Raw genomic sequence first — 106,073 nt, forward strand, 5'->3', positions numbered from 1 at the left:
CCGGGCGCGGCGAGCCGCGCGCGCAGGCTGCGGAGGCCGCGCTGCAGGCGTCGGGCGTGGGCTGGGGCGTGGTGCGCGCGAGCTGGTTCAACCAGAACTTCTCCGAGGGCTACCTGATCGACGGCGTGCTGGCCGGCGAAGTCGCGCTGCCGGCCGGCGCGGTGCGCGAGCCGTTCGTCGATGCGGACGACATTGCGGACGTCGCGGTGGCCGCGCTCACCGAGGCGCGCGTCGCGAACCGCGTGATCGAGGTCACGGGCCCGCGCGCGCTGACGTTCGCCGAAGCGGTCGGCGAAATCGCGCGGGCCGCCGGCCGGCCGGTCGTCTATCGCGAGATTCCGGCCGATGCGTTCTTGGCCGGATTGCGCGAGGCCGGCGTACCGGAGCCGGTCGCCGCGCTGCTCGACGATCTGTTCGGCGTGGTGCTCGACGGGCGCAACAGCGCGGTGACGGACGGCATCGAAGCGACGCTCGGGCGGCCGGCACGCGACTTCGCCGACTATGCGCGCGCGACGGCCGCGACCGGCGTGTGGAGCGCACGATCATGATCGCGTTCGTGACGCCCGTCCTGCTGTGGGGCTCGGCCGTCGGCTGCGGGCTGATGGCCGGCGTGTACTTCGCGTTTTCGGCGTTCGTGATGACGTCGCTCGGACGGATCGCGCCGCAAGCCGGCGTGGCCGCGATGAACGCGATCAACGTCGACATCGTGCGTTCGCCGTTCATGCCGCTGTTCCTCGTCACGACGCTGATGGCGCTGGCACTGGTCGTGATCGCGCTGCTCGATCGCGGCCAGCCGGGGGCGATGGCCGCGCTCGCGGGCGGCGTGCTGTACGTGTTCGGCATGTTCGCGGTGACGATGGCCGTCAACGTGCCGCTCAACGATGCGCTCGCCGCGGCCGATCCGTCGACCGCGCCCGGCGCCGCGCTGTGGACGCGTTACGTGAACGACTGGACGAGGTGGAATCACGTGCGCACGGTCGCGTCGGCCGCCGCGTGCGTGTTCTTCATCGCGGGGATCGCGGCGCGGTAGCGCCCCCGTCGCGCACAGCCGCGCGCTACGCGTAAAACGCCGACGGCGACACCCCGAAATGCCGCTTGAACATCGCCGAGAACGCGCTCTGGCTGCTGTAGCCGTGATCCATCGCGACGGTCAGCACCTTCTCGCCGTGCGCGAGGCGCTTGAGCGCGAGCAGCAGGCGGGCCTGCTCCCGCCAGCGGCGGAAGCTGAGGCCCGTCTCGCGCCGGAACGCGCGATGCAGCGTACGGACCGACAGGCCGAGCCGGTCGGCCCATTCGGCGATCGTGCGCGGATCGTCGGGCGCGGCGACGAGCGAGTCGCAGATCGTCCGCAGCCGTGCGTCGTGCGGCCACGGCAGATACAGCGGCAACAGCGGCGCGACCGTCACCTCGGCGAGCAGCAGGTGCATCAGGTGGTCGTGGCGCGAGCCCGGCGCGTAGTCGAGCGGCACGTCGACCGCGGCGAGGATCAGCTCGCGCAGCAGCGGATGCACTTCCACCACGCAACTGCGCGCGGGCAGGTGCTCGACCGTGCCCGGTTCGACGAACACGGTGCGCATCTGCACGTCGCCGCTCATCTGCACCGTGTGGTCGAGGCCGGCTTCGAGCCACACGCCGCGCGTGGGCGGCACGACCCACGACGCGCCTTCGGACTGCACGTGCATCACGCCCTCGATCGCATAGAGCAGTTGCGCGCGGCGATGGCAGTGCGTCGGTATCGACGTGCCGTGCGGGTACGCCGCCGCCATCGCCGACACGGGCATCGGCGTCGATTCGTAGCGCAGGTGCGCAAGCGGCGGGGTGGGCTCGAGTGTCCGATTGGCGACAGGTCCTGACATTTTGGCGTGAGACAGGCAGTTGGGCGGGCGGGCACGATGGCGTTCCGATTCACGCCCGCACCCTGTCACGATATTAATCCGTCAAACGCGATGAACAAGCCTCCTTTTCTGTTTCCCTTCTGCGCGATCGCGCTGTGGGCCGGCAACGTGGTCGTGTCGAAGCTGTCGGCATCGACGATCGACCCGTCGGCGATCACGTTCTACCGGCTGCTGCTCGCCGTCGCGCTGATGAGCGTGTTCACGCTGCGCCCCGCGTGGCGCAACCGCGCGGCGCTCGTCGCGCACCTGCCGAAGCTCGCGGTGCTCGGTTTTCTCGCGATGGCGCTGTTCCAGAGCCTGTCCTACGAGGCCGCAAAAACGACGAGCGCGACCAACATGGCGATCATCACGGCGCTCGTGCCGCTGATGACGATGGCGCTCAGCTCGCTGCTGCTCGGTGATCCGCCGGGGGCCGGCATGATCGGCGGCGGGGTGCTGTCGCTCGCGGGCGTCGTCTACCTGATCGCCGAGGGGCACCCGACGACGATCGCCGCGCGCGGCGTGCATGCGGGCGACCTGCTGATGCTGGCCGCGTCGGCCGCGTATGCGCTGTACGGCGTGCTGCTCAAGCGCTGGCGCATCGGCGTGCTGCCGGCGTGGCAGTCGACCTACGTGCAGGCGCTCGCCGCGCTCGTCTTCATGGTGCCGATGCTGCTGCGCTTGCCCGCGCAGGCGGCGTGGCCGACCCGCGCGAGCGTGCCGCTGATCCTGTATGCCGGCGTGCTGGCGTCGGTCGTGCTGCCGTACCTGTGGATGCAGGGCGTGCGGCTGCTCGGCCCGAGCCGCTGCGCGATGTTCATGAACCTGCTGCCGGTGATGACGGCCGGCGGCGCGATCGTGCTGCTCGGCGAATCGCTGCGGCTGTATCACCTGATCGGCGGCGGCGTGGCGCTCGTCGGCGTGGCGATCGCGCAGCGGTTCCCGTTCCACGCGAGTGCATCGCAGGGAGTACGGCAATGAGCGGCGACCGCGACATGCAGAACCTGATGGCCGTGGTGCCGGACGCGTGCGCATCCGTCGACGGTCCGGCGCTCGCGCACCAGCTCGAACGGATCGCGACCGCGCTCGAGGCACTTGCGGGCACCGGCCGCCCGGCGGCCGTCGATTTCGACGCGGCCGTCGCGTTCCGCTGGCGCGGTTTCGACGGCGGGCCGCGCACGGCGCCGCTCGAACCGGTCGCGGCGCCCGCGCTGACAACGTTCGATGCGCTGCGCAACGTCGAGCGCCAGGTGGCGATCGTCGAACGGAACACGCGGCAGTTCGTGCGCGGGTTCGCGGCCAATCACGTGCTGTTGACCGGCGCGCGCGGCACCGGGAAGTCGTCGATCGTGAAAGCGTGCCTGCACGCGTTCGCGCCGCACGGGCTGCGGCTGATCGAGGTCGGCAAGGAACGGCTCAGCGATCTGCCGGCGATCGTCGAGCTGGTGCGTGCGCGGCCCGAGCGGTACATCGTGTTCTGCGACGACCTGTCGTTCGAGGCCGGCGAGACCGGGTACAAGGAACTGAAGACGGTGCTCGACGGCTCGGTCGCGAGCGACCTGTCGAACGTGCTCGTGTATGCGACGTCGAATCGCCGCCACCTGATGCCCGAGCAGGCGAGCGACAACGCGAACGTGTCGCGCGCGGAGAACGGCGAGCTGCATCCGGGCGACGCGGTCGAGGAGCGGATTTCGTTGTCCGAGCGTTTCGGGATCTGGGTGACGTTCTACGGGTTCACGCAGGATGCGTACCTGGCCGTCGTCGAAAGCCGGCTCGTGGAAGCCGGGTTCGATGCGGAGCAGATCCGCGCGGCGCGCGAACCGGCGCTGCAGTGGGCGCTGGAACGCGGTGCGCGGTCGGGGCGGATTGCCGGGCAGTTCGTGCGGGATTACCTCGGGCGGCTGGCGGACGAACGCGACGCGGACGAACCCGCGCACGCGCGGCGCGCGGGTTGAGCGGGGCGTTACAACACCCGCTCCGACAACACGCGGAACGCCACATCCGGCACGACGAAGCACAGCGGTTCGCCGGTCGCGCCGATCCGCGCGAGGAAGGCGCCGCCGCCGACCGGTTCGACCGGTTTCAGCGGCCGGACCGCATCGATGTCGATCGGCAGGTCGATCGACGCATGGGCGAGGCCGTCGCAGTCCGCGACATGCGCGACGGCCGCGTGCTGCAGCGACAGGTAGGCGACGGCGTCGCGCCAGCCTCCGAAGAACGGCGCGAACGCGGCGGGTAGCGTGTCGTCGTTCGACACGGCCGCCGAGCAGTGGAAATCGGGCGCGCTTCCGGTCCCGCCTGACAGCAGCGTTCGATAACGTCCGTCCTGCACGGCATGGGTGAAGCGCGCGGCGAGATGCGACGGCAGCGCGTCGCTGAAGAGCCGGCTGCCGAGCGCATAGAGCGGATGATCGAACACGTTCTTCACGAACAGCACCGTGCGATCGGCCGGCACGTCATCCGGCAGCGCATCGACGTAAAGCCGCCAGTTGCTTTGCAGCGGCGACGGGAACACGCGTCGCAGCGGGCCGGCGATACGCGGGCCGAAATGGCGGTGCGCGTAGGTGAGGATCGTGAACGGCGTGCGGCCGTCGCGGCTCGCGAGCGTGACGCCGCGCGGCACCAGGTGCGCGACGGCGGCGACGTCGACCAGCCACGTGCAGTACACGACGTTCTCGACTTCGCTCGCGAGTTGCAGGAACGGCAGCCGCGACAGCAGCGCGCGGCGTGCGCGCAGCAGCGGGCGGCTCGCGACGAGCCGGTTGGCGAGGCGGCCGACGGGGCCGGCGGACGGGTAGACGAAGGCGTTGTCTTGGCGCATGACCGGCATTGTGCCGATGTCGCGGAGCGGGCGGAAGAGGCGCCTTCGTCGAAACGGTCGGTGCCTGCCTTTGCCGGTCGGAAATCATGCCGTTGAAGGCAGGTTCAAGGTCGAGCGGTCACGGCCTCGAGCGCAACGTCACATCGGCATTCGGTGTCGCGCCAACCTTTTCGAGTGCGGCCACCGCGGCGTCGTTGCCTTGCAGGATCGCGTTCTGCAGCGCGGTGCGGCCGAGCGCATCGACGTGATCGGGGTTCGCGCCGTGCGCGACGAGCACCGGCAGCATGTCGAGGCGGCCGAACAGCGCGGCGAACGACAGCGCCGTTTCGCCGGCGTGATTGGTCTGGTCGATCGGGCAGTGCGTATCGGCCAGCCGTTTCGCGATCGCGGTCTCGCCCTTGAACAGCGCGCCCATCAGGGCCGTGTTGCCGTGACGATCGCCGAGACACGGGTCCGCGCCGTTGCGCAGCAGATAGTCGAGCGTTGCAGGCTGGTCGCGATAGGCGGCCAGGATGACCGCCGTATAACCTTCGCGTGTCGTCGCGTCGATCGGATAGCGCGCGTCGACGAGTGCCTGCAGGATGTCGATGCGACCGAGGCGCGCGGCGGCGAACCATGCGTCGTCGTAGCGGCGCAGGTCGGCGTGCGCATCGGGGTGCGGCACGGCCGCCGGCGGTGCGGTTTGTGCGCAGGCCGCGAGCACGACGGCTCCGGCGATCGCGAGCGCGCGGGAGAGGGCGGTTCGGAGTCGATTCTTCATCAGCAATGCGCGCCGCGCGTGGACGCGCGGCGCAATCGGATCGATGGGTCGGGACGCGAAGGCCGCACCGGCAGCCTTCGCGGGATTACCCGATCAGTTCTCGACGAGTTTGTCGGCGAGCGATTTCACGCGGGTCAGGTCGGCGTGCGTGGCACGCGCCAGGCGCGTCCCGTAGTCCGCATCGGCCTTGTAGAAGTACGACAGCATCGCGTACTTGTTCGCGTCGTTCGTCACGTGGTTCAGGTCACCCGACAACGCGGTCACCAGATCCTGCCGCTCCTGCGCGGGCAGCGTGCGGTAGTACTCGCCCGCCTGCCGGAAGTTCAGCGTCTTGCGGATCGCGGCTTGTTGCGTCGTGCCGGCAAGCGGCGTCTGGACCGACTTGTACCGCGGGTTCTGCGCGAGTTCGTTCAGCGCCGACGGCTCGTAGTTCACTTCGCCCTTGCGGTCGCCGAAGTTCATCGCGCCGTCCTGGTTGTTGTTCGTGACGGGCACGCGCGGCCGGTTGATCGGCAACTGGTTGAAGTTCGCGCCGAGGCGGTACATCTGCGTATCGGCGTACGAGAACATCCGGCCCTGCAGCATCCGGTCTTCCGACGGCTCGATGCCCGGCACCATCCGCGACGGGGCAAAGGCGGATTCCTCGGTCGACTCGAAGTAGTTGTCCGGCACACGGTTCAGCGTCAGCGTGCCGATCTTGCGCTCCGGCACGCCGGTCCATACCTTGGTGTCGTCGAGCGGGTTGAAGTCGAACGCGTCGAGCTCAGACGGCTTCAGCACCTGGATGTAGAGATCCCACTTCGGCGCGTTGCCCGCCTTCAGCGCGCCGTACAGGTCGTTCGTCATCAGGTTCCAGTCGGCACCGATCGAACCGGGAATGTCCTTCGGCCGAAGCCCGTGCATCCCTTGCGCGCTCTTCCAGTGGAACTTCACGTACGTGTACTTGCCGTCGGCGTTGACGAACTTGAATGCGTGCACGCCGTAGCCGTCCATGTTCCGGTACGAATCGGGCATGCCCTCGATCGAGTACAGCCGGGTCAGCATGCTGGTTGCTTCGGGCGCGTGCGCGAAGAAATCGAACGCGAGGTTCGCATCCTGCACGCCGGTGACCGCGCTCGGCTTGTTCGCATGGACGAAGTCCGGGAACTTGATCGCGTCGCGGATGAAGAAGATCGGCAGGTTGATCCCGACCAGATCCCAGTTGCCCTGTTCCGTATAGAACTTCACGGCGAAACCGCGCGGATCGCGCGCCTGCTCGGGCGAGCCGCGATAACCCATCACGGTCGAGAAGCGGACGAACACGGGCGTTTTCGTGCCGGGCGTGAAGACCTTGGCCGTCGTCAGTTCGCTGATGTCGGCGCTCGGCACGAATTCACCGAACGCGCCGGTGCCGCGGGCATGCACGACACGCTCTGGGATGCGTTCGCGATCGAAGCGCTGGAGTTTTTCGATGAGATGCGAGTCTTGCAGGAGCACCGGCCCGTTCGGCCCGGCTGTCTGCGAATTCTGGTTGTCGCCGACGGGCGAGCCGTTGTCGCGCGTCAGTTCGGCAGCGTGTGAGGAAGAGGCCAATGCGACGCAGGCCGCGGCAATCATGCTCTGCAAGAAGCGATTCGCGGTGTTTGACATATCGATGAGGTTCCTTGGATGAAATTCGGGGGAAGACCCCGCCGAACTGTAGTCTCGTCGACATGCGCGATGCCAATTGAATCTCTCTAATTGAGTGATAGGGGATCGTTTGTTCTTGCTGTTGATTCGGTTAACTAAGTTATTTTATGGCTGGCCTCCGGGTGGCAGACTAACCCGATACGGGCCGGGGATGCTCCATCGATCTGAAGCAGCGCAGTACGTGCATGGAACCGGATCGACGACGCGACGACCATGCCGACTGCCATGCCGCTGAAAATGATCGACAACGCGCGCGGTAGCAGCGGCGGCGGCGCGAAGCGCACCACCGCAGCCGTCAGCGCCCCGCGTCGTCAATACGCCGATTCGCCGCCGCCCTGGTCGGTGACGATCGCCACCCCCGAGGTCGTGCCGAGCCGCGTCGCGCCGGCCTCGATCATCGCCAGCGCGGCCGCGCGGTCGCGCACGCCGCCCGAAGCCTTCACGCCGAGCACGGGGCCGACCGTGCGGCGCATCAGCGCGACATCCGCGAGCGTCGCGCCGCCGTGGCCGAACCCTGTCGACGTCTTCACGAACGCGACGCCGAGATCGCGGCACATCTCGCACACGCGCACCTTCTCGTCGTCGGTCAGCAGCCCCGTTTCGAGGATCACCTTGAGCGGCACCGCACCGCAGGCGCGGTGCACGGTGTCGATGTCGGCCTTCACGTCGTCGGCGCGGCCGCTCTTCAGCGCGCCGATGTTGATCACCATGTCGATCTCGCCGGCGCCCGCCGCGATCGCGGCGGTGGCTTCGAATGCCTTGGCGACCGACAGCCCCGCGCCGAGCGGAAAGCCCACCACGGCGCAGACGAGCACGCCGGTATCGGCCAGCTCGCGCGCGGCGAGCGGCACGTTCGCCGAATTCACGCAGACCGAGTAAAAGCGATGCTCGGCCGCCTGGCGGCAGAGGTCGCGGATCTGCGCGTCGCTCGCGTCGGGCGCGAGCAGCGTGTGATCGATGGTTTGAGCGAGTTGGGCATTGGAAAGCGGCATGTTTCAGGACTCCACGGATCGTGTGCCGGAAGGGCACACGGAAAGTTGATGTTTTCACATCGGTTTGTTACAAATACGACATTCCGGCCGGGCCCGCGCGCTCGGCACGACAAGCGACGGACGCGGCGCGCACGCAGGATACTGGCATGGAAACGAAGAAGGGCGAACGAATCAAGACGCTGATGAACGTCCTGCAAGGGCAGAACGCGATTCATCTGAAGGAAGTCGCCGAGCTGTTCGGCGTATCGGAAATGACGATCCGCCGCGATCTCGCGGACAACCCGCACGGCCTCAGCCTGATCGGCGGCTACGTGACCCGCCACTTCGCCGCGCAGCGCAGCGACATCGGCGAGTACGTGGTCAGCGCCGAGAACAACCGGCAGACGGAGGAGAAGCGCCGCATCGGCAAGCTGGCCGCGCAGTTCGTGACGACCGGCGACACGATTTTCGTCGACTGCGGCTCGACCACGCCGTTCGTCGTCGACTTCATTCCGGACGACCTCGAATTCACCGCCGTCTGCAATTCGCTGAACGTGTTCGCGAAGCTGCAGCAGAAGCCGCATTGCAGCGTGATCCTGTGCGGCGGTGCGTACCATCGCAAGAACATGGTGTTCGAGTCGGTGGCCGAGACGGGCATCCTCGATACCGTGCGCGTGTCGAAGGCGTTCATCTCCGCAGCCGGCGTGAGCGACCGCTGCGGCGTGACCTGCTTCAACTTCCACGAAGTCGACGCGAAGAAGAAGGTGATGGAACGCGCGCAGAACCGCTTCCTGCTCGTCGACCACACGAAGTTCGACGAAGTGCGCGCGGCTTATTTCGCCGAGCTGACCGACTTCAACTACGTGATCTCGGACGGGCAACTGAGCAGCCGCTACGAAACGGCGATCCGCGAACACGGGATCGCGCTCGTGACCTGACGCCGCGCGGGCGGGCATCGCGCTTTGCATCGCCTCAGGCATGGCGGGCTTCCGCCGCGCTCAGGTAGCCGGTGACGACTTCGAAGCGGCGCGTCGCGCCCGGCGCGAGGGTCGCGACATGGCCCTTGCGGCGTTCGGCCTGATAACCCTCCGGCTCGCAGGTCGACGGCAGCGCGAACGCGGCGACCTGCTGGTCCGCGTTGTGCAGGATCCACCGCGTCGCATGCGGGAATTGCTCGGGGCGGTACGCGGTGTGGAATGCGCCGCCGTCCGGATGCTCGAGCCGGAAATGCGCGACGCCGCCGGCATCCGTTTCCGCATCGTTCATGAAGAACACGATCTCCGGGTCGTACAGCGCGGGCGCATCGAGCGTGTGAAGCCGTTGCGGTTCGCGCGCGAGCGTGGCCGTGTAGTCGCGCCACGCGGCGGTCGGCTTCACGTGCGCGGGCACGCTGTCGCGCAGCCGCAGCCCGTTGTGCGGCAGCGACTGCACGAAACGGCCGCCGGGCACGTACGCGTAGTTCAGGTGCGCCATGTACATCAGGTCCATCGGCGTGCCGCCGAGATTCGTCACGTCCATCGAGATCGTCATCTGCGCGTCGTGCTCCGTGAGCCGCACCGACGGACGCGCCATGTAGTGGCTGCCGAAACCCTGCACGAATTCGTACTCGCCGGTCACTTCGACGAACGCACCGCGCGCATCCGCGCCGATGACCAGGCTCGCGCGGTCCATCGGCGCGCACGGCATCTCGCCGTGCAGCGCGTGCGTGTCGTCCGGCCCCGGGCAGCCGTTGCGCAGCAGCCCGCTGTGGAACATGAAGCAGCCGTAGGTATCGATGATCGAAGCCGCGCGTTTCGGTTGCCGGAACATGTGCTTCATCGTCAGGTCGCGGCCGTCGAACGCGGCGGCCCAGATCATCTGGCCGAGATACGGCAGCACGACGAGATGGCCGCGCCGGTTCTCGAGCTTCAGCGCCTCGACACCGGACGGATACGCGAACGCGGTGACGGTCAGGCCGTCGGTGCGGTACAGCGTGCGCGGCGTGTCGCGGAAGTCGTCGCGCCGCAGTTCGATTTCGCCTCGCATGCTCATGCTCCCGACGTGTTGCGCGTGGCGGCGTAGCGCGCGGATGCGTGGCCGTCGGCGGTTGCGTCGGGCGTCGCGGCCGGCAGGTGGCGCAGGCAGTAGAAGCCGTAGTAGACGATCACGACGAAGCAGGCGAGCGGCACGACGAACGCGAGCTGCATGTTGCCGCCGGTGTGGTCGGAGATCAGCCCCTGGATCAGCGGCACGACCGCGCCGCCGACGATGCTCATCACGAGGATCGAGCCGCCGTATTCGGTGTCCTTGCCGAGCCCGTCGATCGTGAGGCCGTAGATGGTCGGCCAGCACGGGCCGAGGAACACGCTCACGCCCACGGCCGCATAGACGGCCGTGATGTTGTGCACGCTGATCGTGTACGCGAGCAGCGCGATGCACAGGATGCCGTAGACGATCAGCACCTTGGCCGGGCCGACGCGCTTCATCACGAGCGTGGCGACCAGCTTGCCGACGAAGAACGCGAAGAACGTCGCGAGCAGGTAGTGCGACGCGCCGCGCTCGGTGAGGCCGCCGATCTGCATCGCGAGCCGGATCGTGAAGCTCCACACGCCCACCTGCGCGCCCACATACAGGAACTGCGCGACGACGCCCGCGACGAAGCGCCGGTTGCCGAACAGGCGCGCGAGCGTGCCGCGCGCGTCGATCCGGTGCGTGGCCGCGCCGGGGCCGTTGCCCTTGCAGGCCGGGTAGGGCGTGAGCGCGAACACGATGAACACGGCGACGAGCACGACGATCAGCCACTTGTACGGCTCGAGCGTGGCCTGGATCATCGCGAGCTGGTGCACGTGGGCTTCGGCCGCCGACATCGCGGCAAGCTGCGCGTGCGACGCATCGCCTTCCTTGAAGATCAGGAAGCTGCCCATGTAGACGCCGGCCATCGCGCCGAACGGATAGAACGTCTGCGAGATGTTCAGCCGCCGCGTGCTGGTTTCGCGCGGGCCCATCAGCGTCGAATACGAGTTCGACGCGGTTTCGAGGAACGACAGGCCCGCCGCGATCACGAACAGCGCGACGAGGAACATCCCGTACTTCGCCATCGACGCGGCCGGGAAGAACAGCAGGCAGCCGGTCGTGTAGAGCAGCAGGCCGACCAGGATTGTCGTCTTGTAGCTGAACTTCTTCACGACGGTCGCGGCGGGAATCGCGAGGAAGAAGTAGCCGAGATAGAACGCGGACTGCACGAACGCCGATTCGAAATCGGACAGGAAGAACGACTTCTTGAACTGCGCGATCAGCACGTCGTTCAGGTTCGCGGCGGTGCCCCACAGCGCGAACAGGCAGCACAGCAGCGTGAAGGCGAAGAGCGGCGTGCGGTTCAGGTAATAGCCGTCGGGTGTGTGTTCGATTCTGGCTCGGCCCATGGGTGTCTCCTTCCTGGTTGTCTCGTCGATGAAGGCGCCGTTCAGATGCCGGCGTCGCGGAGGAAGCGTTCGAACGTCGCGGTGTCGGCGTACGACTTCTGCGTGCCGAGGCCCGTGACCGAATGCGCGGCATACGCGGACGCGTAACGCATCGCGTCGAGCGCGTTGCGCGATGCGGCGTAGCAGCGCGCGAAGCAGCCGATATAGGCGTCGCCGGCGCCCGTCGTGTCGCGCGCGTCGACCGGCACGCCGGGCACGTGCCGCACGCCGTCGCGCGAGACCAGCAGCGAACCGTCGCTGCCGAGCGTGACGAGCACGTGCTTCAGCCCGCGCGCGACCAGCGCTTCGGCGGCGCGTGCCGCGGTGTCGCGCGAATCGACCGGCATGCCCGACACGATCGCGAGCTCGGTTTCGTTCGGCACGAAGAATTCGACGGTGCGGATCCGCTCGAAATCGAGATCGGCGACCGCGGGCGCGGGGTTCAGCAGCACCGGAATGCCGTGGCGTGCGCCGAATTCGATCGCGTGATAGACGGTGTCGAGCTCGATCTCGAGTTGCAGCACGATCAGTGCGCATTCGGCGAGCTGCGGCGCGGCCGCGTCGATGTCGGCCGGCGTCAGGTGGCGGTTGGCGCCCTTGACGATCAGGATGCTGTTGCTCGAATCGGGCTCGACGAAGATCGGCGCGACGCCGCTCGGCACGCCGGCGACCTTGCTCACGTGCGTGGTGTCGATGCCTTCGCGCGCGAAGTTGCGGATCGTGTTGTCGGCGAACACGTCGTCGCCGACCTTCGTGACCATCACGACACGCGCGCCGAGGCGGGCGGCCGCGACCGCCTGGTTCGCGCCCTTGCCGCCGCAGCCCAGTTCGAAATTCGGCGCCTCGAGCGTTTCGCCCCGGGCGGGCATGCGTGCGACATAGGTCACGAGGTCGACCATGTTGCTGCCGATAACGGCGATTGTCTCCATCTGCGTCTCTTCCTTGGTATGGGGTGCGCCGCGCGGGTGGTGGGCGGCGGCATGCACGATGTGATAATAAAATCACATTGGATGTGAAAATGCAATCACATGATGTTTGAAGGGTTACGCATCGGCGCGCGATGCGGATGGGGCGGTTTCTCGGGGAAATCGACGTGTTGGCCGGTTTTGCCGTCGGATGTCGGATGAATTCGATGCGGCAAGGGCCCCGGCGCTGCGGAGCGCCGCGGCAGGAATGCCGTTCGGGTGTGGGGAGAGTCGCCGGGCGTGACGTGACGGGCCGGCTCGACCGATCCGGCGGAGGCGATGCGGTCGCTTTCGCGTGTTCTTGCCCGGCGCTTACGCGTACTCGGCGATCAGCGTATCGAGATTGCGCTGCGCGAGCGGTGTGAGCGGCGCGAATTCCGCCGATTGAAACAGCGGGGCCTGCGCGCGCAGGCGTTCAAGCGCCTGCTTGCGACCCTCGCGGAATGCAGCCGACGGCGCATCGGGGTCCTGTGCCCACTCGCATGCGATTGCGCGATCGTATTCGCGCAGTCGATCGGGCGCGGCCGCGACGATCGCGAGATCCGCGTCGAGAAAAAGCCGGCCGGCACGCTGCACGTCCGGGGCGGACGCGAACGCATCGGGCAGCCGGTGCGACTTCGTCGCGAGTACGAGATCGTGCGCAACGGATACATGCGATGCGTGCGCATGCAACCAGGATGCGCTGCAGTGTGCGTTCGTGACCTGCACGAGCCATTGCGCGCTGCGTGCTTCGTTGTCCGCATGATCCGGCAGCGTCGTCGCGTACACGAAGTCGTGCGCCCATACCGCAAGCTCGATCGCCGGCCACAGCGGTTCCGCGCGATATGGTGCGAGATGCGCGAACAGCTCGGCCAGGTGCGCGAGCGTGTGGTAGTGGCGTTGCGGTTCGCCATACGCGTGCTCGACGAGCGGCCAGACGGCGGCCGTGCCGAAGCAGGTATCGCAGGCGGCGTGCAGCGTGCGGGCGAGGTCGGGGGCGAGGGCGTTCATGAGCGGCGATCGGCTCGGGCTGGCGATGCGCGCAGCATAACAAACGCGGCGGCGTGTGCCGTGCTTGCTGCGTATCGATCCGGCGACAGCCGCGACCTTGTCGTCGGCATATCGCGGCGTGGCGGGCGGGGCGGCCGCACCGCATTTCCGATCCGGCGGTGGCCGGACGGTAGCGGCCGGTTCGTCATCGCAACGGGTTGCCCGCGCGCAGCGCGATGCTGAAGATCGCGACGATATTTCCGCCCGGCGCCCCTACACGTTGACGACGCCGCGCCCGAGTTCGATCACGCGCCCGCCGACACCGATCTTGCCGTCTGCACTGACCGACAATCGCAGCAGGCAAGGCCGACCGACGGCTTCGCCTTGCTCGACCTGAAACGCGGCGGGCAGGTCGCGTTTCATCGCAAGCAGCCACCCGCCCAGGTTCGCGCAGGCCGACCCCGTCCCCGGATCTTCCGACACGCTGCCTTGTTTCACGAAGAAGTAACGCGACACCACCGTGCCCGGACGCTCGGCATCGAACGCGAATACATACGCGGTCTTGCGGCCGAGGCTGCTGGTCGGCCAGACGCCGATGCCCGCGCTGTCGGGCTGCGCGCGGCGCACGGCGGCGGGGTCTTTCAGCGCGACGAGCAACTGGTCGGCGCCGGTATCGACCCAGATTGGCGGGGCGAGCAGGTCGTCTTCCGTCAGCCCCAGCAGGGCCGCCGTCCGGGCATCGGACAACTCGCAAGCCGCCGTCTTCGGCATGCCGGCATGCGGCGCGGTAAACGTCCACACATCGTCGCGCGCGCCGACGTCGACCACGCCGGCCTTGAATTCGAGCGCGAGTTCGTTGCCCGCGCCAAGAAGGTCGCGCACGACATGCGCGGTGCCGAGCGTCGGATGGCCGGCAAAGGCCATCTCGTAGCCCGGCGTGAAGATGCGAACCCGCGCATGCGCGCGCTCCGACGGCAGCACGAAGGTCGTTTCGGACAGGTTGAACTGCACGGCGAGCGCCCGCATGGTCGCGTCGTCCATGCCGCGCGCATCCTCGAATACGCAAAGCGGGTTGCCGCCGAACGTCGATTCGGCGAATACGTTCAGCAGGCGGAAGGCATAGGCGGTCATTGGACGCTCGCGTCAGTGTGGTGATTCACGTACCGGGGTGGAGTGCGCGCCGCGATGCACTCCGCGCGGGCAGCCGTGCAGGGTCGCATGGGTCAGCTCGCGTTGTCGAGCGGCGCAAGCATCGCCTGCATGTCGGGATGCTTCAGGACTTTCCGGTACTCCGCCGGGCTCATTGCATCGATCAACACGCGCCCGCTCACGTCCGCCTTGATGTACTCGACCGCGAGCAGCGCAATGACCGGGTTGGTCGTCAGGGTGGCGTGATCGGGCGAATGATCGCCGAATTCCGCCACCACGGCCTCGGTGTTGTCCGCCACGGCGACGGCGAGCCGGCGGCCGGACAGCCTGAGCCGCGCGCTGGCGCCGCATTTGGCCATGTCGTAGTGGCGCGGCCCGTTGAGCGTGCGATTGCCGTAAATCGCCACGTGCGTGTCGACGCCGCGTGCCGCGGCGGCCTCGAGCAGCGGCCCGAGGGCGTCGATCTCCTCGTCCCAGACGCCCGCGAAGATCTGGGTTTTCGCATTGACGATGACGCGCGCGAAGGCGCTGGCGATCGCTTCCCGCCCGCTCAGCGACCAGACGAGCCCCGGCTCCTGTTGAACCGGCAGCCGGTCGAGCGCGCCCGCGGCCGTTTCGAGATCCGCATTGAAGCGTTTGCGCAAATCCTCGAGCAACGACCGGTGGGGCACGGCCGCGTAGCGGACGGGCTCGGAACGGTTGACGAGCACCGCACCGCGCGCCTCCAGGCGGCCCAGCGTTTCATAGATCTTCGAAGGCGGCATGCCGGCGCGCCGGCCGACTTCCGCCCCCGTCAGCGCGGCCTGCCCGACGAGGGCCGCGTAGGCCTGCGCTTCGTACTGGGTGAATCCAAGCCGGATCAACGACGTGATCAGCTCCGTGTTTTCGCTCATGTGTATCGGCTCCGGCTCTTGCGCCCACGGCGACTCGCATGGGCTTGCTTGATTAACTACTGAAGTAGTATAAAATCGCTCGAACTTACTACCCAAGTAGTAGGCGATGCTTCTCAACCTGACTGGAGAGATCTTCAACATGCGAAAACGGATCAGCACCGGCTCCCCGTGGGAGCCCAAGGTCGGCTACTCGCGCGCGGTGGTCGTCGACAACACCATCTACATTTCGGGGACGGCCGGCAAAGGCGTGGACGTGTACGCGCAGACACGCGATGCGCTGGCGACGATCGACCGGGTGCTGGCGGACAGCGGGTTCTCGTTGTCCGACGTCGTCCAGAGCCGCCTGGTGGTCGCGGACTTCGACAACTGGGAAGCCGCCGCACGTGCGCACGGGGAGATCTACGGCGAAATCCGGCCGGCGTTTTCGCTGGTGCATGCGCTTCCGTTCGTCGATCCGGAGATCCTGGTCGAAGTCGAGGCGATCGCGGTCAGGCCCGCGGCATGACCGTCGCCGGCAACCGCGGGCCGCTGTCCCGCACCGCGACGGCCGTGCTTGCGCTGGCGGCCGGCGTGGCGATCGCCAACGGCTATGCGTTGCAGCCGTCGCTGTCGGCGATCGCGAGCGAGTTCGGGGTGGCGGCGTCGCGCATGGCGGCGCTCGCGTCCGTGACGATGCTCGGTTATCTGGTCGGCCTCGCCGTGCTGGTGCCGCTGGTCGACCGCTTCAGCCCGCGCGTGCTCGTCTCGATGCAGATGGGCGCGCTCGCGTTGTTGCTCGCGTGCGCGTCGTTGTCGCCCGGGCCGTTCGTGCTCGACGCCGCGTTTTTCCTGGTGGGCGCGGCAACGACGGTGGCGGCCCAATGCAGCGCCGTCGCCGGAAAACACGCGGATCCGCAACGGCGCGGCGTGGCGATGGGAGCCGTGTCGGCGGGCATTTCCGCGGGAATCCTGCTGAGCCGTTTCGCGGGCGGCGTGTTGTCGCAATGGTGCGGATGGCGCGGCGCGTTGCTCGTGCTGGCCGGATGCGTTGCGCTGGCCGCCGTCGGCGGTGCTGTGCTGTTGCCGGGCGGCCGGCCGGAAGGGCTGCCCGGCCGTGCGAACGCGATCGGTGCGATTCCGCGGTTGCTGCGCGACAGTGCGCCGTTGAGGCGTCGTACCTGCGCCGGCATGCTGTGGTTCTTCGCGTTCAACCTGGTCTGGGTGGGGCTCGCGCTTCGTCTGGCCGAGCCGCCGTATAACCTGGGTGCCGCCGCGATCGGTGCATACAGTCTCGCGGGCGTGCTGGGCCTCGGCGTGACGCGTGTTGCCGGAAAACTCGCCGATCGATTCGGCGATCGCGCGGTCATCCGGGGCGGGCTTGTCGTGGCGGCCGTGTCGACCTTGCTCCTTGCCGTTGCGCTCGGTCGTCCCGGATGGCTGGCTGCCGGGCTGGCGTTGTTCGATGCCGGTTGCTTTGCCGCGCAGGTCGCGAACCAGACGCGTGTCGTCGCGATTCAGCCGGCCCGGGCCGGGGCCTTGAGCGCAGCGTACCTGACGCTGTACTACGCGGCCGGTGCCGGCGGTGCCGTCGCGGCCGGGCTGCTCAACGCGCGGGTCGGGTGGGGCGCGATGATGATCGTAGCGGCAGCGGCCATCGCGGCGGCCGGGTGGATCGGTACCGCATCGGCGCGCATCGATGCGCGGAGCGAGCCGAGATCCGTCGCTTGAGCGAGGACGCGACGTGCGCGCGCGGTCGAACGGAATCCCGCTTTTTCGTGCATGATCGGTTTCTCCGTTGATCGACGGCGATCGGGTTTCGGCATTCAATCATCCGCAACGCCGGCGGATATCTTTAAGCCGGAGCAGACAGTCGCGCACCCGCGTGTGTCGTTTGCGATCGCATGCGAACACCGGTTCATCGGATCGACCGCAACGACGCCGTGCCCATGCAACGCGTGTCGGGTTCAGTGTCGTGCAGCGTGTGCAGGTGCCGCACGCAGGAGGCAGACATGGAACCAGACAGAGGCGTCGTGAATATCGGCGCCGGGTTGGCAGGCGCGCACGCGGAAGCCGGCTCGCCGCAGGCCGCGCTGGAAGCGATCGTCCGTGGCGTCGAAGGTTACGGCATTCCTGCCGGCACCGACTGGCCGACGGCGAAGCAATTCCTCGCGGACAACGACGGGCAGTGGAAATTCTCGGCGGTGCTGGTCGCGATCGTCGCGCGGCGCGAACCGACGATCCTGTTGACCCGGCGCGCGTCGAATCTCAGCGAATACTCGTCGCACGTGAGCTTTCCGGGGGGACGCCCGGCGGAGGCCGACCGCGATATCGGCGCGACCGCGTTGCGCGAGGCGTTCGAAGAGATCCGCCTCGCGCCCGGCGCGGTCCGCGTGGTCGGCAGCTTGCCGATCCATAAAACCAGGAAGCGCCACCACGCGATCTTTCCCGTGATCGGCATCGTGCCGGAAACGGCGACCTGGGAGGCGGCGCCCGCCGAAGTCGCGGAAATCTTCGAGTTTCCGTTCGCCGCGCTGCTGAATCCGGATCTGCCGCGCCAATACACGGACGGCGAACGCATGGGCGCGTGGTATTGGGCGGAGCAGACCCAGGACATCTGGGGCGTGACGGCCTTCATCCTGAATTCGCTCGCGGGCCTGGCACGCGATGCTACGCACGGCGAGCCGGCGCGTCGCGACTAGTTCATGCGCCGGGCCTGCGTCCGGCAAGGGTGATTCATGGAGATCGCGGAAGCGTTCGGCGACGACGGATTCGACATCCGTCGCCGCTATTTTGCGGCCGTCGCGATTCTGGTCGGCGTATTCATGTCCGCGCTCGACAGCGCGATCGCCGCGCTGTCGTTCTTGGCGAGCGTCGCGCGCATCTATCGGCAGCGGGGCCGGATGCGGCCGACGACATTCGGCGCGCGGGCCTGGCGCGGTACCCGATTCAATGCGACGACACGAACACCGCATCGTCGAATGCCGCCGGAATGGCGAAGCTCTCGCGCATGCGCTGCGTTTCCTTCGCCGGCGTCATGCCGAACAGGCGTTTGAATTCGCGGCTGAACTGCGACGGGCTCGTATAACCGACCGCGTAGCCGGCCGCCTCCGCCGTCAGGTCCTCGCGTACCATCAGCAACCGCGCCTGATGCAGGCGTGTCGACTTCAGGTACTGCATCGGTGATACCTGCGTGATTGCCTTGAAGTGGCTGTGAAAGCTCGGCACGCTCATGCCGGCAGCGTTGGCCAGTTGCGGCACGTCGAGCGGTTGCGCGTAATCGGCGTGAATCACGCGCAGCGACCGGCCGATCCGGCCGAACTGCCCGCGCATCGCCAGCGCGCTGCGCATCGCGCTGCCCTGCGCACCGGTGAGCACGCGGAAATACAACTCGCGCAGCAGCGCCGGGCCGAGCACCGCGGCATCGAGCGGCCGGCCCATCGCCTCGACGAAACGCAGCACCGACGCGTGCATCGTTGCATCCATCGGCGTCGACATCATGCTCCTGGGCGCCTGCACGGGCTCCGCGATCCCTTCGCGGTCGATCTGTGCCGCGAGTTCGGCGGCCATCGTGAAATCGAGGTGCAGATACAGCGCGAGCAGCGGGCGCTCGGGCGTGGCGTCGGTTTCCATGCTGAACGGCACGGGCACGGACACCGCCAGGTAGTGATGCTCGTCGTACAGATAGCGCTCGCCGCCGAAGTAGCCGCGCTTGCAGCCCTGGCACACGATCACGATGCCCGGGTCGTACAGCACCGGCGTGCGCGACAGCGCGCGGTTCGAACGCAGGATGCGCACGCTCGGCAGTGCCGTCAGGTTGTAGCCTTCGTCGGGCGCCAGCGCGCGCAGCAGCGTCACCAGGCGCTTCCGGTCGCGCGGCGGCAGCGATGGGGATCGGGCGGAAGCTGGCTCGGGGCTCATAGTTTTGTGCAAGAAAATCAGCGGAATCGGGCTTATTCGACGGGGTTCATCAGACTAGTATGCACGCTCCAATCGACATTCGGGAGAAGCTCACATGGCATCCGCAAACCTCATGCTCATTACCGGCGTCAGCAGCGGCTTCGGCCGCGCGCTCGCGCAAGAGGCGCTCGCGGCGGGTTACACGGTGGTCGGCACCGTGAGAAGCGCGCAGGCGGCGCAGGCTTTCGAAGCGCTGTCCGCGCGGGCATTCGCGCGGGTGCTCGACGTGACCGATTTCGATCGCATCGACGGTGTCGTGGCCGAAATCGAGGCGAACGTCGGGCCCGTCGACGTGCTGGTGAACAACGCCGGCTACGGGCACGAAGGGATCATGGAAGAAGCGCCGCTCGCGGAGATGCGCCGGCAGTTCGACGTGAACGTATTCGGCGCGGTGGCGATGATGAAGGCGGTCGTCCCGTTCATGCGCGAGCGGCGGCGCGGGCGCATCCTCAACATCACGTCGATGGGCGGCCACATCACGATGCCGGGCATCGCTTACTACTGCGGCAGCAAGTTCGCGCTGGAAGGCATTTCCGAAGCCGCCGGCAAGGAACTCGAGCCGTTCGGCATCGCGGTGACGGCCGTGGCGCCGGGTTCGTTCCGCACCGACTGGGCCGGCCGGTCGATGGTGCGCACGCCGCGCTCGATCGCCGATTACGACGCGATCTTCGACCCGATTCGCCAGGCGCGCGAGGAGAAGAGCGGCAAGCAACCAGGTGATCCGGTGAAAGCGGCGCGCGCGATACTCGCCGTCGTTGCGGCACAACATCCGCCGGCCCATTTGCTGCTCGGCAGCGATGCGCTGCGGCTCGTGCGCGGCAAACTCGCGGCGCTGGACGAGGAAATCCGGGCGTGGGAGGCGGTGACGGTATCGACGGATGGTTGAAGGGCGTAAGTCGAGATGTGAGCTGTTAGGCAGTCGGCGTCGGGTCGGGTCTGGGATTGCTTCGTCAGGGGGCGGGATCGGCGCAGAAGCGGTCTTTCGTGCTTCATCACCCAGCGCCTGCGTGTCATCCCGAATCAGCCACCCGGACGCACAATTGGGAGCGCGTGGAGCAAGGTCGTTGCCACAGAAAGGCTCTGTCGATGGGCGAATTTTGTCTGGCCCAGAATTTCTGTGATCCAAGTACCGGCAGGTCAAATTCAACGGAGCGCTGAATGACGGTCATCGCACAACTTTCGGATATTCATGTCCGGCCTCACGGTGTCCTATATCAAGACGCTGTGGACTCAAATGTCATGTTTTCGGCAGCCGTCGATTCGCTGAACCGCATTCGACCTGAGCCAGACCTGATTGTCATCTCAGGCGACCTTACGGACGAGGGCACCGAGGACGAGTATCAAAAACTTCGCGAATTGCTTGTCGAGTTGAGGCGACCGTTCGTGGTTCTGCCGGGTAATCATGACGACCGTGGCAATTTGCGAGCCGCGTTCTCGGATCACGCGTGGCTTCCGAACGAGGGTGCACTCTCGTTCGCGCTAGACGTGGGCGAACTACGCCTCGTGGCGTTGGACACCTCCGTTCCTGGACTACATCACGGCGAACTGGACGCCGAAACCTTGGTGTGGCTCGACAGTGAACTTACCGAGCATCGCAGTCGAACCGTGGTTATCGTCATGCACCATTCACCGTTCATGACCGGCATTCCTTATCTGGACATCTACGGGTTGCGAAATGCGGATGCATTTGCCAGGGTTCTTGCGCGGCATAGCAACGTAGATCGCATTCTTGCCGGGCACGTCCACCGGTCAATGCAGACGCGTCTTGGGAGCGTTCCGGTACTCACCTGCCCGAGCACGACCACCCAGATTGCGCTGCGCGTTGAAGCGGACGCGCAGCCCGCTTCTTTTCTCGAACCACCTGCATACATGCTGCATTGCTGGACAGGTCGCGGTCAGTCAGCGGTCTCCCACTTGTGTTACGTGGGGCATTTCGAAGGCCCGTTCCCCTTCGCGTAAGCGCCCTCGTCAAGTACACAGCGGTCGATGACGTACGAGGCATTCGCATGCTGTAGGCAGGCGGCGACCGCTTGTTACCACTGATCAGACATCTCGACTTTCGACGTCAAGCTCCGCAACGGGTTGCCTACCGCCGGTCGAGCCGCACCGAGCGCCAACCGGCGACTTCCGGCCAGCATTGGACCTTCGATATCATGGTCAGGATGGGCGACAATCGCCTGCCACCCAAGAACGTGAACTATGCTTTTTCGCTCGCTATTTCGATCGACCGGCTCGAAACAAGCTGCGCAGCAGCGGACCGATTCTATTCATAGAACCGTTGATTGCAAGCGGTTTGCCCATCCGGAATTCCAGATTCAGGTCACCAACGGTGCAATCCCCGATCAGGACATCAGTTGGCTGCTACGCTTCCTTGAGCAGCGTGTCGCCGACGGCGAGCGATTCCGCGCGGGCGAGACCCTGCAGATCGGCTGGATGCTAACGATGCTCGATGGAGGGGCGACAGACACACTGCGCATCACCGAACCCGATATGAAGGAGATTCCGATCAGGTTCATCGATTCCGTCAACAGCACGCTGATGCACCTGCGCAATCAGAAGGACTTGGTCGGAAGCGTCGCCACGGATCTGCAACCTGACTTTCCTTCGCTACGGCAAAGTGCAGTTGTGCACGCCGAATACAAGAGCGCATGTCGTGTACTGCTGACTCGTGATCTCGCTCATGAAACAGACTCTGGTTGGTCGCTCACAGATTTGAATGATGAACTTGGTTTGCAGAATCCCGGGCAATTCATCAGAATTTCGCTCTATCAATTGGGCGTAGATAGACCCGATTTGATCAAATTCTTTGCCTTGCCGCCGGGGCTGCAAGTTGCCGTCAATGATCCGCAGATTCGTGTGATAGGGCCTGACGGCGAGATGCAACCAATACCCGGCTCATTTCTCGAGGCGTTGAATAATCGCCACCTACAACGTCACAGTGAGTGACTGCTTCGGGAAAGGCGCGCTGTCCGCTTCGGGCCGAACTACGCCGCTCGCGCGTTGTAGAGCGGCCGCCAGCCGTGTTCGGCCAGCCGGGATGAAACATCGGCAGGCCGCTTCGATTGATCGAGCGGCCTTTCATCGTCATCTCTTCAATTGGGCTGCGCCGTCGAGAATGCGTGTGCCGCAGCCATCGTATCCAGTGCTTCGCGCAACAGCAGGATTTTGCCGTCGCGTGCCACCAGCCGCCCTGCGTACAACTGGCGATAGATTTTCCCCGTCGATGGAACGAGCGCTTCGACTTCATATTCGGCGAATACCTGCTCAGGCGTTTCGATCAGCAGCCGCACGTTTCGGAACGCAAAATCCGGCACTTTCGCGAGCAGCGAGGCAATGAAGCCTTCGATCGCTTTTGGCCCCTGTGCTCGCCCGTCAATGCCAAGCGACTTCAGATAAGGGAGTTCCAGCACACCATCGTCGGCAAACAGTGCGCCGGCTGCGCGTGGGTCGCGAATCGATTCGAGGTAAGCGAAAAGCAGTTGTTTGGCGTTGTTCATGATCGGCTCGATAAAAGCGTGAAAGGATGCGATTCATTGCAGACGCGTCTTCAGCGCAGTCGCCATCTGCTGCACGGCAGCGCGCGTCGGTGCGTCGGCAGCAAGCACGTTGAGCACGCCGAAGTCGTGGATCGTGCCTTTGTACCGGGTCGTCATCACGTCGTTGCCCGCCTGGTCGAGCCGATACCCAAATGCCTCGCCTTCGTCGCGCAGCACGTCGAACTGCGCCGACTGGATGAGCGCGGGCGGCAAGCCCTTCAATTCGTCGAGCGAGGCGCGCAGCGGCGACGCATAGCGTTCGTTGCGCTCGGCTTCGTCGATCGTGTAGGCATTCCAGAACCACTTCATCAAGTCGCGGCTCAGGAAGTAGCCATTGGCGAAGGCGTCGTACGAGGCATTGTCGAACGCGTGGTCGGCTACCGGCCACATGAGGCCCTGGCAGCGGAGTGCCGGGCCGGTGGCGCTGTTCAGCGCGTCGGGGAAGGCAACCGTCGCGGTATCGGGCGTGTTCGGTGTGACTTGCGTGTTCATCGTGATTCTCCTTTGCCTGGTCGAGTGGCTTTCGACGTGATGTCTTGCAGCCGGTGGAAAGGAGAATACGGATCGGACGTTATTGTCGAAATAGAATCGTTTGAAATCCATCATTGCATGAATGCAACGATGGACGCCGGCAGATCAACTGCGCCGATGGATCATTTCGGCCACCGCCATGTTGGCTCGGAAAGGTGCTCGGCAAAATAATCCGACAGCGCCGCGACTTTCGCGGGCCGCGCGCGCGCCGACGGCGTAACGAAATAAAGACCGCCCTTCGTCAGCGACCAGTCGGTCAGGATCGCCTCGAGGCGGCCATCGGCCAGGTATTCGCCCGCGATGAATTCAGGCAACTCGGCGATCGCCAGGCCATCGAGCAGCGTCGGCAGCAGCGCATCGGAATTGGTCACGCGCAGCGGGCCCGTCGGCATCACCGGTTCCTCTTCGCCTCGGTCGTTCGTGAAGCGCCATACAGCGCTACGCGCGCGGTACGCGTACGAGAGACAAGGACGATCCGCCAGTTCGCGCGGATGCGTGGGCCGTCCTTCACGCCTCAGATATTCGGGCGACGCCACCACGAATTGCGTCACTGCGCACAACCGCCGCGCGACCAGGGATGAATCCGGAAGCGCGGCGATACGCAGCGCGGCGTCGAACCCATCGGCGACCAGATCGACCGACGCATCCGACAGATGCAGGTCGATCGACACCTCCGGATAAGCGCGAAAAAAGCCCGGCAGCAGCGGCGCAACCCAGCGCAGCCCGTACGACATCGGCACGGCCAGACGCACCAGCCCGCGTGGCTGCACCGACATTTCGCGCGCCGAGCTTTCCGCTTCCTCGGCCTGGCGATAGATCTCGCCGGCTTTCTCGCTGATTGTCCGGCCGAACTCGGTGAGCGAGAGCTGGCGCGACGTGCGATTGAACAGCCGTGCACCCAACCGCTCTTCCAGGCGGGCGACACCGCGCGAGACCGTGGCGACCGACACTCCCGTCGCACGCGCGGCAGCCGCAAACGACCCGTGCTCGGCCACCTTCGCGAACATCGCCAGCCCCTCGAAATCAGGTAGTTGAGCCATTTCCCCTCATCATTTCATTTATGCAACGTTTGATTGCGATTAATTCTATTTCGAAAAGATCGGGCCGTCGATATTCTCCACACATCGCAGCACGCAACACCGAACGCAGTGACCCACTTACCAACCGCAAGGAGAATCACCATGGCACGCAAACTCGACAACAAGATCGCACTCGTCACCGGCGCAACCAGCGGTATCGGTCTCGCCACCGCTCAACGCTTCGCGGCGGAAGGCGCTCACGTCTATCTCACGGGCCGCCGCCAGGCCGAACTCGATGCCGCCGTGCAGGGTATTCGCGAAGCCGGCGGCAAGGCGACCGGCGTACGTTCGGATTCCACCAGGCTGGATGAGCTCGACGCGCTGTATGCGCAAATCAAGGAAGAACAGGGGCACCTCGACGTGCTGTTCGTGAACGCCGGCGGCGGCTCGATGCTGCCGCTCGGCAGCATCACCGAAGCGCACTACGACGACACCTTCGACCGAAACGTGAAGGGCGTGCTGTTCACGGTGCAAAAGGCGCTGCCGCTGCTTGCCGAGGGCGCATCGGTGATTCTCACCGGCTCGACGGCGGGTAGCGCAGGCACCGCGGCGTTCAGCGTGTATTCGGCTTCGAAAGCGGCGGTGCGTGCCTTTGCACGCAGCTGGATTCTCGACCTCAAGGAGCGCCGCGTCCGCGTGAACACGATCAGCCCGGGCGCGACTCGCACGCCCGGCCTGCTCGACCTCGCCGGTGACGACGCCGCGCAACGGCAAGGGCTTGCCGATTACCTGGCTTCCCTGATTCCGATGGGGCGCCTCGGTGAACCGGAAGAGATCGCCGGCGCGGCGCTGTTCCTGGCCTCGGATGACGCGAGCTTCGTGAACGGCATCGAATTGTTCGTCGACGGCGGCCAGCAGCAGATCTGAGCCTGGCTGAGCGCGCGGGGTGTGGTGGACGCGGTCTTCGACGATCGCGATCCACGCCCGGCGCACTGGAATCGAGCATCGTCATGATTGAACATCGGCCATTTCCTTCGCTTGACGCAATCCGGCGCGACGGCGTCGATGTCCGCCAACATTTCCGCGCGGGCGACGTCGGGCACGCCGACCATGCGCCGCTCGGTCCGCTCCATATGTGGAACGACATCGAATTCGCGCAGCACGCGGGACTCGGGCTTCGTGCTCACCGCGACGTCGAGATCGTCACGTGGGTACGTTCGGGGGCCATCACCCACGAAGACGATGCGGGCAATCGCGCGCGCCTGGTTGCCAACTGCGTCCACGTGATGAGTGCCGGCACGGCGATCCATCATGCCGAGCGCAACGAGGAAAACATACCCGCGCGGCAGTTCCAGATCTGGCTCCGTCCGCACACACCTGCCGGTACACCGCGCTGCGCGACGCGCGTCTGTTCGCCCGGATGTCGCGAGGGCCGATTCGTTACGCTGGCGAGCGGCGATCCGGAGGATGTCCGCGCCGGCGCGTTGCCCATTCACGCCGACGCACGTTTGCGTATCGCGACGCTGCGCGAAGGCACGGCAATGCAGCACGTTTTGCCGATGCCCGGTTCGGCTTACCTGGTTGCGGATCATGGGCGACTGGACGTAGGGCCGATCAGGCTGGCGCAACGCGATGGCATTGCCGTTCGCAATGAAACGCGGCTCGTGTTGAGGGCGCGAGACGACACCGATGTCGTGATTGTCGAGCTCTTACGCTAGGACAACGGCTCCATCAGGGCGTGCCGCAGCCCCATTCATTGCTGTTTCTGCATTCGGGAAAACGCGCCTGTGAGCGTCGGGTGGCTGTTTTGGGGTGAACTGCAGACGTTGATACTGACGTTGCCTGTGGCGGAGGTCGGCCGAACTGACTCAGCCGATCTGACGCCGTCTGTTTGGCCCATTCCAGCCTTATACAGTTGACGCAGCCCCATCGTTCGCCCTTCGTGGCAGCGCCCATGTTGACCCGATTGCCGACGCTCGCTTGCATCGTGGCGTCATCGTTTAACAATACTGTCCGATAATGGCTCCCGGCCAGAGTGCCATGTTCATCCACGTCACAGGAGCATCGCGATGCCATACGTCACAACGAAGGATCACGTCGAGATTTTCTACAAGGACTGGGGCCCGAAGGACGCGCAGCCCATCATGTTCCACCATGGCTGGCCGCTGTCGAGCGACGACTGGGATGCGCAGATGCTCTTCTTCGTCCAGAAGGGCTACCGCGTGATCGCGCACGACCGGCGCGGCCACGGCCGGTCGGCGCAGGTGTCGGACGGCCACGACATGGATCACTACGCGGCCGATGCGTTCGCGGTCGTCGAAGCGCTCGACCTGCGCAATGCGGTGCATATCGGCCACTCGACCGGCGGCGGCGAAGTGGCGCGCTACGTCGCGAAGCACGGCGAGCCGGCCGGCCGCGTCGCGAAGGCGGTGCTGGTCAGCGCGGTGCCGCCGCTGATGCTGAAAACCGATTCGAACCCCGAAGGCTTGCCGCTCGAGGTGTTCGACGGTTTCCGGAAGGCGCTCGCCGACAATCGCGCGCAGTTCTTCCTCGATGTCCCGAGCGGCCCGTTCTACGGGTTCAACCGCGAAGGTGCAACCGTGCATCAGGGCGTCATCCGGAACTGGTGGCGGCAGGGGATGGAAGGCAGCGCCAAAGCGCATTACGAAGGCATCAAGGCGTTTTCGGAAACGGACCAGACCGAAGACCTGAAGTCGATCTCCGTCCCGACGCTCGTGCTGCATGGCGAGGACGACCAGATCGTGCCGATCGCGGATGCCGCGCTGAAGTCGATCAAGCTGCTGAAGAACGGCACGCTGAAAACCTATCCGGGCTATTCGCACGGGATGCTGACGGTCAACGCGGACGTCCTCAACGCCGACCTGCTGGCTTTCGTGCAGGCGTAACGGTGACGCTCGGCGCAGGCCCGCTTCGGCGGGCTGCGTCGTTTTTGGACGGCTGGCGGCATCCGGTAACCGTGGCCGGTAGCGCCCGTCAGCCCCGTCGCGCCGTCGCCCAGGCGGCCGGTTCGCCGGCCGCAGGGTTCAGCCCGGCCCGTTGAAGCGGATGCCCGGAAACGTCAGGCGCGGCATCCGGCCTTCCAGGAACGCGAGGAGTTCGCGCACCTGCGCGGCTTTGCCGGAGTCGTCCGGCCAGACGAGGTAGTAGGCGTCGCCGGTATTGACGGCCGTCTTGAACGGCAGCACGAGTTGCTTCTCGTCGATTGCCGTCGCGCACAGCGCGAGATCGCCGATCGAGATGCCGTGGCCGGCGATGGCCGCCGCGATGCCTTGTTCGAGCATGTCGAACACCTGCCCGCGCGTGATGTCCACGTCCAGGTCGTGGCCGCTGCCCTTGAGCCAGCGGCGCCAGTCGCGCCGGTCGGGCGACGGGTGGATCAGCTCGCACGCCGCCGGATTCGTGCGTGCGACCGTCGCGGTTGCACGCGAGCACACCGGAATCAGCCATTCGTCGAACAGCTTCACGCACTGCGTGGCCTCGCCGAACTTGCCCGTGCCGAGCAGGATCGCGCAATCGTAGGATTCGCTGAAGAAATCGACGGTGTCGACATCCATCCACACGCTCGCGATCTGCACCTCGAATGCGGGCCGCGTGTCGCGAAAGGCGGCCAGCGCGTCGAGCAGCCAGCGCATCGTGAGCGTGGACGGCGCCTTGAGCCGCAGCACGTCGCGTTGCGACTGGAACAGCATGCAGGCTTCCTCGATCTGCCGGAAGCCGCGCCGCAGGCCCGACGCGAAAATCTGCGCTTCCGCCGTGACGGTCATCCTGGGCCCGCGCCGGACGAACAGTTTCCGGCCGAAGTAGGCCTCGAGCGTCCTGACGTGCTTGCTCACCGCGCTCTGCGTGAGGCTCAGTTCCTCGGCGGCAAGCGTAAACGAGCCGGTGCGCGCGGCGCTTTCGAATGCGCGCAACGCGTAGACAGGGGGGAGCGGTTTGGCCTTCACGGGGCTTGAATATGAATAAAACTCATGTCATTCGACAGGATTTTCCGTTTTTCAGCAGCGGACCGGGCACGCGATACTGCAAAAAACCGTGCAATCCGCCGCGCTGAATCCCGATGATGCCATCGTAGCGCGCACGCGCGTCGATCCATCCAACAACTTTTTGTCATGGCACTCCATTACCCGCTGCTGTTCGCCTATCTCGCCGCGATCGTGCTGCTCATCGCGACGCCCGGCCCCGTCGTCATGCTCGTGGTCGGCACCGTCGCGCGGCGCGGGTTCCACCAGGGCATGCTGACCGCGGTGGGCGCGAATGCCGCGAGCCTCGTGATGATCGCGGGGGCGATGCTGATGGTGTTCGGCGTCGTGCTCGTCAGCGATCGCCTGCTCACGGGGTTGCACGTGGCGGGTTGCGTCTTCATCGCGGTGCTGGCCGTCCGGACGCTGCTCGGCGAATGGCGCGCCGGCCGTACGCGCGACGCCAACGGTGCCGCGCCAGGCGAACCGGCGTCGCAAGCGTGGCGCTTGCCGGGGGTGGTGCGTGGTTTTCTCGTCGGCATCGCGAACCCGAAGGACCTGCTGTTCTTCGTCGCGTTCTTTCCGCAGTTCGTCGGCATCACGCCGGATTCCCGCGTGAGCTTGGCCATCCTGGCCGTGCTGTGGATCGCGGTCGATTTCACGATCATGGCCGGCTACATGGCCGCGATCAACCATCCGCTGATTCACCGCAAGCAACGATGGATCACGGCCTCGTCGGCGGGCGCGCTGCTCGTGATTGCGCTTGCCGGGCTCGGCGGCGCGATCGCGGGTGGTGCGTAAGCCAGCGGATGATCTGCGTGACGTTTCGTTTATCCTGTTTTTTGTCGAGTTCAATCATGTCCAGCGCCGCCCCGACTTTCTCCGAGCACCTCTTTTCCTATGGCACGCTGCAACTCGAACCGGTGCAGCTCGCCACCTTCGGCCGCAGGCTCGACGGTCGCGAGGATGCGATGCCCGGTTACGCGATGACGATGCTGAAGATCGACGATCCGGAAGTGGTCGCGACGAGCGGGAAGACGCATCATCCGGTGGTGGCTTATACCGGCCGACCGGGCGACCGCGTCACGGGCACCGTGTTCGCGATCACGCGCGAGGAACTGCAGCACGCGGACGACTACGAAGTCGACGCGTATCGCCGCGATCGCGTGTTGCTGGAATCGGGCGTCAGCGCGTGGGTGTACGTGGATGCGGGCTCGCCGCGCCCGGAATGAATCCGGGGCACGGGAACGATCGACGTCGTCGCGTGTTTCCCGCTACCCGTTGCGCAGGAACACGACATAACCGCGGAACCACGGGTTTGCCGCGAGGTAGGGCGGCGCGTCCCATTCGCCGCCCTGGATGATGCCGATGCGAAACGGCAACTGCAGCCGCGCGACGCGCGGCAGGTAGTCCGCATAGTCGGGGATCGTGCGGCGGCCCTGGTAGGTCTGCACGACGACTTCGTCGACGATCCCCCTGAGCTGGTTGACCTGGTCGGTATCGATGCGGCTGCTCCAGTCGAGCAGCCCCGTGATGCTCAGCCGGCAATCGGCGGGCAGCGTCTCGCGCAGCGTCCGCAGGAATTCGAGGTAGTCCTGCAGGTGGCGCGTGCGTGCATCGAAGTCGATCTGGATACCGGTGATGGTGCGACCCGACGCGCGCCAGCGTTCGAGTTGCGCGAGTATGATCTGCGTGACGCGCGGCGTCCAGCGCAGCGTATGCGCACGATAGACGAGCCACACGCGCGCATGCGGCGCGGGTGGCAGCGCGACGCCCTGCGCGATCACGCGTACTTGCGACTCGTCGCGCGGGGAGGCCTCGATCTGCCCTTGCAGCACGTAGACGGCGCGGGCGCCGCGCACGACCGCCTGCGGCTTCACGCCAGCCCACAGCCAGAACGTGTCGTACTGTGCGGCATCGACGGTGCCGGCCAGCGCGACGCGTCCGGCCAGCAGCAGCGCCATACACGTGACATACGCGACAATCGCGACATTCGCGACACGCTTCACGCGGCGCTTACCAGTAGTAGCGGAGTTTCTGCGCCCACAGGCTGCCCGCGTAGCTGGCCTTCAGCGTATCGAACCAGCGCTTGCGCACGTTCTTCGGCACGTCCTTGCCGCCGCATTCGTTGGAGCCTGCCGGCGCATAGCACCTGATCGCGCGGTAGTACGCATACGCGCGGTCGGTCGGGTTCGCCTGTGTATCGGCCATCACCGTCACGTAGCTCGACATCCGCTCGTACGGCTTGCCCGCGAACTGCGACGGCGCCGCGCCGAGCGTCGGCGGCACGCGCGCGGCGGTCGCCGACGACGCATTGCGCATCCACGGAGGCACCGCATCGCCTTCGAGGTTGGCCGTGAGCGGGTTGACGCGCACGAAATCGGCGAGGCAGTTCAACCCTTTCGCGTCGGCCGGATTCTGCTGGAGCGTCGCCGCGATGTCGCGCGCGGACGGGCACGTGTAGCCGTCTTCGTTTTTCGCGCCGGGCGCGACGAACGGCTTCAACGGATCGGCAGGCGTGCCGGACACCAGCGCGGCGTCGGCGATGAACTCGGCGTAGTGCGAACGCGTGAGTTCCTTGTACAACAGCGTGTACAGCGCGGTGTCGCGCAGCGCGCTGCCGGCCGCGGGGTTTTGTGCCTGCGCGCGCAGCAGGTCCGCATTGGCGGCGCGCCGCAGCAGAACGGCGCGGATCGCGGCGTTCTGCACGGGCGAATCGTCGGCGAACGCATCGTTGACGAGCCCGGCCTGTTCCAGGTTGATCGCGAGCGCGAGTTCCAGCGCCTCGCGCTGGAAGCGGAATTTCGCGAGCGGGATCAGGTCGCGCCACAGCTGGCGCGCCTTGTCGGCCTGGCCGCTATCCTCCAGCGCGAACCCGCGCAGCGCCTGCTGGCTCAGGCCGAAGTAGTCGAGCGGCTCGGCGGGCGCCTGCGGCAGCAAGGCGAGCGCGGCGTCCGGCTTGTGGCCGATCTGGACATACCAGGTCGCGAGCAGGTAGTCGTAGAGCGCGGGCGCGTTCGCGAAGCGCGGCTTCTGCGCCTGCAGTTCGTCCAGGGTCAGCGGCTTGCTGCGGCTCGAATCGCTGTTGTCCGACGTGCGCATGCGCAGCAGGTCGACGGTCGCGAGCACGGTCGGCGACTGGATCTGGCGCGCGTCGAATTCCGAGCCGAACAGCAGCTTGCTGTCGAGTTCGTTCGCCAGCTGGATCAGCGGCACGTTCGACGTCGTCGGCGACCAGCGCGCGAGCGCGTGGCCGTACAGGTCGGCCTGCTGCGTGACGTTGCCGCCGAGCCATGCGACCCGCCGCAACAGCCCGTTCGCGGAGGTCGCGTAGCGTCCCTGCGGATAGATCTTCAGGTAGGTGCGAAACACCGTATTCGCGGCGTCGAGCGACACCTTCGTCACGCGGCCGAGCGACGGCGTCGGGTTGTCGTTGTCGAACACGTTGGCCTGCGCGGCGTTCAGCTGCGCGCGCCCGGCCATGTAGAGCCCGGTTTCCTTCAGCCACGGGTTCGCGCTGTGCGACGCGTTCGCGAAGGCCCGGGTCGCGGTGAGGAAATCGGCGCGGTAGAACGCGTTCGTGCCGTCGAGGTACGCGGCGAACTGCTGGCCGAGCGGCGACTTGACCGGCGGTTTCGTCCACGCGGCGCTCGCGCCGCCGGCGTTGCAGGTCTTCTGCGCGATGTCGGCGCGGGCCGCGCGCAGGCGTGCGGCTTCGTCGGCGGGGAGGCCGCCGGCACCGCCCAGTGCGTCGTTGAACGCGTCGGCGCCCGAGTTCATGCTGCGGCAGATGCTGCCTTCGCCGTCGGCGTAGCGGTTCGACGACGCGTCGCTATCCGCCGCGTTGCCGGCCTTGGCGGTCGTGTCAGGCTCCTTCTGCCCGATGTCGATCCACCCGGAGAAGTCCATCGGAAACGGCACGATGATCTGGTTGATCCGGTCTTTCGCGGGGATCGTCTTCGGGTCCGGAAACGCCTGCGCGACCTTGGCGCTGTCGACCATCATCAGCATCGCGTTGATGCGCGTGTCGTTCGCGGGGCTCAGCATCGGCACGTTGGCGCACGAGTAGGCGGTCTGCCGGAGCGTGGTCGGCGCGTAGCAGCCATCGTCGCCGCTGGCATGGGCAGCCGGAATGCAGAACAGGCCGGCCGCCAGCGCGGCGAACAGGTGTCGGTACAGAAATGGGTTTCTGGGCATTTTTTTCTTGTGCCGGGTGTGGGGCCGCAGCGGCCGGGTCTCTCAGGTGAGGCGTTTTGCCCCGGCGCGTATCGTACCGCACCCGCGGCCCCGGCCGCGAGCGCGCGCAGGCGGGCCGGCGAAATGGAAGTCCACTCAGTGTGGACGCATCGCCACCTTGAATCCGGACCGCCTGAATTAAGATGCAGCCGGCAGCGACGGACCTTCGACGACAGACGTCGGTCGGCGTCCTCGCTGCCGGACAGGGGCGGTCTGCCGAGGGCGCTGTTCGCATCGATCCGCACGATGGAGCCGATCATGACGGAGGGCGAACGGATGCCGGTTTTCGTGCCCAGGTACCTGCTGCCGAGCCATGCGGCGCAGGCACACGGGCAGACGCTGACGAGCGGCGTCGGGCGGCTGCTCGGCGACCACATGCTGTCGCTGTTCCGCAATCTGCCGAATCTGCGCACGCACGAGATCCCGAGCATCGTCCAGTCGATGCTGCTGCTGCTCGCCGCGGCCGTCGCCCCGACTGCACAGGCGCTGCACGACGCACGCGGCCCGATCGACGGGGCGCTGGCCGAGCGGGTCCGCCGCTACATCGGCGTGTCGAGAGCGCGGCTCTACCAGCTGTTCAAGGAAGACGGCGGCGTGATGCGGCAGATCACGCGGCGGCGGCTGCGTCACGCGTACCACGTGCTCGGCGACCCGCAGCGCCGGCATCAGCGCATCGCGGAAATCGCGTGGGCGCACGGTTTTCCCGACGAGAAGTATTTCCACCGGCTGTTCAAGGCGGAGTTCGGCCATACGCCGAAGGAAACGCTCGAATGCGCGGCCGCGCCGATTCTGCTGCCGTGCGATGCGGCCGGCGATCGATGGGGGGATGGCGGGCGGCTGGCAGGATGGACGCTGCCGTTCGGTGTGCTCACCAACTGAGCGGGCCGCGCGTTCCGGACGCCGCGCGGCGGCTCGTTTCGTGCGTCACGCGTACACGCTGCTGGCCGCGCCGCCTTCATCGACCTCGTCGATCGCGGCCCGCAAGTCGTCGATCGCCACCATCAGCTCGCGCACCTGCCGCAACGACGGGTACTGGTGCAACACCGCATGCCATTGCGGCATCGTCAGCAGTGCCTGCCAGACGACGCCGAGGCCGTCAGGGGTGGTATGCGGCTGTTGCGCGAGCGCGCTCGCGTACTCGAGGCTGGCTTGCGCCGACAGCAACTGCATCCGGCTCGCGGCGCCCAGCAGGCGCGGCGTCGCGTCCGCGGACGCATCGCAGCAATAGAGTACTTCCCGTTGCAGCGCGGCGTCGTCGGTCGTCAGCGCCCGCAGCGACGCGCCGTGCACGCGCACCGTGCCCTGGTGCGTCTCGAACGAATAGATCGTGTCCGGGTCGGCCTGCGCGAGCAGGGTCAGGCCGCGCAGCAGCCGCGGCAGATCGGTCGTCGCGGCATCCGCGGACGCTTTCGCTTCGACGAGGAAGCGCACGTTCCACGCGGGCGCCGGGTCATCGCCGCGAGGGCGTTCGAGCAGGATCGCGTCCCATTCGGTTTTCGCGCGATCGTGCCGGCCCGGTATCGACGACGGCACGCGCATCGACGTCACCACCCGGTACGTGCGGCGTGCGTCGACGGCGTCGAGCCTGCGGGCCAGCGCGTCGAGCGCCTGCGCGGCCAGCGCTTCGACGGCTGCGCCGCGCTGCTGCGATGCGACGCCCTGTGCAACGGCGACCGAGCTGCCTTCGAGCGGGCCCTGGCGGACCCACAGCGCACGGTAGCGGCGCACGTGCTCGTCCGATGCCAGGGCGTCGACACGCAGCAGGCGTTCGAGCGCGGGGCTGTCTTTCAGCTTGACGATGTCCTGTTCGAAGGCCGGGTCGGTCTTCATGTCGGGCAGTGCGAGCAGGTGCCGCAGCGTGTCGTGCAGATCGGCCCACGACGCGCCGGTGGCGGCCGCATGCAGCCGCGCGAGCCCGTCGCGTTGCCACGGCCGGGCGCTGCGCTCGAGCTTGGCGGGGTGCGCGATCGCGTTGACGGCCGAATGCAGCGCGCGACGGTCCTGCTCCGCGTGTGCCGACAACGACGCGTATTCGCGCACGCTCGGCGCATCGTGCCGCAGCACCGCGGCCTGAAACGCGGGATCGCCGGAATGTGTATCCATCGCATCGCGGATCATCTGCGCGAGGGCGTCGATGAAGCGCTGCCGCAGCGCTGCGTCGGATGTGTGCCCGTCGCTTCGCATCCTGCGCGCTTCCTCGATCACGATCGCGAGCGTGGCGGCCGGGTTCGCGGCGTCGGCCGGCGACGACGCGCTGTCGAGCGGCGGCAGCCGGTAGCGGCGCACGACGGTGCGCAGGGTTTCGTCGAGCAGGGCGGGAAGCGGTGTCAGCGACATGTTTGATATCGGCGTGAAAGCGGTGCGCATGCCAACGGGTAGGGCGCGGTGCGCGCGGGGATGTGCAACGTTATCACGGTGTGGCCGAAAGAGCGGATGGCAGGGCAGGCGCACCGGCGCGGAACGCGAGCGCTCGCGGTGTCAGTCCCGCGCGATGTCTTTCGTCAGCGTCTCGATGGTCAGGGTGTGGTCGCGCGGTGTGCCCACACCCGCGTCGAACGGGTAGCTCGTCCGTTCCCCGGTTCGCGTATAGCCGCGGCGCAAGTAGAAGTCGATCAGTTCGCTGCGCGCCGACAAGACGACCATGACGGCCTTTCCGATCTGCCAGCGCCGGCAGGCGAATTGTTCGGCTTCGTTCAGCAACGCCTTGCCGAGCCCGCGATCCTGCACCGACGGCGAAACCGCGAGCGTGCCGATATAGGCGACGTTTCCGTCTTTCCTGACTTCGATACAGCCGGCGATCTGCTCGTCCACGTCGGCGACCAGCAGTACGGAATTCGGGGCGTGCAGCGTATCGACGAGCTGTGACGACACAATTCGCGGACCGTCGACGAGCGCCGCTTCGTGCGTCCATCCGGCTGCAGCCGCTGTTGGGCGGTATGCTGAATTGATCAGTTGAACGAGTGCGTCGACATCGTGCAGGTTCGCCGTCCGGTAGCGAGCGGTGTCTTTGATCGGGCCCGTCGTTTCACCCATCGGAGTCACTCCGTGTGAGTTGCTGCGGTTTGTCATGGCAGTCACGTCGTCCAGGGATGGTTGAACGGCCGGACGGCGGCGATTGGCGACCGGGGCCGGCCGGTCAGCCGGGCCCGCGCGCCGCGTGCATCAGGCCGTCAGCGTCACTGACAAACTGCCGAGCTCGCCGAAGCGAACCGTCAGCGCATCGCCGAGCGGCACGTCGATCGCGCCCGCGTACGATCCGGTCGTCACGATCTGCCCGGCGCGCACCGGGTCGCCGCGCGATGCGAGGAAGTTGACGAGCCACACCAGCGGCTTCAGCGGATCGCCGTCCGGATGGCGGCCGTCGATCGTACGGTTCAGCGCGCCTTCGAACGACAGCGCCAGCGTCTCGAGCGGCACGTTCAGCCCGTCGGGCACGACCGGGCCGACGCACAGCCCCTGGTTGAATTGCCCGTCGGCCAGCAGCTCGAACTTCGACGCGCGCGCGGGCTCCGCATAGCGGCAGCCGAGCACCTCGAGCACGATGCGCACCTCGCGGATCGCGTCGCGCACGTCCTGTTCGTCGTACGGCTGTTCGCGCGCGGGCAGGTCGCGATCGAGCACGAACGCGATTTCCGGTTCGATCCGCACGATCGGGCCGCCGACGACGCGGTACGGCGCATCGGCCTCGCGGATCGTCGACGCGAAGATCGGTGCGAGGATCACGCGGTCGGGCGGCGGCAGCGCGCATTTCCATCCGCCGACGGGTTCGCCGAGCAGGTCGGCCACGCGCTGCTGGATCGCGAGCGCGGTGTCGATGTCGTCGGGGCGCAGTGCATCGGGCAGCAGCGGGCCGGGCGAGCCGGCATGGCGGGCGGCGACGAGATGCTGGGCGGCGCCGTCCACGCGTTCGGTAGTCGTTGTCATGTCGGTTGAGCGAGTTGAAAGTGGGCCGGCAAATAAGGGCCGGACGAAAGTCGCACATCCGATGATAGCGCCTTCGGCATGGTGACCGCTCGATTCCGGTGCGCGCGGGCGGCGCGCGGCCGCCGCGGGCTCGGCGGATTCCGTCGCGCGCCGGCGGGTTCGACAGGCACGCGTATCGCGCGCCGCATACGCGAAGACGCACAAGGGTGCGGGCTCCGGCGCGTGTGCCGTGCCCTGCGTCGGCCGGTCGCAGCCGGCATGGGCGCTCGCTTGATCGCCGTCAACATTCGAACCCGCCGTCCGCCGATGATGGTGACAGGCCGCGCGCACCCAGCCGCGCGGCAATTCACCCCAGCGAGGTTTGCATGTACAAGAAGATCATGGTGGCCGTCGATGGCAGCGCTTCGTCGAAACTGGCGCTTGCCGAGGCCGTAAAGGTCGCGCTGGCAGGCGACGCGCACGTCAGTGCCGTGTATGTGGTCGACAAGTCGGTGCTGTTCACTTACGCGGGCCGTTTCGATCCGCACGCGCTCGTCGAGGAAATGCGTGACGACGGGCGCAAGGTGCTGCGTGAAGCCGAACAGGTCATCGCGCTCGCCGGTGCGAAAGGCGAGGCCGAACTCGTCGAGACGGAGAGCATCGGCGAGGACATCTCGGAACGCCTGCAGCGCTACGTGAAGGAAGGCGGGATCGATCTCGCGGTGGTCGGCACGCACGGGCGGCGCGGCATCCGGCGCGTGCTGCTCGGCAGCGTCGCCGAGCGCTTCGTGCGCGGCTCGAAGTGCCCGGTGCTGCTGATTCGCGGCGACGATGCCGACGTAGCGGCTGCGGCCGCGTAATCCGGAGGGGGCACAATGATACGCCGCCAATCCCGGATCGTCGTTGCGGCGATCGCCGTGTTCGTCTCGCTCGTGGGGATGATGGCCGTCGTGACTGGGCTATTGTTCGACAACGCGATGGCGCTGCGCGGCGGCGCGGTCGCGCTGGTCGTCGGCGTGGCCGGCTTCGTCGTGATGCTCAATCCGGGCGCGAAAGGCGAGGAGTGACGACGCGTTACGCGGCGTCGCTCCCTGAAATCACGGCGCGCGGCGCGTGCGTGCGGTTACGTACTGCTTGTACCGCTCGTACCGCTCGTACCGCTCGTACCGGGCGACGCCGCGCCGTCCGGGCTCGCCCCCACGTTCAGCCGCTTCAGTGTTTCTTTCAGGTCCGCGTTGTCCGGTTGAATCTTCCGCGCCTGCGCGAACGCATCGCGCGCGTCATCCGCGCGGCCCAGCTTCCACAGTGCTTCGCCCTTGTGCGTCAGCCCGATCGCATGGGCTTCGCGCACGTCCTTGTCCGCGTCGCCTTCCTTCGCGAGGATCGCGATCGACCGGTCGAACCACGTCAGCGCTTCGTCGTCGCGACCGAGGCGATGGAGCGCCCAGCCCTTGCTGTCGAGCGCATACGGGTCATCGGGTGACTGCGCGAGGCGCGCATCGATCATCGCCATCGCACGATCGATCTTCAGGCCGGCGTTGACGAGGTCGTAGCCGATGCCGTTCAACAGGTCGCCCGAGAAATTGCCTGCGTCGAGCGCGGTGTCGATGCGGCCTTCGTCCCGCTCGGCAATCGCCAGCGCGATCATCTTGGCCGCGATCTGCTCCCGGAGTGCCCGGCCGAGGTGCCGGCCGTCGGCGACCAGGCTGCCGAGATACTGCGTGTAGAGATCGGGCGTGCCCGGATCGCCGGCATGGTTGGCGATGTCCGTGCCGGGCCCCGCACACCAGTCGGTGTCCGCCGGCGCGCGCAATACCGTGCGACGCAACCTGAGCTTGCGGTCCACGTTCGACTGCACGAAGACGGTGTAGCCGTTGGCATCGATGCGCCCGCAGACGAGGTATTCCCCCGTCACGTCGAGTACGTACGGGTAATGGCCGTAGGGCCGCCCGGTATCTTCGTCGATCACCTGAAACGTCCCGCCGCTGTCGCCTTCGCCCACGACAGGCTGAAGCGCCCATTGGCTCTCGGGGTACCGCGCGGGCAGGCGGATCCGCACGGTGCGTCCGGCGGCATCGGTCGTGCCGAACACGACGCTGTCGCCGCCTGCCTGATGGGGCGGCAGCCCCGCGATCGCGTGTCCGGGCAGCAGCAACCGGTATCGCACATTCGGCAGCGGCCGGTGCGTGACGGGGTCGCGCAGCACGAACCGATGCACATAAGGCCCGTTGCCGAACGACGCTGTCGGCGGGACATAGGTGCGCGCGTGGGCAGCGGGCAGCACGGCGCAGCTCAAGGCCGCGGCAGCGAGCGCGGCGAGAAGTCGGAATGTCATGGAATTGGTGTGCTTGTCGGTATGGATCTTGTTGTTCGACGGCCGGAAATCGACATGCGTTGACGCTGTTGCGAAACCGTCGGCGGCCTGCGGCGGATCGTAGGGGCGCTCGGCGCAATTCAGTGCGGAACCCGCGCGCCGCAGCGTCATGCAAGGAAGCGGCGGACGAATGGCGTGCGAATGCAGTGCGCAGCATAGCAGGCGTGTACCAAGCGCTCGTTTCCCGTTTGGTTTCGGTGTCGCACGCGGATCGACGATATCGCGACTCGTATCGGGGCGTGACATGTCGATCCGCACGGCAGTCGATTCCACAGCGATGAAACGGGTGAAACGACCGCAATTCGATCGATCCTCGCATTCGTTCGGGCTACGCGTCACCGCTGCGATCTTTCCTGCGCGCCTCGGCGCCTGCCGCCCCCGGAACGCCGTGCGCGACGTATCCGGCCGCGCGCGCTTCTGTCAAACTGGCGCCCATGAAACCGCGCCTCGCCTCACCGCCTTCCTCCGATTCCGCGCCTGCGCCCGCAGGTTATCCCGACGCCGACGAACTGGCCGCGCTGCGCGCATGGTACGCGGGCATGACCGTGCGCCAGGCCGTCGAACGCTACCTGCCCGATCGTCTCGGCGAAGGGCGCTCGGCGCGCGGCGTGATCGGCGGGATTCGCCGCCGCCTCGTGCGCGTCGCGCGACAGGCCGGCCGGCCCGATCTCGCTGAGCGTCTCGGTCATCCCGACGGTGAGCGTATTCGGGAGGCGAAGGCGGCCGCCGAAGCGATCGGACTGCTGCGTCATGCGCGCGCGCCGGTCCCGCAGATCAGCGACGACGTCGGCCTGTGGCTGCCCGCGCGTGCGGTCGCCGCGCTGCGGGCGCACGGGATCGCGACGCTCGCCGATCTCACGGTGCGGATTCCGCGCCGGCGCCAGTGGTGGCGTGCGATCGCGGGCCTCGGCGTGGCCGGTGCGCGGCACATCGAGGCGTTTTTCGCCGCGCATCCGGACCTGACCGAACGTGCGCGCGCGCTGATCGCGGCGACGCCGCGCGGCAGCATCGTGCCGTGGGAGCAGTTGAAGCTGCCGCACGAGGTCGACGGCTCGGCCGGCACGTTCCGCGCGCCGCGCGCGACCAGCACGCTCGATGCGGACAACGATTACGCGGCCGTGCACGCGTGGCTGTCGTTGCACGAATCGGCCGCGACGCGGCGTGCGTACCGGAAGGAGGCCGAGCGGCTGATCCTGTGGGCGATCGTCGAGCGCGGCCGCGCGCTGTCGTCCCTGACGACCGAGGACGCGGTCGCGTATCGCGCATTCGTGCGGCGCCCGAGCCCGCACGAACGCTGGGTCGGGCCCGTGCGGCCGCGCGGCGCGCCCGACTGGCGGCCGTTCTCGGGCGCGCTGTCCGCGCGTTCGGCGGCGTACACGCTGTCGGTGCTCGGCGCGCTGTTTCGCTGGCTGATCGAACAGCGCTACCTGCTGGCGAATCCGTTCGCGGGCGTCAAGGTGCGCGACACGCGCGGCGCGAACGCACTCGACACGTCGCACGCGTTCACCGAAGGCGAATGGCTGCTCGTGCGCACGATCGCCGACGGGCTCGAGTTCCGCACCGGCACGGCGGCCGGTGCGCCGCAGTCGGGCTGGACGCCGGCCGCCGCGCAACGGCTGCGCTTCATTCTCGATTTCGGATATGCGACCGGGCTGCGCGCGAGCGAGCTGGTCGGCGCGACGCTCGGCGGCATCGAGACGGATGCGCACGGCGACGCGTGGCTGAAGGTGGTCGGCAAGGGCGGCAAGGCCGCGCGCGTCGCGCTGCCGCCGCTCGCGCGCACGGCGCTCGACCGTTACCTGGTCGCCCGCCGGCTGCCGGTCACGCCGGTGCGCTGGCGGCCCGATACGCCGCTGATCGCGAGCCTCGCGGAAGACGGCGCGGCCGCGATCACGAGCGTGCGGCTGTGGAAGGTGATGCAGCGTTTCTTCACGCAGACGGCCGATCAGGTCGAGGCCGACAACCCCGCGCTCGCGCAGAAGCTGCGGCAGGCGAGCCCGCACTGGATGCGTCATACGCATGCGACGCATGCGTTGGCGCGCGGCGCGGAGCTGACGACCGTGCGCGACAACCTGCGGCATGCGTCGATCTCGACGACGTCGATCTACCTGCACGGCGACGACGTGAAGCGGGCGCGGCAGATGTCGAGCGCGTTTGCGGCAGACAAGTAACGACGTCGCGCCGATCCGGCAGGGCCCGCGTGCGCGTCATGCCGGTTGTCGGTTCGCGTCGGGCTGCGCGAGGCGCTGCGCCGCACGCGCCACGACCGCATGACGATCGGGCCGCACGCGCTCGAACAGCGCGGACACCGACGCGAGAATGTCCGGCGCGGCGCGCTCGGGACGTCCGCAGTCGAACGGCGGCTCGGGCGCATATTCGATGCCGAGCTGCACCGCTTGCGCGTAGGCCGGGCCGGCCAGGTCGGCCATCACCGAGAGCGCCATGTCGATGCCGGCGGTGACGCCGCCGCCCGTGACGACCGGGCCGTCGCGCACGACGCGGCCTTCGTCGACGATCGCACCGAACGGCGGCAGCAGGTCGCGCCACGCCCAGTGGCAGGCGGCCCGCCGGCCTTGCAGCAACCCGGCCGCGCCGAGCACCAGCGATCCGCTGCACACGGAGGTAACATAGCGGGCGCCGAGCGCGAGCCGGCGCACCTCGCGGACGAATGCAGCGTCGGCGATCGCATCGATCACGCCGAGCCCGCCCGGCACGCAGACGAGATCGGCGTGCGCGATGTCGGCGAGCCGCTCGACCTCGGCAACGGTCAGGCCGCTGTCCGCGCGAATCGATCCGCCGCGCACCGAGGCCCGCCGGATCCGCGCGCCCGGCAGACGCCAGAACACTTCGTCCGGCCCGGTGAAATCGAGCTGCGTGACATGATCGAACAATGCGAAAACGACGATGAACGGCGTGGTGGCCATCACGATCTCCCCAGGTATGAGCGGCGTGTAGCATCGCGCCGCGCGCTGTCCGTCGCAATGTCATTTCTCCCGCACTTTCTGCCATGACCCATCGCGTCGCCATGCTCGTGTATCCCGGTTTCCAGGTGCTGGATGCCGCCGGGCCCGTTTCCGCGTTCGAGATGGCCGACTACGCGCGCACGCCGTATTACGCGGTTCGCATCGTCGCGGCGCAGCCGGGGTTGGTGCGCAGTTCGTCGGGCGTGAGCTGGCACGCCGAACCGTTGCCGGATGCGGCGGATCTCGACACGTTGCTGGTCGCGGGCGGCGACGGCGTCGATGCCGCGATGGCCGACGCGGCGACGTGCGCGTTCGTCCGGCGCTGCGCGGCGCGCGGCATCCGCGTGGCGAGTGTCTGTTCGGGCAGCCTGCTGCTGGCCGCCGCCGGTGTGCTGGACGGCCGGCTGGCGACCACGCACTGGGGCTGCGGCGAGCGGTTTGCGCGGGCGTTTCCGCAGGTGCGGCTCGCGCTCGATCGCATCTATGTGAACGACGGGCCGTTCTGGACGAGCGCCGGCATCACGGCCGGCATCGACCTGACGCTCGCGTTGATCGGCGAGGATCGCGGCGAGCGGCTCGCGCGCGCCGTCGCGAAACGTCTGGTCGTGTACTACCGTCGCCCCGGCGGACAGTCGCAGTTCTCGGCGCTGATCGAACTCGACAGCGCGCAAGGGCGCTTCAAGCCGTTGCTGGACCACATTCGCCGCAATCTCGGCGCACGCCTGCGTGTGAGCGACCTGGCCGAGCAGGCGTGCATGAGCCCGCGTCAGTTCGCGCGGGCGTTCCAGACGGAAACCGGCCTCACGCCGGCCAAGGCCGTCGAGAAACTGCGCGTGGAAGCCGCTCGCGCGGCGCTCGAAAGCGGGGCGGCGTCGCTGCAGCGCGTGGCGAACGAGTGCGGTTTCGGCGATACCGAAAACATGCGGCGCAGCTTTCATCGCTGGCTGGGCGTCGCGCCGTCGGCATTGCGTTCGTAGGCGGGCGTTGTCGCTTTGTTACGTCGTCGATCGCGGTCGTCTCGCTCGGCCGCGCGCCGTCATGTGACTGTCGCGACACGGAACGACACGACCCGGCACGCAGCGTGTTACGGGCCGGGAATGCCTGCACGTGCCTGAATGCACCCGAATGCGTGTTCCGCCGACGAATGGATGACGCACCGCAGCGCATCCGTCGATCAGGCGGAACGGTCGGGCACACGCTGCGGTCATACACCTTTTGCAAGGAGCAGGGATGGCATCGAGCCAGGGCACAGTCGATTTCATCGTCGAACAGATGGCGGCGGCCGGCACGGTATCGGCGCGCAAGATGTTCGGCGAGTACGGTATCTATTGCGACGGCAAGATGGCGGCGCTCGTCTGCGACGATCGGCTGTTCGTCAAGCCGACGCCCGAAGGCCGTGCGTTTCTCGGCACGTGCGAGGAAGGCTCGCCGTATCCGGGCGCGAAGCCGCACCTCGTCATCTCGGGCGAGCGCTGGGACGATCGCGAATGGCTGTCGGCGCTGATCCGGATCACCGCCGCGCAGTTGCCGGTACCGGTGAAGCGGCGTCGATAGCGGCCTTTTCGCATGCAATGTTGCGCTGCGGCCAGGCGTATTCTGTGACACAGGTGCGCGACCCTCGCGCGCCAGGCGGGAGCACAAGAATGAAGACATCCGGACATCCGCGCGGCACGTGGCTGGCTCGCTGCGCCCGGTACGCGCTCGTCGCGGCCCTGTGTACGGGCTGGAGCGCGCTGTCGTTCGGCGCGGACGATGCGGCGGCGTTGCTCGACCGTTACCGCAGCCTCGGCGCGCAACTGAAGGACAACGCGTTTCATCGGCCGCTGGTGCTCGAATCGGCGGAAGCATCGTCGTCGCTGAAGGGCGACATCTACGCGGTGGTCGACTATCCGTTCTCGGTCGTGAGCGGGCAGCTCGACGATCCCGCGCAGGGCCCCGCGAACTGGTGCGCGGTGCTGATCCTGCACCTGAACACGAAATACTGTCATGCATCGGGCGGCGGCAACGGCCCGGTGCTCGACGTGAACCTCGGCCGCAAGATCCAGCAGAAGCTGTCCGACACCTATCGCGTGCAGTTCCGCTATCGCGTGGCGGCCGCATCGCCCGACTATTTCCAGGTCGACCTGACCGCCGACAGCGGCCCGATGGGCACGAAGGATTACCGGATCGCGCTGGAGGCCGTGCCGGTCGGCGCGTCGCGCACGTTCCTGCATCTCACGTATTCGTATGGTTTCGGCACGGTCGGCCGCATGGCGATGAAGACCTACCTCGCGACCGTCGGCAGCGACAAGGTCGGCTTCACGAACGTGGGCGGATCGGCCGCGCAGCCGCAGTACGTCGGCGGCGTGCGCGGGCTGCTGGAGCGCAACACGATGCGCTACTACCTCGCGATCGATGCGTATCTCGCGACGCTCGACAAGCCGCTCGACCAGCGCCTCGCGCGCTGGTTCGACGCGACCGAGCAGTATCCGCAGCAGCTGCACGAGGTCGAGCGCGGCGCGTATCTGCAGATGAAAGCGCAGGAGGTGCAGCGGCAGCAGGCGGCGCGATGACAGCGTGGCTCCCGGTCGCGCCGCCGCGCGTCAGTTCGACGCGCCGCCGACCGTGCGGATGCTGTGCCATTGCCCCTGTTCGACGCGGAACAGCGTGTACGGCGGCTTGATCAGGTCGCCGCGCTCGTCGAACGAGATCTTTCCGGTCACGCCGGTGACCGACACGCCGGGCAGGCTCGCGACGATCTTGCCGCGATCGAGCGAATCGGCCTTGCGTACCGCCGCGATCATCGCGAGCGCCGCGTCGTACGAGAACGGCGCATAGAGCTCCACATCCTGGTTGAAGCGTGCCTTGTAGCGCTGCGCGAACGCGACGGCGGAAGGCAGCTTGTCGAGCGCCGGCCCCGGTTCGAGATCCTGCGTGCCTTCGCCTGAGGTGCCGGCGATCTTCAGGAATGCATTGCTTTTCAATGCACCGGCGCCGAACAGCTGCGCGCGGATGCCGAGCGAGCGCATCTGCTTGACGAGCATCGCGCCCTGTTCGTCGAGGCCGCCGAAGAACAGCAGGTCGACGTTGTTGCTCTTCATCGTCGTCAGGATCGCGCGGAAATCGACGGCCTTGTCGTTCGTGTATTCGCGCGACACGATGCTGCCGTGCGCATCCTTCACGCCCTTCTCGAACGCGTCGGCGAGACCCTGGCCGAACGCGGTGCGATCGTCGATGATGCCGATCCGTTTCGCCTTCAGCTGCTCGACCGCGAAACGGCCGGCCACCACGCCGCCGACGCCGTCGTGCCCCATCGTGCGGAACACGTTCTTGAAGCCTTGCATCGTCAGTTGCGGATTGGTCGAGCCGGGCGTGATCATCGCGACGTTCGCCTGCTTGTAGACGGCCGACGCGGGAATGCTGCAGCCCGAGTTGTAGTGGCCGATCACGCCGACCACGCCGTCGTCGACGAGCTTCTGCGCGACCTGGATCGCGATGCGCGGATCGGCCTGGTCGTCCTGCACGTCGAGCACGAAGCGCACGGGCTTGCCGCCCACGGTCGGATGTTTCGCGTTCTCTTCGTCGAGCGCGAGTTGCGCGCCGTATTGCAGATCCTTGCCGACGCGCGCGACGGGCCCCGTCAGCGGGCCGGCGAAGCCGATCTTGACGGTTTCGGGGTCCGCGGCCTGCGCGGATGCGCCGACCGTGCCGATCGAGCAGACGGCCAGCCAAACCAGCCAGTTACGACGATTCATGATGGATGCCTCCTTGCAGTGGTGAAAATCGCGGCGCGCGTCAGAATCGCGCGGCCCGGTACGGTGCGAGGTCCAGCGGCGGTGCGCGCTGGGCGACGAGGTCGGCGACGATTTGCCCGGTGATGCCGGCGAGCGTCACGCCGAGATGCTGATGGCCGAATGCGTGGATCACGCGCGCGCTGCGCCGCGCGCGGCCGATCACGGGCACGCCGTCCGGCAGCGTCGGCCGGAAGCCGAGCCAGCTGCGCGTCGGTGCGCCGAGCGACGGCACGGCTTCGCGCGCGGAACGCGTGAGCAGCGCGACGAGCGACGGATTCATCGGCGCGTCGAAGCCGCCGAGTTCGACGGTGCCGGCCGCGCGCAGCCCTTCGTCGAGCGGTGTCATGTAGAAGCCGCGCTCGGCCCAGCCGACCGGCCGCGAGACGATCGGCTCGTGCGCGCCGAACTGCACGTGATAGCCGCGCTCGGTATCGAGCGGCACCGTGTCGCCGCACGCGGCCGCGAGTGCGCGCGAGCGGGCGCCGGCGGCAATGACGACGTGATCGAACGTGCGCACGGCGCCGCCCGCATGCACGGTCACGCTGTCGCCGGCGGGCTCGATCCGTTCGACGCGCGTGCGTTCGAGCGCGGCGCCGCCGGTGGCGAGGTGCGCGAACAGGGCGCCGAGGAATCCGCATGGATCGGAGAAGTGCCAGCTTCCGACGAACAGCACGCCGCGCGTGAAGATCGGCGCGAGTGCGGGCTCGAGCCGGCGGATTGCGCTCGCGTCGAGCGTCTCGAACGGCACGCCGAGCCGGCGCCGCAGCGCGAGCGACGGCTGCGCGGCGTCGAACGACGCCTGCCGCGCATACAGGTACAGGCATTCGCGCGGCCGCACGAACGCGGCGAGCCGCGACGGTGCAAGCAGCGGCGCATAACCGTCGGCGGCGCGCGACAGCAGCGCGGCCAGCGCGGTCGCGCTGTGTGCGTGGCGCGCGGGCGTCGATGCGAGCAGGAACCGCACGAGCCACGGCGCGCCGTGCAGCAGGTACGGCCAGCGGATGCGCAGCGGGCTGTCGGCGGCGAACAGGAAGTGCGGCATGTCGCGGAACACCGACGGGCCGTTCACCGGCACGCAGCCGTACGGCGCGAACGTCGCGGCATTGCCGAACGACGCGCCCTGGCCGATGCCGGCCGGGTCGAACAGCGTCACGCGATGCCCGTCGCGCTGCAGCCATGCAGCCGCGCCGAGCCCGATGAAGCCTGCACCCACGATGGCGACATTCGCCATGACGCGTTCCCTCCGGTCCACATGATTCACACAAAGTTGCGATCAAGAATCACACAGTAAATTTTTGTGTGCAATCAAAATGAGATTGTGTGGCGCTGGTGTTTACCCGATTCCAACTGACTGATTCGACAGACTTTTCAGCTGACGTTTGACGGGGAGGGGATGTCGGATACAATCGCTGGGCAGGTCAAAATGGCAGACAAACGCTTTTTGTGTGGTCACGGGCGATAAATGGCATCAGACAAACTTTCCGGCGAGCGCGACGGCGGCGCGCCGGCGCAGGCGAAGCGGCCGACCTACGTCGAGGTATCGAGCTCGATCGAGGAGGAAATTCGCAGCGGCATGTATCCGCCGGGCAGCCGCCTGCCGCCGCAGCGCCAGCTCGCGACCGAGCTCGGCATCAACGTGTCGACCGTGTCCCGGGCGTACAAGGAATTGCAGTTGCGCGGCCTCGTGATCGGCAGCAAACGGCGCGGCTCGCTCGTCACCGGCGGCGCGATGCCGAGCATCGAGCCGGCCCGCGCGTCGCTCGCGGCGGGCAACGGCGTGATCGACCTGACGGTGAACCGCCCGGCCACCGGCGAGTTTCTCGCGAGCCTCGCGCAGACGTTCGGCACGCTGCCGAACGACCCGCGTTTCGCCGCCCTCCAGGAATACCAGCCGCCGCAGGGCCCCGACTGGGCGCGCGCCGCCGGCGCGCAGTGGCTCGCCGCGCCGGGCTTCGCGCCGTCGCGCGACCAGGTGGTCGTCACGAGCGGCGCGCAGCACGGGCTGTACGCGGTACTGAACAGCCTGATCGGCACCGACGGCGTGATCGTGGCCGACCGCCTCACGTATTACGGGCTCAAGGCGCTCGCGCCGGTATTCCAGTTCGAGATCGTCAGCGCGCCGGCCGACGACGACGGCCTGCTGCCCGACGAGATCGAGCGGATCTGCCAGCGCATGCCGGTCAAGGCGATCTTCGTCGTGCCGAACCTGCAGAACCCGACCGTGACGACGATGAGCCTCGCGCGCCGGATGGCGCTCGTCGACATCGCGCGCCGCCATCACGTGACGATCATCGAGGACGACGTATACGGCCCGCTCGTGCGCGACCGGCTGCCGGCGATCGCGGGGCTGTGCCCCGAGCTGACGTTTCATATCGGCGCGACGTCGAAGATCCTCGCGCCGGGGCTGCGCCTCGGTTACCTGAGCTGCCCGCGCGACAGCGTCGCACTGTGCGCGGAGGCGGTGCGCACGACCGCATGGATGCCGGCCCCCACGTCGATGCTGATCGCGACCGTGTGGATCGAGGACGGCACCGCCGAGCGGATCATGGGCGCGCAACTCGCGGAGATCCGCGCGCGCGTCGATCTCGCGCGGGAGCTGTTGCCGGCCGGGCAGCTGAAATCCGATCCGGCGTGCATGTTCGTGTGGTTGCGCCTGCCGCCGCCGTGGCGCGCCGACGACTTCGCCGCGAACGCGAAGGCGCGCGGCGTGATCGTGATGCCGTCGTCGACGTTCGCGGTCGATCGCGCGGAGATCGAGCACGGCGTGCGCATCAACCTCGCGTGCCCTGCCTCGCGCGACGAACTCGTCAACGGGCTGCGGATTCTCGCCGGCACGCTGAAGGACCGGCCGCGCGCGCTGTTCGGTTCGATCTGACGGCGTCCGCTCAATCGAGCAACCCCGCGACGACGTCGACGATCCGCTGCAGCAGCGCTTCGTCGTAAGGCAGCCACGGCACCGCGCGCAGCGGCGATGGCGGCGGCTCGATCGCCGCATCGACGGGTTCGCCGTCGCGCATCACACGCCCGGTCGCGCAATGCACCGACCACGCGCCGACGCGCACATGCCGTTCATCGATCGTCATCTTCCCTTGCGCCACCGGCCCGGCGAACACGAGCGACAGCACGTGCCGGCGATGCCGCGCCATCGTGCCCAGCGGCACGTCCGACAACCGGTTCAGGCGCTGCCAGCGTTGTGTTTCGCGCTCGCGCTGGCGCACCGGGTCGGCCGTGAGCGCGGCCGTCGCCGCGCGGGTTGCGTCGTCGTCGAGCGCGAACGCGGCGACGCTGACGAGCAGATCGACCGCGCGCGCCACTTCCGAGAACACCACACGATCGATTTCGCCGATCGGCAGCGGTATCCAGTGCCGGTCGTGCCGGCGTTCGAAGTGCAGCCGGCGCGACGTGCCGTGGCTTTCCGAGCCCGGATAGAGCCGCGCATCGACGAAGAAGGTCGCGCGCACGTCGCCGAATTCTCGGACGAGCCCGTCGTCGTACGCGCGGATCGACCAGCCTTCGCGACGCGCGACGCCGACCAGCTGCCGGCTCGACAGCACGTGGCCTTCGAACATCGCGGAATCGCTGGCGGACGCGTCGCCGTCGGCCGGTACGTAGTATTCGCGGAAGGCCTGCCTGACCGGCTGCCGCAGCGTGCGGCCGACGATCGCGCGTTGCCACGCGAGCCGCTCGTCCGCATCGGCCAGCAGCGGGTGCCATAACCGGATGTCGCTGTCGCCGGCGATGTCGATCGCGTGCCCGGCCGCGTCGCGCAGCACGACCTTGCCCTTTGCGATCTCGGGCATGAACGACTGCGTCGACCCATCGCGGCCGCGCGCGTGCCAGATCGTGCGCGCCGCGAACACGGCGCCGGCCGGCGCATCGACGAGGCGTTCGCGCCATTCGGCGTGGCCGAGCGTCATAGACTGCCAGAAGCCGGCTTCCATGCAGGTCGCGAGCATCGCGAGCTGTTTCTTGTCGGGCTTCGCGTCGAGCGTCATGCGCAGCGCGGTGTGCGGCCGCTCGCCGAGCGCGCGCTCGGCCGGCTTCAGGTTGCGTGCCAGCTTCTTCTGCACGCCCGCGTGACGCACGATGGCGAGTGCATCGCGCAGCGCGCGCACGCCCTCGGGGGTCGGGATCGTCTCGACCGCGTGGCCGAGCGCGATCGCGAGCGACTGGGACGGCGCGGTCTTCGCGGCCGTCGGCGCGACGCACACGCCGGTCAGCAGCGGCCCGATCAGCGGGCGCAGCCATGCTTCGTCGCGATAGGCGGCCACGCGGGCGGCCCGGGCGACGACCTGCGCGTCGTCGGTCGTGAAAGCACGATCGGCCTCGTATGGGACGGCGCCCGCATGGAGCGCCGCCAGTCGTTGAGCGGCTTCCGTCAGCGCATCGCGCGCGAACGCGACATACGCGGCGTCTTCCGCGAGCGTGACGGCCGGATCGCTCAAGTCGAGCCACAACCGCCTCGGCGCGAAATAACCGTTGTTCGTCGCGGCCAGCGCGAGCAGCCCGGCCAGCCCGAGTTCGGGCAGCACGTCGAGTTCGCGCACGCGAAACGGCGAATCCGCCAGCGCCTGCGCATACGCGTCGCGTCGCGCCGAGAAGTCGCGGCGGCCGGCGAACCGGTCGAGCGTATACACGCCATACGTGCTGGACGCGGTGCGCTCGTCGCCTTCCTCCGGCTCGCCCGCGATGCGCGCGAGTTCGGCCTGCAGCGCGGGCGACGGCAGCGCGTCGAGGCAGGGCAATTCCTCCAGTGCACGTTTCCAGCCGCCGGCCGGGATGTCGCGGAACAGTTCGAGCGCGGCATCGGCGTCGACGAGCGGCACGAGTCCGAGCGCATCGATCTGCCGGTGCAGCCAGCGCGCGAAATCGGCGCGCGGATCCTCGAATGCCTGGTCGTGCACCATGATCTCGTACTCGACACGGCGCAGGGCCGGCCAGACCGCGCCGAGCGCGTGCGCGTCGAGTGTCGACAGGTCGATCGGCGCGCCGGCGAAGCGCTGATGGTCGGCACGGCTGGTCAGCCGCGCGACGAGCTGGTCGACGAGGGCGCGATCAGTCATCCGCGGGCCCCGGTGCCGGCCGCATCGTTCCCGCGCCATTTCCGGACGTTCCGGGCAGCGCGGATCACGCCGCCGAGGTTGGGTGCCTGTTCGATCGTGTACTGCATGGTCTGACTCCGGGAATGAAAACCGAGCGGACGCACAGTATTGCACCCCAATTGATGCAGCCGGGCGGAAGGCCGTGCGGCGGGCGTTCCGGGCCGATCCGGCCACGCTGTGCGCCGCTTGCGGCGGCCCGGCCGTTTCATAAGACGTACAGTTCGCCCACGATGCGCGATTCGCGCCGAACTGTACTCTTGTTCGCGCGAACGATGTGTGTACTCGTCGCCAACTGTTCTGCTCTTAAGATTCCACCATCAAGGGCACAGTGCCGCAGATCCAGTCGTACCGGAACCCTGCTGGCGCATCTTCAAGAGCGAGCCAGTGCGATGGAAAAGGCAAAACCGGAGGGAAAGATCAGGAATCACGATGGCCCGGCCGACGGGCGGAACCCGTGCGTATCGGATGAGCGCAGCGGGGCGGGGCGGCTGCGCAGGCCGGCGGGAGGCACCCGATGAAACTCTATGAAAAACTCGCGGACGACATCGAGCGCCTGATCCGCCAGGGCGTGTACCGGCACGGCGACCGGATTCCGTCGGTGCGGCAGGCGAGCCAGCAGCACCGGATCAGCATCACGACCGTGCTGCACGCGTATCTGCTGCTGGAAAGCCGCGGGTTGCTCGAAAGCCGCCCGCAGTCCGGCTATTTCGTGAACCTGCGGCGCGACGACGGCCATGCGCCGGTGCGCGAGTTGCGACCGTCGAAGCCGATCGCGATCTCGTCGTCGGTCGACGTGAGCCGGCTCGTGCTGTCGACGCTGCGTTCGATCGGCACCGACGACGCCGTGCCGCTCGGCTCGCCGTACCCGGACCCGAGCCTGTTCCCGTTCGAGAAGCTGAACCGCTACGCGTATGCGGCCGGCCGCGACAAGTCGCTGTGGGGCGTGACGGACGGATTGCCGCCCGGGCATCCACGGCTGATCCGGCAGATTGCACGGCGCTACCTGGAAAACGGGATGTCGGTGGACCCGAACGAGATCATCGTGACGGTCGGTGCGACGGAGGCGATCAACCTGTGCCTGCAGGCGGTGGCGAAGCCGGGCGACACGATCGCGGTGGAATCGCCGACGTTCTACGCGATGCTGCACGCGATCGAGCGGATGGGGATGAAGGCGATCGAGGTGGCCACGCATCCGGAATACGGGATCGACATCGCCGCGCTGGCCGCGATCGCGAAGTCGCAGCCGATCGCCGCGTGCATGGTGATGCCGAATTTCCAGAACCCGCTCGGCTTCCAGATGCCCGACGAACGCAAGCGCGAACTGGTCGAGTTCGCGACGAAGGCCGACCTGCCGGTCATCGAGAATGGTGTGTACAACGAACTGTATTTCGGCGATGCGCATCCGAGTTCGTTGAAGTCGTATGACCGCAACGGGATCGTGCTGCATTGCTCGTCGTTCTCGAAGAGCCTGACGGCCGCGTACCGGATCGGCTGGGCGCTGCCGGGCCGTTATCGCGATCAGGTCGAGAAGCTGAAATTCCTGAACACGCTTGCGACGCCGTCGTTGCCGCAACTCGCGATCGCGGAGTTTCTCGAACGCGACGGTTACGAGCATCACCTGCGGCGCTTGCGCAAGGCGTATGCGCAGCAGGCGAACCTGATGCGGGCGATGGTGTCGCGGTTTTTCCCGGAGGGCACGCGCATCTCGAGCCCGGCGGGGGGGTACGTGCTGTGGGTCGAGTTGCCCGCGCAGGTCGACGCGATGCGGCTGTACCAGCTCGCGCTGGAGCAGGGCATCACGATCGGGCCCGGCTACATGTTCTCGATCACGGACAACTACCGGAACTTCATCCGGCTGAACTACAGCAGCCCTTGGTCGCCGGAGATCGAGCAGGCGGTGATTGCGGTGGGGAAGCTCGCGTCGGCTTGCATGAAGTGACGGGGGCGTGTTGTTGCTCGAGGGGGCATGACGAAGCCGGCTTGGGGCCGGCTTTGTTTTTGGTTTGGCGGGGGGAGTGCGATGAGCTTTGCCACGTTGGCGTTGGCAGGACGACACCACACTGTTGAAGCTGCCATGCAGGCGTCGCCGCACGGATTCGGGGTAATACCGGTGAAAAGGCGCCGGGTTTCGAATCGCGTCGCGAAGTTGCTTGCGGTGGCGTGAAGTCCGCAGCAAATGACGACTGAACGCGATGTGTTGGCGAATCGGAGCGAAGCACGGCAGGAATGCCTGCGTCCGCTCCGGCAGTCGAAAGCCGCGCATGCATAGCTTGAGTTCGCGCTTGGGCTGATGACTGTTCTCGGCGCGGTTGTTCATGCGCGCAGCCGTTCTGACGAAAACATGCTCACTCTTGCGAGCTCCGGATAGGTGACGATCTTGTCCGGTGCGGAGCACTCGCTGGAAGAAGCATTGGGCCGCGGCCTTTGTCACACCGCTTCGCGTCGAGCGTTGCCTCGCTTTGCCCGTCCTGTCTGTTGCCGAATCTGCTCGCGAATCGTGGAGAACTCGCGTCAGCGACTCTTGTCGCAAGCCGTCGATAGATGTTGCTTCGGTCTCTTGATGAATGTCGGAAGTCGAATCGGAAACGGTCGTCGTTGACGACTGATCCCGACGATCGTCATTGAGGTGCGACCCGTCGCCGGCGCGGCGACAGGTCTCCTCGAAACATCGCGTCAGCGCGCAGCCTCGTCGTCACCGAGCCATGATCCGCGACAACCGACGGCGTTCAGGCAGCGGCCTTTTGAATCGAGTCGTGCTGCTGCTCACCCCCGAGGCTGTCGACGAGATCGGCCAGCATCCGCGCCAATTCACCCGTCATCAGCGTGACGTCCGAATCGAAGCGTTCGTCGTCGTTCTGCGCGGTGGGATCCGCCGCCTCCTTGATCACGTCGAGCGGCGTCACGCGCTTGATCGTCAGCGACGGCGTCAGCACGAACGAGATCCGGTCGTTCCAGGTCATCGCGAGGCGCATGCATTGCTTGCCGGCCTCGATGTGCCGGCGCATGTCGCTCGCTTCCAGCGCGTGGCCGACGTATCGCACCGTTGCGCCGCCTTCGCCGCTCGAACGCAACTCGGCGTCCTGGTCCACAGTGAATCCGCCCGGCGCCTCGCCGGACAGCAGCCAGTCCGTCATCGCGGCAACCGGCGAATGCGCCACTTGAACGCCGGCGAGCGGCAACTGGTCGATCGATTTGACGAGCAGGCCGCGGATCTCGTCGGCGAGCGCCTGTGAAGCCGCATCAATGACGAGCCAGCCGTTCACCGTATCGATCCACACGCGAGTATCGCGGCGAATGCTGAACGCGCGCGGCAGCAGTTCGTCGGTGACCTGCTCCTTGAGTTCGCGCAGCTGCTTTCGTCCGACCTTGAAGCCCTGTTGCTCCTCGACCTCGAGCGCCCGGGCCTTGGTCACCTGATTGATGACCGACGCCGGGAGCAGCTTCTTTTCCGAACGAAACACCAGCAGCATCTGCCGGTTGTTCGAATACACAAGCGCGCCGTCGTCACGCGGCGACGCCCATCCGAAGCGCTGCATCTCGATGCTGTTGCACGGCTGAAACGCGTAGGGCGCCAGCCAGGCTTCCATCTGGTCGGGGGTCACGGCCCAGGGGGCCGGAAGACGATGAAGCTGAAGATTCTTGAACCACATGGGCGTACGGGCAAAGCGCATCATTCTATATGACGGGGACGTTCGCCGGCCAGGCAGGGCATCAAACGTCGATACACTGGCTGAACGATTCCATCGCGCTGTCGCATGGACCGGCTGAATTTACCGTTGACGCCGGACGGCGACTTCGCGCGAACGCCCGACGCCCGATGCCCGTCATGGACAGGATCGCACCGACAGACGCGAGCGTCGAATGCCGGCCTCGGTCGAAGCAGCGGCCCTCCGGTCGTGGAGTAGTATTCCCCCCATGTCCGGGTTATTGTTCTGCCTCTCTGGCCTACGGCCGGCCCGCCCATGGCGGGGGCAGCAAGCTCGTTGAAGGGTGTGGAAACTGCTTCAACGATACGTGTGGCGGCGTTGGCCATGACAACGGCATCGACGGGAATGCATCATGTCAACCGAGTGGAAGCACCGCGTCAGACTGTTTATCCAGCGCTTCTGGCAGCCGACCAGTGCGTGCATGACCTGCATGCCGGGGAGCTGGGGCAACATCATGAGCGTTGCCCACTGGACTATCGCATTTCATACAGGTCTGCTTACCGGACTTCTGGCCGTCCTTTTGACGTTCACGCCCGTGGCGAAACTCTATGCGCATCGATACGGCAATGCGCTGATCGTCGGTTGCCTGACGACGTTGGGAGACGCCTACTCGCACACGAGCCACTACCGCATCCCCTATCTCGAGCACATCGTGACGGGCGCAATTTCAGGTCTCCTGACGCTGGCGGCCTCCTATCTCCTCGAAGACCGCGCGCGACGCCTTCGGGCGGTATGGGCGCGGGTATTCGGATAGCTTGTCCGTTTCATCGGAGCACGCCAGGAAATCCGCCGACGAATGCCCTCTGTGTCGTGGCGTAAGGGCCGAGGTCAGAAGACGGCCCTCGTGACGGGCGCCTCGTCGGAAATGTCGCGATCATTCAGGTGACAATCTTGACCATCGTTTCATTGCGCGACTGAATGCGGAGGAATTCTTATACCCCAATCTGGCTGCTATCTCCTTGATTGTGTATTCCTTTTCCGCAAGATACCGCGACGTCAGATCTTGTCGGACAATATCATACAGGTCGCTAAACGATGTCCCCATTTCCTGAAGCTTCCGCTGCAAACTTCGCATTGACATTCCAAGCTTTCTGGATTGTTCCGCGATATCCTGGCACGTAGGGTCGTCATACATAAGAGCGAGCAGCCGCCCGATGAGGTCGGACGGAACCCAGTGCGCCAGTTCAAATTCACGCTTCGCGCATGCTTTCCTTGCGACTTCGAATTCGATCGGATGGGCGAGCGGAAGGGCAGTCTCCAGCACCGATGAGCTGAATTCGAGGTAATTTTCGTCGGCCTCGAATTCGATGGGGCAGTCAAAATATTCGGCGTAAGAACTCGCGTGTGGCGGCTCGGGAAAAACAAACCCTATTCTGGAAAAAACGGGATTGTGTCCGATCAAATCGCGTATCTGTCGACGTAAAGCGGTAAATACCATGTCGGTATTTACGACAAGCAGGTCGGTACGATAGGTATAGCCGCCGACTATAATCCTCGCAGTCTCGCCTATTGTGGTTATCCGGATTCTGAAATAACTGATCCCGAGCAACGGGTGCTCGAAGCCCATGCGCAGCGCATCGCCCAACGTCGGGCTCACCAGCATTGCGTGGCCGCGCAGGCCGTACGACGTCACCGGGATCGCATATCCGATATGCAGTCCGATCGCGCTGTTGCCGGTCGCTTCCAGCGCATTCGCAAACAGGACCATTTCCTGTGCATGCGTCACCATTGCACCGGGCCGCTCGATGTCAGCAGGAGAAATGCCGGTGCCTTTCAGCAGGACGTCGACCGGAACACCCATGCGCTTCATCAAATCGAGCGTGATGAAGATGGTGTGCAGTGGCGCTGGACATTGCGCAGCAGTGCGGCGAATCGCGTCGGCTACCGGCTTCATTCGACTCCTTGGATTCTAGTCCACAAGCAACTTTGTAAATACGACCTGACACCCGTACTCGTCCAATTCGCCGCGCTTCCACCCAAGACGCTGGTAAAAGCCATCGGCCCGCGAGCCTGGATCGGTCACAAGGGTGACATGATTCACTCCCTTGTCTTTCAGCCATGTAAGCGCACGGGCAAGCAGCTCGCGGCCGATGCCGACACCATGGAACCGCGGTGCCACAAACAAGGCCGAGATGAACGGCGTCTCGGTGATGACCGGCAGACAGACCCCGGCGACCTCGTCGCCACATTCACAGATCCAGCCACCGCCCTGCCTGATTTTCTCGATCAGGAGGTTGCGGTTCAGAAGATGAACCTGGTGGGGATGGATTCTATTCTCGCTCACGGAGAATCGCACATCATAAAAAGCGCCGACGTCGCGCTCGGTCATCGGTCGGTATTCTAGCTGCTCAGCAGTGGCCATGTTTTTACCGTCTCTCTTCTCGTTATGTGAAATTTGCGTGGCGAAACTCGGATAACTATCTCACGATTTTTGCAAATTCTCCAACGAACGTGATCGCAGGTGTCAGATAGCCGTGCTGGTCAACGAAGCACTATAACGAACATCCGTCAACAGAATTATTGTGAGTGTTATTGAGCCAGTTGAAGTGCGTCGCTTGTTGTTCGCTATGGAGTAGTTGGGGCTGCATGGAAACCGTGGCATCCACGCGTTCGCTCCGGAGGCTGGAGTCAAGCGATTCTGCCGGCGACGTCGTCGCACACCCCGCGAATTACCGGTTTGGCGTCGGCGCATGGCGCTGTGCACCGTGACCGAATATTTAGACGAAATATTCGGTTAGCCCCGAATATTGTGGATGGCGCCCTCAGTAAGACTCGAGCGCGGGAATTTCTATATATGCAATAATCCGCAATAAAATACATTTCCTCAAATTTATAATGGAAATGGCACACAGGGATAACACATTGGCGTGATCGGCACACATGCCGACTATAAATGATGCCATCGATTTGGTACGCTTCTTGCCAATCGAACTGAATGATTTGAGGTAGTTGGCAGTGCGCCGAGTCCGAATACTCAATCTGCTGAAATCATGGCGGCCAATGGCCAGGCCGACGGCGCTCGTCATGATCGCGGGCGTTGTCCTTCCGATGATCGTTCTGGCAGTGGTCTCGCTCAGTGCACCGCGCGACTTCGGCGGCGTCTCGTGGGGCGACTTCACTGCCGGCGCATATGAGCGGATTGTCTTCGATCGGGACTGGGATGGGGGACGCGTCCTTCAGCAGGGATATCTCGCCATTTTCATCAGGTCGATGACCATGGCCGTACTGACCACCGCGGGATGTCTGCTGATCGGGTTCCCGACGGCGCTGTTCATGGCGACGCGCTCCCTGAAGTGGAAGGCCGCGTTGCTGATCCTGATCACGATCCCGTTTTGGACCTGCGTCGTCGTCCAGATGTACGGATTGATCATCGTCATTGCGGACGACGGCCTCTTGAATCAGATGCTGTCCCGAGCCGGCCTCATGCATGGCCCGCTCGGATTGCTCTACACCGATCTTGCGACGCTGATCGGTCTCGTCTATGCGTTCACGCCGTTCATGGTCCTGCCGATCTTCGCTGCGCTTGATGACTTCGACTGGCGGTTGGCAGAAGCGGCCTACGATCTGGGGGCACACAAGCCGGCGGTGCTGGTCCATGTCGTCGTACCGTGTTGCCGTCCGGGCATCATGGCAGGAATCGGGCTCGTCTTCGTTCCGGCGCTGGGTTCCTATACGATCCCGGGTCTGCTCGGCGGTAACCACGCTTTCATGATCGGCAATCTGATCGACTTCCAGTTTGCCGGCGGACGGGATTGGCCTTTGGGCGCCGCGATGTCGTTCGCATTGCTCGCCGTTGTGCTTCTGGCGATGCTCGCGTCTCGACTCGGTTCGCTGTTCCAGCGGCAGGAGCGCATTCATGATTTCGCCTGAACTGCGCCGGTTTCCGCTGACCGCAACGATCGCGTGCGCGGTGCTGGTGTTCCTCTATCTGCCGATGCTGACCGTGATGGCGATGAGCTTCAACGTCGGCCCGTCGGCCCTCATATGGGACGGGTTTGGCATTCGAGGTTACGTTGAGGCCTGGTCCGATCCGACACTGGTCCGTGCCGCGAAGAATTCACTGTTGCTGGCGCTGGCGTCGACGGTGCTCTCCACCACGCTCGCGACGAGCGCGGCGGTCGCCTGGTGGTCGAGAAGTGAGCGGCGTGGTTTCGATTCGGTCGGACTCGTCATTGCGCTTCCGCTCGCGATACCTGAAATCGTGCTGGCGATCGCGACCATGATGCTGTTCTCGATGTTCGAGTCAGAGCTTGGATTCGGCGCCGTTCTGTTTGCTCATGTGGTGTTCAGTGTGCCGCTTGCCTATCTGCCGATCAGAGCAAGACTCAAGACGATCGATCGCACGCTGCTCGAGGCGGCCGCGGACCTGTCGGCCACGCCATGGGCTGCATTTCGGCAAATTACCGCGCCTTTGGCGCTACCCGGCATCATCGCAGGGGCTTTGCTGTCATTCGTCGCGTCGATGAATGATTACGTCACCAGCTACTTTCTCGCCGGCGCCGGCATGACCACATTGCCGATGTATATCTTCGGTGCATTGAAGATCGGAATCACACCCAAGGTCAGCGCCGTGTCAACCGTCGTCATCGGCCTCTCGACAATACAACTGACGGTAGTCTGGATCATCGGTGCTCGAGGTAAAAGAAGATCCCGAGCCGAGCAGTCCGAAATACACCACGCCAATCTCCACGCAATAGGAACAGCATGAAAAAAACAATCGGTGCGATGTTGCTTCTTGCCGCTGTCACGACCCAGGCCGCCGAGCTGCATATCGGAAGCTGGCCGAACATCCTGCCTGTCAATTTGCTCAAGAAGTTCCAGGCTGATACCGGCATCGAGACGACACTCGACACCTATGCGAGCGATGCAGCGCTGACCCAGAAACTGCAGGCAGGAGGAGGGGGGTACGACGTTGTGGTCGCCGGAGACTACTACGTTCCGGTGCTCGTGAAGTCGGGCCTTCTGCTCAAGCTCGACAAGCGCAAGTTGCCGAATGTCGCAAACATCAAGCCCGAGTACCGTCATCCGTCGTTCGATCCCCAGCGGGACTACGCGATGCCCTTCACGGTCGTCCTGACCGGGTTTGCTTACGACAGCGCGCGTGTGCCGGGCGGACGCCTCGACGATAGCTGGAAGTCGTTCTTCGAGCCCCCCGTCGCACTTCGCGGCGAGGTCGGCGATCTGGACGTCGAGGAGGAACTGTACATGGCAGCGAGCTGGTATCTGGGACAGGATGAATGCACCGAGCGCCCCGACGATGCGAAACGCGTCCTCGACGTGCTGCAGAAGCAGAAGCCATTCGTGAAGACCTATAGCAACGACGGAACGGTCGATCGTCTCGCTTCCAGGCAAATCATCGTTCAGCACGTCTGGAACGGTGCGGCTGCGCGAGCACAGGATCGCTTGCCGACTATCCGATTCGTGTATCCGAAAGAGGGCGTCCGACTGTTCATGGACAGCCTGCTTATTCCGGCAAAAGCGCGAAATGTCGACTCGGCCTACAAGTTCATCGACTGGATGATGCGACCCGAGAACATCGCGCTGGTGACGAACGCGCTACGGTACAGCAACGAGATTACCGGATCGGAGCGCTACATCGATCCTGCACTGCATGACAATCCTGCGATCAAGACGCCGGAGCAGTATAAGGATCGACTCAAGCCTTACAAGATGTGTTCACCTGCAGCGATTCAACTGCGTAACAAGGTGTGGCTGAAGCTGAAGGGAAATCAATGAAGCGCGCTGAACGTCGATGGCGTCCCGGATGACCAGATCCGCTCTGGCAGATGCGGAGTCGACCGTGAACGAGGCGCGCCGCGCAAGCGCGCCAGCGACTGCCTCTGCCAGAATCACCCAATGCGGTCGTCGTCCCCAGCGGGGATCGAACACCAGGGCACGGAGCCGGTAATCTGTCGCCGGCCCTGCCTGTGTTCGGCGACTCGCGAGATCTCGGCGCAGGCGGTTTGCGATCCCGCTCTCGATCGCGCTTTTGATTCCATACGGGTGTGGTGCGTCTGATTCATATAATTCGCATACCTATATTTAATGATCGCAACATCCGAGAACCAAGGCGAGTGCCTGGCTCTCTTCTCTTCGAGAATACGATATGCAAAGCTACCGTGATTTGAAAGAGCAGATTCAGGAACTTCAAAAGCAGGCTGAGCTTGCTCGCACTCAGGAATTGGCGAGTGCGGTCAAGGAAATACAAAAATTGATCGAGGAATTCGACCTGATGCCGGAGGACCTGTTCTCTGAGCGCAAGCTCAAGCTGCGTCGCGGCAAGCGTCGCGGCCCGGCCACGGTAAAGTATCGTGATCCGGAGTCGGGCGCCTTATGGAGCGGGCGGGGACGAGAGCCTCGGTGGATCGCCGGCCGAGCAAGGGAGCAGTTCCTGATCCACCGGTCGAATCGGCTCGCGGAGCCGGCGGCATCATCGGCAGCCGACGCACTGAGTTGACTTGCCATGCCATCGTCCGTCGTCACGCATCATCCCGAATACGGTCGTTGGCCGCTGAGTGCCGGTCCGGTTCATGCATAGGCTTGTGCCCTGCCATGTCCATATCCTTGTTGCTCGACCGAATTCGCGTTGCGTCGGGACGCATTCGTGCTCGGGTTTCGAGTTGCATTTCCGCGGCGAATCGCAAGCCAATCGGCCCTCAATCGTCGAGCGTTCTTGTCGAGGATCCGAGCGGGGCCGATGTGGTCCTCGCCGCTACCATTTCTGCCGTCAGAGCGGAAGCGAGTGTCTCCGAACTCGAAAGTCTCGAAGTTCGGCACTCGAGGCTGCCGACCGCGCATTTTCCGAGCACTCGCGCTCACATAGACCTGATCGGCTCACGTGTCCGGAAAGCTCAGTTCCATGCCGCGCGTGCCCGCGCCCACGCCAACGCTGCGGTTCTGATTTTCATGGGTGGAACGGAGGATCAGTTGGGTTCGCCGTTGGAAGACCTCAAGCGCCACGCGGAGCAAGCGAAACAGGCACAAGTACTCGCAAGTGATCTCCTGGAAATTTCGCTCACGTTAGAGCGCAGGGAAAAATCTCGTTCCCCGCGATGCCGATGAAGACGCATTTCAAAGTCCGGCCTCTCGGAGTCAGGGGCGTACGCGTGTTCTCTTCCGTTGCATGAAGTGATTCCGCGAGGGAACGCATGTGAGCTTGGCCCGGACCGACAACGGCGCTGGCAATGTCCGCTGCGCTACGATAGTCGTGCCCGCGCGAAGCTTGAATCACGTCGCGGCCACGAACCCCGTCATACCGCTGCGCACATTGGCGTCGGCCGCGAGGCGTCGTTCCGGCTCCGTCGCATGGATGCGATCCCATGCAAGTCCCTTGGGAGTCATCGGCCGGTGCCAAAGCGGCGGAATCAGCGCGACGACCGGCGATTGGCCGACGACGGAACGTCGTATCGAGAGATCCTCGAAAGCGTGCGCCACGCGCTGGCGGTTGAGCGCGTGAAGTCGGGAAAGCTCGGCCTGCAGGAAATTGCATTCCTGCTCGGCTACGACAGTCTCGGGAATTTCCGCCGTGCACTCATCCGCTGGGAGAGCATGTCGCCGTCCGAATTTCGTTGGGCCGAACCCCGTTCGTGAAACATTGCCAGCGACGGGCCTGTCCTGGTCGGGGCCGATTGCGATGATGCGCGTTGCCTGCGGAACCGGACGGCATCTGCGCGTACGCATCGGGCTGACGGAACCCGGGATCGGTATCGCGAAGGGCAAGCAGCCGCCGCGCGCCGGCCCGTATCCGGCACCGGCGGGATCCCGCCCGTCGCGACGTCACCCGCCCGTCACCGGCGGGAAAAACGCGACCTCGCTGTCCTCCCGCACGACGAATTCACCCGTCACCATCTCGAGGTTGACGGCCGCGCGCACGGGCCGGTCCATCCGCAGCGCGTCCGCGCTGCGGGCGTCGCGCGCGGCCAGCGTGCTGCGCAGCGCGTCGACGGTGAGTTCGCGTGCGTCGACCTCGACGGTTTCCTCGTCGCGCTCTAGTTGTTCGCGAATGCTTGCGAAGTATTTGATCGTCAGTTTCATTGCGATGTCTTGAATGGAGTCGGCGGAATCGGAAAACGCGCGGCGGACCGGCTCAGCCCCAGCGCCGCATCGCCTGGTCGTCGTGCGCCTTCGCCTCGACCCAGCCGGATTCGCCGTCGTGCCGGATCTCTTTCTTCCAGAACGGCGCGTGGGTCTTCAGGAAGTCCATCAGGAATTCGCACGCATCGAACGCGCACGCGCGATGCGCGGCGGCCACCACGACCAGCACGACGGCCTGGCCGAGCGGGATGCGCCCGACGCGATGCACGATCTTCACCGCTTCGAGCTGCCAGCGCGCGCTGGCTTCCTCGACGATGCTCCACAGGGCCTGCTCGGTCATCGTCGGGTAGTGCTCGACCTCGAGCGCGACGACATCGTCGACATCACCTTCGTTACGCACGACCCCGAGAAAATTCACGACCGCGCCGACATTCGGATTGCGAACGATCGGCGCAAGCTCCGCGCCTGCGTCGATCGGTGCGTACTGCACGCGCACTTCGAAGCCGGCGGTAATCGCGGGCGGCGGTTCGTGGTGCGGGTCGGCCGCATCGACGGGAGGCGGGTGGCCGCCGGCACGCAACGGATCGTCCGGCAGCCCAGCAGGGGATTCGGTGAAGGTCGTCATGACTGGTTCTCCATTTGGCGGCGCGTGCGGTGTCGCGCGGCGGCCCTCAGCCGCCGACGAGCGACATGCGCACGGTCGGATAGGTCTTGCCCGGCACGCGGGCCGGCCGCGCGGCCCGGCGCTCGGAATAACGATCGTCGCGGTGCGTCCAGCGATCGCGCACGGCGGCGGCGAGGTCGGCGCTCGACGCCGCTTCGTCGAGCCACGGCCGCAGGTCGGTGCCTTGCGTCGCGAACAGGCACGTATAGAGTGTGCCGTCGGCCGACACGCGGGCGCGCGAACAGGTGCCGCAGAACGGATGCGACACGCTCGCGATGAAGCCGACCTCGCCTGCACCGTCGATGTGCGCGCAACGGATCCCGGTCGCATCGTGCGCCGGTTCGCCGACGAGCACGAGCGGATAGTGCGCATCGATCAGCGCGCGCATCTGCGCGGCCGGCACGACCTTGTCGCCCGACCAGAAGCTCGCGCCGCCGACATCCATGTATTCGATGAAACGCACGGCCACGCCGGTATGCCGGAAGTGCCGCACGAGCGGCAGGATCTGGTCGTCGTTCACACCGCGCTCGATCACCGCGTTGACCTTGACCGGCGCGAGCCCGGCCGCCTGCGCGGCCTCGATGCCGGCCAGCACGCGCGACACGGGCACGTCGGCGTCGCTCATCCGGCGGAACATCGCGTCGTCGAGCGCATCGAGGCTGACGGTCACGCGCGACAGGCCCGCGTCGCGCAGCGAACGCGCCTTCGCGGCCAGCAGCGAGCCGTTGGTCGTCAGCGCGATTTCGACGGGCTTGCCGTCGACGGTCGTCAGCGCGGCGAGGCGTTCGATCAGCGCTTCGAGGTTACGGCGCAGCAGCGGCTCGCCGCCCGTGATGCGGATTTTTTCGACGCCGAGCGACGTGAACGCGCGGGCGATCTTTTCCAGTTGCGTGAACGACAGCCGCTCGGACGACGGCATGAACGCATAGTCGGCGCCGAAGCTCTCGCGCGGCATGCAGTAGCCGCAGCGGAAATTGCACTGGTCGATGACGGACAGGCGCAGGTCGCGCAGCGGGCGGCCGAGCGTGTCGGTCGGGCGGGGGAAGGCGCCGGGCGATGCGCCGCCGGAAGCTGCGGCGGCGGCCGGCGCGGCGGAAACGATGGCATTCACGATCGGTTCGTCGGCCTGCATGAAGTAAGCGAAGGGGCGGCGCCGGTCGGCCGTGCGCATGCCGAAATGGCGGCGCACGGCGCGTGACGAGCCTCATCGTGAGGATAGTCCGCCGGGTTTTTCCGGCAGGGACACAATCGCGCCCGAATTGCAGGAATACAGTTCGCGGCGCGGGACACGCGGCGCATGCGCGGCAGCGGCAGCGGGCGCGAGTCGGGCGTCGCGCTCATGCGAGCCACGGCGCGAATTCGTAATACGGTACCGCGTCGCCGTTCGCGATGCGTCGCCCGGCCGGCAGACGGGCCAGCCCGCTCGCCTGCACGAGCGACTGCAGCGTGCCGGCGCCTTGCTGGCGCAGCGTATCGAGGACGGGCATGCCGTCGAGGCCGACCGTGCAGTGCACGCGCACGAAGCGCTCGCGCTGCGCGTCCGGTTCGAAGTCGCCGTCGATCGGCAGCGACGGCACGATCGGCAGGCGTGCGGCGCGCCCCTGCAGGCGGCGGATCAGCGGCGCGACGAACAGCGCGAACGCGGTCATCGCCGCGCCGGGGTTGCCGGGCAGCAGCACCACCGGCCGCGTGTCGAGCCGCGCGAGTGCAACCGGCTTGCCCGGCTTCATGCGCACGCCAGCGACGATGAACGATGCGCCGAGCGCGTCGAGCGTGGGGCGCAGCAGATCCTTGTCGCCGACCGACGCGCCGCCGACGCAGATCACCAGGTCGCAGCCCGCGTGCAGATCGCGTAGCGCGCGATCGACGGCGGATGCGGTATCGGCGGCATGCACGCTCATCGCGACTTCGGCGCCGGTGCCCGAGACCAGCGCGCCGAGCATCGGCGCATTGCTGTTGTAAATCTGTTGCGGCGCACGCGGCTCGCCGCACGCGACGAGTTCGTCGCCGGTTGTCAGGATGCCGACGCGCAGCGCCGGACGCACGTCGATACGCGCGAACCCTTGCGCGGCGGCCACGCCGACATGCATCGCACTCATGCGCACGCCGGCCGGCACGAGGAGGTCACCGGCGCGCACTTCCTCGCCCCGGCGGCGGATGTGCGAACCGCGGCGCTGCGGCGCGTCGAACGCGACCCGGCCGTCCTGCTCGTGCGCATGCTCCTGCATCACGACGGTGTCCGCGCCGGGCGGAATCAGGCTGCCGGTGAAGAGGCGCGCGGCCGTGCGCGGGGCCAGCGGCGCCGGCATGTCGCCCGCATAACAGCGCTGCGCGACGTGCAGCGGCTCACCGAGTGCGAGATCCGCGTGACGCACGGCGTAGCCGTCCATCGCGCTCTGGTCGGCCGGCGGCTGGTCGAGCCCGGCGGCGAGCGGCGCGGCCAGCACGTGGCCTGCCGCTTCGGCGACCGGGACGGACAGGGTGGCCCCGAGCGGCGCGAACGCGCTCGCGAAATGCTGCTGCGCGGTATCGAAATCGGTCAGTGGTTTCATCAGGAGAAGTCCGGGTGTGCTTGCGCAAGCGCCGGTTGGTCGGGGTGAACGGCGTCGGGCGACACGTACTCGACGAAGCCGTCGTTGCGGCAGAAGCCGAGCAGCCGCACGCCGGCTTCGCGGGCGACGTCGATCGCGAGCGACGTCGGCGCCGAGATCGTCGCGATCATCGGGATGCCGACCCGCGCGGCCTTGCGCACCAGTTCGTAGCTCGCGCGGCTCGACAGGAACACGAAGCCGTCGTGCAGGTCGGCGCGGCGCCGGGCGAGCCGGCCGATCAGCTTGTCTAGCGCGTTGTGGCGGCCGACGTCCTCGAACACGTCGAGCACGGCGCCGTCCCGGTCGCACCATGCGGCCGCGTGGATGCCGCCGGTTTCGCGCATCAGCGTCTGATGGGCCGGCAGCGTGCGCGCGGCGCGTGCGATCGCGTTGGCGCCGATGCCGGCGGCCGTACCGGCGGCGGCGATGCGCGGCGGGTGCAGGTCGAGCTGCGCGATGCTTTCGATCCCGCAGACACCGCAGCCGGTGCGGCCGGCCAGCGCGCGTCGGTGCGCCTTCAGCGCCATGAACGCCTGCTGCGACACGGTCAGGCGCACTTCGGCGCTGCCGGGCCGGCATTCGCTCTCGATGTCGAACACGTCCGACGCACGCTCGACGATGCCTTCGCTGAGCACGAAGCCGAGGCCGAACGCGTCGAGGTCGATCGGGGTCGCCATCATGACCGTGTGTGCAATACCGTTGACCACGAGTGCAACCGGCGTTTCGTCGACGACGCGATCGACGGTGTCGCGCACTTCGCCGGCACGGTGACGTGTCACATGACACGCGGTGCTGCCGGTCGGCTCGTCGCGGCGGATGCAGGACTCCATGCGGTTTCTCCAGGCGGATCGGCCGGCGGGCCGGCCGGGTCGGGCGCGTGCGCCGGACCAGGGGAATCGGGGCTGCCGGGCGGGCGCGGCCGAGAGGCGCGCCGTGGCCGCGGGCAGGCGTTGCATCGGATGTTAACGGGGATGAACAGTGCGCCCGATGTACAGCGCCGCAGTGCGGAAAGCAGTACAGCTGAACGTCCCGCCGGCGCGAAATGTGTTTTCCGTACACACATCTTCGGCAACGGAAGCAGCACAGTTTCAGCGCACGTTCGAACGATTGCGAGTATCGTTGCAAACGCGATATCGTCATTCACGCTCCGACGCCATGCGAGTGACCGTCTTGTATTCGCATGTGTCTTCGGCAAGCCGTCGCGCGATTTCCTGCTTCGGGCGGACGTCCTCACAAACACGAGCAAATTACGGTCATGGAAATCTTCGATGCGTTCCATCTCGCACGATTGCAATTCGCATTCACGGTGTCGTTCCACATCGTGTTTCCCGCGATCAGCATCGGTATGGCGAGCTTCCTGGCGGTGCTGGAATGGCGCTATCTCGTCACCGGCGACGCCGCCTACAAATCCATGTTCCAGTTCTGGTCGAAGATCTTTGCGATCGGCTTCGGGATGGGCGTGGTCTCCGGCGTCGTGATGGCGTACGAATTCGGCACGAACTGGGCCGGCTTCTCGCGCGTCGCGGGCAACATCACGGGCCCGCTGCTCACCTATGAAGTGCTGACGGCGTTCTTCCTCGAAGCCGGCTTCCTCGGCGTGATGCTGTTCGGCTGGCAGCGCGTGAGCCCGCGCGCCCACTTCTTCGCGACGCTGATGGTCGCGGTCGGCACGCTGATCTCGACGTTCTGGATTCTCGCGTCGAACAGCTTCATGCAGACGCCGCAGGGCTACAAGATCGAGAACGGCCTCGTCGTGCCGGTCGACTGGTTCAAGGTCGTGTTCAACCCGTCGTTCCCTTACCGTCTCGTGCACATGACGATTGCGGCGTTCATCGTCGCGGGCTTCATCGTCGCCGCGTGCGGCGCGTGGCACCTGCTGAAGGGGCGCCGCGACGAGCCGGTGAAGCGCAGCTTCTCGATGGCGCTGTGGATGCTGCTGGTGCTTGCGCCGATCCAGATCGTCGTCGGCGACGCGCACGGGCTGAACACGCGCGAATACCAGCCGGCGAAGATCGCGGCGATCGAAGGGCTGTGGGAAACCGAGAAGGGCGGCACGGCGCTGAACCTCGTCGGGCTGCCCGACATGCAGGCCGAAACCACGCGCTATGCGATCCAGGTGCCGCACCTCGGCAGCCTGATCCTCACGCACAGCTGGGACGGCGAGATTCGCGGGCTGAAGGAATTCCCGCCGCAGGACCGACCGTACTCGCCGATCATCTTCTGGACGTTCCGGATCATGGCCGGCCTCGGGATGCTGATGCTGCTCACCGCGCTGCTCGGGTTGCTGCTGAGAAAGGGCGGGCGCCTCTATGAAACGCGCTGGTTCCAGTGGTTCGTGGTCTGCATGGGGCCTTCCGGCATCGTCGCGCTGCTGGCCGGCTGGATCACGACCGAGGTCGGGCGGCAGCCGTGGACCGTGTACGGCGTGCTGCGCACCGTCGATTCCGTCTCCCCGCTCAACGCTCAGCAGGTCGGCGTGTCGCTGCTGGTCTTCGTGGTCGTGTACTTCCTGGTATTCGGAACAGGTATCTACTACATGATGAAACTGATGAAGCGCGGGCCGGCTGCCCAGGCCGGGTATATCGAGCTGCACCGGCATCCGGGGCTGCGCAAGAGTGCGCTGTCCACGCCGCTGAACGTGACCGAAGCGGAGTAAGCCATGCAAATCGATCTTCCTGTCGTGTGGGCCGCGATCATCGGCCTCGGTGTATTCATCTACGTGATGCTGGACGGCTTCGATCTCGGCATCGGCCTGCTGTTTCCGTTCTTCGATGCGAAGGCCGAGCGCCAGGTGATGCTCGACACCGTCGCGCCGGTGTGGGACGGCAACGAGACGTTCCTGGTGCTCGGCGGCGCGGGGCTCTATGGCGCGTTCCCGGTCGTCTATTCGACGCTGCTGCCCGCGAACTACCTGCCGCTGGTCCTGATGCTGGTCGGGCTGATCTTTCGCGGCGCGGCGTTCGAGCTGCGCGCGAAGGCCACCCGCACGCAACACATGTGGGATCTCGCGTTCATCGGCGGCTCCGCGCTCGCGGCGTTCTGCCAGGGGATCGTGCTCGGTTCGCTGCTGCAGGGGATCAAGATCGTGAACAACCAGTTCGCGGGCGGCCCGTTCGACTGGCTGTCGCCGTTCAGCCTGATGTGCGGGATCGGCGTGCTCGTCACGTATGCGACGCTCGGCTGCGGCTGGCTGATCCTGAAGGTCGACGGCGAGTTGCAGCGCAAGATGCGGCTGCTGATGAAGCCGCTCGCGGGCGTGCTGCTCGCCGTGATGGGCGTGGTCAGCCTGTGGACCGTGATCGGGCTGCCGGCCGTCGCGCACCGCTGGTTCGGCAGCGGCAACCTGGGCTGGTTCCTGCCGGTGCCGATCCTCGTCGTTGCATGCGTGTGGGGCATCTTCCACTCGGTGAAGCGCGCGCACGAGGCCACGCCGTTCCTGCTCACGCTCGCGCTCGTGTTCCTCGGCTACACGGGGCTCGTGATCAGCATCTGGCCGAACATCGTGCCCCCGTCGCTGTCGATCTGGGACGCATCGTCGAGCCATTCGAGCCAGAAGTTCGCGCTGATCGGCACCGTGATCGTGCTGCCGATCATCCTCGTGTACAACGCGATGCAGTACCGCGTGTTCCGCGGCAAGGTGCGCGAGGGCGACGTCGGTTATCACTGAGCGCCGCATGATGTGACGGGCGCGGCGCGCGCGGGCGTATCATCTCGCGCAGCACGACGCCCGGCCCGGCATCCACCCGACAGCGGCCCGCCACGCGCGGGCCGCTGCGCATCGGGCGCCGGCGTGCCGTATCGCGTATTTCCCTGGCAGTCGAGAAAACACCATGATCGTCCGACCACGACAAAACTGGCTCAGGATGCTGTTCGTCTGGAACGGCTCCGTGCTGCAATCGATCATTCCGCAGCTCGTGTTCATGGCGATCGTCAGCACGCTGGCGGTCTTCACGAACGGGCGCATCTTCGGCGAGAAGATTCCCCTCAATACCGCGCCGTTCACGCTGTTCGGGCTGGCGCTCGCGATCTTCCTCGCGTTTCGCAACAACGCGAGCTTCGAGCGGTTCAAGGAGGCGCGGCATCTGTGGGGCAACCTGCTGATCGCGGCGCGCGCGCTGACGTCGCAACTGAATCGCTACCTGCCCGACAGCGTCGGCGACGCCGAGCGCGACCGGCTTGCCGACCTGCTGATCGCGTTCACCTATGCGCTGAAGCATCAGCTGCGTCATACCGATCCGACACAGGACCTGCAGCGGATCCTCGGTGCGGAACGCACCGCCGCGCTCGCGGGCAAGTGTTTCAAGCCCGTGGCGATCCTCGACGAGTTGCGCGGCAGCATCGTCCGCGCGCTGGGCCGCGCGCCCGGCAGCGACGCGACCTGCTGGATGTTCGAGGCGCAACTCGACGAGCTCGGCAAATCGGTCGGCGGTTGCGAGCGCATCCTGTCGACGCCGATCCCGTTCTCGTACAGCGTGCTGCTGCATCGCACCGTGTATGCGTATTGCGTGCTGCTGCCGTTCGGCCTCGTCGATTCGACGGAATTCTTCACGCCGCTGATCTGCGTGTTCATCGCGTACACGCTGATCGCACTCGAGGCGATCGCGAACGAGGTGGCCGAGCCGTTCGGCCTCGCGCCGAACGCGCTGGCGCTCGATGCGATGGCACGCACGATCGAACGGTCGGTGCTCGAACTGGGCGATCGCCCGCTGCCGGAGGAATTCGTGCCGGCGTCGACGTATCAGATCACGTAGGTGAGTGCGCGGAAGGGGGCGGGCCGTGTCGGGCGCTAGAATGGCGCTGGCCTGTTCCTCGGATCTGACGCAATGACCCTCGTCGACACCTATCTCGCCGGCCTGCGTGCCGTGCTGCCCGACACCGACAACGCGGCGCTCGCCGCCGCCACGGGCGCGACGCCCGAGCAGCTCGACGCGCTGCGTGCCGCGTATCCGCAGTGCCCGGCCAGCCTGCTCGAACTGCTCGGCAAGCTCGACGGCACCTACTGGCGCGACTACGGCGGCACGACGGTCAACGTGCTGGTGCTGGGCTCCGACGTCCACGAATACCCGTATTACCTGCTGTCGGCCGCGCAGATGCTCGAGGAAGGGGCGAAGTACCGCGACAGCATCGCCGAGATCTACGGCGACGACGCGAACGACGACGGTGAACTCGTCGACCCGCGCATCGACATCGCGCTGCCGATGGGCCGGCGGCTGTGCTTCTCGCATTGCATGAACAACGGCGGCACGTCGCAGCTCTACATCGACTTCGAGCCGGCGGCGGGCGGCAAGGTCGGGCAGGTCGTGCGCTTCCTGCACGATCCCGACAGCTATGCGGTGATCGCCGACGACTTCGACGGTTACCTGCGCCAGCTGATCGACGGCGGTTATGCGTTTGTCATCGATTTCGACGAAGAATAGCGGCGGCGACGGCTGCTATTTCAGGGAGGTTGAAATGCGAATCTACGTGACGAGTATTTTTGTCGACGACCAGGACAAGGCATTGACGTTCTATACCGACAAGCTCGGTTTCAAGCTGAAGAACAACGTGCCCGTGGGCGGGTACCGCTGGCTGACCGTGGTGTCGAAGGACCAGCCGGACGGCACCGAACTGCTGCTCGAGCCGAGCAACCATCGGGCGGTCGGGCCTTACAAGCAGGCGCTGTACGAGGACGGCATTCCGGCGGCATCGTTCCAGGTCGACGATCTCGATGCGGAATTCGCGCGGCTCAGGGATCTCGACGTCCATTTCACGCTGGAGCCGATGGACGCGGGGCCCGTGCGCGTCGCGATCGTCGACGATACCTGCGGGAACCTGATTCAACTGATGCAGATGAAGTGACGCCGCGCCGCTCGAGGTTGATCTACACGATGTTGTCCAGTGCCTTGACGTCTGCAATTCGAGGGTCGGTGATCCAGAGCGCATCGATCATCTGAAACACCAACGGGGCCAGCGGCGTACCGATGACCTGCTCCCGGGCAAGCGCGAATTCAAACAGGTCGGAAATATCGACACCCCGTTCCGCGGCGTTCACGACGGAGACAGGACCGCCTCCCTCGCGCGGAATATAGATCAATGAAACCAGGACGCGGTCGGCGGGCCCGGCGCTTTCTCCCCAGTCGCCCAACACGAGGCCGATGATCGGCGGATGGTCCGGCCTGTTCCGGGTGCCCATTGGATGAAGTAGACGCCAGCCACTGAATCGTCTTGATGCAGTTCGCCCGTGATTCTCCTCGTCTCGCTACCACAACACGCACAATTGAAAGTGGATGCTTCACCCGGGTACGTGTGTATCGATTCGTCGGCTGACATTGGGCGGGGTTCCGAAAGTAGTTGCAGGTCGAAGGCGACGGTTCCTGCGGGAATTCGCGCGGTTCTCCTATCCAGGACCAGGCTCGCGGACAGGAGAACCGCCGAAATGAAGCCAATCAAGAAACCGGGTCACCGACCTCGAAGTGCTCCACCAATGTGCTCGGAAGGACGTCGTCCGTGGATCGCATGCGAAACGATAACGGGGTGCGCGGGCGCGGCATCGGCGGAGTGGACCAAGGGACGGCCCGCTACCGCCATGAACGACATCACGCGTGACAGCGTCGCGTGTGCAGGTATCGCCCACGAGCGGCAGCGTGGCTTCGGCGCGAATTGTCGCGCTCATGTAGACTCGTGTGCCCTTCAACGGAGTAGATGCAATGCAACTGCTTGATCATGTGTCAATCAGCGTGCCGGATATCGAACTGGCGCGCCCGTTCTACGATGCCATCATGGCCGCGCTGGGCGCGGCCAGGGTCTATGACCGGGGCACCGCACTCGGCTACGGCGAACGCTGCAATGCGAACGACACCGCATCGACCTTTCTCGCGATCTACCTGGATCCCGCCGAAATCGGCGTGAGCAAGCGGCACTGGTGCTTCAAGGCCGCGAGCCGCGCACAGGTGGACGCGTTTTTCGAGGCCGGCCTCGCGACGGGCGGGCAGTCCGACGGTGAGCCCGGCTTGCGGCCGCATTATCACGGCGACTACTACGGGGCGTTTCTCGTCGACCCGGCCGGCAACCGGGTCGAGGCGGTGTGCCACGCGTCCGTGCCGGCGCACGCATCGTGACGAGAGGCGGTTGCAGCGACGCACGCACGCGCACCTGATGGGGTGATCGCCACGCGCCGGCCCGATACTGTCCGGCGCGCGGCGCGCGTTCACGCATGCGCTGCCTGCACCGCTCAATCGAAGTAGTTCAATCCCATCGCCCCCTTCACCTCCGCGAGCGTCGCGCCGGCCACGTCCCGCGCGTGCATCGTGCCGCGCTTCAGGATCGCCATCACCTCGGCCTTGTCGGCCTCGAATTCGCGGCGGCGCGCGCGGATCGGCTCGATCAGCGCCTGCAGCCGCTCGTTCAGCACGCGCTTGACGACGCTGTCGCCGAGCCCGCCGCGACGGTAGTGCGCCTTCAACTCGTCGACCTTCTGCACGTCGGACTCGAACGCATCGAGGAACGTGAACACGACGTTGCCCTCGACCTGGCCGGGATCGCTCACGCGCAGGTGGTTCGGGTCCGTGTACATGTCCTTCACGGCCTGCGTGATCTCGTCCGGCGTCGAGCCGAGCGTGATCGCGTTGCCGAGCGACTTGCTCATCTTCGCCTTGCCGTCGATCCCCGGCAGCCGCGTGACCGCCGACAGCACGGCCTCGCATTCGACCAGCACGGGCTGGTCGACCGTCGCGTTGAAGCGGCGCACGAGTTCGTTGGTCTGCTCGATCATCGGCAGCTGGTCGTCGCCGACCGGCACGTGCGTCGCCTTGAACGCGGTGATGTCGGCCGCCTGGCTCACCGGGTAGGTCAGGAAGCCGGCCGGGATGTCGCGCTCGAAACCGCGCAGGCGGATCTCTTCCTTGATGGTCGGGTTGCGTTCGAGGCGCGCGACCGTGACGAGGTTGAGCAGGTATTGCGACAGCTCGGCGAGTTCGGGCACCTGCGACTGCACGACGATCGTCGAGATTGCCGGATCGATGCCGACGGCGAGATAGTCGAGCGCGACTTCGATCACGTTCTCGGTGACGCGCTGGCGGCGGCCCATGTTGTCGGTCAGCGCCTGCGTGTCGGCGAGCAGCAGGAACTGCTTCGCTTCGTGCTGCATCTGCACGCGCGCGCGCAGCGAGCCGATGTAGTGGCCGAGGTGCAGCGGGCCGGTCGTGCGGTCGCCGGTGAGGATGGTCGGTCGGGTCGGGTGGGTCATGTTGGTCGTTGCTCCGGGTTATCGAAGCCGCCAGCCATGACGTCTGCGCAGAAACGCAAATGCCGCCATGGCTGGCGGCATCACGTTTGGGACATGCAAAAAGGAAACGGGCCGCCTGGGTCAGGCGCGCCACCAGCAATGCACGTTCGGCGAGGCGGGTCGGGTTTCCATTGCGCGAGTATAGCGTAGTGCGGGGACGGACGTGCCGTCTCAGCGGATGACGGACTCCATCGCAAGGTAGGCGGTTTCGGCCGACGGCCACAGCAGGTACAGCAGGCCGGCCATCAACAGCAGCGCGCCGGCGCGTACCAGCGGCGTGCGGTCTTTCTCGCGCGGGAGGCGGGTGGGCGGCTTCGAGTTCTTCATGCTTGCTGGCGCGCGAGGCGCCACTCCAACGGTTGCTGCAACGGGTCGGGTGAGGCGACGCCGGGGTGTTGCGGGGTTCGACGGGGGCTGGGGTGCGGCCGGGCACCGTGCCCGGGCGGGCCGGCGGGGTTGGCCGCTGGCGGGCATAAAAAGGGACGGTTGAACGCCCTTTGGCTGCCATCCATGCCGAGGCGACCGGCATCCTACCAGTTCGGTGGCGTGGACACAGTCAAGAATTGTCGGGGGCAGGGGGCGCAGGAGGCAGGGGGCGCGTCGAATGGCCGTGACGCTACCGGCTCGGGATAGGGTCATCCAGATGCCGTGATGCAACCTTGCCCGTTCTCCGCGAGCTTTCAGTCGCATGCGTGGCAACTGACAACCGTAAGGTGCCCGTCGATCGATGGTATTCGTCAACATCGTCACGTACCTGTGATTATCCCGATTCTGCTTTTTACTATCGCGTCGTAAATGCATTCGATTATTTAAGAAAATTAAAAGGGCCAATCATCACTTTCGCCTCCGGATTTTTTTGAGAATCCAGGTCGCCTTGTCCTTGCTAAAACCAATTCCATCTGCTTTATTTACACATACCAAATCAGGATAAAACGCTAACGGGGTATCACGGTCACTTTGTCGGGTATTGGTGCCTGACGAAGTGACATCGATTCACTACAGCATCCCTACGATCTGAAGGCGGAGCCCCTTTCCCGAGGGCGTGCTACGCCTGTTGCGCGTGTCCGCGCCCATGGAGGCGATCAGGTGACCACGCGGGCCCGCCCATGGCCCGCCGATTAATGCTTTCAAAATGCCACATGCTATTTGAATAAAACGAATTCGATTGAGCGCGAGTTTAAATGTTTTATTAACTACCTGCTTACGTTCAAAACCTGGCGGCCAAACCCCCTAATGCCACCCACGAAGGAGGCTGGATATATCATGAATAACGCATCTGGAGTCAGAGTTCGTCCGTCGATCGAATCGTTGCAAGTCGAATATCGGAAAGGCAACAAAAAGCCGCTGGAAGACCTGATGCGCGCATGGAAAGGCATCAAGGCATTGCCGCCCGACGATCCGAACTCGTTCTTCATGATCGGCGGCTTCCACGGCGAGCCGTTCCGCGGCGCCGGCTGGGGCTCGGCGTCTTACTGGGGCGGTTATTGCAACCACGGAAACGTGCTGTTCCCCACCTGGCACCGTGCGTACCTGCTGCGGCTGGAACAGGCGCTGCAGAGCATCCCCGGTTGCGAGCAGGTGATGCTGCCGTTCTGGGACGAAACCAGCGAAGAGTCGCTGACGAAAGGCATCCCGTGGGCACTGACCGACCCGGATTTCGAGCTCGACGGCGAAAAGATTCCGAATCCGCTGGCCTCCTTCACGTTCAACCGGGCGATCACCGACAACATCAACGGCGACGATCCGAACTACAGCAAGCCGCTGCCGTACGTCACGGTTCGCTACCCGCTGTCGGGGCTCGTGGGTACCGACAAGGACCGGGCCGCGACCGAGAAGCACAACGCCAGGTTCAAGGATGCCAAGGAGAACGTGGTGTTGCTGAACCGGAACATCGTGGACTGGCTCACGTCCTACATCGTCGTGAAGGGCAACGTGGTGCCGACCAACGTGAAGCGCAAGTTCGAGCAGTGCCTGGACGCGCCGAACTACACGGTGTTTTCCAACACGACGTCCGCGGCCCAGTGGAACGAGAATCTGCCGGAAGGCGCGATTCCCGTCGTCCCGCTCGAGTCGCCGCACAACAAGATTCACCTGGCGGTCGGCGGGTTCGACGTGCCGCACGGCCCGAACAAGGGCGACTTCTCGCCGATTCCGGGCGCCAACGGCGACATGGGCGAAAACGACACGGCGGGCCTCGACCCGATCTTCTATTTCCATCACTGCTTCATCGATCGCGTGTTCTGGCTGTGGCAGAAGCGGCACGGCTTCACGCAGCACCTCGACGTCATCGCCGAGTATCCGGGCACCAACTCGGTCGACGCGCAGGGGCCGACGCCGGGCACGGTGCCCAACTCGTGGCTCACGCTCTCGTCGCCGCTCGATCCGTTCAAGAAGAGCGAGAACGGCAAGGAGCGCGCCTATACGTCGCTCGACTGCATCAACATCGAGGAGCAACTCGGGTACACGTACGGCCCCGGTTCGCTGGAAGACCTGCCGAAGCTCTCGCTGGCGGCGACGACCGTGCCGGCCGGCAACAGCAGCAAGGTCGTGCGCGTGTCCGGGCTGAATCGTGCGCCGATCGCGGGGTCGTTCCTGGTCTCCGCGTACGTCAACGTGGACGGCGAGCGGCACCTGCTCGGCACGGAGGCCGTGCTGAGCCGCTGGAGCGTGCAGTACTGCGCGAACTGCCAGACGCACCTCGAAGTGAAGGCGTTCTTTCCGCTGGACCAGTTCTCGGTGAGTGCGGTGGAGGGGGCCCAGTACGACGTCGAGATCCATACGCGCGAAGGCGTACGCCTGCAGACACAACCGGCTTCGCCGCCCGCTTCGCAAGCCGTCGCCGGTGCGGCTCCGCAGGCCGCGCCGAAACTGTTCCGGCTCGAGGTCCGGTAACGACGGCGCGTGACGAACCGGCGCCATCGCGTGGCGCCGGTTCACTTCGGTATTTCGACGACACGGACATGAAGGGGAGGCGCGCGCATGAGCTACACACCCGAAACCGGCAGCCTGGTGGGCCAGTGGACCTATCGCAGTTTCCTGAACGATCCCGATCCGGCCACCGCATTCAACGACCTGGAATTCGGCCTCGGCACGATCGAGATCGCGCAGGCACCGGCGGGCATTTTCAAGGGGCGCATTTTCGGCCCGGGATGGGAGCTGCAGCTCAACGGCTGGATCAGCTACGGGAATCCCGGCACCGTCCGCTTCCAGGGGCGCGGCGTGGTCAGCGGCGAGGAGTGGGTCTACGACTATGTCGGGTACGTGAGCGCGCCCTGGCCCAACGGCATCAACCAGCGTCCGGCGCTGACCGGTTCGATCGTCCGGACGGTTCCGCATGCGAGCGGCAACGGCGGCGTCGCGCCGGCCGGGGTGGTGTGCTCGTGGTACGCGGTCATGCGAGATCCCGTCTGAACGGCCATGACTGCCCGGAGTGCTCCGCCGGCCGACCCGGCCAGGCGTCCGGCGACGGTGACGGGCGCGATCCGCGCATGCGTGGAGGCCGGGCCCGCGCGAACGTCCATGCTCCCGATGCCCGAACGCGTGCGCGGCGCGCTGGCGTTCGCGACCCTCGGCTACCTGGCGTGTGACTTGCCGACGAGGCTGCATGGTGCCCCTTCCAGCTGGATATGGAACGGCATCGGTGCGCTTGCCTGCGGCGTGGCGGGGTACTCGACGAGAGGCGGATCGCCGGGCAGGTGCGCGCGCCGGTCGATGCTCTGGTGCATGGCTGCCATCTGCGCGGGACTGACGCTCGATGCGATGCGGGCGCCCCTCGAGGCCATTCTCGACATCTGCGGCGGCACGCTCGATACCGGTGCCATGTGGAACATGCTGGTGCTCCATCTCCAGTGGTTCCCGATGTCGATGCTGGCCATGCTGGTGCTGTTGATTCGGCGCGAAGCCGACCGCAAGGACGGGCATCGACGCGGCCCGGTACGCGTGCTCGTCAGGGCGCCGGTGCGGGTCGCGCTCGAATTCGCGGGGATGTTGCTCGTCATGGCGCTCGGCATGACCGCGATCAGGGCAATCGCGTTCAGCGTGGGGCTGCGTTGGGATACGAGCGGCGTGGCCTTTGCGATGCTCGTCAGCATGCTGGCGTTCTACGCACTGAGCGATCGAGCGGCCCTCGCAGAGGAATCGCTGAAAGGCCGCTTGCGAAACAAGAACGGCCAGATTACTTAGGATGGCAAAAAACAGGTTGGAGATCGAATTCGGCGGAACATGATCGTGGCGCAGGTCGATCTCAATGAAAGAGACCACGCACCGGGCGGCGGGCGAACGCAGCGCAACGGTATCGGCCGGCATGCGCGGCGGCACGGCTTGCCTGCGCATTGTCCGCCGGCGTAGGCGCGACGCACGGCGACAACCGATTTCACAGACCCGTCGCACGGTTCGTCCCTGCAGCGGTCCCGCCGAAATTTCCGGCGGGGCCGCCGTCTGTCCATTTCCCGGAGAACACCATGCGATATCCATTGCAGTACGCCGGCGCTGGCGCCCCTGCGCCGCGTCCATCCGTACCCGAACCGCACGCACCGGCGCCGCGGGCCGACTTCGAGGAGGCGTGAGCCATGAGCGACGACGCACTCGACCCGTTGCTGCGGCAGTTCGCGGAGAAACGATTGGGACGGCCGCTCGAGCCGGCTGAAGAACGGGCGCTGCTCGAGCGGCTGCCGGGTCGTCACGCGGCCCAGCCGGCCCCGGCGGCCGGCGCGGCCGGCACGGCCACGCAGGCGAGCGCCGCGAACCCGCCATTGCCGCGCTTGAAAACCCGGCAGGAGGCGCGCGAGCAGGTCAAGCATTTTCTGCAGCTCAACCAGCAGAAGGCGTACGAGAAGATGCGCGGCATCCTGCAGACGATCGACGCGCAGAACGAGACGACCCTCGGCATGCTGGCGTCGGAACAGCAGAAGGTGTCCGGCGTACTCGACGCGCACGAGCCGCCGGACGACGCACCGGCGTCCGCTGCGGCCGACATCCAGGACAGCACCCGCGAGGCGCTGGCGGTGATCGGCGAACAGCTGACCGGCCTCATCCGGCAGGAAATCGACGCCTGCTTCCGGCACTACGTCGATTCGCTCGCCGAACGGCTCGCCGTGCGGCTCGACGCGATCGACGAGCGGCTGCAACGCATCGGCGCCCGTCCGGCCGAGATGCACGAACCGGCCGCTGCTGCCACAGCCACTGCTTCTGTTCACGATACCCCCGGGCCAGCGTCCATGGAGTAGCACACCGGGCATGCGGTTGAAGTCGAGCGGCTGAAGTCCGGCGGCTGGACACGAGACCGGCCGGCCCCGATGTGCGACCTCTCAACTACGTGAATCAAGGAGCAAAAAATGGGTGATACGTGTCAGGTGTGCCAGGTCAATCCCGCGATTACCGATGCCGTCACGCAGGTCAACGTCAAGGTGGTTGCCGAGGCGCCGGCGATGGCGATGGGCTCGCTGTACCAGGCCCAGAGCCACTCGCTCAGCATCCTGTTCGAGAACGCGGTGCAGCAGCAGTCGCAGGCCGCGATCCAGTCGCAGACGTCGACGAACGTGGGGACGATGCAGCTCTACACGATCGGGCCGGAAAGCGCGGGGGCGGCCGCCACGGAAATCGGCGCGAACGGGATCATCTCCATTCTGGCCGACGTGATCGCGATCGGGAAGGCGATGCGCCCGTAACGCGCGGTCGCCGCGCCGTGGTCGAGCGGCGGCGCAAGCGGCTCGGGCCGCCGATCCGCCGTGCCGCCGCGTCGCCGAACCGCAGCACGTCCGCCGGCGCCTGAACAGCGGTGCCGCGCGGTGTTCCGGAGCAAACGACAGGACGGGTAGAGCCGATTCGATGCGGCGCCCGTTCGCAAACCAGGAGAAATTCGATGGCAAATGATACAAGCGCCCCGACGGATCCGAAGGATCCGAAAGACCCCTGCAACTGCAAGACGTGCGCGGTCAATGCCGCGATCACCGACGCCGTCACGCAGACCAACGTCAAGGTGGTGGGTGAAGCGCCGGCGATGGCAACGGGCTCGCTGTACCAGGCCCAGAGCCATTCGCTCAGCGTGCTGTTCGAGAACGCCGTGCAGCAGCAGTCGCAGGCCGCGGTACAACTGCCGACCTCGACGAACGTGGGCACGATGCAGCTCTACACGCTCGGGCCGGCGAGCGCCGGCGCCGCCGCGACGGAAATCGGCTCGAACGGCGTGCTGTCCGTGCTGGCCGATGTGCTCGCGCTCGGCAAGGCGCTGGCCTGACGCGTAACCCGGCGTCGACGCCGGGCGGCGGCCCCGATCCTCGCGGCTGTCGCCCGGCGCCTGTCGTCGTCCCGACGCTCGCGACGACGAGCGCTCGCACGCACCGATGCAGCCGCCGGGCGCACGTCGCCGACCGACCCATTCATGCGTTCGCCGTGACTGCCTCGCAGCGGGCGGGCAAACCAGGAGCAACGACATGCCGGAACAGGTTTCCGCCGCGGTGACCGATGCGGTCACGCAAGCCAACGTCAAGGTGATGGGCGAAGCGCCCGCCGTGGCCTTGGGCACGCTCATGCAGTCGAACAGCCATGCGTCCGCGATCCTGCTTCACAACGCGGTGCAGATGCAGGCGAACCAGGCGATGTCCAACCTCGCCGCCACGACCGTCGGCGTCATGCAGCTCTACGCCGGCTCGCCGGTGGCGGTGGCCGCCGCGGCGCGCTCCGCGAACGACAACCTTGCGTCGCAACTGACCGCCGTCGCGCAGCTGATGAACGCCATCGGCCACTGGCGCGGCTGATCTTCCCCGCGTGCCGCGCAACCCGGCGCGCGCGACCTCCTGCCGCCGCGGCGTCGCGGCGCACGCGCCCGGCGCGTCAGTTGGCGTTGACGATGGTCCGCAACTGCTCCGGCTTCTCGATCGTCACGCCGTGCGCGTGAAGCCGGATCAGCCCGTCGCGCTGCATCTTCTGCAGGCTGCTGTTCAGTCGCGGCCGGCTGACGTTGAGCATTGCGGCGAGGATGCTCTGGCTCTCCGGCAGCCGCACCTCGAGATCGTTCCCTTGCATGCGGTTCAGCAGATGGCGCGCGAGCCTGGCTTCGAGCCGGTACAGGCACGTCGATTCGACGAAGTCGCTCAGCTGGTGCACGTGCCGGCACAGCTGCTCGTGGATGCGCTCCATGAAATCCGCGTTGGCCAGCAGCGGTGCGAAGTACTGGCGATGCAGCAGCGACACGCGGCAGTCGGGGCTCAACTGCGCGGTGAAGCTGCGCCGGTGGGCACGAACCAGCGTGTTTTCGCCGATGAGTTCACCCGGCAACGAGTGGCCGAGAATGAGTTCGCGTCCGCCGGGTTCGTGCAGTGTCTTGTACACGCGGCCGCAGTGCACGAAGGCGACGAAATCGCCCGGATCGCCCTTGAAGAACAACAGGCGATTGCCGTGTTCGGGCCAGGGCGCGAGATGCCGCTCGATGTGAGCGAGCAGGCTTTCCGGAAGATCGGCGAGTATCGGGATATTGCACAGCGTTCGACCGTTGACGAGGGCAGGCATGTTTTCCGTGCAAGGTTGTTTGACGATGCGGCCACCTAGCGAAAAACGCTGCCTTTGGCATTACGTGAAAATGAATGATGAAAATAACCAGATAATGGGAAAGTGATCCCGATATGGTTTTGCTTCGGCGCCAGGGACCTTTGGTCTACCGACATCGGCAGCAGCGTGCCGGCGTAATCGCATCGCGGCGGCAGTCGCCATTTTTCATCGAAATGCCAGTGGTTACGCTCGGCGGCGCGCCCGAAACGACGGATGAGGAGATGCCGGGGAATTAAAGTTTCCGTTCACAATAATCAAGAAAATTTACACGAAGCGATTATCTTTAAAACGGTGTTACGCGGGTAACAGCGCCATTCCCGGCACCGAATCGATTCTGTGTTTTCCATAAAAAAGGAAGGCACGGGATGACAACCTCGAACCAGCACGCTGTTTCGACGCCTGAGTCACCGGCGCAGCAGCTCGATCACACGTGGCGGGAAATGCAGGGGAAATTGCGGCGGCGCGCGCGCCTGTTGTGCAAGGGCGATATCCACCGCGCCGACGAACTGCTCTCCGATACCGCGCTCAAGGTCCACATCTACCTGCAACGTTCGCCAGAGCGTGTCCGGAACCTGGCCGGCTTTCTCTTTCTGGCGCTGAACCACGCGTTCCTCGACGGCGCGCGCCGCCGTGTGCGCGAAAGCGGCATGCTCGAATTCGACCCGGGCTGGGACGACGATCACGCCGTCGAGCTGGCCGGCCACGCGCCGTCGGTGGAGCAGCAGCTGCTGCTCCGGCAACAGCTGCTGCGTCTCGAGCAGGTGCTGTCCACGCTCCCGTCGCAGCAGCAGATGCTGTTCACGCTGAAGTTCGAGGAGGACCGGCCCTATCTGCACATCGCGGCGACGCTCGGGATCAACGAGCCGCTGGCCAGGAAGCGTGTCGAGCTGCTGCGCAGGAAATTGCGCGAGGAACTCGCGTGAGCGCGTTCACGAACGCGGGCATGCAGCGTTCCTAACGGCATGCGCGGCGTCGATGGCCCGCCGTTCCTTCAATCGCATGCCGGAGCCGAGATCCGAGGAGGCCTCGTGGCAGACAAAGTCAATGAGCAGGTTACCGACGCGCTGACGCAGACCAATGTCAACGTCGTCGCGGGATCCCCGGCCCAGGCGCTGGGCATGCTTTACCAGATGTTCAGCCAGGCCGTCGGCATCTCGGCGCAGAACATGACGCAGCAGCAGGCGGCGCTGAACCAGATTTCGAACGCCGTCGTGTCGAAGGCGGTGGCCATGATCCTGTCCGTCGAAGCGTCGCCGAAGCCGGCATCGGGCGGCGCGGCGCAGGCCCCGGCGGCCGGGCCGCAGACGGGCTCCACGCATTAGTCGACTCTCGGGATACCTGAACCATGAACATGAAAGGCCTTTTGGGCGGACGCGGCGACGGTGCGCCGCAGGCGCCGCACGATGGCGCGCCCGCGGCAGCAGGCGCAACGACGCCGGCCGACGCAACGATGCCCGCCGATGTCGCGCCGCCCGTCGCGGCGCCGAAGGCCGGCGCGCGCGCATGGCCGGTCAACCGGCTGCGCAGGCTCACCGATGCGCTGAAGGCGCCGAACCAGGTCGCCGGTCCGGCCGGGGGCGGCGGTTCGGTGCTGCAGACCGTGCAGGCGATCAACGCGGAGGCGGCGTCCTACGCGACGACGCAGATCGCCGTCGGCCCGAACATGATGATCACGCAGGCGGGCGGGATGGTCGCGCAGGCGGCGGCCAACTACTTCGAGGCGTCGACGTCGCTGGCGATCGCGGGCAAGAGCGTGCTGATGAAGGACCTGGCGCAGAAGACCATCGACGAGAACGTGCGCGGGATGGCGATGGATGCGGTGGGCCTGCTGTTGACCGACCTGTTCGTCGCGACGGCGGCGGTCGTCGCGGGTGCCGCGGAGGCGATCGAAGGCGAGGCCGCGAGCATCGCGCTCGACAAGATCGACGAGAGCCTGCAGCGGTATCAGGCGCTGCTGGACAAGAAGGGGGCGTAGCGCGCGACCGCGCGCGGCGGCCAGGAATCAATCGACACGACCCGCCGGGCCGCCAGGCCCGCCGCGGGAGGTGAGCGGCGGGAACGACGCGTGTCCGCTTTCGCGGACACGTCGCGGGCCCGCCACCGGCAGTCCCATCGAGTCAAGTGAGGAACCCATGCCCTACGACATTCAGAACGTACAAGGTCCCGCGCCGCTGGCGGTTGGCGAGCGCATCTGGGGAGACGCGGCGGAAATCGATTTCGGCGCGATGACGAGCTGCATCGCGCTCGTCGAGCAGACGCCGGGCCAGCCGGCGTCGGTGCGCGCGATCCATCTGTCGATCGTCAGCGACGACGGTACCAAGGTGTACGACCCGTCGGCGAACGTGGCCGGGCAGGTCGAGACGATCATGCAGCAGAGCGGCGACCTGCGTACCTGCCTCGGGCGCATCGATCTCTGGCAGGCCAGCGAGTCGCAACAGCTGCGGGATTTCTTCGCCGCGCTGATGCTGAGCCTCGACATGCAGAACTGGGTGCCGTTGCCGGACGGCAACCTGCGGGTGCGGATCAACGGCGGCGTGATCCAGTATCGGCAGGGCGCCGGCGCATGGACGAACGCGTAGCCGGCGCGACCGGTTGAAGCCGGCGCCCGCCGTCCGGGCGGGCGCCGGTGCAACACGGGCGTGTCGTCCCGTGCCGCTCGCCGCCCGCGCGCCCCCAGCTTTTTGCTCATCAACACCAACAAAAATCATCATTTCGCCGCAAGCGGCGTGTCAGCAGAATGTCTCCATTCCAGCTCGAGCGACAGCACGCGCGTCGCGCCGAGCCGCACTTCAGAAGGAGACAGCCGTGGCAGTCGAAACAACCTCAATCGATACGCTCGTCGTCGGCGCCGGTCAGGCCGGCGTGGCCATGAGCGAGCACCTGGGCAAGCTGGGCGTGCCGCATCTCGTGCTGGAGCGCAGCCGCATCGCCGAACGCTGGCGCACGGGGCGCTGGGATTCGCTGGTCGCGAACGGCCCCGCGTGGCACGACCGCTTCCCGGGGCTCGAATTCGACGGCCTCGACCCCGACGCGTTCGCGTCGAAAGACCAGGTCGCGGACTACTTCGAAGCGTATGCGCGCAAGTTCGACGCGCCGATCCGCACCGGCGTCGAGGTGAAGCGGGTCGTGCGCAATACGGGCAAGCCGGGTTTCGTCGTCGAGACCTCCGACGGCACGATCGAGGCGAACCGCGTGGTCGTCGCGACGGGGCCGTTCCAGCGCCCGGTGATTCCGCCGATCGCACCGGACGACGCGCGCCTCGTGCAGCTTCATTCCGCCGACTACCGCAACCCGGGCCAGCTCCCGGACGGCGCGGTGCTCGTGGTCGGCGCGGGTTCGTCGGGCGTGCAGATCGCCGACGAGCTGCAGCGCGCGGGCCGCCGGGTCTACCTGTCGGTGGGCCCGCACGACCGCCCGCCGCGCGCGTATCGCGGCCGCGACTTCTGCTGGTGGCTCGGCGTGCTCGGCGAATGGGACAAGGAAGTCGCGACGCCCGGCCGCGAACACGTGACGATCGCGGTGAGCGGCGCGCGCGGCGGCCATACGGTCGATTTCCGCAAGCTCGCGAACCAGGGCGTGACGCTCGTCGGGCTGACGAAGTCGTTCAGCGGCGGCGTGGCCACGTTCGAGCGCGACCTCGCGATCAATCTCGCGCGCGGCGACGAGAACTACCTGTCGCTGCTCGACGCGGCCGACGCCTATGCGGCCCGCAACGGCCTCGACCTGCCGGCCGAACCCGACGCCCGCCACATCCTGCCGAACCCGGACTGCGTCGCGCACCCGATCCTCGCGCTCGATCTCGCCGGCGCGGGCGTCACGTCGATCGTCTGGGCGACGGGATATGCGGTCGACTACGGCTGGCTGAAGGTCGATGCGTTCGACGCGAACGGCAAGCCGCAGCACCAGCGCGGCGTGTCGAAGGAGCCGGGCATCTATTTCCTCGGGCTGCCATGGCTGTCGCGGCGCGGCTCCAGCTTCATCTGGGGCGTGTGGCACGACGCGCGGCACATCGCCGATCACATCGCGACGCAGCGCACCTACCTCGAATACCACGACGCATCGCAGCGCCGCTCGGCATCGCGCCCGGAGCCGGGCGGCGCCGCGTCGCAGGCCGACGCGCGGCCGCTCGCCGACGCGGTCAACTGACCGACCCCATGCTGCCTGCCGTACCGCGATGGTGTTCGCGCCCGGTGCGGCGGCGTGCCCCCTGACGACTGAAGGATTTCGATGAGCCAACCGACCCATACCCGTATCCGCATGTTCAACACGAAGGATACCTACCCGAACCAGACGCTCGACAACGACCTGTGCCAGGCCGTGCGGGCCGGCAACACCGTCTACGTGCGCGGCCAGGTCGGCACCGACTTCGACGGCAACCTGGTCGGCCTCGGCGACCCGCGCGCGCAGGCCGAGCAGGCGATGAAGAACGTCAGGCAGTTGCTGGAGGAAGCCGGCAGCGACCTCACGCACATCGTGAAGACGACGACCTACCTGATCGACCCGCGTTATCGCGAGCCGGTGTACCAGGAAGTCGGCAAGTGGCTGAAGGGCGTGTATCCGATCTCGACGGGGCTCGTCGTGTCCGCGCTCGGCCAGCCGCAGTGGCTGATGGAAATCGACGTGATCGCCGTGATTCCGGACAACTGGCAGCCGAACCGCGCATAGGAGGCGATATGACTTTTTCCATCGTCGGGCGCTGCCCGGAGACGGGTCAGCTCGGCATCGCGATCAGCTCGTCGAGCATCGCGGTGGGCGCGCGCTGCCCGTGGGTGCGCGCGGGCGTCGGCGCCGTCGCGACGCAGAACATCACGCTGCCGGCGCTCGGCCCGCAGATCCTCGACCTGATCGAGCACGAACAGCTCGCGCCCGCCGCGGCGCTCGACCGCGCGCTCAGCGCGAACGGCTGGAGCCAGTACCGGCAGGTCACGGTGATCGATGGGCAGGGACAGGCGGCGTGCTTCACCGGCAAGGAAGCGCTCGGCACGCATCACGCGGTGCGCGGCGAACAGTGCGTGGCGGCCGGCAACCTGCTGGCTTCGCCGGACGTGATCGACGCGATGGCGCGCGCCTTCGAGCAGGCACCCGGCCTGCTCGCCGATCGCCTGCTCGCCGCGATGCATGCGGCGATCGCGGCCGGCGGCGAGGCGGGGCCGGTGCATTCGGCCGCGCTGAAGGTGGCCGGCGACGTGACCTGGCCGATCGTCGACCTGCGCGTCGACTGGGCCGATACCGATCCGGTCGGGCAGCTCGACGCGCTGTGGCGGGCGTATCGGCCGCAGATGCAGGACTACCAGACGCGCGCGCTGAACCCGACCGCCGCGCCGAGCTACGGAGTACCGGGCGATGAATGACACGTCGAGCCGCGCGTTGCTCGAGCGGCTGATCGGTTTCGCGACGGTCAGCCGCGATTCGAATCTCGAGATGATCGGTTTCATCCGCGACTATCTCGCGGACTTCGGCGTCGAGAGCGAACTGTTCTACAACGAGGAACGGACGAAGGCGAGCCTGTACGCGACGATCGGTCCGGGCGATCGCGGCGGCATCGCGCTGTCGGGCCATACCGACGTGGTGCCGGTCGACGGGCAGGCTTGGACGGTCGAGCCGTTCCGGCTGACCGAGCGCGACGGCCGCCTGTACGGGCGCGGCACGGCCGACATGAAGGGCTTCATCGCGTCGGCGCTCGCGGCTGTGCCGGCGTTCGTCGCGCGTCCGCTGCGCGTGCCCGTGCATCTCGCGTTCTCGTACGACGAGGAAGTCGGCTGCCTCGGCGTGCGGCCGATGCTTGACGCACTGGCCGCGCGTGCGCACCGGCCGCGCCTGTGCCTGATCGGCGAGCCGACCGAACTGAAGCCGGTGCTCGGCCACAAGGGCAAGCTCGCGATGCGCTGCCACGTAAAGGGGGCCGCGTGCCATTCGGCGTATGCGCCGTCGGGCGTCAACGCGATCGACTATGCGGCGAAGCTGATCGGCCGGCTCGGCGAGATCGGCGCGGCGCTCGCGCGGCCCGAACGGCACGACGGCCGTTTCGATCCGCCGTTCTCGACCGTGCAGACGGGGTTGATCAAGGGCGGCCGCGCCCTGAACATCGTGCCGGCCGAATGCGAGTTCGACTTCGAGGTGCGTGCGCTGCCGGATTTCGACGCGCACGACGTGCCGCGCAAGCTGCAGGACTATGCGGAATCCGAACTGTTGCCGCGAATGCGTGCGGTGCGGCCCGACACCGATATTCGATTGCAGCCGTTGGGCGCGTATCCGGGGCTGGCCACTGCGCCGGACGGCGAGGCCGCGCGCCTGCTCGCGATGCTGAGCGGTTCCGATGCGTTCGGCACGGTCGCATTCGGCACCGAGGGCGGGCTGTTCGCGCAGGCCGGGATTCCGGCCGTGGTATGCGGGCCCGGCAGCATGGACCAGGGGCACAAGCCCGACGAGTTCGTCACGCTCGACCAGCTGCATGGATGCGACGCGATGCTGGGTCGTCTGGCTGCGTATCTGTCGTCGGCCGCCTGAAATCGTCACTGCAAACACGCACGCACCGCCTCGCGCGGTGCGTGCGTGTTTGCGCGTCTTATCTCGCCGTTTCCGCGACGATCTGCGCGAGCCGCTCGCGGCAGAAGTCGACGAACGACTGCGCCTGCTTCGTGAGCTGGCCGCGCTTCAACCGCGCGCTCACGAGCCCCGACGGGCTCACCGTTTCGCTGAGGCCGATCGTCACGACCCGCTGGCCGTCGTATGTGTATTCGGAATGCGGGCGCGTGACGAGCAGCGAAAAGCCGAACCCCTGGCCGACCATCCCGCGCACCATCTCGATCGACGGCGACCCGAACACGATGTTCGGCGTCAGCCCGAGTTCGTGAAAGAGGCTGACGAAATACGTGCGGCTCGGCTGCACGTCGAGCAGGATCATTGGCTCGACGCAGAGGTCACGCAACGACACGTGCGTCTGGCCCGCGAACCGGTGGTTCTCCGGCAGCAGCACGTACGGCTGCTGCGGCGGCATCAGCGGCTCGGTCTCGATCGTGCCGTCGAGATCGTGGTCGTACATGAGCGCGAGATCGAACGTGCCGGACGTGAGGCCCTGCACGAGTTCCTGCTGGTCGCCGTCGCGCAGCCGGATGTTCACGCCCGGGTAGCGCTCGCGAAAGCCCGCGATCAGTTGCGGCAGGTAGAGCGGCGCGACCGTCTCGAAGCAGCCGATGTCGATCTGCCCGGTGATCACGTCGTTGTCGGCGAGCGCGTTCTGTTCGAATTCGTGCGCGATGCGCAGCAGCTCCTGCGCTTTCCGGTAGAAGCGCGTGCCGCCCGGCGTCAGCGATACGCCCTGCGCATGATGGCGGATGAACAGCTTCACGCCGAAGCTTTCTTCCAGCCCCTTGATCGCGCTGGAGATCGACGGCTGCGCGATGAAGAGCTGGCGCGAGGCCTCGGCCACGCTGCCGGATTCCACCGTCGTCACGAAGTATTTCAGTTGCCGCAAAGTGTAGTGAGCCACACGCACCTCTGATGCACGGCCCCGGCGTGCCGCCCGGGCGCAATCTGTCCATGGTTGTGCGTAGCACCTTACCTGAAAGGCCCCGGCGCCGGAATTTCCGCTGCAGAGCTTTTTCGTATGTCCCGGAAATATTTTTAGTATTTTCCGGTCGCGATACCCGTGGCGCACCATCGTCTCCAACCTGGATCGCGAAGATCACCACGATCACGAAGCGGCCGCACACGTGCCGGCGGGGCATGTCATCCGTCCCCGCGAGTGTATTGGCTGCTGCGTTCGACTCCGCCGCGCGTGCACGCGGTGCGTCGTCGTTCGCGTATCCGGACCCGATTGCAGGCGCGCACCCCGACGCGCGCCGGCTGACACGGCACGCGCGCATCGCCGCGCAGGACAGGAGACTTCACCATGACGAACGCGGAACGCAATGCGTCCCCGATGATAGAGAAGCACACGATCGGCTACGTGCCGCCCGCCGAGCGCCACGGCAAGGTGCGCGACCTGTTCACGCTCTGGTTCGGCGGCAACATCGCGCCGCTGCCGATCGTGACCGGCGCGCTCGGCGTGCAGATGTTCCACCTGAACCTGCTATGGGGCATCGTCGCGATCGTCGTCGGCCAGGCGGTGGGCGGCGTGCTGATGGCGCTGCATTCGGCGCAGGGGCCGCAGATGGGCATCCCGCAGATGATCCAGAGCCGCGCGCAGTTCGGCTCGTGGGGCGCGCTGCTCGTGACCGTGATCGCGGCCGTGATGTATGTCGGCTTCTTCGCGTCGAACATCGTGCTCGCCGGCAAGTCGGTGCACGGCATCGCGGCGTCGGTGCCGGTGCCCGTCGGCATCGTGATCGGCGCGGTGGGCTCGGGGCTGATCGGGATCGTCGGATACCGGTTCATCCACATCCTGAACCGGATCGGCACGTGGGTGCTCGGCATCGGCATCGTCGTCGGCTTCTGGATGATCCTCACGCACGTGACGACCGACGATTTCCTGACGCGCGGCGGCTTCGACTTCGCGGGCTGGCTCGCGACGGTGTCGCTGTCGGCGTTGTGGCAGATCGCGTTCGCACCGTACGTGTCGGACTATTCGCGCTATCTGCCGGAAAACGTCGGCGTGGCGTCGACGTTCTGGGCGACCTACCTCGGCTGCACGATCGGCTCGACGCTCGCGTTCATCTTCGGCGCGGTCGCGGTGCTCGCGGTGCCGGCCGGCGCCGACACGATGGATGCGGTCAAGCAGGCGACCGGCCCGCTCGGCCCGCTGATGCTCGTGCTGTTCCTGCTGAGCGTGATCAGCCACAACGCGCTGAACCTGTACGGCGCGGTGCTCGCGGTGATCACGTCGGTGCAGACGTTCGCGTACAAATGGATTCCGACCGCGAAGGCGCGCGCGGTGGTGTCGGTCGTGATCTTCGTCGCGTGCTGCTACGCGGCGATCGGCGCGTCGACGAACTTCGTCGGCAACCTCGTCGATCTCGTGCTCGCGCTGCTCGTCGTACTGGTGCCGTGGACGGCGATCAACCTGATCGACTTCTACGTGATCCACAAAGGCAAGTACGACATCCAGTCGATCTTCATGGCCGACGGCGGGATCTACGGCCGCTTCAACCCGCAGGCGCTGCTCGCGTATGCGATCGGCATCCTGGTGCAGATCCCGTTCATGAACACGCCGATGTATGCGGGCCCGATTCCCGCGCATCTTGGCGGCGCGGACCTGTCGTGGCTCGTGGGGCTCGCGCTGACGTCGCCGCTGTACTACTGGCTCGCGACGCGCGACAGCGCGTATCGGCGCCGGCAGACGGGGGCGACGATGCCGCCGACGGCGGCGCGGTAAACCGGGCGTCGTTCGGCGCGATGAAATGAAAAGGCCGCCGCATCGGTTGCGATGCGGCGGCCGGGAAAGGCGGGAGCGGGGCGGCAGGCGGGTTCAGGCACGCGGCGTGCCGCGACGCGAACCTGCCTGCCCGCGGATCAGACCACCGCCGAGCGCGCCACCCGCACCGGCACCGACTTGTACGACGGCGTGCCGCTTTCCTTGTCGATGTAGTCGAGTGGCACGAGCACGTTCGCTTCCGGGTAGTACGCGCCGACCGAACCCGGCGCGATGTCGTACTCGATCGCGGTGATCTTCTCGAGACGCAGCGTGCGGCCCGAGGCGGTGATCGTCTCGATGTCGACGAGGTCGCCGTGTTCGAGCCCGTACTTCGCGAGATCGGCCGGGTTCATGAACAGCACGTCGCGACGCCCGAACACGCCGCGATAACGATCGTCGAGCCCGTAGATCGTCGTGTTGTACTGGTCGTGGCTGCGCAGCGTGATGAGCCGCAGCACCTGCTCGCCGCCGAGCACGTCGGCATCCTCCTTCACGCCCTTGTAGACCGAGAACATCGCCTTGCCGGTCGGCGTCGGCCACACGCGTTCGGTGGGCGGCAACGGCAGCCGGAAACCGCCCGGCGTGCGGATGCGTTCGTTGAACGCCTCGAAGCCGTCCACCGTGCGGTCGATCAGGTCGCGGATGCGGTCGTAGTCGGCGATCAGGTCGAGCCATGCGACCTTGCTGTTCGGCAGCGTCGCATGCGCGATTCCCGCGACGATCGCGGGCTCCGAGCGCAGCTGGTCGGACGCCGGCTTGAGCTTGCCGGCCGACGCGTGGACCATCGACATCGAATCCTCGACGGTGATCGACTGCCGGCCGGTGGCCTGCATGTCGAGCTCGGTGCGGCCGAGCACCGGCAGGATGAAGGTTTCCTTCGCGACCAGCAGGTGCGAGCGGTTCAGCTTCGTGCCGAGATGCACGCTCAGGTCGAGCTTCGACATCGCCGGGAACGACTGTTCCGGATCGGGCAGCGCGACCGCGAAGTTGCCGCCGAGGCACAGCAGCGCCTTCGCGGTGCCGTCGATCATCGCCTGCATCGCCTGCACCGCGTCGTGCCCGTGATGCGCGGGCGGCGTGAAGCCGCACACGTCCTCGATCTTCTTCAGGAACTCGGCCGACGGCTTCTCGGTGATGCCGACCGTGCGGTTGCCCTGCACGTTCGAATGGCCGCGCAGCGGGCACACGCCGGCGCCCGGCTTGCCGATGTTGCCGCGCATCAGCAGCAGGTCGGCGATCAGGCGCACGGTTGCGGTGCCCTTGTTGTGCTGCGTGACGCCCATCCCGTACGTGATGATCGTCGCGTTCGACTTCGCGTACGCGATCGCGACCTGTTCGAGCTGCGCCTGGCTGAGGCCGCTCGCGCGTTCGATGTCGTCCCACGACGTGGCTTCGAGGTCGGCCGAGAACGCGTCGAAGCCGTCGGTGTGCTGCGCGATGAAATCGCGGTCGAGCACGTTGCCTTGCTCGGCTTCGAGCTTCAGCAGCGCCTTCATGATGCCCTTCAGCGCGGCCGCGTCGCCGCCGGCGTCGACCTGGTAGTACGTCGACGCGATCCGCGTCGAGCCGAACGACGCCATCTCGATCATGTCCTGCGGGTCCGCGAAGCGTTCGAGCGCGCGCTCGCGCAGCGGGTTGAACACGATGATCGGCACGTTGCGCCGCGAGCATTCGTGCAGCGTGCCCATCATCCGCGGGTGGTTCGTGCCGGGGTTGTGGCCGATCGAGATGATCAGTTCGCAGTGGTCGAAATCCTCCAGCGACACGGTGCCCTTGCCGATGCCGATCGACTGCGGCAGGCCGACGCTGGTCGGCTCGTGGCACATGTTCGAGCAGTCGGGGAAGTTGTTGGTGCCGAGCTCGCGCGCGAACAGCTGGTACAGGTACGCGGCTTCGTTCGATGCGCGGCCCGACGTGTAGAACTCGACCTGCTCCGGCGGCAGCGCGCGCAGCACTTCGCCGATGCGGGCGAACGCATCGTCCCATGCGATCTCGCGGAACGTGTCGGTCGCGCGATCGTAGACGAGCGGATGCGTGAGCCGGCCCATGTTCTCCAGTTCGTAGTCCGACATGCGCAGCAGCGACGACACGGTGTTCGCCGCGAAGAACTCGGGCGTCACGCGCTTGGTCGTCGCTTCCCACGTGACGGCCTTCGCGCCGTTCTCGCAGAACTGGAACGTCGACTTGTGTTCCTTGTCGGGCCACGCACAGCCGGGGCAGTCGAAGCCGTCGGGCTGGTTGGTCCGCATCAGCACGATCGGCGCCTCGATGGTCTCCATCTGGGTGCGCACCGCGTCGGCTGTCGCGCGAAGCGCGCCCCAACCGCCGGCCGGCCCGTCGTACTTCCTGATGCCTGGCACTTCGCGTCGATTTGTCATGGTGAATCTCCAATAGCCGGGCCCGGTGCGGGTGGCTCGGTTGCGCCGTGTCGCGGCGTGGGGCGGCTCCGTCCGGCGGACGGAGCCGGTCATGCGTGCCCCGGGTTGCAGGGCATGCGTTGTTTTAGTGGGCGTCCTTCTTCGCGCCGGACGACTTCTTGCCCGACGGCTTCGCCGCGGGCGGCGGGGCGTCGGCGGGCGTGTCGTGCGGCTTCGCGTCTGCTGCCGCCTTGGCGGCCCGGCCGTTGGGCTTGGCCTTGCCGTCGGCTTCCTTCGTCTCTTTCGCTTCCTTCGCTTCCTTCGCTTCAGGCGCGGCGAGCTTGTTGAACTTCACTTCGTCGCTGTCCTTGTCGTAGTCGACCTCGCACTTGTCGCCCGACTTCAGCCGGTCGGCGAGGATCTCCTTGGCGAGCCGCGTCTCGATGGTCTGGCGGATCTGGCGCTTCAGCTCGCGCGCGCCGAATTCCGGCTGGTAACCGGCTTCGGTCAGGTGCTCGACGAGCGAATCGCCCATCACGAGCGTGATGTCCTGCGCGGCGGCCGTGCGGATCACGCGGTCGAGCTGGATCTGCACGATCGAGCGGATGTTCTCCTTCGACAGCGCGTGGAAGACGATCACCTCGTCGATGCGGTTCAGGAACTCGGGGCGGAAATGGCCCTTCAGCACCTGCATCAGTTCGTCGCGGATCGCCTTGTCGGTCTTGCGCGCGGCTTCCGGCTGCGTGAGGTTGTCCATGATGATCGCGGCGCCGAGGTTGCTCGTCGCGATGATGATCGTGTTGCTGAAGTCGACCACGCGGCCCTTGCCGTCGGTGAGGCGCCCGTCGTCGAACACCTGCAGCAGCACGTTGTAGACGTCCGGATGCGCCTTCTCGATCTCGTCGAGCAGGATCACGCTGTACGGGCGCCGCCGCACGCGCTCGGTGAGCTGGCCGCCTTCGTCGTAGCCGACGTAGCCGGGCGGCGCGCCGATCAGCCGCGCGACCGCGTGCCGCTCCATGTACTCGGACATGTCGATGCGGATGATCGCCTGTTCGTCGCCGAACACGGTCTCGGCCAGCGCCTTCGCGAGCTCGGTCTTGCCGACGCCCGTCGGCCCGAGGAACAGGAACGTCGCGATCGGCCGGTGCGTCTGGCCGAGCCCCGCGCGCGACAGCCGCACCGCATCGCTGACGGCCACCACCGCGTCGCTCTGGCCGACCACGCGCTCGCGCAGTTGCTCTTCCATTTTCAGCAGCTTCTGGCGCTCTTCCTGCGTGAGTTCGGACACGGGGATGCCGGTCAGGCGCGACACGACCTCGGCCACGGATTCGACCGTCACCTCGAGCGTCTCGGAGCCCGTCTTGCGCTGCCACGCCTCCATCATCTCGTCGACGGACTTCTGCTTCGCGTTGATCTGCTCCTCGAACTGCTTCGCTTCGTCGAAGCGCTTGCGCGAGGTCGCGTAGTCCTGCTCGCGCTTCAGTTGCGCGATCTGCGCTTCGCCTTCCTGAATGTCGACCGGGCGCGACGTCGCGCCGATCCGCACGCGTGCGGCGGCCTGGTCGATCAGGTCGATCGCCTTGTCGGGGAGGAAGCGCGACGTGATGTAGCGGTCGGCGAATTCTGCGGCCGCGACGAATGCGTCGTCGGCGAACGTCACCTGGTGATGCGCCTCGAGGCTGTCGCGCAGCCCGCGCAGGATCACGATCGTCTGCTCGACGCTCGGCTCCGGCACGAACACCGGCTGGAAGCGCCGCTCGAGCGCGGCGTCCTTCTCGATGTACTTCTGGTATTCGTTGAGCGTCGTCGCGCCGATCAGGCTCAGCTCGCCGCGCGCGAGCGCGGGTTTCAGCACGTTCGCGATGTCGAGGCCGCCTTCGCCGCCGCCCTGGCCGGCGCCGACGATCGTATGCAGCTCGTCGATGAACAGGATCAGTTCGTCCTGCTTCGCCGTGACTTCGTCGATCAGCTGCTTCGCGCGCTCCTCGAACTCGCCGCGATACTTGGCGCCTGCCACCATCGAGTTGATGTTGACTTCGACGAGCCGCTTGTCGCGCAGCACCTCGGGCACGTCGCCGTTGACGATCCGCTGCGCGAGCCCTTCGACGATCGCCGTCTTGCCGACACCCGGCTCGCCGATCAGCACCGGATTGTTCTTCTTGCGGCGCGCGAGCACCTCGATCGTGCTCTCGATTTCCTGCGCGCGGCCGAGCACCGGGTCGAGCTTGCCCTGGCGTGCGATCGCGGTGAGGTCGCGGCCGAACTTGTCGAGGTTCGGCGTGCCGGTCGGCGCATCGACGCGGCCGTCCTCGGCACCCTTGCCGACCACCTTCACGACTTTCTGGCGCAACGCCTCGGGCGTCACGCCGTATTTCTTCAGCAGCGTGCCGGCGACGCTGTCCGGCACCGACGCGAGCCCGATCAGCAGGTGCTCGGGGCCGATGTACGAGTGGCCGAGATCGCGCGACGCCTGGAACGCGTACTGCACGGCCTTCTTCACGCGCGGCGAGATCGACAGCTTGTCGAGCGGCGCATCGGGGTCGGCCGTGCCGGTGTGCGCGTGCTCGTCGATGTACGACCGGATGTCCTGCGGCGACAGCTTCAGTTCCTTCAGCAGCGCGGCGCACACGTCGGTGTCCGCGAGCGCGTAAAGCAGGTGTTCGGAATCGAGCTCGCTGCGGCGCAGCTCGTGCGCCTTCTCGGCCGCGCGCTGCAGCAGTTCCAGCGTCTGCTCGCTGAACGCGTCGGTCGGGTCGACCGATTCGCGCGGGACTTCGGCGGCAAGCGGCGATTCGTCACCGAGCCCGCCGAACAGCGACGACGAGCCGCCGCCCAGCAGCGAATCGAACGGGTTCAGCATGCTTTGATGCCGCATCAGCTGACGGAAGTGGTAGTCGCAGATCGAGATGGTCTTGCGCTCGCCGTCCTGCATCACGGTTGCGCGCGCGACGGCCGGCCGGGCGTGGCAGATATCGCAAAGTGCGGGCATGGTGGTCTGGCTCCTGTCGGTGAAAGTGGGTCGAAGGGTGAAGTCCCGATGCGGTGCGGCGCTTGCGCGGCCCGACCGCGAACGCACGACATGAAGCAGGGCGGCACGGCGGCGCGCGGGCCGTGCCCGGGCTGTCGCGCAGTGCGCGCCGGCGTCGTGCACGGTCGCGGTCAGGACGGCAGGCGTGCGTGCCGGGAGGAGCCCACGGCATCGCTTCGACTGCGTTCAAAATAGCGAATCGGCGGAGGCCATCCAAGACACAGTTCCACGCCGGCCCGGCCGCGAATTGCACCCTCGGATGCGAGCGCGCACGGACGAAGAGGAGCACAGACGCGCGGATGCACGGCGGCGCGGGCGTGCGCGGCACGCGTGACGCGCGGTGACGGGAAAGCGGGGCGGGCGCCACGCGAGCGGGGCGCGGTGCGACATGGGCGCGCAGGGCGCCGGTTGCAGGTGGATGGCGGGTGCCGCGGGTGGCCGGGCGCGACGGAAGCGCCGCACGGAGCGCATGCGGCGAGCGGCCGGATGCAACCATGCGCGCACCGCGGACGATGCGTGCGTGGCGGCCGAAGGAGCAGGCGGGTTGCACGGTCCGGCGCGGACGGGGCGCAACCGCGGCGTGCCGCGGTCAGTCCGGGAGGGTCATCGCGAGCCGTTGCCGGGCGATCTGCTTCACGTCGGTTGACAGTGCCGTATCCGGCAGCCCATTGGCCCAGACGGAGAACGAATCCTCGATCAGGTTGCGCGTGTCGGGCGGCAACTCGGCCAGGACCAGCGACAGGACGGTGAACAGCACGGCGGTATCGCCGGCCTGGCGGCTCGCGTTCGCGTCGACCGCCTTCTTCAACTGGTCGACCGACGCCCGCAGCGCCTGTAATGCCTCATTCGACTCGCTCATCACACACTCCATGCAAAGTGGGCTCGATCGGCGACGAACATGCGGCCGGCGGTGCGGCCGGCCGCGCGCGACGCCCGGCGGGCATCGCGCGGACAGCCTAGGTCAGGCCGTTGGGTTGCCCTGCGGTGCGACGGCCACCGATGCTTCGCTCGTCAGCATCAGGAACGTGAACGTTTCGCGCAGGTACAAGCGGACGACCTTGTCGGTATGGCTCGTGTAGCCGATCGATACGTCTTCCCCGAGATGCAGCTCGTAATCGCCGCCGCGCGTGGACAGCACGCAGCCGCCGCTGATCGCCGGCGCCCAGATGATCTCGCCGCTGACGATCCGTTTGATATGGCCGAGGACCGGATAACCCTGGTCGCGCGCCTCGCTGAGCGCCGTGTACGCATCCGAGCCGAGCACCACCGAATACGGGCCGTCGACGCCGGCCAGGCGGAGCGCCTCGAGCGCATCGCTGATCGCGTCGGGATACGCGCTGACGTCCGCCGGCAGCGTGAGCTTGCGATTCGACGTGCCTTCGCGGATGCCGACGATGCCGGCGGCCCGGTAGCCGTCGAAGATCGCGTTGTCTTCGGCGAACGCGAGCCGCTGCGCGGCGTCCTTCGCCGGTTGCCAGTCGGCATCGCGCGCGCCGCGCTCGACACTGTCGATCGCATCGCGGCTCAACTCGAACGGCACCGTCAGCTCGACGATCGTGCGGACTTCGCGCAGCCGCGCGTTCACGTGCTCGCGCGGCGCGTCGACGGCGACCAGGTGCCCGGTGCCGACGGCCGACAACTCGGGGCCTTCGGGGCCGTCGACATCGACGACGCGGCGGCCGGCCACCGATCGTTTGAACGTGCGTGCCACTTCCTCCTCGATTTGTTCCCAGGCGGAAGACGAGATCGGGGCGAGTTCGCGGTGCAGGTTATTCATGGATTTGGATTGCCTCACGTCAGCGGAAACACTTGATGGCGGGCCGATCGGCTGACGGGCTGTGCGTGATGCCAGCCTGCCGATCGCGGACGAAAATGAATATTAGCAGGCTCGATCGACACCGCTGCAGCACAAATCGAAACGACACCGTGCGGTCGCGCAACTGTGATGCAATTCGCGCGGTGCGGAGGCGGGCGAACACGGAATGCCGCGATTGGATTGCCGCGATACCCGGGGCGTGCCGGCGGCACCGTCGCCCGGGCCGCGTTCGACGCTGTGCGGAATCAATTCCGGTCGACGTCCTGTCGCGAGTCGTGCATTCTTACGAACATTCATCCAGCCGGGTGTCTGCCAGCAGGGGTTGGGCGGTCGTCGGAGCCGGGCCCGGATGAATCATAGACGCAGCCTATTGATGCTTCACAACAAGTGGAGGTCGTTCATGGCATTACAACTCGTCTCGCCCGAAGACAAATACATGCTGAAGACGGGCGTCATCAATCACGAGGATGTGATCGGGCATTTGCGGCAGGTATTGAACGCGTTCGCCGCGAAGCCGGAGTACAGCAAGTTCTATATCGGCATCACCAGCGACCTGTACACCCGGCTGGCGAAACATCGCGCCACCAAGCCTGACTTCAAGCTGATGGCACCGATCTATCTCGAAGCGCACAACCTGGTCGGGAACGCGTTCGACCGTCTGGAGCGCAAGGCCATCGAGACGTTCCGTACCGGCATCACGCACCCGCAATCCGGCGAACGGCTGCTGGCATGCAGCAACGGCCCGGGTGGGGCGTTGCCGAAGAACTGGCTCTATATTCTGGTGGGTTGAGTCGCGTGGGCGGCGTGCCGGGAATGCACGCCTGCGCGCGTAACCGTCCATAAGCGGTGGCGCCGTGGAGGGGGCTGTTGCGCGGCGCTGCACGCGCACTGCCTGCCGACTGAACAGAGGCGGTTCCGGACACGCCCGGCGCGCGGTCGCGCGCCGGACGGCCATCGGTACCCTGCGCGTTACGACGGGACGCCTTTCAGCGAGCCGATTTTCAGCGAACCGTCGCGATGCGGCGCGGACGGCGACGCTTCCGGCTGCGCGGCGTCGGCGGCCGGCGCCGCGCGATCGGCGAGCGCTTCGAGCAGGTCGGCGGACGGCACGAAGAACAGCGAGCCGGTGACCGCGCGGCTGTAGTCGAGCAGGCGGTCGTAGTTGCCGGGCGGGCGGCCGACGAACATGTTCTCGAGCATCTGCTCGATCGGCGCCGGCGAGCGCGCGTAGCCGATGAAGTAGGTGCCGAATTCGCCCGCGCCCGGGCGCCCGAACGGCATGTTGTCGCGCAGGATCTTCACTTCCTGGCCGTTCTCGTCGAGCGTGGTCAGCGAGCTGTGCGAGCACGACGGCTTCACGTCCGGCGCGAGTTCGATGTCCGACAACTTGGTGCGGCCGATGATGCGTTCCTGCGTCTCGACCGCGAGCGCATTCCAGCCGGCCATGTCGTGCAGGTACTTCTGCACGATCACGTAGCTGCCGCCCGCGAATTCCGCGTCTTCGTCGCCGATCACCGTGAAGTCGACCGCCTCGCGGCCTTCCGGGTTCTCGGTGCCGTCGACGAAGCCGATCATCGCGCGCTGGTCGAAATTGCGGAAGCCGTGCACCTCGTCGACCACCGTGACGGCATCGCCGAGCGCGCCGAGCAACTGCGTCGCGAGTTCGAAGCACAGGTCCATCGCTTCCGCGCGGATGTGCAGCAGGATGTCGCCCGGCGTCGCGACCGCGACGCGCTGCCCCGCGCCGAACTCGCGGAACGGATGCAGCGCGGCGGGGCGCGGGGCGCCGAACAGCGCGTCCCATGCGTCGGCGCCGAAGCCGCATACGCAGGTGAGGTTGCCGCCCGGCACGCGCTTGCCGACCGAGCGCACGAGCGCGGCGATGTCGCCGCACCACGAACGGATCGTGTCGGCGTGCTCGGCGCCGGGATTGATCGTCGCCACGAGGAAGATCGCGCTGCGCGTGATCGGGCTGTGAACGGCCTGGGAGAGCGGGGGAGGTGTCTGCATCGCGGGCTGCCGGTCAGTCATGTCGGGACGGGCGGGCCGTGGCGCGCGAAGGCGAACGGTTGAACTGTGTCATGCGACTGTTCTCTTTGTGTCATGCGGATGAAGGACGTCGCGCGTGCCTCGCGCAACGGGCCGCGGCGGTGGCGGCCGGCCGCGCGGCGCGTGACCGGCCCGCACCGCGTAACGTCGTCGAGCAAGCAATCTAGCAGCTTCGGCGGGGCTTTGGAACCCGTATCGCCGAACTGTCATGCGAATGCGTCAAACAGGGCCGGGTTTCGGGCGGCGCACGCGCAGCTGTACTCCTGGCGTGCGCGGCGCTGTGCTCTTGAGCGCGCATGCCGCGTGCAGTAGATTAGGTTCCGCTGCGCCCGCCGACGAGGAGCGTCATCATGAACCTGCTGGAAGCGATGCGTGTGTATGTCGCGGTGGTCGAGCGTGGCGGCCTGTCCGGTGCGGCGTCCGAACTGCGGCTCGACGAAGCGCAGGTGAGCGAACGGATCGACTGCCTCGAACGGTATCTCGGCTGCCGCCTGCTGCTGTGCCGCGAGCACGACGACGTGGCCTGCTCCGATGCGGGCGTCGCGTTCCACGTATGCTGCCGCCGGACGTTGTCCGCGGTCGAGCAGGCGATCGGCGCGGCCGGCCCGCACGCGCCGGCGGTGCCGGATGCGCTCGACGCGGCCGACGCGCACGACGCACCCGACGCACCTGACGCACCTGACGCACCCGATAGCGGGACCGTGCATGCTGCCGCGCGCGACGCGGCGTTCCCGCCACCCGGCGCCGTTCAAGTTTCCTCAACGCGACTGTCACCTTGAATACGACCACCGTTCCCCGCTCGCCGGCCGAGCGCATTCGCCGCCGCTTCGGCCATTTCCTTCACGCGGCCGAGCTGGCCGGGCTGATCGTGATCGGGCTCGCGACCGCGTTCGCGATGGCGCAGGAAGCGTGGAAGGTCGTGCTGGCGGGCGAAGTGTCGCTGACCGACCTGCTGCTGATGTTCCTGTACCTGGAAGTGCTCGCGATGGACGTGCGTTACCTGCGGCTCGGCCGGCTGCCCGTGCGGTTTCCGCTGTTCATTGCGATGACGTCGCTCGCGCGCGACCTGATCCTGCGCGGTGCGACCGACAGCCCCGAGCGGATGCTGATGACGACGTTCGGAATCGTGTTGCTCGCGGTGGGCGTGCTGATCCTGAGTTTCGGCCAGCATCGCTTTCCGGCGGACGTCGACGATGTCGAGGACGATGTGCATGCGCGCAGGTGAGGAGCGGGCGGCGTGCCGCATGCGGCGCGGCGGCTGTAAGCGGCCAAGGCGGCCAAGGCGGCCAAGGCGGCCAAAGCGGCCAAAGCGGCCAAAGCGGCCAAAGCGGCCAAAGCGGCCAAAGCGGCCAAAGCGGCCAAAGCGGCCAAAGCGGCCAAAGCGGCCAATGCGGCCAATGCGGCCAATGCGGCCAATGCGGCCAAACTGATCAAACTGACCAACCAACCGGGCGAGGTATCGAATGACCAGGCAACTGATCGTCGCCGTGTTCGGCAGCGTCGACACGGCCCGTCGGGCCGCGAGCGATTTCGGGGCGCTGTCGGACAAGCATGAGGGATTCCACATCGAGAACGGCGTCGTCGTCGAGAAGGACGCGACCGGCAAGCTCGCGGTGCTCGATGCCGAATCGCGGCCGTTCAAGGGCGGCGTGATCGGCGCGATCGCAGGCGGGCTGCTCGGTCTGCTCGCCGGGCCGCTCGGCGTGGTCACCGGCATGGCGGCCGGCGCGGGGGCCGGCATTCTCGCGGAAGCGGCCGGCAACGCGCTGCTCGACGGCACGTTCGTCGAGACGATTGCGGCGCGGCTCGTGCCCGGCAGCGTCGCGGTCATCCTCGAAGCGAAGGAGGACACGCCGTTCTCGGTCGACAACGTCGTGTCGGGATTCGGCGGCAAGGTGTTCCGCCAGGCGCTCGATTGAGACGCTTCCTTTCGGTCAGCTTCGGGAGAACCGCATGCGCATCGATCAATCGTACCGTCGCTTCGACATCGCGGCGACGTTGACGCCGCTGCCCGGCAGCGGCAAGCGCGCGATCGCGGCCGTCGACGTGACGACCGACGATCCGGCCCGCGTCGCCGATCTCGGCACCGGGCAATTCCTGCAGATCCGCAAGTGGGTCGAGTCGAACGACGTCGCGTGGCTGACGGTGGTGTTCGACGAGTGCAAGGTCGCGATCGACCACTACGCGGACAACGTCGACGACGCTTGATCGCACGCGAGGCCCGCGCATGACCGGGCTTCGCGTGATGGCCGCCCGCCGGCCGTCGGCAATACGCGTGCCCATGCGCCTGCATGTGCGCCCGGTGAATGGCCCCGCGCCGGGCCGTTCCGCCGCGTTCGAATCTGTTCACCACGCCAACCGGATTTGGCGTTTCCTCGCCAAACTGTCACTTACATTCGTCGAAATGACGCAGTAGGATGCCGAACCTTGTCTAGATGAGATTCGCGTTGCTATCCGCCTTCAATTTCGATAACGGACGAGGTTCGAACCGGGCCCCCCGCGCCCGGGCACGGCTATCCGGCTTCGTGCACCGGCGCGGCCATGCCGCCCGTGCAGCGCAGGCCGGTTCACCGCTGGCGGGGCGAGGCGGATGAAGCTCTACGAGAAATTTGCAAACGACGTAGAGAGACTCATCCGGCAAGGCGTATATCGACACGGCGATCGTGTGCCGTCGGTGCGGCAGGCGAGCCAGCAGCACCGGATCAGCATCACGACCGTGCTGCACGCGTATCTGCTGCTGGAAAGCCGCGGGCTGCTCGAAAGCCGCCCGCAGTCCGGCTATTTCGTGAACCTGCGGCGCGACGACGGCCACGCGCCGGTGCGCGAGCTGCGGCCGTCGAAGCCGATCGCGATCTCGTCGTCGGTCGACGTGAGCCGGCTCGTGCTGTCGACGCTGCGCTCGATCGGCACCGACGACGCCGTGCCGCTCGGTTCGCCGTACCCGGACCCGAGCCTGTTCCCGTTCGAGAAGCTGAACCGCTACGCGTACGCGGCCGGCCGCGACAAGTCGCTGTGGGGCGTGACGGACGGATTGCCGCCCGGGCATCCGCGGCTGATCCGGCAGATCGCACGGCGCTACCTGGAAAACGGGATGTCGGTGGACCCGAACGAGATCATCGTGACGGTCGGCGCGACGGAGGCGATCAACCTGTGCCTGCAGGCGGTGGCGAAGCCGGGCGACACGATCGCGGTGGAATCGCCGACGTTCTACGCGATGCTGCACGCGATCGAGCGGATGGGGATGAAGGCGATCGAGGTGGCCACGCATCCGGAATACGGGATCGACATCGCGGCGCTGGCCGCGATCGCGAAGTCGCAGCCGATCGCCGCATGCATGGTGATGCCGAACTTCCAGAACCCGCTCGGCTTCCAGATGCCCGACGAGCGCAAGCGCGAACTGGTCGAGTTCGCGACGAAGGCCGACCTGCCGGTCATCGAGAATGGTGTGTACAACGAACTGTACTTCGGCAACATGCATCCGAGCACGCTGAAGTCGTTCGACCGCCACGACATCGTGCTGCATTGTGCGTCGTTCTCGAAGAGCCTGACGGCCGCATACCGGATCGGCTGGGCATTGCCGGGCCGTTATCGCGAGCAGGTCGAGAAGCTGAAATTCCTGAACACGCTCGCGACGCCGTCGTTGCCGCAGCTCGCGATCGCGGAGTTTCTCGAACGCGACGGCTACGAGCATCACCTGCGGCGGATTCGCAAGGCATATGCGCAGCAGGCGAACCTGATGCGGGCGATGGTGTCGCGGTTCTTCCCGGAAGGCACGCGCATCTCGAGCCCGGCGGGTGGATACGTGCTGTGGGTCGAGTTGCCCGCGCAGGTCGATGCGATGCGGCTGTACCAGCTCGCGCTGGAGCAGGGCATCACGATCGGGCCCGGCTACATGTTCTCGATCGCGGACAGCTACCGGAATTTCATCCGCCTCAACTACAGCAGCCCGTGGTCGCCGGAGATCGAGCAGGCGGTCGTGACCGTCGGCAAGCTCGCCGCCTGCTGCGTCGACTGACCGTACCGCCGCGCGCCGGGCGCGGCGCATGGCGTCACGTCAGCCGGTACGACTGCGCGCCCGTTCCCGCGAGCGTGCCGCCGTCGACGATCAGGTATTCGTTGCGGATCGGCTTGCCGTCGAACCAGCACTGCAGGATCTCCAGCGTGCCGGCCGCATAGCGTGCCTGCGCGGACAGCGACGTGCCGGAGATGTGCGGGGTCATCCCGTTGAACGGCATCGCACGCCAAGGGTGATCGGCCGGCGCCGGCTGGGGAAACCACACGTCGCCGCCGTAGCCCGCGAGATGTCCGGACGTGACGGCATTCACGACCGCGTCGCGGTCGACCAGCTTCGCGCGCGCGGTGTTGATCAGGTATGCGCCGCGCTTCATGCGCGCGATCATCGCCGCGTCGAACAGGTGCTCGGTCGACGGGTAAAGCGGGATCTGCAGGTTGACGATGTCGACGGCGCTCGCGAGCGACGCGGCATCGGCGTGATACGTGAGCGCGAGTTCCTGCTCGACCGACGCGTCGAGCCGGTGGCGCTGCGTGTAGTGCAGCTGCAGGCCGAACGGCTTCAGCCGGCGCAGCACGGCGAGCCCGATGCGTCCCGCGCCGACCGTGCCGAAATGCATGCCCTCGACGTCGTAGCTGCGCGACACGCAATCGGCGATGTTCCAGCCGCCTTGCTGCGCGATCGCATGCGACGGCAAGTAGTTGCGCACCAGCGCGAGCGTCGTCATCACCACGTGCTCGGCCACGCTGATGCTGTTCGAGCCGGTGACTTCGGCGACGGTGACATGCGCGCGAGCGGCGGCGTCGAGATCGACGTGATCGGAGCCGATGCCGGCCGTCAGCGCGAGCTTCAGCTTCGGCGCGCGGGCGATCCGTTCGGCCGTCAGGTACGCGGGCCAGAACGGCTGCGAGATCACCACGTCCGCTTCGGGCAGCCGGCGCTCGAATTCGGAATCGGGGCCGTCCTTGTCGCTCGTGACGATCAGCGTGTGGCCGTGCACCTCCAGATAGCTGCGCAGTCCGAGCGCGCCGGACACCGAGCCGACGAGTTCGCCGGGCCTGAAGCCGGGCGGGCCGGCCGGCGTCGGCGCGGTTTGCCCGTCCGCGTAGCGCGTGATGACCGGAATCGCATCGCGCACGTAGCGCGGCGGGTAGCCGTCGACCGGATCGGGGTAGAGCACGCACAGGACGGTGGCCATCGGGTAGCACTCCTGGTGAAGGGGGATGCGGCACGCGGATTGCGCAGGACGCGCGACGTGCCCTCGCAGGCAACGGGTGTGTTGCGCCGCAACGTTGATGACGTTCTACGCCCGTCATGGCTCGCGTACAAGCTACAGTCGGTGTTTGCGTGCGCTGCGGAGGCGTCTGTACCTGTTCTTTTCAAATGGGATGTCGATAATGGGATCCTTACCTGACTCTCAGGGAGCCACGTCATGACTGGAAGCGACGCTTCGTCTTCACGCCCCGACCTCACGCAAGGCATCGCGCTCGACGATCTCGCCGACGGCGCGATGATCGAGGGCCATGTCGGCGATACCGCGGTGCTGCTCGTGCGCCGCGCCGACGAACTGTTTGCCGTGGGCGCGCAGTGCCCGCACTACGGCGCGCCATTGGCCGACGGCCTGCTGGAGGGCGACACGATCCACTGCCCATGGCATCACGCGGCGTTCTGCCTGCGCACGGGCGCACTGCTGCGCGCACCGGCGCTCGACGGGCTCCCGTGCTGGCGCGTCGAACGCCGCGACGGCCGTGCCGTCGTGCTCGATGCGCGGCCGGCCGCCGCGCCTCCC

At 66.6% G+C, this 106,073-nt stretch carries 104 protein-coding genes and 2 pseudogenes; 60 read left to right on the forward strand and 46 right to left on the reverse strand.

The genetic code is table 11. The features are described from left to right. A partial coding sequence (locus tag L810_RS48075; protein WP_042973763.1) for an NmrA family transcriptional regulator occupies positions 1–548 on the forward strand: 548 nt, incomplete at its 5' end. Next, on the forward strand, positions 545–1,030 hold the full coding sequence (locus L810_RS07985) for an anthrone oxygenase family protein (RefSeq protein WP_021157853.1): 486 nt from the start codon (positions 545–547) through the stop codon (positions 1,028–1,030). The genes L810_RS48075 and L810_RS07985, both read left to right, overlap by 4 nt. A gap of 25 nt (positions 1,031–1,055) precedes the next feature. On the opposite strand, the gene L810_RS07990 is transcribed toward L810_RS07985, so the two are convergent. Then, positions 1,056–1,856, reverse strand: coding sequence for an AraC family transcriptional regulator (locus tag L810_RS07990; protein ID WP_042973765.1), 801 nt, complete (start codon positions 1,854–1,856; stop codon positions 1,056–1,058). Positions 1,857–1,946: 90 nt separating this feature from the next. Between L810_RS07990 and L810_RS07995 the strand changes: the two genes are divergently transcribed. Then, a complete protein-coding gene (locus tag L810_RS07995) occupies positions 1,947–2,855 on the forward strand; it encodes a DMT family transporter (RefSeq protein ID WP_021157855.1) in 909 nt (302 codons plus the stop codon). A gap of 26 nt (positions 2,856–2,881) precedes the next feature. After that, positions 2,882–3,829, forward strand: a complete 948-nt coding sequence (locus tag L810_RS08000) for an ATP-binding protein (RefSeq protein ID WP_051392195.1) — start codon at positions 2,882–2,884, stop codon at positions 3,827–3,829. Between the two features lie 8 nt (positions 3,830–3,837). Here L810_RS08000 and L810_RS08005 read toward each other — a convergent pair whose 3' ends face one another. The 4 genes from L810_RS08005 to deoC form a co-directional block, all read right to left on the reverse strand. Beyond that, complete coding sequence (locus L810_RS08005) at positions 3,838–4,704, reverse strand: DUF2071 domain-containing protein (protein ID WP_021157857.1); 867 nt, start codon at positions 4,702–4,704, stop codon at positions 3,838–3,840. A gap of 109 nt (positions 4,705–4,813) precedes the next feature. Then, on the reverse strand, positions 4,814–5,455 hold the full coding sequence (locus L810_RS08010; RefSeq protein ID WP_042973794.1) for an ankyrin repeat domain-containing protein: 642 nt from the start codon (positions 5,453–5,455) through the stop codon (positions 4,814–4,816). Between the two features lie 93 nt (positions 5,456–5,548). Beyond that, positions 5,549–7,051, reverse strand: coding sequence for a catalase (locus L810_RS08015; RefSeq protein WP_175895352.1), 1,503 nt, complete (start codon positions 7,049–7,051; stop codon positions 5,549–5,551). A 383-nt stretch (positions 7,052–7,434) separates the two neighbouring features. Then, entirely contained in the window at positions 7,435–8,115 is a 681-nt protein-coding gene (gene deoC / locus L810_RS08020; RefSeq protein ID WP_021157861.1) for a deoxyribose-phosphate aldolase, read from the reverse strand. A gap of 146 nt (positions 8,116–8,261) precedes the next feature. Between deoC and deoR the strand changes: the two genes are divergently transcribed. Then, positions 8,262–9,032 (forward strand): DNA-binding transcriptional repressor DeoR, encoded by a 771-nt coding sequence (deoR, locus tag L810_RS08025; RefSeq protein WP_021157862.1) that lies wholly within the window; start codon positions 8,262–8,264, stop codon positions 9,030–9,032. 34 nt (positions 9,033–9,066) lie between these two features. Here the strand turns inward: deoR and L810_RS08030 are convergent, their stop codons facing one another. From L810_RS08030 to L810_RS08055, 6 genes are all read right to left on the reverse strand, one after another. Further along, on the reverse strand, positions 9,067–10,119 hold the full coding sequence (locus L810_RS08030) for an aldose 1-epimerase family protein (protein WP_021157863.1): 1,053 nt from the start codon (positions 10,117–10,119) through the stop codon (positions 9,067–9,069). Between the two features lie 2 nt (positions 10,120–10,121). Further along, positions 10,122–11,495 (reverse strand): L-fucose:H+ symporter permease, encoded by a 1,374-nt coding sequence (gene fucP, locus L810_RS08035; RefSeq protein ID WP_021157864.1) that lies wholly within the window; start codon positions 11,493–11,495, stop codon positions 10,122–10,124. Positions 11,496–11,536: 41 nt separating this feature from the next. Further along, positions 11,537–12,463 carry a ribokinase gene (rbsK, locus tag L810_RS08040; protein ID WP_021157865.1) on the reverse strand — a complete coding sequence of 309 codons (927 nt, stop codon included), beginning with the start codon at positions 12,461–12,463 and terminating at the stop codon, positions 11,537–11,539. 348 nt (positions 12,464–12,811) lie between these two features. Continuing rightward, on the reverse strand, positions 12,812–13,489 hold the full coding sequence (locus tag L810_RS08045) for an HD domain-containing protein (RefSeq protein ID WP_021157866.1): 678 nt from the start codon (positions 13,487–13,489) through the stop codon (positions 12,812–12,814). A gap of 252 nt (positions 13,490–13,741) precedes the next feature. Further along, on the reverse strand, positions 13,742–14,599 hold the full coding sequence (locus L810_RS08050) for a PhzF family phenazine biosynthesis protein (RefSeq protein WP_021157867.1): 858 nt from the start codon (positions 14,597–14,599) through the stop codon (positions 13,742–13,744). A gap of 92 nt (positions 14,600–14,691) precedes the next feature. Next, positions 14,692–15,510, reverse strand: coding sequence for a TrmB family transcriptional regulator (locus L810_RS08055; protein WP_021157868.1), 819 nt, complete (start codon positions 15,508–15,510; stop codon positions 14,692–14,694). A gap of 139 nt (positions 15,511–15,649) precedes the next feature. Between L810_RS08055 and L810_RS08060 the strand changes: the two genes are divergently transcribed. From L810_RS08060 to L810_RS08070, 3 genes are all read left to right on the forward strand, one after another. Beyond that, positions 15,650–16,015: a RidA family protein gene (locus L810_RS08060; protein ID WP_021157869.1), complete on the forward strand. Its 366-nt coding sequence runs from the start codon at positions 15,650–15,652 to the stop codon at positions 16,013–16,015. After that, entirely contained in the window at positions 16,012–17,217 is a 1,206-nt protein-coding gene (locus L810_RS08065; protein WP_021157870.1) for an MFS transporter, read from the forward strand. Before L810_RS08060 ends, L810_RS08065 begins: the two co-directional genes overlap by 4 nt. A 281-nt stretch (positions 17,218–17,498) precedes the next feature. Then, positions 17,499–18,188 (forward strand): NUDIX hydrolase, encoded by a 690-nt coding sequence (locus L810_RS08070; protein WP_021157871.1) that lies wholly within the window; start codon positions 17,499–17,501, stop codon positions 18,186–18,188. A 247-nt stretch (positions 18,189–18,435) separates the two neighbouring features. Here the strand turns inward: L810_RS08070 and L810_RS08075 are convergent, their stop codons facing one another. Further along, positions 18,436–19,407, reverse strand: coding sequence for an AraC family transcriptional regulator (locus L810_RS08075; protein ID WP_042973767.1), 972 nt, complete (start codon positions 19,405–19,407; stop codon positions 18,436–18,438). 94 nt (positions 19,408–19,501) lie between these two features. Here L810_RS08075 and L810_RS08080 point away from each other — a divergent pair, with 94 nt between their 5' ends. From L810_RS08080 to L810_RS08090, 3 genes are all read left to right on the forward strand, one after another. Then, on the forward strand, positions 19,502–20,332 hold the full coding sequence (locus L810_RS08080; protein WP_021157873.1) for an oxidoreductase: 831 nt from the start codon (positions 19,502–19,504) through the stop codon (positions 20,330–20,332). A 272-nt stretch (positions 20,333–20,604) separates the two neighbouring features. Then, a complete protein-coding gene (locus tag L810_RS08085) occupies positions 20,605–21,405 on the forward strand; it encodes a phosphodiesterase (protein WP_021157874.1) in 801 nt (266 codons plus the stop codon). 240 nt (positions 21,406–21,645) lie between these two features. Next, entirely contained in the window at positions 21,646–22,392 is a 747-nt protein-coding gene (locus tag L810_RS08090) for an immunity protein Imm33 domain-containing protein (protein ID WP_042973768.1), read from the forward strand. Between the two features lie 146 nt (positions 22,393–22,538). On the opposite strand, the gene L810_RS08095 is transcribed toward L810_RS08090, so the two are convergent. The 3 genes and pseudogenes from L810_RS08095 to L810_RS08105 all read right to left on the reverse strand — a co-directional run bounded on the left by L810_RS08095 (position 22,539) and on the right by L810_RS08105 (position 24,553). After that, the gene (locus tag L810_RS08095; RefSeq protein WP_021157875.1) at positions 22,539–22,943 is read right to left on the reverse strand and encodes a nuclear transport factor 2 family protein; all 405 of its coding nucleotides are present in this window, start codon (positions 22,941–22,943) and stop codon (positions 22,539–22,541) included. Positions 22,944–22,976: 33 nt separating this feature from the next. After that, positions 22,977–23,399: pseudogene (locus L810_RS08100) on the reverse strand (alpha/beta hydrolase fold domain-containing protein); the annotation flags it as partial. A gap of 236 nt (positions 23,400–23,635) precedes the next feature. Next, positions 23,636–24,553, reverse strand: a complete 918-nt coding sequence (locus tag L810_RS08105) for a LysR family transcriptional regulator (protein WP_021157877.1) — start codon at positions 24,551–24,553, stop codon at positions 23,636–23,638. Between the two features lie 141 nt (positions 24,554–24,694). Between L810_RS08105 and L810_RS08110 the strand changes: the two genes are divergently transcribed. The 3 genes from L810_RS08110 to L810_RS08120 all read left to right on the forward strand — a co-directional run bounded on the left by L810_RS08110 (position 24,695) and on the right by L810_RS08120 (position 27,438). Then, positions 24,695–25,459, forward strand: coding sequence for an SDR family NAD(P)-dependent oxidoreductase (locus tag L810_RS08110; protein ID WP_021157878.1), 765 nt, complete (start codon positions 24,695–24,697; stop codon positions 25,457–25,459). A gap of 83 nt (positions 25,460–25,542) precedes the next feature. Continuing rightward, positions 25,543–26,250, forward strand: a complete 708-nt coding sequence (locus L810_RS08115) for a pirin family protein (protein ID WP_021157879.1) — start codon at positions 25,543–25,545, stop codon at positions 26,248–26,250. Between the two features lie 351 nt (positions 26,251–26,601). Beyond that, positions 26,602–27,438 carry an alpha/beta fold hydrolase gene (locus L810_RS08120; RefSeq protein WP_021157880.1) on the forward strand — a complete coding sequence of 279 codons (837 nt, stop codon included), beginning with the start codon at positions 26,602–26,604 and terminating at the stop codon, positions 27,436–27,438. 138 nt (positions 27,439–27,576) lie between these two features. On the opposite strand, the gene L810_RS08125 is transcribed toward L810_RS08120, so the two are convergent. Continuing rightward, positions 27,577–28,497, reverse strand: coding sequence for a LysR substrate-binding domain-containing protein (locus L810_RS08125; RefSeq protein ID WP_042973769.1), 921 nt, complete (start codon positions 28,495–28,497; stop codon positions 27,577–27,579). Positions 28,498–28,662: 165 nt separating this feature from the next. Between L810_RS08125 and L810_RS08130 the strand changes: the two genes are divergently transcribed. Next, positions 28,663–29,313 (forward strand): LysE family translocator, encoded by a 651-nt coding sequence (locus tag L810_RS08130; RefSeq protein ID WP_021157882.1) that lies wholly within the window; start codon positions 28,663–28,665, stop codon positions 29,311–29,313. 56 nt (positions 29,314–29,369) lie between these two features. Continuing rightward, the gene (locus L810_RS08135; protein ID WP_021157883.1) at positions 29,370–29,744 is read left to right on the forward strand and encodes a gamma-glutamylcyclotransferase family protein; all 375 of its coding nucleotides are present in this window, start codon (positions 29,370–29,372) and stop codon (positions 29,742–29,744) included. A gap of 42 nt (positions 29,745–29,786) precedes the next feature. Here L810_RS08135 and L810_RS08140 read toward each other — a convergent pair whose 3' ends face one another. After that, positions 29,787–30,476 (reverse strand): DUF3142 domain-containing protein, encoded by a 690-nt coding sequence (locus L810_RS08140; protein WP_042973770.1) that lies wholly within the window; start codon positions 30,474–30,476, stop codon positions 29,787–29,789. A 52-nt stretch (positions 30,477–30,528) separates the two neighbouring features. Continuing rightward, a complete protein-coding gene (locus tag L810_RS08145; protein WP_021157884.1) occupies positions 30,529–32,709 on the reverse strand; it encodes a hypothetical protein in 2,181 nt (726 codons plus the stop codon). Positions 32,710–33,006: 297 nt separating this feature from the next. Here L810_RS08145 and L810_RS08150 point away from each other — a divergent pair, with 297 nt between their 5' ends. Further along, positions 33,007–33,627: a helix-turn-helix transcriptional regulator gene (locus L810_RS08150; RefSeq protein WP_230963131.1), complete on the forward strand. Its 621-nt coding sequence runs from the start codon at positions 33,007–33,009 to the stop codon at positions 33,625–33,627. 45 nt (positions 33,628–33,672) lie between these two features. On the opposite strand, the gene L810_RS08155 is transcribed toward L810_RS08150, so the two are convergent. The 3 genes from L810_RS08155 to L810_RS08165 form a co-directional block, all read right to left on the reverse strand. Further along, complete coding sequence (locus L810_RS08155; RefSeq protein ID WP_021157886.1) at positions 33,673–35,085, reverse strand: hypothetical protein; 1,413 nt, start codon at positions 35,083–35,085, stop codon at positions 33,673–33,675. Positions 35,086–35,226: 141 nt separating this feature from the next. Further along, on the reverse strand, positions 35,227–35,817 hold the full coding sequence (locus tag L810_RS08160; protein ID WP_081069960.1) for a GNAT family N-acetyltransferase: 591 nt from the start codon (positions 35,815–35,817) through the stop codon (positions 35,227–35,229). A 93-nt stretch (positions 35,818–35,910) separates the two neighbouring features. Then, positions 35,911–36,672 carry a 2-keto-4-pentenoate hydratase gene (locus L810_RS08165; RefSeq protein ID WP_042973772.1) on the reverse strand — a complete coding sequence of 254 codons (762 nt, stop codon included), beginning with the start codon at positions 36,670–36,672 and terminating at the stop codon, positions 35,911–35,913. Positions 36,673–37,037: 365 nt separating this feature from the next. Between L810_RS08165 and L810_RS08170 the strand changes: the two genes are divergently transcribed. Both L810_RS08170 and L810_RS08175 read left to right on the forward strand, forming a co-directional pair. Then, entirely contained in the window at positions 37,038–37,511 is a 474-nt protein-coding gene (locus tag L810_RS08170) for a universal stress protein (protein WP_021157889.1), read from the forward strand. Between the two features lie 15 nt (positions 37,512–37,526). After that, positions 37,527–37,718, forward strand: coding sequence for a DUF2964 family protein (locus L810_RS08175; protein ID WP_021157890.1), 192 nt, complete (start codon positions 37,527–37,529; stop codon positions 37,716–37,718). A 56-nt stretch (positions 37,719–37,774) separates the two neighbouring features. Here the strand turns inward: L810_RS08175 and L810_RS08180 are convergent, their stop codons facing one another. Beyond that, entirely contained in the window at positions 37,775–38,986 is a 1,212-nt protein-coding gene (locus tag L810_RS08180; protein ID WP_042973803.1) for a tetratricopeptide repeat protein, read from the reverse strand. Between the two features lie 473 nt (positions 38,987–39,459). On the opposite strand from L810_RS08180, the gene L810_RS08185 reads away from it, so the two are divergent. Beyond that, complete coding sequence (locus L810_RS08185) at positions 39,460–41,196, forward strand: site-specific integrase (protein ID WP_021157892.1); 1,737 nt, start codon at positions 39,460–39,462, stop codon at positions 41,194–41,196. A 36-nt stretch (positions 41,197–41,232) separates the two neighbouring features. Here the strand turns inward: L810_RS08185 and L810_RS08190 are convergent, their stop codons facing one another. After that, the gene (locus tag L810_RS08190) at positions 41,233–41,949 is read right to left on the reverse strand and encodes a DJ-1/PfpI family protein (protein WP_021157893.1); all 717 of its coding nucleotides are present in this window, start codon (positions 41,947–41,949) and stop codon (positions 41,233–41,235) included. An 83-nt stretch (positions 41,950–42,032) separates the two neighbouring features. Here L810_RS08190 and L810_RS08195 point away from each other — a divergent pair, with 83 nt between their 5' ends. The 3 genes from L810_RS08195 to L810_RS08205 all read left to right on the forward strand — a co-directional run bounded on the left by L810_RS08195 (position 42,033) and on the right by L810_RS08205 (position 44,540). Beyond that, complete coding sequence (locus tag L810_RS08195; RefSeq protein WP_042973773.1) at positions 42,033–42,965, forward strand: GlxA family transcriptional regulator; 933 nt, start codon at positions 42,033–42,035, stop codon at positions 42,963–42,965. 253 nt (positions 42,966–43,218) lie between these two features. Further along, complete coding sequence (locus tag L810_RS08200) at positions 43,219–43,542, forward strand: TfoX/Sxy family protein (protein ID WP_021157895.1); 324 nt, start codon at positions 43,219–43,221, stop codon at positions 43,540–43,542. A gap of 89 nt (positions 43,543–43,631) precedes the next feature. Beyond that, positions 43,632–44,540 carry a hypothetical protein gene (locus L810_RS08205; protein WP_021157896.1) on the forward strand — a complete coding sequence of 303 codons (909 nt, stop codon included), beginning with the start codon at positions 43,632–43,634 and terminating at the stop codon, positions 44,538–44,540. Between the two features lie 30 nt (positions 44,541–44,570). Here the strand turns inward: L810_RS08205 and L810_RS08210 are convergent, their stop codons facing one another. Next, a complete protein-coding gene (locus L810_RS08210; protein ID WP_021157897.1) occupies positions 44,571–45,722 on the reverse strand; it encodes a branched-chain amino acid ABC transporter substrate-binding protein in 1,152 nt (383 codons plus the stop codon). Between the two features lie 40 nt (positions 45,723–45,762). Then, entirely contained in the window at positions 45,763–46,992 is a 1,230-nt protein-coding gene (locus L810_RS08215; protein WP_021157898.1) for an NAD(P)/FAD-dependent oxidoreductase, read from the reverse strand. Positions 46,993–47,223: 231 nt separating this feature from the next. Here L810_RS08215 and L810_RS08220 point away from each other — a divergent pair, with 231 nt between their 5' ends. Continuing rightward, entirely contained in the window at positions 47,224–48,636 is a 1,413-nt protein-coding gene (locus L810_RS08220) for an aminotransferase-like domain-containing protein (RefSeq protein WP_021157899.1), read from the forward strand. A gap of 10 nt (positions 48,637–48,646) precedes the next feature. Here L810_RS08220 and L810_RS08225 read toward each other — a convergent pair whose 3' ends face one another. Beyond that, a complete protein-coding gene (locus L810_RS08225; protein ID WP_021157900.1) occupies positions 48,647–50,824 on the reverse strand; it encodes a DUF4132 domain-containing protein in 2,178 nt (725 codons plus the stop codon). A 553-nt stretch (positions 50,825–51,377) separates the two neighbouring features. Between L810_RS08225 and L810_RS08230 the strand changes: the two genes are divergently transcribed. Next, the gene (locus L810_RS08230; RefSeq protein WP_021157902.1) at positions 51,378–52,802 is read left to right on the forward strand and encodes an aminotransferase-like domain-containing protein; all 1,425 of its coding nucleotides are present in this window, start codon (positions 51,378–51,380) and stop codon (positions 52,800–52,802) included. A gap of 152 nt (positions 52,803–52,954) precedes the next feature. On the opposite strand, the pseudogene L810_RS48945 reads toward L810_RS08230, so the two are convergent. Beyond that, positions 52,955–53,288: pseudogene (locus tag L810_RS48945) on the reverse strand (IS6 family transposase); the annotation flags it as partial. 301 nt (positions 53,289–53,589) lie between these two features. Next, entirely contained in the window at positions 53,590–54,513 is a 924-nt protein-coding gene (locus tag L810_RS08235) for a recombination-associated protein RdgC (RefSeq protein ID WP_042973774.1), read from the reverse strand. 409 nt (positions 54,514–54,922) lie between these two features. On the opposite strand from L810_RS08235, the gene L810_RS08240 reads away from it, so the two are divergent. Next, positions 54,923–55,324, forward strand: coding sequence for a hypothetical protein (locus L810_RS08240; protein ID WP_021157904.1), 402 nt, complete (start codon positions 54,923–54,925; stop codon positions 55,322–55,324). Positions 55,325–55,444: 120 nt separating this feature from the next. On the opposite strand, the gene L810_RS08245 is transcribed toward L810_RS08240, so the two are convergent. Further along, the gene (locus L810_RS08245; protein WP_021157905.1) at positions 55,445–56,464 is read right to left on the reverse strand and encodes an AraC family transcriptional regulator; all 1,020 of its coding nucleotides are present in this window, start codon (positions 56,462–56,464) and stop codon (positions 55,445–55,447) included. Positions 56,465–56,479: 15 nt separating this feature from the next. Continuing rightward, positions 56,480–56,932, reverse strand: a complete 453-nt coding sequence (locus L810_RS08250; RefSeq protein WP_042973776.1) for a GNAT family N-acetyltransferase — start codon at positions 56,930–56,932, stop codon at positions 56,480–56,482. Positions 56,933–57,594: 662 nt separating this feature from the next. Between L810_RS08250 and L810_RS08255 the strand changes: the two genes are divergently transcribed. From L810_RS08255 to L810_RS08275, 5 genes are all read left to right on the forward strand, one after another. Beyond that, on the forward strand, positions 57,595–58,440 hold the full coding sequence (locus L810_RS08255; protein WP_042973805.1) for an ABC transporter permease: 846 nt from the start codon (positions 57,595–57,597) through the stop codon (positions 58,438–58,440). Continuing rightward, entirely contained in the window at positions 58,427–59,278 is an 852-nt protein-coding gene (locus tag L810_RS08260; protein ID WP_021157908.1) for an ABC transporter permease, read from the forward strand. The genes L810_RS08255 and L810_RS08260 overlap by 14 nt, the downstream gene beginning before the upstream one ends. Then, positions 59,275–60,306, forward strand: coding sequence for an extracellular solute-binding protein (locus L810_RS08265; protein ID WP_021157909.1), 1,032 nt, complete (start codon positions 59,275–59,277; stop codon positions 60,304–60,306). The genes L810_RS08260 and L810_RS08265 overlap by 4 nt, the downstream gene beginning before the upstream one ends. A gap of 370 nt (positions 60,307–60,676) precedes the next feature. Further along, positions 60,677–61,027 carry an H-NS histone family protein gene (locus tag L810_RS08270; RefSeq protein ID WP_021157910.1) on the forward strand — a complete coding sequence of 117 codons (351 nt, stop codon included), beginning with the start codon at positions 60,677–60,679 and terminating at the stop codon, positions 61,025–61,027. Positions 61,028–61,875: 848 nt separating this feature from the next. Continuing rightward, complete coding sequence (locus tag L810_RS08275) at positions 61,876–62,160, forward strand: helix-turn-helix domain-containing protein (protein ID WP_230950883.1); 285 nt, start codon at positions 61,876–61,878, stop codon at positions 62,158–62,160. Positions 62,161–62,346: 186 nt separating this feature from the next. Here L810_RS08275 and moaD read toward each other — a convergent pair whose 3' ends face one another. The 5 genes from moaD to fdhD form a co-directional block, all read right to left on the reverse strand. Beyond that, positions 62,347–62,604, reverse strand: coding sequence for a molybdopterin converting factor subunit 1 (moaD, locus tag L810_RS08280; RefSeq protein ID WP_021157913.1), 258 nt, complete (start codon positions 62,602–62,604; stop codon positions 62,347–62,349). 52 nt (positions 62,605–62,656) lie between these two features. Then, complete coding sequence (locus tag L810_RS08285; RefSeq protein ID WP_021157914.1) at positions 62,657–63,229, reverse strand: molybdenum cofactor biosynthesis protein MoaE; 573 nt, start codon at positions 63,227–63,229, stop codon at positions 62,657–62,659. 46 nt (positions 63,230–63,275) lie between these two features. After that, positions 63,276–64,400 carry a GTP 3',8-cyclase MoaA gene (gene moaA / locus L810_RS08290; RefSeq protein ID WP_042973807.1) on the reverse strand — a complete coding sequence of 375 codons (1,125 nt, stop codon included), beginning with the start codon at positions 64,398–64,400 and terminating at the stop codon, positions 63,276–63,278. A gap of 205 nt (positions 64,401–64,605) precedes the next feature. Continuing rightward, complete coding sequence (locus L810_RS08295) at positions 64,606–65,820, reverse strand: molybdopterin molybdotransferase MoeA (RefSeq protein WP_021157916.1); 1,215 nt, start codon at positions 65,818–65,820, stop codon at positions 64,606–64,608. Then, positions 65,820–66,689, reverse strand: coding sequence for a formate dehydrogenase accessory sulfurtransferase FdhD (gene fdhD / locus L810_RS08300; RefSeq protein WP_042973777.1), 870 nt, complete (start codon positions 66,687–66,689; stop codon positions 65,820–65,822). Before fdhD ends, L810_RS08295 begins: the two co-directional genes overlap by 1 nt. A gap of 425 nt (positions 66,690–67,114) precedes the next feature. Here fdhD and L810_RS08305 point away from each other — a divergent pair, with 425 nt between their 5' ends. The 5 genes from L810_RS08305 (at position 67,115) to L810_RS08325 (ending at position 71,697) form a co-directional block, all read left to right on the forward strand. Then, complete coding sequence (locus L810_RS08305) at positions 67,115–68,515, forward strand: cytochrome ubiquinol oxidase subunit I (protein WP_021157919.1); 1,401 nt, start codon at positions 67,115–67,117, stop codon at positions 68,513–68,515. A 3-nt stretch (positions 68,516–68,518) separates the two neighbouring features. Next, positions 68,519–69,526 carry a cytochrome d ubiquinol oxidase subunit II gene (cydB, locus tag L810_RS08310; protein ID WP_021157920.1) on the forward strand — a complete coding sequence of 336 codons (1,008 nt, stop codon included), beginning with the start codon at positions 68,519–68,521 and terminating at the stop codon, positions 69,524–69,526. 163 nt (positions 69,527–69,689) lie between these two features. Further along, on the forward strand, positions 69,690–70,610 hold the full coding sequence (locus L810_RS08315; protein ID WP_021157921.1) for a bestrophin family protein: 921 nt from the start codon (positions 69,690–69,692) through the stop codon (positions 70,608–70,610). Positions 70,611–70,682: 72 nt separating this feature from the next. After that, positions 70,683–71,276, forward strand: coding sequence for an SMI1/KNR4 family protein (locus L810_RS08320; RefSeq protein WP_021157922.1), 594 nt, complete (start codon positions 70,683–70,685; stop codon positions 71,274–71,276). Positions 71,277–71,310: 34 nt separating this feature from the next. After that, positions 71,311–71,697 (forward strand): VOC family protein, encoded by a 387-nt coding sequence (locus tag L810_RS08325; RefSeq protein ID WP_021157923.1) that lies wholly within the window; start codon positions 71,311–71,313, stop codon positions 71,695–71,697. Positions 71,698–71,719: 22 nt separating this feature from the next. Here the strand turns inward: L810_RS08325 and L810_RS08330 are convergent, their stop codons facing one another. Further along, on the reverse strand, positions 71,720–72,031 hold the full coding sequence (locus tag L810_RS08330) for a hypothetical protein (protein WP_042973779.1): 312 nt from the start codon (positions 72,029–72,031) through the stop codon (positions 71,720–71,722). A gap of 514 nt (positions 72,032–72,545) precedes the next feature. Here L810_RS08330 and L810_RS08335 point away from each other — a divergent pair. Continuing rightward, positions 72,546–72,956 (forward strand): VOC family protein, encoded by a 411-nt coding sequence (locus tag L810_RS08335; protein ID WP_021157925.1) that lies wholly within the window; start codon positions 72,546–72,548, stop codon positions 72,954–72,956. Positions 72,957–73,069: 113 nt separating this feature from the next. Here L810_RS08335 and trpS read toward each other — a convergent pair whose 3' ends face one another. Beyond that, positions 73,070–74,083 (reverse strand): tryptophan--tRNA ligase, encoded by a 1,014-nt coding sequence (gene trpS, locus L810_RS08340; protein ID WP_021157926.1) that lies wholly within the window; start codon positions 74,081–74,083, stop codon positions 73,070–73,072. Positions 74,084–74,293: 210 nt separating this feature from the next. Continuing rightward, positions 74,294–74,449 carry a hypothetical protein gene (locus tag L810_RS48370; protein WP_021157927.1) on the reverse strand — a complete coding sequence of 52 codons (156 nt, stop codon included), beginning with the start codon at positions 74,447–74,449 and terminating at the stop codon, positions 74,294–74,296. Positions 74,450–75,385: 936 nt separating this feature from the next. Between L810_RS48370 and L810_RS08345 the strand changes: the two genes are divergently transcribed. The 7 genes from L810_RS08345 to L810_RS08375 all read left to right on the forward strand — a co-directional run bounded on the left by L810_RS08345 (position 75,386) and on the right by L810_RS08375 (position 80,877). After that, entirely contained in the window at positions 75,386–77,014 is a 1,629-nt protein-coding gene (locus L810_RS08345) for a tyrosinase family protein (protein ID WP_021157928.1), read from the forward strand. 87 nt (positions 77,015–77,101) lie between these two features. Further along, positions 77,102–77,533, forward strand: coding sequence for a hypothetical protein (locus L810_RS08350; RefSeq protein ID WP_042973781.1), 432 nt, complete (start codon positions 77,102–77,104; stop codon positions 77,531–77,533). A gap of 108 nt (positions 77,534–77,641) precedes the next feature. Then, entirely contained in the window at positions 77,642–78,304 is a 663-nt protein-coding gene (locus tag L810_RS08355) for a hypothetical protein (protein ID WP_155836144.1), read from the forward strand. 386 nt (positions 78,305–78,690) lie between these two features. Beyond that, entirely contained in the window at positions 78,691–79,347 is a 657-nt protein-coding gene (locus L810_RS08360; protein WP_021157933.1) for a hypothetical protein, read from the forward strand. Positions 79,348–79,455: 108 nt separating this feature from the next. Further along, entirely contained in the window at positions 79,456–79,788 is a 333-nt protein-coding gene (locus L810_RS08365; protein WP_021157934.1) for a RebB family R body protein, read from the forward strand. 194 nt (positions 79,789–79,982) lie between these two features. Next, on the forward strand, positions 79,983–80,357 hold the full coding sequence (locus tag L810_RS08370) for a RebB family R body protein (protein ID WP_021157935.1): 375 nt from the start codon (positions 79,983–79,985) through the stop codon (positions 80,355–80,357). Positions 80,358–80,553: 196 nt separating this feature from the next. Then, the gene (locus L810_RS08375; protein ID WP_021157936.1) at positions 80,554–80,877 is read left to right on the forward strand and encodes a RebB family R body protein; all 324 of its coding nucleotides are present in this window, start codon (positions 80,554–80,556) and stop codon (positions 80,875–80,877) included. A gap of 76 nt (positions 80,878–80,953) precedes the next feature. Here L810_RS08375 and L810_RS08380 read toward each other — a convergent pair whose 3' ends face one another. Further along, complete coding sequence (locus tag L810_RS08380; RefSeq protein WP_042973784.1) at positions 80,954–81,628, reverse strand: Crp/Fnr family transcriptional regulator; 675 nt, start codon at positions 81,626–81,628, stop codon at positions 80,954–80,956. A gap of 404 nt (positions 81,629–82,032) precedes the next feature. Between L810_RS08380 and L810_RS08385 the strand changes: the two genes are divergently transcribed. The 8 genes from L810_RS08385 (at position 82,033) to argE (ending at position 88,174) form a co-directional block, all read left to right on the forward strand. Beyond that, complete coding sequence (locus L810_RS08385) at positions 82,033–82,590, forward strand: RNA polymerase sigma factor (protein ID WP_021157937.1); 558 nt, start codon at positions 82,033–82,035, stop codon at positions 82,588–82,590. A 105-nt stretch (positions 82,591–82,695) separates the two neighbouring features. Further along, positions 82,696–82,989, forward strand: a complete 294-nt coding sequence (locus L810_RS08390; protein WP_021157938.1) for a RebB family R body protein — start codon at positions 82,696–82,698, stop codon at positions 82,987–82,989. Between the two features lie 23 nt (positions 82,990–83,012). Beyond that, positions 83,013–83,642, forward strand: coding sequence for a hypothetical protein (locus L810_RS08395; protein WP_021157939.1), 630 nt, complete (start codon positions 83,013–83,015; stop codon positions 83,640–83,642). Positions 83,643–83,799: 157 nt separating this feature from the next. Then, positions 83,800–84,246: a hypothetical protein gene (locus L810_RS08400; protein ID WP_021157940.1), complete on the forward strand. Its 447-nt coding sequence runs from the start codon at positions 83,800–83,802 to the stop codon at positions 84,244–84,246. A 226-nt stretch (positions 84,247–84,472) separates the two neighbouring features. Further along, positions 84,473–85,813, forward strand: coding sequence for a flavin-containing monooxygenase (locus tag L810_RS08405; protein WP_021157942.1), 1,341 nt, complete (start codon positions 84,473–84,475; stop codon positions 85,811–85,813). 81 nt (positions 85,814–85,894) lie between these two features. Continuing rightward, positions 85,895–86,332 carry a RidA family protein gene (locus L810_RS08410; RefSeq protein ID WP_021157943.1) on the forward strand — a complete coding sequence of 146 codons (438 nt, stop codon included), beginning with the start codon at positions 85,895–85,897 and terminating at the stop codon, positions 86,330–86,332. 8 nt (positions 86,333–86,340) lie between these two features. Next, positions 86,341–87,018: a DUF1028 domain-containing protein gene (locus tag L810_RS08415; RefSeq protein WP_021157944.1), complete on the forward strand. Its 678-nt coding sequence runs from the start codon at positions 86,341–86,343 to the stop codon at positions 87,016–87,018. After that, a complete protein-coding gene (gene argE, locus L810_RS08420) occupies positions 87,011–88,174 on the forward strand; it encodes an acetylornithine deacetylase (protein WP_021157945.1) in 1,164 nt (387 codons plus the stop codon). The genes L810_RS08415 and argE overlap by 8 nt, the downstream gene beginning before the upstream one ends. A gap of 58 nt (positions 88,175–88,232) precedes the next feature. Here the strand turns inward: argE and L810_RS08425 are convergent, their stop codons facing one another. Then, a complete protein-coding gene (locus tag L810_RS08425; RefSeq protein WP_042973786.1) occupies positions 88,233–89,156 on the reverse strand; it encodes a LysR substrate-binding domain-containing protein in 924 nt (307 codons plus the stop codon). Positions 89,157–89,558: 402 nt separating this feature from the next. Between L810_RS08425 and L810_RS08430 the strand changes: the two genes are divergently transcribed. Then, positions 89,559–90,980 carry a purine-cytosine permease family protein gene (locus L810_RS08430; protein WP_021157947.1) on the forward strand — a complete coding sequence of 474 codons (1,422 nt, stop codon included), beginning with the start codon at positions 89,559–89,561 and terminating at the stop codon, positions 90,978–90,980. Positions 90,981–91,117: 137 nt separating this feature from the next. Here the strand turns inward: L810_RS08430 and L810_RS08435 are convergent, their stop codons facing one another. From L810_RS08435 to L810_RS08450, 4 genes are all read right to left on the reverse strand, one after another. Then, complete coding sequence (locus L810_RS08435) at positions 91,118–93,397, reverse strand: FdhF/YdeP family oxidoreductase (RefSeq protein ID WP_021157948.1); 2,280 nt, start codon at positions 93,395–93,397, stop codon at positions 91,118–91,120. Between the two features lie 124 nt (positions 93,398–93,521). Further along, on the reverse strand, positions 93,522–96,368 hold the full coding sequence (locus tag L810_RS08440; protein WP_021157949.1) for an ATP-dependent Clp protease ATP-binding subunit: 2,847 nt from the start codon (positions 96,366–96,368) through the stop codon (positions 93,522–93,524). A 628-nt stretch (positions 96,369–96,996) separates the two neighbouring features. Then, a complete protein-coding gene (locus tag L810_RS08445; protein WP_021157951.1) occupies positions 96,997–97,266 on the reverse strand; it encodes a hypothetical protein in 270 nt (89 codons plus the stop codon). Between the two features lie 102 nt (positions 97,267–97,368). Continuing rightward, positions 97,369–98,184, reverse strand: a complete 816-nt coding sequence (locus L810_RS08450) for a family 1 encapsulin nanocompartment shell protein (protein WP_021157952.1) — start codon at positions 98,182–98,184, stop codon at positions 97,369–97,371. A 439-nt stretch (positions 98,185–98,623) separates the two neighbouring features. Between L810_RS08450 and L810_RS08455 the strand changes: the two genes are divergently transcribed. After that, positions 98,624–99,013: a GIY-YIG nuclease family protein gene (locus L810_RS08455; RefSeq protein ID WP_021157953.1), complete on the forward strand. Its 390-nt coding sequence runs from the start codon at positions 98,624–98,626 to the stop codon at positions 99,011–99,013. 179 nt (positions 99,014–99,192) lie between these two features. Here L810_RS08455 and L810_RS08460 read toward each other — a convergent pair whose 3' ends face one another. Next, positions 99,193–100,254, reverse strand: coding sequence for a Dyp-type peroxidase (locus tag L810_RS08460; protein ID WP_042973787.1), 1,062 nt, complete (start codon positions 100,252–100,254; stop codon positions 99,193–99,195). Positions 100,255–100,622: 368 nt separating this feature from the next. On the opposite strand from L810_RS08460, the gene L810_RS08465 reads away from it, so the two are divergent. The 5 genes from L810_RS08465 (at position 100,623) to L810_RS08485 (ending at position 104,287) form a co-directional block, all read left to right on the forward strand. Then, entirely contained in the window at positions 100,623–101,051 is a 429-nt protein-coding gene (locus tag L810_RS08465; protein WP_042973789.1) for a LysR family transcriptional regulator, read from the forward strand. After that, positions 101,048–101,497 (forward strand): phosphate-starvation-inducible protein PsiE, encoded by a 450-nt coding sequence (locus tag L810_RS08470; protein ID WP_042973791.1) that lies wholly within the window; start codon positions 101,048–101,050, stop codon positions 101,495–101,497. The genes L810_RS08465 and L810_RS08470 overlap by 4 nt, the downstream gene beginning before the upstream one ends. Positions 101,498–101,735: 238 nt before the next feature. Continuing rightward, the gene (locus L810_RS08475; RefSeq protein WP_021157956.1) at positions 101,736–102,191 is read left to right on the forward strand and encodes a DUF1269 domain-containing protein; all 456 of its coding nucleotides are present in this window, start codon (positions 101,736–101,738) and stop codon (positions 102,189–102,191) included. Positions 102,192–102,225: 34 nt separating this feature from the next. Further along, a complete protein-coding gene (locus tag L810_RS08480; RefSeq protein WP_021157957.1) occupies positions 102,226–102,480 on the forward strand; it encodes a hypothetical protein in 255 nt (84 codons plus the stop codon). Between the two features lie 382 nt (positions 102,481–102,862). Beyond that, positions 102,863–104,287: an aminotransferase-like domain-containing protein gene (locus tag L810_RS08485; protein ID WP_042973792.1), complete on the forward strand. Its 1,425-nt coding sequence runs from the start codon at positions 102,863–102,865 to the stop codon at positions 104,285–104,287. Between the two features lie 34 nt (positions 104,288–104,321). Here L810_RS08485 and L810_RS08490 read toward each other — a convergent pair whose 3' ends face one another. Continuing rightward, positions 104,322–105,482 (reverse strand): NAD-dependent formate dehydrogenase, encoded by a 1,161-nt coding sequence (locus L810_RS08490; protein ID WP_021157961.1) that lies wholly within the window; start codon positions 105,480–105,482, stop codon positions 104,322–104,324. 234 nt (positions 105,483–105,716) lie between these two features. Here L810_RS08490 and L810_RS08495 point away from each other — a divergent pair. Beyond that, on the forward strand, positions 105,717–106,073 hold a 357-nt coding region (locus L810_RS08495), incomplete at its 3' end, for a Rieske 2Fe-2S domain-containing protein (RefSeq protein WP_042973793.1).

This window comes from Burkholderia sp. AU4i, assembly GCF_000466765.1.
GTDB lineage: Bacteria > Pseudomonadota > Gammaproteobacteria > Burkholderiales > Burkholderiaceae > Burkholderia > Burkholderia cepacia.

What these genes read in the sequence shown, in the direction of transcription:
- L810_RS07985 (WP_021157853.1), top strand. Translation starts at nt 545, where the DNA reads ATGATCGCGTTCGTGACGCCCGTCCTGCTGTGGGGCTCGGCCGTCGGC.
- L810_RS07990 (WP_042973765.1), bottom strand. Translation starts at nt 1,856, where the DNA reads ATGTCAGGACCTGTCGCCAATCGGACACTCGAGCCCACCCCGCCGCTT.
- L810_RS07995 (WP_021157855.1), top strand. Translation starts at nt 1,947, where the DNA reads ATGAACAAGCCTCCTTTTCTGTTTCCCTTCTGCGCGATCGCGCTGTGG.
- L810_RS08000 (WP_051392195.1), top strand. Translation starts at nt 2,882, where the DNA reads ATGGCCGTGGTGCCGGACGCGTGCGCATCCGTCGACGGTCCGGCGCTC.
- L810_RS08005 (WP_021157857.1), bottom strand. Translation starts at nt 4,704, where the DNA reads ATGCCGGTCATGCGCCAAGACAACGCCTTCGTCTACCCGTCCGCCGGC.
- L810_RS08010 (WP_042973794.1), bottom strand. Translation starts at nt 5,455, where the DNA reads ATGAAGAATCGACTCCGAACCGCCCTCTCCCGCGCGCTCGCGATCGCC.
- L810_RS08015 (WP_175895352.1), bottom strand. Translation starts at nt 7,051, where the DNA reads ATGATTGCCGCGGCCTGCGTCGCATTGGCCTCTTCCTCACACGCTGCC.
- deoC (WP_021157861.1), bottom strand. Translation starts at nt 8,115, where the DNA reads ATGCCGCTTTCCAATGCCCAACTCGCTCAAACCATCGATCACACGCTG.
- deoR (WP_021157862.1), top strand. Translation starts at nt 8,262, where the DNA reads ATGGAAACGAAGAAGGGCGAACGAATCAAGACGCTGATGAACGTCCTG.
- L810_RS08030 (WP_021157863.1), bottom strand. Translation starts at nt 10,119, where the DNA reads ATGCGAGGCGAAATCGAACTGCGGCGCGACGACTTCCGCGACACGCCG.
- fucP (WP_021157864.1), bottom strand. Translation starts at nt 11,495, where the DNA reads ATGGGCCGAGCCAGAATCGAACACACACCCGACGGCTATTACCTGAAC.
- rbsK (WP_021157865.1), bottom strand. Translation starts at nt 12,463, where the DNA reads ATGGAGACAATCGCCGTTATCGGCAGCAACATGGTCGACCTCGTGACC.
- L810_RS08045 (WP_021157866.1), bottom strand. Translation starts at nt 13,489, where the DNA reads ATGAACGCCCTCGCCCCCGACCTCGCCCGCACGCTGCACGCCGCCTGC.
- L810_RS08050 (WP_021157867.1), bottom strand. Translation starts at nt 14,599, where the DNA reads ATGACCGCCTATGCCTTCCGCCTGCTGAACGTATTCGCCGAATCGACG.
- L810_RS08055 (WP_021157868.1), bottom strand. Translation starts at nt 15,510, where the DNA reads ATGAGCGAAAACACGGAGCTGATCACGTCGTTGATCCGGCTTGGATTC.
- L810_RS08060 (WP_021157869.1), top strand. Translation starts at nt 15,650, where the DNA reads ATGCGAAAACGGATCAGCACCGGCTCCCCGTGGGAGCCCAAGGTCGGC.
- L810_RS08065 (WP_021157870.1), top strand. Translation starts at nt 16,012, where the DNA reads ATGACCGTCGCCGGCAACCGCGGGCCGCTGTCCCGCACCGCGACGGCC.
- L810_RS08070 (WP_021157871.1), top strand. Translation starts at nt 17,499, where the DNA reads ATGGAACCAGACAGAGGCGTCGTGAATATCGGCGCCGGGTTGGCAGGC.
- L810_RS08075 (WP_042973767.1), bottom strand. Translation starts at nt 19,407, where the DNA reads ATGAGCCCCGAGCCAGCTTCCGCCCGATCCCCATCGCTGCCGCCGCGC.
- L810_RS08080 (WP_021157873.1), top strand. Translation starts at nt 19,502, where the DNA reads ATGGCATCCGCAAACCTCATGCTCATTACCGGCGTCAGCAGCGGCTTC.
- L810_RS08085 (WP_021157874.1), top strand. Translation starts at nt 20,605, where the DNA reads ATGACGGTCATCGCACAACTTTCGGATATTCATGTCCGGCCTCACGGT.
- L810_RS08090 (WP_042973768.1), top strand. Translation starts at nt 21,646, where the DNA reads ATGCTTTTTCGCTCGCTATTTCGATCGACCGGCTCGAAACAAGCTGCG.
- L810_RS08095 (WP_021157875.1), bottom strand. Translation starts at nt 22,943, where the DNA reads ATGAACAACGCCAAACAACTGCTTTTCGCTTACCTCGAATCGATTCGC.
- L810_RS08105 (WP_021157877.1), bottom strand. Translation starts at nt 24,553, where the DNA reads ATGGCTCAACTACCTGATTTCGAGGGGCTGGCGATGTTCGCGAAGGTG.
- L810_RS08110 (WP_021157878.1), top strand. Translation starts at nt 24,695, where the DNA reads ATGGCACGCAAACTCGACAACAAGATCGCACTCGTCACCGGCGCAACC.
- L810_RS08115 (WP_021157879.1), top strand. Translation starts at nt 25,543, where the DNA reads ATGATTGAACATCGGCCATTTCCTTCGCTTGACGCAATCCGGCGCGAC.
- L810_RS08120 (WP_021157880.1), top strand. Translation starts at nt 26,602, where the DNA reads ATGCCATACGTCACAACGAAGGATCACGTCGAGATTTTCTACAAGGAC.
- L810_RS08130 (WP_021157882.1), top strand. Translation starts at nt 28,663, where the DNA reads ATGGCACTCCATTACCCGCTGCTGTTCGCCTATCTCGCCGCGATCGTG.
- L810_RS08135 (WP_021157883.1), top strand. Translation starts at nt 29,370, where the DNA reads ATGTCCAGCGCCGCCCCGACTTTCTCCGAGCACCTCTTTTCCTATGGC.
- L810_RS08140 (WP_042973770.1), bottom strand. Translation starts at nt 30,476, where the DNA reads ATGGCGCTGCTGCTGGCCGGACGCGTCGCGCTGGCCGGCACCGTCGAT.
- L810_RS08145 (WP_021157884.1), bottom strand. Translation starts at nt 32,709, where the DNA reads ATGCCCAGAAACCCATTTCTGTACCGACACCTGTTCGCCGCGCTGGCG.
- L810_RS08150 (WP_230963131.1), top strand. Translation starts at nt 33,007, where the DNA reads ATGACGGAGGGCGAACGGATGCCGGTTTTCGTGCCCAGGTACCTGCTG.
- L810_RS08155 (WP_021157886.1), bottom strand. Translation starts at nt 35,085, where the DNA reads ATGTCGCTGACACCGCTTCCCGCCCTGCTCGACGAAACCCTGCGCACC.
- L810_RS08160 (WP_081069960.1), bottom strand. Translation starts at nt 35,817, where the DNA reads ATGACAAACCGCAGCAACTCACACGGAGTGACTCCGATGGGTGAAACG.
- L810_RS08165 (WP_042973772.1), bottom strand. Translation starts at nt 36,672, where the DNA reads ATGACAACGACTACCGAACGCGTGGACGGCGCCGCCCAGCATCTCGTC.
- L810_RS08170 (WP_021157889.1), top strand. Translation starts at nt 37,038, where the DNA reads ATGTACAAGAAGATCATGGTGGCCGTCGATGGCAGCGCTTCGTCGAAA.
- L810_RS08175 (WP_021157890.1), top strand. Translation starts at nt 37,527, where the DNA reads ATGATACGCCGCCAATCCCGGATCGTCGTTGCGGCGATCGCCGTGTTC.
- L810_RS08180 (WP_042973803.1), bottom strand. Translation starts at nt 38,986, where the DNA reads ATGACATTCCGACTTCTCGCCGCGCTCGCTGCCGCGGCCTTGAGCTGC.
- L810_RS08185 (WP_021157892.1), top strand. Translation starts at nt 39,460, where the DNA reads ATGAAACCGCGCCTCGCCTCACCGCCTTCCTCCGATTCCGCGCCTGCG.
- L810_RS08190 (WP_021157893.1), bottom strand. Translation starts at nt 41,949, where the DNA reads ATGGCCACCACGCCGTTCATCGTCGTTTTCGCATTGTTCGATCATGTC.
- L810_RS08195 (WP_042973773.1), top strand. Translation starts at nt 42,033, where the DNA reads ATGACCCATCGCGTCGCCATGCTCGTGTATCCCGGTTTCCAGGTGCTG.
- L810_RS08200 (WP_021157895.1), top strand. Translation starts at nt 43,219, where the DNA reads ATGGCATCGAGCCAGGGCACAGTCGATTTCATCGTCGAACAGATGGCG.
- L810_RS08205 (WP_021157896.1), top strand. Translation starts at nt 43,632, where the DNA reads ATGAAGACATCCGGACATCCGCGCGGCACGTGGCTGGCTCGCTGCGCC.
- L810_RS08210 (WP_021157897.1), bottom strand. Translation starts at nt 45,722, where the DNA reads ATGAATCGTCGTAACTGGCTGGTTTGGCTGGCCGTCTGCTCGATCGGC.
- L810_RS08215 (WP_021157898.1), bottom strand. Translation starts at nt 46,992, where the DNA reads ATGGCGAATGTCGCCATCGTGGGTGCAGGCTTCATCGGGCTCGGCGCG.
- L810_RS08220 (WP_021157899.1), top strand. Translation starts at nt 47,224, where the DNA reads ATGGCATCAGACAAACTTTCCGGCGAGCGCGACGGCGGCGCGCCGGCG.
- L810_RS08225 (WP_021157900.1), bottom strand. Translation starts at nt 50,824, where the DNA reads ATGACTGATCGCGCCCTCGTCGACCAGCTCGTCGCGCGGCTGACCAGC.
- L810_RS08230 (WP_021157902.1), top strand. Translation starts at nt 51,378, where the DNA reads ATGAAACTCTATGAAAAACTCGCGGACGACATCGAGCGCCTGATCCGC.
- L810_RS08235 (WP_042973774.1), bottom strand. Translation starts at nt 54,513, where the DNA reads ATGTGGTTCAAGAATCTTCAGCTTCATCGTCTTCCGGCCCCCTGGGCC.
- L810_RS08240 (WP_021157904.1), top strand. Translation starts at nt 54,923, where the DNA reads ATGTCAACCGAGTGGAAGCACCGCGTCAGACTGTTTATCCAGCGCTTC.
- L810_RS08245 (WP_021157905.1), bottom strand. Translation starts at nt 56,464, where the DNA reads ATGAAGCCGGTAGCCGACGCGATTCGCCGCACTGCTGCGCAATGTCCA.
- L810_RS08250 (WP_042973776.1), bottom strand. Translation starts at nt 56,932, where the DNA reads ATGGCCACTGCTGAGCAGCTAGAATACCGACCGATGACCGAGCGCGAC.
- L810_RS08255 (WP_042973805.1), top strand. Translation starts at nt 57,595, where the DNA reads ATGATCGCGGGCGTTGTCCTTCCGATGATCGTTCTGGCAGTGGTCTCG.
- L810_RS08260 (WP_021157908.1), top strand. Translation starts at nt 58,427, where the DNA reads ATGATTTCGCCTGAACTGCGCCGGTTTCCGCTGACCGCAACGATCGCG.
- L810_RS08265 (WP_021157909.1), top strand. Translation starts at nt 59,275, where the DNA reads ATGAAAAAAACAATCGGTGCGATGTTGCTTCTTGCCGCTGTCACGACC.
- L810_RS08270 (WP_021157910.1), top strand. Translation starts at nt 60,677, where the DNA reads ATGCAAAGCTACCGTGATTTGAAAGAGCAGATTCAGGAACTTCAAAAG.
- L810_RS08275 (WP_230950883.1), top strand. Translation starts at nt 61,876, where the DNA reads ATGGATGCGATCCCATGCAAGTCCCTTGGGAGTCATCGGCCGGTGCCA.
- moaD (WP_021157913.1), bottom strand. Translation starts at nt 62,604, where the DNA reads ATGAAACTGACGATCAAATACTTCGCAAGCATTCGCGAACAACTAGAG.
- L810_RS08285 (WP_021157914.1), bottom strand. Translation starts at nt 63,229, where the DNA reads ATGACGACCTTCACCGAATCCCCTGCTGGGCTGCCGGACGATCCGTTG.
- moaA (WP_042973807.1), bottom strand. Translation starts at nt 64,400, where the DNA reads ATGCAGGCCGACGAACCGATCGTGAATGCCATCGTTTCCGCCGCGCCG.
- L810_RS08295 (WP_021157916.1), bottom strand. Translation starts at nt 65,820, where the DNA reads ATGAAACCACTGACCGATTTCGATACCGCGCAGCAGCATTTCGCGAGC.
- fdhD (WP_042973777.1), bottom strand. Translation starts at nt 66,689, where the DNA reads ATGGAGTCCTGCATCCGCCGCGACGAGCCGACCGGCAGCACCGCGTGT.
- L810_RS08305 (WP_021157919.1), top strand. Translation starts at nt 67,115, where the DNA reads ATGGAAATCTTCGATGCGTTCCATCTCGCACGATTGCAATTCGCATTC.
- cydB (WP_021157920.1), top strand. Translation starts at nt 68,519, where the DNA reads ATGCAAATCGATCTTCCTGTCGTGTGGGCCGCGATCATCGGCCTCGGT.
- L810_RS08315 (WP_021157921.1), top strand. Translation starts at nt 69,690, where the DNA reads ATGATCGTCCGACCACGACAAAACTGGCTCAGGATGCTGTTCGTCTGG.
- L810_RS08320 (WP_021157922.1), top strand. Translation starts at nt 70,683, where the DNA reads ATGACCCTCGTCGACACCTATCTCGCCGGCCTGCGTGCCGTGCTGCCC.
- L810_RS08325 (WP_021157923.1), top strand. Translation starts at nt 71,311, where the DNA reads ATGCGAATCTACGTGACGAGTATTTTTGTCGACGACCAGGACAAGGCA.
- L810_RS08330 (WP_042973779.1), bottom strand. Translation starts at nt 72,031, where the DNA reads ATGGGCACCCGGAACAGGCCGGACCATCCGCCGATCATCGGCCTCGTG.
- L810_RS08335 (WP_021157925.1), top strand. Translation starts at nt 72,546, where the DNA reads ATGCAACTGCTTGATCATGTGTCAATCAGCGTGCCGGATATCGAACTG.
- trpS (WP_021157926.1), bottom strand. Translation starts at nt 74,083, where the DNA reads ATGACCCACCCGACCCGACCGACCATCCTCACCGGCGACCGCACGACC.
- L810_RS48370 (WP_021157927.1), bottom strand. Translation starts at nt 74,449, where the DNA reads ATGAAGAACTCGAAGCCGCCCACCCGCCTCCCGCGCGAGAAAGACCGC.
- L810_RS08345 (WP_021157928.1), top strand. Translation starts at nt 75,386, where the DNA reads ATGAATAACGCATCTGGAGTCAGAGTTCGTCCGTCGATCGAATCGTTG.
- L810_RS08350 (WP_042973781.1), top strand. Translation starts at nt 77,102, where the DNA reads ATGAGCTACACACCCGAAACCGGCAGCCTGGTGGGCCAGTGGACCTAT.
- L810_RS08355 (WP_155836144.1), top strand. Translation starts at nt 77,642, where the DNA reads ATGCTCCCGATGCCCGAACGCGTGCGCGGCGCGCTGGCGTTCGCGACC.
- L810_RS08360 (WP_021157933.1), top strand. Translation starts at nt 78,691, where the DNA reads ATGAGCGACGACGCACTCGACCCGTTGCTGCGGCAGTTCGCGGAGAAA.
- L810_RS08365 (WP_021157934.1), top strand. Translation starts at nt 79,456, where the DNA reads ATGGGTGATACGTGTCAGGTGTGCCAGGTCAATCCCGCGATTACCGAT.
- L810_RS08370 (WP_021157935.1), top strand. Translation starts at nt 79,983, where the DNA reads ATGGCAAATGATACAAGCGCCCCGACGGATCCGAAGGATCCGAAAGAC.
- L810_RS08375 (WP_021157936.1), top strand. Translation starts at nt 80,554, where the DNA reads ATGCCGGAACAGGTTTCCGCCGCGGTGACCGATGCGGTCACGCAAGCC.
- L810_RS08380 (WP_042973784.1), bottom strand. Translation starts at nt 81,628, where the DNA reads ATGCCTGCCCTCGTCAACGGTCGAACGCTGTGCAATATCCCGATACTC.
- L810_RS08385 (WP_021157937.1), top strand. Translation starts at nt 82,033, where the DNA reads ATGACAACCTCGAACCAGCACGCTGTTTCGACGCCTGAGTCACCGGCG.
- L810_RS08395 (WP_021157939.1), top strand. Translation starts at nt 83,013, where the DNA reads ATGAACATGAAAGGCCTTTTGGGCGGACGCGGCGACGGTGCGCCGCAG.
- L810_RS08400 (WP_021157940.1), top strand. Translation starts at nt 83,800, where the DNA reads ATGCCCTACGACATTCAGAACGTACAAGGTCCCGCGCCGCTGGCGGTT.
- L810_RS08410 (WP_021157943.1), top strand. Translation starts at nt 85,895, where the DNA reads ATGAGCCAACCGACCCATACCCGTATCCGCATGTTCAACACGAAGGAT.
- L810_RS08415 (WP_021157944.1), top strand. Translation starts at nt 86,341, where the DNA reads ATGACTTTTTCCATCGTCGGGCGCTGCCCGGAGACGGGTCAGCTCGGC.
- argE (WP_021157945.1), top strand. Translation starts at nt 87,011, where the DNA reads ATGAATGACACGTCGAGCCGCGCGTTGCTCGAGCGGCTGATCGGTTTC.
- L810_RS08430 (WP_021157947.1), top strand. Translation starts at nt 89,559, where the DNA reads ATGACGAACGCGGAACGCAATGCGTCCCCGATGATAGAGAAGCACACG.
- L810_RS08435 (WP_021157948.1), bottom strand. Translation starts at nt 93,397, where the DNA reads ATGACAAATCGACGCGAAGTGCCAGGCATCAGGAAGTACGACGGGCCG.
- L810_RS08440 (WP_021157949.1), bottom strand. Translation starts at nt 96,368, where the DNA reads ATGCCCGCACTTTGCGATATCTGCCACGCCCGGCCGGCCGTCGCGCGC.
- L810_RS08445 (WP_021157951.1), bottom strand. Translation starts at nt 97,266, where the DNA reads ATGAGCGAGTCGAATGAGGCATTACAGGCGCTGCGGGCGTCGGTCGAC.
- L810_RS08450 (WP_021157952.1), bottom strand. Translation starts at nt 98,184, where the DNA reads ATGAATAACCTGCACCGCGAACTCGCCCCGATCTCGTCTTCCGCCTGG.
- L810_RS08455 (WP_021157953.1), top strand. Translation starts at nt 98,624, where the DNA reads ATGGCATTACAACTCGTCTCGCCCGAAGACAAATACATGCTGAAGACG.
- L810_RS08460 (WP_042973787.1), bottom strand. Translation starts at nt 100,254, where the DNA reads ATGACTGACCGGCAGCCCGCGATGCAGACACCTCCCCCGCTCTCCCAG.
- L810_RS08465 (WP_042973789.1), top strand. Translation starts at nt 100,623, where the DNA reads ATGAACCTGCTGGAAGCGATGCGTGTGTATGTCGCGGTGGTCGAGCGT.
- L810_RS08475 (WP_021157956.1), top strand. Translation starts at nt 101,736, where the DNA reads ATGACCAGGCAACTGATCGTCGCCGTGTTCGGCAGCGTCGACACGGCC.
- L810_RS08480 (WP_021157957.1), top strand. Translation starts at nt 102,226, where the DNA reads ATGCGCATCGATCAATCGTACCGTCGCTTCGACATCGCGGCGACGTTG.
- L810_RS08485 (WP_042973792.1), top strand. Translation starts at nt 102,863, where the DNA reads ATGAAGCTCTACGAGAAATTTGCAAACGACGTAGAGAGACTCATCCGG.
- L810_RS08490 (WP_021157961.1), bottom strand. Translation starts at nt 105,482, where the DNA reads ATGGCCACCGTCCTGTGCGTGCTCTACCCCGATCCGGTCGACGGCTAC.